Raw genomic sequence first — 115343 nt, forward strand, 5'->3', positions numbered from 1 at the left:
AAATCAAGTGAAAGAAAAACTGTACGTTGGAGTAAAGATGCAATATTAGCTGTAAATAAATTTTATAATGATGATTTTCAGCTATTTGAGTATGAGCGCAAACAAGTTGATACTGGTTTTATCCCTTTATTAGCGTCTAAATTAAGTATAATACGCTTTTATCTTGAATCTTCCGCGCGAAATTTGTGGAGAAGATTGAAAAATAAAAGCGTAATACAGTACTAATTTCCGAAATTTATAAGGTTAAGAGTTCACATGGGAACTCTTCTCTTATTTCACACGCCCTTAACGGTCCCTAAAGCGCAAAATGTCGTCTTGGCCTAAGTATCCGCCCGATTGCACTTCAATTAGTGCTAGTTGAATCTTACCTGGGTTCTCTAAGGCGTGAACCGCACCAATTAGAATATAAATGCCTGTTTTATATACTTAAGGCTAGTAATCGCTTATTCTTTTATTTATCTTATAATAAATATTAAATTAACGGCAATTATGACTCATCAACATAAAGCGTGTTTATTCTACCTAATGGCATTAATAGCTAGCATTATGCTTTTAAATGCGTGCGCTACCAAAACACACCCCACTCCTTCACTACCGGTAGCCATTTTAAGTACAAATTACGGCAATATACATATTGAACTAGATGTAAAAAATGCCCCCATTAGTGCGAATAATTTTATTAATTATATAAACGCAGGGCACTTTAAAGCGCTTTCTTTTTATCGTACCGTTAACCACGGTAACGACAATCACAACTTGAAAATAGGGGTTTTGCAAGGCGGCCTAAATGCTAGCATTAGTGAATCATTCAAAGGGCCGCTTGCACCCATTAATCATGAATCAACTAAGTTGACTACACTCACTCATAATAGAGGGGCGGTTTCGCTTGCCCGTGGAAACTTAGGTAGCGCACAGTCAGAGTTTTTCATATCAACCTTAAATAATCCCCATTTGGACGAAGGCGGCTTACGACATCCTGATAAACAGGGTTTTGCCGTATTTGGAAGAGTAGTTAAAGGAATGGACGTTGTTGACACTATTGCGGCACTGCCAGCGAATGGCGCATTCGATGACCCTTATGTAAAAGGGCAAGTGCTATCTGAAAGGGTTGCGGTGAATAAAATATTACTTAAACAATAAAAACTTAAATATAGTTGGCCTTGCAGCTACAGGCATTAAGCCGAATAAGGGAAGGGCGGTATGAATATACCGCCGCTAGTATCTTAATTACTTAACACGCCCGTAACGGTCACTAAAGCGAACAATATCATCTTCGCCTAAGTATCCGCCCGATTGCACTTCAATTAGTTCTAGTTGAATCTTACCTGGGTTCTCTAAGGCGTGAACCGCACCAATTGGAATATAAACCGACTGGTTTTCAGTTAGCATTTGGGTTTCTTCACCAATAGTCACATTGGCTGTACCGCTTACTACAATCCAGTGTTCAGCGCGGTGATGGTGCATTTGCACGCTAAGTTTTTCACCCGGCTTAACGGTAATGCGTTTAACTTGATAACGCTCACCGTTGTCTATTGAATCGTAACTACCCCAAGGGCGGAACACTTCACGGTGAAATTCAAACTCGCTGCGGTGTTCAGCTTTTAACTTATTTACTATGGCTTTTATGTCTTGCACTTTGTTGCGGTTAGCCACAAGTACGGCGTCTTTTGTTTCAACTACTACTACGTCATCAAGGCCAATAACTGATATTAAACGCTCTTCGGCATTTACATAGCTGTTGTTAACGCCTTCAAGCATTACGTCACCTATACAGGCATTACCATTGGCATCTTTATTTTCGTTGGTTTCCCATAATGAGCTCCAGCTACCTACGTCATTCCAGTTGGCATCAAGTGGCACCATGCAAGCGCTTTGGGTTTTTTCCATTACGGCGTAGTCTATTGAATCATCAGGGCAGGCTTCAAAGGCTTCTTTATTAATGCGTAAAAAGTCGAGGTCAGTTTCGGTGTTTGCAATAGATGCTTCACACGCGGCAAATATGTCAGGGTTGTGTTGTTTAATTTCGTTTAAATACACGCTGGCTTTAAACATAAACATACCGCTGTTCCAAAAATGCTGTTTACCGTCAAGGTAGGTTTGGGCAGTGGCTAAATCAGGTTTTTCTACAAATTCGGCTACCGCAAAACCGCCATTTTCAAGCTCAGCGCCTGACTTTATATAACCATAACCAGTATGGGCTTCGGTTGGCACTATACCAAAGGTAACTAGTTTGCCAGTGGACGCCAGCTTTTCAGCTTGGCTAATAGCGTGTGCAAAAGCGGTATGATCCCCAATTAAGTGGTCAGCCGCTAATACTAGTAGTAGTGGGTCATCACCGTTTTGCATTGCAAGCATAGCCGCAATAGCTATAGCAGGGGCTGTGTTGCGGCCCACTGGCTCAAGTACTATGCCCGAGTGCTCAATACTAGCTGCGCGCAGTTGCTCTGCGGCTAAAAAGCGGTGGTCTTCATTACAAATAAGCATAGGGGCCGAGCAGGTTTCACTAGGCAAACGCAGTATGGTGTCTTGCAACATGGTGTTTTCACTGGTTAAGCTTAAAAACTGCTTAGGTAAGGCTGCGCGTGATTTAGGCCATAAGCGGCTTCCGGTGCCGCCTGCAAGAATAACGGGTTTGATCATAATGAAACGTCCTTTAAAATTTAATAAAAATCTAACTATTTTAAGTTTAGCATCTATTTAAGCAAAAACTGATTAAAATTTTATGATGCTTCTACACATAAATTTCTTTTAATACTTGCGCGCCTAGGCATACAAACAAACCCAACAACTAAGCTCTAAAATTAAACTTAAGTATAAATTACTATTGTCAAATGCTTAAAAAAGGTGCAATGTTGAGCAAGTAGCCTTGGCCACAAATGTGTACTCGCTAGCAAGGCTTGTAAATAGCAACATATTTAGGAGAACAGTATGAAGCTTAATATTACCTGCGCCATATTTTTACTATGTTTGTTATTGCCTCGTGTAGCCAGTGCTAGCGTAGTGTACTCATACACAAGCCCAAACTTTACGGAAGCTTATGGTTTGGTCACCACTAATGATCACTTTAATATTTCGTTTACGCTAAATGAATTTTTGCCCGCAAATACAAGTAACATTAATGTAAGCGAACTATCTGGGTTCGCATTTTTTGCCGAAGCTGGCGCCAACGCTACCCAACTAACGAGTAATATTAACCAAGCCGAAGGAGTATCTGTTGATTTTACCGCTACTACCGATGCACAAGGCAATATTATGTACTGGGAATTATATTGGCGCCAATTTTGGAATGGTTTGTTTAACCCTTCCGAAAACGAGTTTTATTCATACAGTGTTTCGGGAGCAACAATAGCATCACCCGGCGCAAACTTTGGTAAATATTATGAGTATACTTATTATAACCGAGGCCGACCTGGCTTAGAAGCATCAGCTGATCAATACAGTGGTTTTTCGGGTGTGTGGCAAGTAAATGAAGTAAGCGCACCTGCGGTGTTTATTTTGTTTGTAGTAGCGTGCTCAGGCCTAGCTTTTCGCAAGCGCTTTTTCACTTCTAAAAATTAAAGTGTGCTAGGTTTTATGTTGGCAATATAAAACCTAGCTATGTAGGCACCACACCTCCATTCATTTATGTAAATACCTCTCTCAAGCAAACAAAATTCACCAAACGCTCAAAAATAGTACTTTCTGCTTTAATTATATTCAAAATGGTCGATAGCCTAATTAGGAAAGTGTGCGCTGCTAGCCTTATTTTCTTTTGCGCATATATAAATATACATATTTTTAGGTAGAACAATGAAAGGCTTAATATTTACCGAGTTCTTCGAAATGGTTGAAAGCGTGTTTAGCGCCGACATGGTCGACACACTAATAGACAATACTAAACCGGCCTCGTTAGGGGCCTATACCACCGTAGGCAGTTACGATTTTAACGAACTGGCCAACATGGTGGTTGAGCTAAGCCGCATTACCGGTGCGCCCATGGAAGATTTACTCACGGCCTTTGGGAAACACTTAGGCGTGCAGTTTGCTTCTAAATTCCCGGCTTTTTTTGCCGACGCGGGCAGTACTATTGCTTTATTAAAGCAAGTTGATGAGCACATTCATGTAGAAGTACGAAAGCTTTATCCTGATGCTGAGCTGCCTAAGTTTTCTTACGAAGACAAAGGCGATGTGTTTGAACTTTACTATAGTTCGCCGCGGCCTTTAGCCGATGTAGCCCTAGGGCTAATTGAGCAAACCTCGGTGCACTACAACGAAAACTTTACGATTAACATGAAAAAGTGGGATGAGAACAATAAACATTGTTGTAAGTTCACTATACAAAAAGCGGCCTAAAGCTTAAATGGAAGCAAACGTACAAAGTGAAGTTGAAAAATACAAACGCCGCTTAGCGCGTGAAAAGCTTGCGCGCCAGCAGGCAGAAAACCTGCTTGAGCAAAAATCGGCTGACCTATACGAAAAAAATCGCGAGTTGCTCAGTTTAAGTGAAGGCCTTGAAAAACTAGTGGCCCAGCGCACTGCACAAATGCAAAAAGCACGAGATGAAGCACTTAGCGCCTTGCAAGTAAAATCAGACTTTATAGCTAACATGAGCCACGAACTGCGCACACCCATGAACGGTGTGCTTGGGGTAATTGGCTTACTTCAAGAAGAAGCCATTAGCGAAAGCCAACAAGAGTTGCTTACCATTGCGCAAGAGTCAGGTGAGCACTTGTTAATGGTAATTAACAACGTACTCGATTTTTCTAAAATTGAGGCTGACAAACTTGATTTACACCTAGCGCCTTTAAATATGCGTGATTACATAAAAGGCTTATGCCAACCTTTTGAACTACAAGCCCAGCAAAAGGGCATAAGTTTTACGTACTGCATTGAAGAAGGTGTTCCTGACTACCTAATAACTGACAAACTTCGCCTCACACAAATTATAACTAATTTGTTGTCAAACGCCGTAAAATTTACCTCAGAAGGCGGCGTAATACTAAATATGGGCCTTGCACCAAACGCACAAAGCAAGCACTACCGAATATCGGTAACCGACACCGGTATTGGTATAAGCCGCGAAAACCAAAAGAAAGTGTTTTCAGCCTTTGAGCAAGCCGATACCTCTATTACCCGGGAGTTTGGTGGCACAGGCCTTGGTATGAATATTACCAAGCGTTTGGTTGATATGTTTGGAGGCAATATTCATTTGCACAGCACATTGGGTGAGGGCACTTCGTTTTATGTTGATTTAAGCCTAGCAAATGCATCGCTTAGCCCTGAGCTTACCAAGGTGGCTGATGATACTACAAGCAATGTAGCTAAAAGCTTGGGCAAAGCAAACAGCTTAAAACCTGAAGGTAAGCAAAACCTTGAAGGCGGTTCGTCTATTTTGTTGGTAGAAGATAACAAAATTAACCAGCTAGTGGCCAAACGCTTGCTTGAAAATTGGGGCCTACATGTAAGTTTGGCTGAAAATGGCCAAGAGGCTGTAGATTGCATGAAGCAAAATACCTATGACTTAGTGCTTATGGATTTACAAATGCCAATAAAAAGCGGCATTGAGGCCACTATTGAAGCACGTTCAAAAGGCATAATTTCAGAAAACACGCCTATTATTGCCATGACGGCTCACAGCAGCCTGAACCATATTGATGAGTGTTTTGCTGCAGGCATGCAAGGACACGTATCAAAACCTATTGACAAGAGTATTTTAAAATCACATTTAGAGCGCTTTTTAAAACCATTGCAAGATGAGCCTGCCAGTAATGAAAACGATCACGGTGATGCAAGTATTGAAGGCGTAAATATACAAGATGGCTTAAAGCGCTTAAACGGTGATTGGCCTTTGTTATATAGCCTAATTAAAAGTTTTATTGATGACTACGCCAATGTGGGCGCGCAAATTTCAGAGTCATTACATCAAAATAAGGTGGAATCGGTTTTAGCTTTACTACATAAAATAAAAGGCAGTGGTGGGAACTTAGGGATAACCGAACTAGCCACTAGTGCTGGTAAAGCTGAAGCTAAGCTTAAAAATAACCAAGATTTGCACGCTAGTGAAATTGAAGCTTTGCAAGCACAAATAGATGTGGTTAAGCATGGGTTTTCGTTGGTTTCATCTCCTTTACTGGAAAGCGAACGTGCTAGCCAACGCGCAGAAAGCAAAGAGTACATATTAAGTAAGATGGATAACATTGTACTGAATTTAACTAAAGACGTACTTGCCGCAGAAGAAGATTTAAAAGACTTAAGCCGCTGTAAAAGTGATGAAAGTACTGCTGGCTTGCTAGCAAATGCCATAGAAGCCATGCAACGGTTTGATACACAAAAAGTTGAGCTTTTTATTCAGCAAGCTAAAGTAGCCATCCGAGAGGTTTAGCACCATGTATAAGCAACTTAAGTTATTTATATCACGTAGTGTAGCAACTCACGATGTATCTACTTTGTTTTTATTAAGGTATTAGCAATTATGAATAAACACAGAATATTAATTGTAGATGACTCCCCAAGTGAATTGCGCATACTCATGGAACTGCTAAAAAACACCTACGCTATTGTAGTTTCAACCAATGGCGAGCAAGCAATTGACATGATTAAAAGTGACCCAAGCATTGAGTTGGTGTTACTAGATGTAGTGATGCCGGGCAAAAATGGTTATGAAACCTGCAAAGAAATGCTAGCTCATTCACCCAATTTACCCATTGTGTTTGTATCAAGTAATGATTCTACCGAAGAAATACTCACAGGCTTTGATTCTGGCGGCGTTGATTACCTAACCAAACCTATTGATACTGATGTAGTTAGCCGCAAAGTGAAAGTGATTCTTAATGAAAGAAACAAAATTATAGAGCTGCAATCAGAAAACGAAAGCTCAAACGAAATGGTGATGTCGGTAATTACCAATGCTGGGCATTTAGGCACCGTATTAGGGTACTTGCGCGCTGGCTTAAAAATTAAAACTCATGAGGGTTTGTTATCAGCCTTGTTTGATGTATTTGATATTTTAAACGTAGACGCTTGCGTGCAATTAAGAACACCCAAAAAAGATTATACGCAGTCAACCAACGGCGCAATAACCCCCTTAGAGCTTGATTTACTCGCGCGTTCAATTGACATGAAAGGGCGCTTTTTAGAGCGCGGTTCACGCTATATTGTCAATTTTGAAACCGTATCGGTGATTATTAAAAATATGCCGGTGGATGACGTAATGGTACTAGGTGACCTACGTGATAACCTAATGATGATAATGGAAGATACTAATGCACTTAACGAAATGCTATGCGCTACAGTTAACACGCAATTACCGCCTAAGCGTACTGATTCAAACAGCGAATTAGTGCAAAGCATTGTGCCCTTAGTAGATAACGCCGCAACCTTGCAAAAAGCACAAAAGAGTGAAATTAAAAACTTAATTGAAGATATGGGGTTTGCCTTTGAACAAGCATTTATAAGTGTGGATTTAAGCGAACAACAGCAAAGCGAGCTAAACAAGTTAGTGGTGAACCAAAGCAAGGCTTTTTCACAGCAGCTTGAGCAAGGTTTAGATATTGAAGACTGGCTTACCACTATTTCTGAAAAACTCAATAAAGCGAATAAGAGTTAGGGAGTTGCCTTACTGGCTTAGAGGCATTACATTAGGCGTCTTTGTTTTTCATTTTCGCGGATTTATATGTCTTCAAATACTCTTGCCCATGCTGTTTCTTTACAAGTTGCCGTACTTACCGTTTCTGATACTCGTACCGAAGCCACTGACACCAGCGGCCAATACTTAGCCCAAGCGGCTACCGAAGCAGGCCACACAATAGCGGCCAAAGCTATAATCCCTGATGACGTATACCTTATGCGAGCGCAAGTGTCGCAGTGGATAGCGTCTACCAATATTCAAGCCATATTAGTTACCGGCGGCACCGGCTTTACTGATCGTGATTCTACCCCTGAAGCCTTAGGCGTGTTGTTTGATAAACACGTTGAAGGCTTTGGTGAAGTATTTAGAGCTAAATCATTTGACGAAATAGGCACTTCGACTATTCAGTCACGCGCGTTAGCGGGTTTGGCGAATAAAACCATTATATTTTGTTGCCCGGGTTCAACAGGGGCGTGTAAAACCGCGTGGTCTATTATTGAGCCGCAACTTGATGCTACCCACAAACCTTGTAATTTTGTACCCCAGCTTAAAGCCTTGCCAGATACAAACCCAGTAAGGCAGTGCTAATGAGCAAGCTTACGCATATAGATGAGCACGGTAAGGCTAATATGGTAGATGTGGCTGATAAAGCCATTACAAAACGAAGCGCCACGGCCACCGGCTTTATTGCCATGAATCAAGCGGCGTTAAACGCGGTAAAAGATCAAAACAACAAAAAAGGGGATGTGCTTTCAGTTGCGCGTGTGGCGGGTATTATGGCCGCTAAACAAACCGCCAACTTAATTCCTTTGTGCCATCCCTTAGCATTAAGCAAAGTGCAAATAGATTTTGAGCAACATGAAAACGGCATTCGGGTGTTTTCGTTAGCTAAGTGCGAAGGCAAAACTGGCGTTGAAATGGAAGCCTTAACCGGCGCGAATGTGGCCTTATTAACCCTGTTTGACATGTGCAAAGCACTTGATCCAGAAATGCTTATTAGCGATGTAAAAGTGAATACAAAAACCGGCGGCAAAACCGGCGATTGGACACGAAGCTAAGCTACGTTTTTTCACGTAGCTTTAGAATGACTTACTTCACCATATCAAGTGCTAGGGCTTCGGCAACGCGAATGCCATCAATACCGGCTGACCATATTCCACCTGCGTAGCCGGCGCCTTCACCTGCTGGATACAAGCCTTTCACATTTATGCTTTCATAGTCTTTATTGCGCTTAATGCAAATGGGCGAAGAGGTTCGGGTTTCTACCCCTGTTAATAAACCATCGGCTTTTGCAAAGCCTTTAATTTGTTTATTAAAGGCAGGAATGGCTTCACGAATAGCCGCTGATACAAAATCAGGCACCACTTCACTTAAATTGGTAAGGGTAATACCCGGTGTATATGAAGGCTGTACTTCGCCTAAGCTTGCACTGGGCTCATTATTTAAAAAGTCACCAATGGTTTGGGCTGGTGCGTTGTAGTTTTCACCCCCTGCAGCATAAGCAAGCTCTTCTAATTTGCGTTGTAGATCAATGCCCGCTAATGGATGTTCAGGATAGTCTTTTTCAGGGGTAATACCTACCACAATAGCACTGTTGGCGTTGCGTTCATGGCGTGAGTATTGGCTCATGCCGTTGGTCACCACGCGGCCCGGCTCTGAGGCAGCCGCCACCACTGTACCGCCAGGGCACATACAAAAACTATATACACTGCGGCCATTTTTACAATGATGCACAAGTTTGTAGTCAGCTGCGCCTAAAATGGGGTGGCCGGCATTTTCACCAAAACGTTCTTGGTCAATCATGCTTTGTTCGTGCTCAATACGAAAGCCGACTGAAAATGGCTTAGCTTCTATATAAACGCCTTGGTCATATAAAGCTTGAAAGGTGTCACGCGCGCTGTGGCCCACCGCTAAAATTACGTGTTTGGTGGCAAGGTAGTCGCCGGTGGATAAATGCAGGCCTTTAATTTGGTATTGTTCTTTGCTGCCTTCAAGTTCAAGCTTTTCAACGCGAGTGCTAAAGCGAATTTCTCCGCCTAGGGCAATAATATTCTCGCGCATTTTTTCAACCATGTTAACCAATTTAAACGTACCAATATGGGGTTTGCTCACGTACATTATTTCGTCAGGCGCGCCTGCTTTTACAAATTCAGTTAATACTTTTCGACCGTAGTGTTTGCGGTCTTTTACTTGGCTGTAAAGCTTGCCGTCAGAAAATGTGCCGGCGCCGCCTTCACCAAATTGTACATTTGATTCAGGGTTAAGCGGTTTTTTACGCCAAAATCCGAAGGTGTCTTTGGTACGTTCACGCACGGCTTTACCGCGTTCAAGCACTATGGGTTTAAAACCCATTTGGGCTAAAATAAGCGCAGCGAATAAACCACAAGGGCCTAAGCCAACTACCACTGGGCGATGCTCAAGCTGTTCAGGTGCTTGCGCTACAAATTTGTAGCTCATATCAGGGCTTAAGCGCACGTGCTGTGTGTGTTCAAATTTAGCGAGTAGGTCTTCCTGCTGAAGTACGGCTACGTCAAGCGTATAAATTAGTTGAATATTTTTGTTGTTGCGTGCGTCATAGCCGCGTTTATGAACATTAAAGCTGATGAGCTGCGATGCATCAATATTAAGCGTGCTAAGAATAGCGCCGGTTAATGCGTTTTCATCATGATTTAGGGGGAGTTTAATGTCAGTTAAACGTAGCATAATTCAGGTACTCTTTAAAACTGCCGAACAAAGGCGGCGCACACTTGTATAAAAGGCGCATTTTAAAGCACTTAAGCTGGTATAGATAGCGCAATAAGTGCTTAAGCAGGGCAAATTAGCAAAGAAACTTGAGTTTTAAGCCCGCTTCTTTACACTTGCCACATTATATTCTTGTTCACCTTTTACCGTATGGGGCAATTATGACCTTTGTAGTGACCGACAACTGCATTAAATGCAAATATACTGATTGCGTAGCAGTATGCCCGGTAGATGCTTTCTTTGAAGGGCCTAACTTTTTAGCCATTGACCCAAACATTTGTATTGATTGCGCCTTATGTGTACCCGAGTGCCCAGCCGATGCCATTGTGCAAGACACTGAGCTTGCTGATGATCAAAGTGAATACTTAGCATTAAACGCCCAGTTAAGTAGCCAATGGCCCGTTATTACTGAATTAAAAGCACCGCCCGATGATGCTGACGAGTGGAATGGCGTTGCCAACAAGCGCCCTTTGCTAGAAGAGTAGGGCTTCCCCTCAATAAAAACTCAATGATTCACTCCTTCAATAATTAAAATTGGTAATACACCTGCCTAAAGGTAATTCTAGGTTAATTTGTGAAAGCGCTTACACGGCGTTACCAAAACCCTAATAAACTCTGTTTGGTAAATGTACAATGTTGATTGGCATTTGGTCAGGCCAAACTGTCTGCTGTGGTTTGTTTTTCAGTTCAAAAAAATGATATTTATGCGCTTTTAAGAACGCGCTAAACTAAACTAATAAACAATTTTATAAATTTTTGTACAAAGTTGTAACAATTGGTGTTTCTTGGATTGTTTTAAATATCTATATGAATCATTGCTTTATGCGAAATGGCGTGTTGTTAATTATATTTTGGTATTGTATATAATGTTAAACTTTAGGTGTATGGCTTTGACTATTGGTTAACAAATTGGTATTGTCGCACTGCTATGTAAATATGATGTAAAACAATGAAGCAAAAGGATAAGAGAAAATGACTCTTCACAACACACAGGATGCACACACACACTCGCGCAGACGTTTCCGACTCTCTGCAGTTGCTACCGCTCTTGCTGCTCTAACATTAAGCACGATTTCTTTACAAGTTACAGCACAAGAACAACAAGATGAAGAAGTAGAAGTTATTGACGTACTAGGTGCGCGTGGCTCTATTCAAAACTCAAATAACATGAAGCGTGAATCAGTTACTATTGTTGACGGCCTTTCGGCTGACGAAATTGGTGATATTCCTGCTTTATCAATAGGTGAAGCGCTTGAAACAATTACAGGCGCAACCTCTCACCGTGAAAACGGTGGTGCTACAGAAGTATCTGTTCGTGGTTTAGGTCCATTTTTAGGGACTACCGTTATTAACGGCCGTGAAGCAACTAACGGCGGCGGTAACCGTGCAGTAAACTTTAGTATTTTCCCTTCTGAAATGTTTAACAGAATTGCTATACATAAAACGCAATCGGCTGAATATATAGAAGGCGCAGTAAGTGGCCAGGTTCATCTTGATATGCGTAAGCCTATTGACCATGGCGAGCAGCTTATTAGCGTAAACGTAAAAGGTTCATATAGCCCAGCTGAAGCTGATATTGACGGCGGACAAGACTTTGGCCACCGTGCAACGTTTGCATATATTGACCAATTTGAAGTAGATGACCAAATGTTTGGTGTAACTTTCGGTGCGCAAATTCGTAGCGAAGCTAACCCAGAGCAAGAGTATCACACCACAAGTGGTGGTGGCCGTTTAGAAGCTTGTGAACTTGAGTCATTTGACGCTGACGCACTACCAACTGACACCAGTGGCCGTTGTGAAAACGTAAGTAATGACGAAATCCAAGGCCTTATTGACAGCAACGACGACTACAATTCAGTTGACGATATTCCGTTTGCTTATTTAGCACGTGATCATCGCTACCGCCAGAACACCACAGGTGACAAGCGCCACTCTGTATTTGGCTCGTTACAGTGGATGCCGTCTGAAGATATTGACATTATGGTTGATTTCCAATTGTCAGAGCGTGACCAAACTGAAATACGTAAAGATTTACAGTTTTCTACTACGCAAGAAGATATTTCTCAGTTAAATTCTGACCCATCTACAGGCTTAGTATATGACTCAACCTCTGAAACTCAAATTGCCGCATATACAACTGATTTCCAACGTTTAGAAGAGTATGAAGGCTTTGGTCTTAACTTTGAATACACAGTAAATGAAGATTTACTATTAACGTTTGATGCCTCGTATTCAAATACTGAGCGTACTGAAACTGATTATGAAATCCGTTTAGGTGCAACCGATGACAACCTAAATGGCGGCAACCGCGATGATTTCACTCTGTTTTTAGACGTGAACAATCCAGGCGGTGGTGCAGGTATTGCTACTTTGCTTGATAGCGGTGACAACGGTTTTGAAGTAACTGACCCTACGTTCTTTAACGCACGTGACCGCTTACGCCTTCGTGCACGTGAAATTGTACGTGAAAACACAATTACAGCCGTTCGTGCAGATGCACGCTGGTACACTGGCCTTGATGAAGTTCATACCGTTAAAGCGGGTGTTCGTTACTCTAGCTTAGAGTATTTAACATTTGGTGGTGACCGCGGAACAGCTGGCGTTAACTACTGGGATGATGATGATTTAACACCAGGCCTAACCGCTGATGTTGATGAAGAGACCGATAGAATTTTAGCAAACATTACACAAAATTGTGGTGACGGTTCATTCCCTGAAAGCAACTTTTTGTCTGATGTTCGCAGTGCAAATTTAGTGACTAACAGCACAACCGGTTCAAGTGTAAACGAGTACGCTACGTTTGACTTTAACTGTACAGCTAACGCTTTGCTTGAAAACTACGGTGGTTTAGACGCTGTTGAGTTGCTTAACGGCCGCACAACAGGTTCAAATGATGTAACCGAAGACACTGTTTCAGCTTATGTTCAAGCCGATTACGAAGCAGAACTTGGTGGTTATGAAGTTCGCGGTAACTTTGGTGTACGTATAGTAGATACGAGCATTACCTCAGTAGGTTATAACTCGCCTATTATCGTAACTGAAACTGATGACGGAAGCTTTATTGTATCAAATAACAGCGATGCTGATTTTGACTTGCAAACTGCTAAAAGTGGATACACTGAAGTACTACCAAGTGCTACGTTAATTGTAGATTTAAGTGAAGACGTAATATTCCGTTCAGGTATATTCCGTGGCCTTTCACGCCCTGATCCAAACGCTTATGGTAATGGCCGTTCAATTACTACAAACGACGAAGACAGTGCTTACACTAGTTTAGATGAAGCTGTTAATGGTATTACTGCAACAGGTAACCCATTCCTTAAGCCGCTTACATCAATGAACTATGACCTTGGCGTAGAATGGTATGTTGATGAAGACACCATGCTTGCTGTAGGTGCATATTATAAGAAGTTTAAAGGTGCGTTTGAAACAACTGCACAAACTGAAACATTTACCATTAACGGACAGGAAGTATCAGGTATTGTTGAAACAACACAAACCAGTGATGATTCAAGTACGCTTACTGGCCTTGAATTTACAGCATCACACTCGTTTGATTACCTTCCTGGTTTCTTAAGCGGTTTTGGTGGTAAGTTCAGCTATAACTATGCAGATTCTAACTTTGAGTTTGAAGATCAGCACGGTGGTGACGGAACGTCGTTATCAGTAGATGAAAACGGAAATGTACAAGAAACTGCGCTAATTGGTATTTTAGAGCCAGCGGGTTTATTCGGTTTGTCGAGACATGTATCTGCTACGCAGTTATATTGGCAGCAAGATGATTTCAGTATTTCAGCTATTTATAAAACGCGTTCACAGTACTTCCAACAGTATACTCGTGATACACAAGGTCGCGTTCGTTATACCGCACCTAACCAAACACTTGATTTACGTTTGAAGTATAAGTTAACTGACAACATTAGCGTGTCGTTAGAAGGAACGAACTTAACTAACGAGCCTCGTACAGATTACCGTGGTGTAGACGGCAACGTTCTACAGTCGCTTTCTTACGGACCGCGTTACTATTTAGGTATTTCAGCTAAGCTTTAATTTAGCCAATACAAATTAAAAAGGCCTTACACTTTGTGTAAGGCCTTTTTTTATGGACGCTCAGTAGCGCATGCTTAAATGAATAGTGTTTTAATGGATAGTGCTTAAATGATAGAAAGAAGCTTGTACGTAATCTTTTGGCTTGCCGCCATTATTTTGGTTATACACACCGGCTTTAAAGTACATATACTGGTTGCCTTTGTTGTACCCGCTTTCGCTCATATTATATGACTGGCTTATGTTTTCTTTACCCTCGCGTATAAGCGTTACGTACAGTACGCTATTTTCTACCGTTATTTTATAACTGAATTTTTCGTTCAACGCGATGCCGTTATTAGGATTGCTTAAAGCGCTAGAGCGTGAGCCCAGCATATTAATCCACACATCATCACCACCGTTAACTTCGTGCGCAAAATAGATTGAGCCATGGGTATTGGTGGGAAGTTTGCGATAGTACAAACGAATTGGCTCGTCATCAGTAGCGTGTATTTGGCCTATAATAACTCGGCCTATTTTACTCTTCTCACCAGTGGTCGAGACTTTGTTTACCGCAAGCGTGGCTTCTAAACTCCCTTCAACTGCGCCAGCTTTTCTTTTGGCACTGCCGGGGGCAGAACTAAATACCCAATTGTTCTTATTAACGCCTTGGGTTTTTATACGATCATTGCCGCGGCGAAGCATTTCACGAAGTTCGGTGCGAGCGTACTTTGTATTTTTAGATGTTTTAGCTCCCACATTGGGGCTAGCAAACACCATTGCGCCATCAGCTGCGGTATAAAATAAAGGCTTCAAATCAAAGCCTTTGCTCAAGGGCTTTTCATAAATAATGTCGGCTTTTTTGTCTTTGTTTAGATCAGTGGGTAGGCTTAAGGTCCAATTAAGTAAATCAAAATTTTCTCCCGGCTTTTTGTTTGGATCTAGCTTGTCAAAATTGCCCAGCAATACCCCATTTTCTAGTTTTGTGTGTGATTCCGGTAGAGTGTTAGCTATTCCCGATTGGGATGCGAGCAGTGTAAATAATGCGGGTAAATACAGGCGTTTTTGAAAGGTAAACATGTAGCGTTTCCAAGTGTTATATGAATTGCATAAATAGTGTATAAGGTTTTAACATTCACATGGGGTTTTGGCAAACTTATTGGTAAGTAAGGTTTGTTTAACTGTTATTACCAATTTAAATGTGGGTTGTAGGTCTTATATTTACTAAAAATTTTGTACGCTTGCGATCTTAAGCGCTTTATATCGCGTTAAAGTAGAGTATGTTTTATGAACAGTTATTTATAGAATCAAATAAGGGAAGGTATGGCTATATTACGTAAAGCAAAACTACGCGGGCTTTCATGGAAGTTACCATTACTTTTGGGGAGCATGTTTGTGTTACCGCAAGTGGGGTATTCTCAAGCATTGCCTAATGGTGATGGCAAGGCTTTAGTACAAAGTATTTGTTCTGCCTGCCATAACGTAAATCGTATAAGTAATAGCTTAGGCTACAGTAAGGCTGATTGGACATCGCTAATTGCCAGTATGGTTAATTTGCAAGGCAATGAACAACAGCACGAGCAAATAACACAATACTTAGCAAAACATTTCCCGCCTACCACAAACCGAAACCCACGGTTAATAAACGGAAGTACGCAAATTACCATTACCGAATGGATGGTACCCACCCTAGGCCAACGTTCACGTGATCCCGTTGAAGGCCCTAATGGGGATATATGGTGGGTAGGGCAGTGGGGCAATATTTTAGGGCGTATAAACCCGAACACAAATGAAATGAAAGAATATGCCTTGCCACCTGGCGCAATGCCGCATTCAGTAACGCCTGATGCCCAAGGGAACATGTGGTATACAGGAAATAAAAACGGCAGCGTAGGGCGCCTAAACCCCAACACTGGAAAAATAGATGTATTTAATATGCCTGATGCAAGCGCCCGCGACCCGCATACCGGCGTGTTTGATAGCGAAGGGATATTTTGGTTTACCCTGCAACATTCAAATCAAATAGGCAGGTTAAACCCTAGTACAGGAAAAATTGATTTAAAAGAATTACCTACTAAAGGCTCAAGGCCTTATGGGATTAAAGTGGCTGATTCGGGTGATATTTGGGTGGCATGCAATGGCAGCAATTGCTTAATAAAGGTGAGCCCTGAAAATTTTGAACTGCAAGAAATAAAGCTTCCTCATGATAAAACAAAAGTAAGGCGCTTAAGCATAGCTGATGACCAAAGCATTTGGTATGTAAACTCAAGCCGTGGCCGCCTAGGTAACTATAACCCAGCAACTGGGAAAATACGGGAATGGCCGTCACCTAGTGGCGAAAAGTCGCACCCTTATGCGATTGAGGTGCTAAATGGCGCGGTTTGGTATAACGAGTCAGGCATGCGACCCGACGCGCTCGTTAAATTTGATCCAAACACCGAAACATTCCAAAGCTGGCCTGTGCCTTCAGGTGATTTTTATGCGGGTATTATTCGGCATATGCGCCCTACGAAAAGCGGTGCATTATTAATCCATCAAAGTGCAACGAATAGAATTATGCGAGTGGATATTAGTGAAAGCAGCTCGCCAGAGTAAGGCGAGATTAATTAAACAGGAGAGGCTATGAACGGTTTTCAAATAAATACGGAAGTAGAATGGGAGTGGGGCAAGGGCAGTGCTAAGGGCAAAGTGCGCTCACGATTTACCGATGATGTAACAAAAACGATTAAAGGCAACGAAGTTACTCGAAAAGCCAGTGAGAAAGAGCCTGCCTATTTAATAGAGCTAGACGATGGTGACAAAGTGCTGAAATCACACAGTGAGGTGAGCAAAGCAAGCTAGGGTAACCTCATCTGTCATGCCGGCCTCGTTGCTCGTCATACCGGCGCTACTTGTCATACCGGCGAAGGCCGGTACCTGCTAAATAGTGTAATGTAGGAGGTTACAGCCTGCGCTGTAATGACATTACCTCACCTGTCATACCGGCGAAAGCCGGTACCTCTCTTTTCTTTAAATGCCAGCGCCTATTAAAGTGCTTCCCTGTTGTAAATTTTTCTATGCTTAATTAGTCACTTTTGCTAACATTTGCCGCGTTTAATAAAATTACAACCTTTCAAGGAAGAATTATAATGGCAAAGAAGTTCCGCCAATCTATTTATGTTTTGTTCGCGCTGGCTTTAAGTGCCTGCGGTGGTGGTGGTGGTGGTGGTGAAGACAGCTCTAGCCCAACCAACATTCCAGAGCAATCACCCGAGCCAACTGCACAACAAATCATTGACTCCCCTGAATTATATACAGCAACAGAACTTGAAACTGCATTTAATGAAAAAGTTTTCTCAGAATACTCTGGGACCACGTCTAAACCTGAGCTTACACCAAGCATTAGTCACGAAGTATTTGACGTATTAAATGGTGAATTAGATTTAAACTTTTACGAAATCAATCCATTCATGCTCGCGGATTTAGATTTCGCTTCAGATCTTATTAATACACACTCCTGCTACTCTGGTGGAATGGTCTCTATTTCAGATGAAGTCGTCACAGAAGCTGAAACAACTTATAACGTGAGTTATGAAGAGTGTGAATACAATAATAGGCGTGATGTAACAATTAATGGCAAGGCATCAATAAAAGTATTCGAACTTTCTGAAGGCCTCACCGCTTTTAGCAGTTACTTTGATGACGTTCAAGTTAGTTACAATGAGCGACTATATTCAGTTACTGGCTTTTTTAAGGTAACGTATGATGATACCTACGTAGATAGTGGTGTGCAAACTACCGTTTATGTAAATCACATGCTAATAACTGACTTATCAGATAATTCACAAATCATTAATTCAACTGACTATAACTTTGAAAAAGATAATGCTAACTACATTGGTGTACACAGTGGAGAGCTTTATTTATTTGAACATGGCCTTGTAGACGTTACCGTTGCTTGGAGATATGATCTTACTGACGGTTATTATGACTTCTCTGAGTCGATTACCCTTACTGCTCTAAACATCGTCAATATTGAAGAGAGTGACACTGGATACGTCCTATATCAAGTAGATAATGACGCCGACGGTAATTTTGATCAAGGAGCTTACCTAGGCCTAGGTTTCGACTTCGAGTTCGCCAATAGTGATTGGAGTGATGTGACGGTAGTAGATTTTGACCAACTAACACTGCCACCTGTAATTAGTTATGGCCCTACGTTTGTTAATTATGGCTATACTACACTTGATACAATTGAAATATTCGATGGCCTTTATAGTGACCCTGATACAGCCCTAGATGACCTTGTGGTTACTTATCAGTGGTTTGTGAATGATCAACTTATTGAAGGGGTAACGGGCACATCATTCCCTGCCCGATTGGCGATTTATGACGACGAAGTTAGTGTAAATATGGTGGTATCTGATGGTACAAATCAAGTTACTAGCTCAAGTGCATCAGTTTTCATTATAGACTCACCTGCGCAATTATCTATTGAAAATGCACCTACAAATACTGTGGCCGGCGAATTCGTCGCGTTCAATGTAACTATTGATGACCCAGACTTGGGCGATGATGAGGAACAGTTTTTAGTCATGACATCAGCGCCTTCTAACGCAAGTATCGACGCTGACGGTTTAGTGACTTGGGATACAGCTAATGATGAGTTCTTATTACCTGAACAAGAGTTTGTTTTTACCTTTGCCAGTCAAGAAGAGCCGAATGTGCAAGTTTCAGTCGATATTAAGGTTACGTCAAATGACACAATGCCATTGGCCAGATCAGGCATTGAAGCCCCAATATCCAATTACTCTATTTGGATTGGGGATTTCGACAACGATGGCTTAAATGAAATAGCATCTACCGATTCAAAGCAGCGCGTATTTTTACTTGAAGAAAACAATGGTAGTTATGAGCAATCATGGATGTATCCATTCGCTATGCCTACATTAGGCAATATAGTGCAAATTATTGGAGTTAATATTGATGAAGATGCTCAACAAGAAATTTTGGTGGCGACCGAATATGGCATTAGTGTAATTGATGGGCTAGATGGTCTTGCTTATGCGTTAGTTTCTGAAGACAACTACATTAAGAGTATTGCTGCAGCAGATAGTGACCAAGATGGGAACATTGAAATTGCTTATTTGTCTTCAACAAGCAGCTATTCTTCGTCTACTACTACGTTAAAAGTGTTTGATACAGCAAGCGGCGAATTAACTGTAATTAATAGTTCGGTGGGTGATGCCGTCGAAATAGTATTTGGTAATGTGGATACCGACTCTTCTCTTGAGTTAATAACCAATAACGGGCTTGTATATGACGGCGGTGATTGGAGTAACCAGTGGTATAGTGGAACTGAATTTGGCTCTACTCTGGTTGCAGCAGGCGATCTGGATGGCGACAATGTTGATGAAATTATTGGTGCCGGCAATAGTGGCGACATTACTGTTTATTCTGCGGTAACCAAAGCCCAACTCGCTAGCACAGATAATTTTAACGTATGTTCACTTAACACTGCGGATTCAAACAACGATGGCGTTTACGAAATTTTAATCGGTGATTGCCAATGGGGAGTAATCGCTGGTTATAATTTAGTGGGTAACGCGCTAGAAGAAGCATGGCAGGTAGATATGCAAAGTTATGGCGCTAGGTCTGTAGTGATGGGTGATTCTGACAATGATGGTCAGATAGAGCTGCATTGGGGTACAAGGCAAAGTAGCTCAGGTGAAAACTCTTTTGTTGTTGCTGACTATGTTAGCGACGAAATGGTTATGAAAGAGAGTACCTATAGCCCGCAACTAGACAGTTTCTCAACCTTAGGTTGGAGCAACGATAATGACAACATGCAAGCCGTGTTCTTTGTACCCTCTACTAGACGAGGCTACGATGGCAGCGTTATTGCGACCCTTTCGCCTAATGGCCGTGTTAGCATAACAGATGAAATTTCGTCCAACTGGGATGACAGTTTTCATGGTGATATTGCCGACTTCAACAAAGACGGTATGGCTGATGTGTTTATTCCAGCGTCTAATACATATAATGGGTCTCTTGGCGTATATCAACTCTCAGACTTATCAGAGCATTGGAGTACAGAGGGTTCCTATGAGGATGATATTGGAATAATTCAAGCCTATGATCTCAATGGTGATGAATACGAAGATGCTGTATATGCGAACCGCAACACATTGCATTCACTTGACGTACAAAATCAGTTACTGATTGCTAACTTCAGCTTTGACGATTTGATAGTTGATTTTGATATTATGCAAATAAGTGGCGAGTATTTTGTTGCAGTTGCTACACGAGATAAACTACATTTGCTTCAACTGAATGGCTCCAATTTTTCAGAATATGCCCATATTAACCAAGAATGTACCAGAGTGGGATTTGCAAACCTTGACCAAGATGATGCGAAAGAGCTGATATGCCTTGGCTACAAAAGTTTTTATAGTTATGAAATTGGCAGCGATAGCTTGCAATTATCCAATCGTAAAGACTATAGCAACTACTTAGCTGATTTCGTTGTTAATACATCAAGCAGTTCGGAACAGTCTATTTTTGTCATAATGACTCAAGAATCAAGCAACACTTATTATTGCAGCTACGATTGCCGTTACGTGCTAGCTGAATTGAATGCTAACTTTAGTTTGTTATGGAAAGGAACCCCGATTATTGGAGCTCCTGTCCACAGAGGCATGAGGTATTCGTACTCAGAAGAACAAGGCTCTCAACTACTACTTTCAACTTCAAGCAGTATTTACTGGATTAACCCTTAATTTATAAGGCGCGGGTCCGGTAACGACGTAACGGGTTGTAATGTAAGAGCTTACAGCCTTCATATGTCATGCCTGCCTCCTTGCTCGTCATGCCGGCGAATGCCGGCACCTCATGCACCTCACCGGTCATACCGGCGAAGGCCGGTACCTCATGCACCTCACCGGTCATACCGGCGAAGGCCGGTACCTGCTTGGTAGTGTAATGTAGGAGGTTACAGCCTGCGCTGTAATGACGGTGTTGCGTTTGGAGGTTACAGCCTTCGCTGTAATGACGTAAATATGCTCGTCATGCCGGCCTCACCTGTCATGCCGGCGAAGGCCGGCACCTCTCTTTACTATTTCAACAACTCTTCCACGGCACGCTTAAGCTGGGCATCTTCGCCTTTCGCCGTAGCTTCTTTAGTGTTCTCTACTGTTATGTCAGGTATTAGTTGGTCGTTCTCCATAAACGTGCCATCGTTATTTAGCACACCCAACTGAGGGATACCAAAGGTTAAATCACCTGTTTGTAAGCCTTCCCACCATACTGCGGTGCACGTGCCGGGTACTGGCATACCAACAATTTTGCCAATTTTATTGGTACGGTAACCATTGGGGAAGCAGTAACCATCAGAGTAATTGCCTTCGTTCACAACTAAAATAGAAGGTTTGGTCCAACGGGCCATTGAATTACCTTTAAACTTCTCACCTCGGGCAGAAAGCCAGCTATAGTGCTTGCCACTTAGTAAGGTCACTAAATCATCGGTTAGCCATCCACCTCGGTTGAAACGAGTATCTACCACAACGCCTTCTTTGTCATACCCTCTACCAAATAGTTCTTTGTGAACATCTCTATAGGCTGAGTCATCCATTTGAGGAATATGCACATAAGCTAAGCGGCCGTTTGATAATTCATTCACATACTCGCGGCGGCTATCTACCCAACGTTTATACAGGGCGTTTAATTCATCACGAAATGACTGAGGGCGAATAACTACTTCGGTAGTTTTACGGCCATTTTCGAAGCTTAATCGCGTGCGTTTACCTGCTTTTCCGTTTAATTGCTTATGAACGTTTTGCTTGGCGCTTATTAATTTACCGTCAATTGCGCTTAAAACAGAGCCAACTTTCACTTTATCTTTGTATTTTAATAATGGGCTAAATGGCAAAATTTCTTCAACGGTTAAGCCCTTTTTACCAGGCTCACTTGCAAAAAGTAAACCTAAGGTGGCTGTATTTGACTGGCTAGGCACAGGGCTGCGGTAATAAGTGCCTGTGTGCGACGCATTAAGCTCTCCTAGCAGTTCACTGCCTAAGGTAGCAAAGTCACGGTTGTTGTTTATGCCCTTCACTTTTGGAAGGTATTCAGCGTACATGGCGTCCCAATCTATACCATGCATGTTGGGGTTGTAGAATTTATCTTTGGTTTGTCGCCAAATATGTTTAAACAAATATTCACGCTCAGCATCACTTTTCACGGCTACTGCGCCATTTACAGCTATGGCATCTTTCTTAACAGTATCACCAAGGGTGAGCTTAGCGAGTTGTCCGTCGGCAAGTAAAATGGCGGTTTCGCCATCATCGCTAATATTAAAAGAGGCGCCTGATGCATTTAGCTTAAGTGCTAGTTTTGTGCTGTGCTCGGTAAAGTCTTCTACCCACAAATCATAGCCTTTTTCAAACCTGGCTAAGTAATAAAGTTTGTCCATGTTTGGTGTAACGGCAAAGCTGCTTAGGTCAGATGAATGTCTGGTAAGCCTTACTGTGCGCTCATCTAAATTGGCCCAGTCAATCTCAACGTTTTCAACGGCTTCTTCTTCGTCTTCGCTATTTTCATCCTCATCGTCTTTTTCGTCTTCTTCTTTGGCTTTTTCGGCTTCGGCGAATAATTCCTTCTCTTCTTTAGACATATTGTAGTCGTCAAAGGCTTGTTGGGTTAAAAACAGTGCCATAACATCCATTTCAACCCCCCAACTGCCATGAGCACGTTCACCGTATCTATCTGAGCCAAACACAATCATTTCATTACTTACCCAGTTTGGCGCAAATTCACCGTAGCCTGATAAGGTTACGTCAACGGGTGCTTTGCTGCCATCAGCTGGCGCAATACCAATTTCTGGCATAAACAAAAATCCCCGTGGCACATACGACGCTACTATATATTTGCTGTCGGGTGACCAATCAAAACTTATGTCGCCATCAGAATAGCTATAGTTGTATTTGGCGGCAAACACCGTAGTGCTTTTCTTTGTTTCAATGTTGTATACGCGAATTTCATCACGCTGATACAAATACGCAATTTGGTTTCCATCAGGGGAAACCATAGCTTGAAACATATCAACATCGCCTTTTAAAAGGGTTTCTGTTTTAAATTTAGTAGCAGCAAAGAAGTAGGGTTCGTTATTATCAACAATTGATACTCTATAAATGCCCCACACGCCGTCTTTTTCAGCAGAGTAGGCTATGCTGCGGTTATCAGGGAACCAACTAATTGAGCGTTCTTGTTCTGCCGTATTGCTTAAGCGTACTGTAGTGCCATACTCAACCGATGACACAAATAATTCACCGCGGGCAATAAAGGCGGTTTCCTTTCCGCTTGGCGACATTTCAAAATTTTCTGCCTTGCCTGCAATGCTCTCGCTCTCTTCATCTAAATTAACTTTTGCCGCAATTAAATTAATTTTAAGGCGTTTGGGGGCCGAGTTGGCGCTTTGCGTATAAATGTTTCCATGCCAGCTATAGGCCAACAGCCCTTCGTTGCTAATACTTAAATCACGAACAGGGTGCGTATTGAAGTTAGACACCTGCTCTAAATCGCTACCTTGGCTACTCATTTTCCATACATTAAAATTATTGGCGTGTTGTTCGCTCAAAAAGTAAATTTCATCACCATTGGGTGACCATACCGGAGTGCTGTCACCGCCTTCAAATGTGGTTAGTTTGGTATGTTTATTTCGCTTAATGTCATAGGTCCAAATGTCGCGTGAAAACGAAGACATATCGTGCTTTCTAAAGTTGTTTTCATACGATTTATTATCCATGTAAGTAAGCAGTTTCCCATTAGGTGAAAAGCGTGCTTCCATGGCAGCGGTTGTAAGCATTTGAGTAGGCGTGCCGCCATTAACCGATACCGAATAAAGTTGATTTACAGCTGTAGTAGGAAACCCTGATGACTGGCTAGAGGGCACTCGGCCCGAGCTAAAAATCACTTCATTGCCGTTATTGGTAAAGTCAGTAGGGTAGTCATTTGCGCTATGAAATGTAAGGCGTGTAGGAACCGGGTTGTTTAAGGGCATTAGGTAAACGTCTAAGCTACCGTTTCGATCACTAGCAAACGCAATTTGTTTACCATCGCTTGACCAAACAGGGTAACCATCCCAGCCTGTGTCAGATACTATGGGGGTGGCATTACCACCGCTTACAGGCACCGTGTAAATATCGCCTTTGGCCGCGAATAATATAGTAGAGCCATCAGGTGAAATAGCACTTTGCCTGTACCAGTTAGAATCAACTTCTGCATGAGCTTGATTATAGGGGTTAAGCAAGGGCGCTGATATAATTGCTGAAAGAAGTGCTACTTTATATTTGATATTCATAGAAGGGCTCTACTTAGTAAAATGTCCATTTTTACTTACCGTATCGCAATAAAGTGCAGTGCGCAATATTTGGCCACCTGCAATGGCGTAAAAGCGCTCGTCATGCCGATACCACCTGTCATACCGGCGCTACTTGTCATACCGGCGAAGGCCGGTGCCTGCTAAATAGAGTAATGTAGGAGCTTACAGCCTGCGCTGTAATGACGGTGCTGCGTTTGGAGATTACAGCCTTCGCTGTAATGACCGAGCGGGACTGTAATGACGGGAAAACGGCTGCAATAACGGAAACGGGGCTGTAATGACTTACAAATAATTACACGCCCACATTTATAACAAACCCACACTTATGCCCGTTAATCAGTTTAATAAATTGGGGCTTAACTCACCCTCGCTCTATAGTAAATATATTGCTAAATAGTAATCCTAATAAAAATAACTGACAGGGTACAAATATGACAAACACATATAAAGGTAAAACCGCCATTATTTCAGGTGCGGCTAGCGGTATTGGCTTAGCGCTGGCAAAAGAGTTTGGTAGCTTGGGCATGAATATAGTAATGGCTGATATTGAACAAGATGCCTTAGAGGCTGCTGCGCAAACATTAAAGAGCGAAGGTTTGTCAGTGTTACCCTGTACCCTGGATGTTACTAGTTATGAGCAGTGGGAAACTACCGTTGAAAAAGCCCTAGCCACGTTCGGTAAGTTACATATGGTTGTAAATAATGCGGGCGTTGGCGGTATTCCCGGTGCCATTGAAGAAACTAATACTGACACATGGCGCTGGGTAGTTGATGTGAATTTAATGGGTGTTGTATATGGTACTCAAGCAGCTACTCCTGCAATAAAAGCTAGTAATGAGGGGGGCTGGATTATAAATGTTGCATCCATGGCAGGTATGGGCGGCGTACCTTATTCGGCCGCTTATGCAGCCACTAAAGCGGCCGTAGTATCTATGACCGAAAGTTGGGCGCAAGAGCTATACTCACATAATATTCATGTGTCGGCGTTGTGCCCCGCTTTTGTTAAAACGCGGATTCACGAATCACTTCGCACGCAACAAAGTCAGTACAAAACACAAGCGCCTAAAGCGAACCCTGAACGTTTGAAAAAAGGTTTTGGTAAAGCAGCTGCTTTAGTAGAGTCTGGGATACCAGCCGAGTTATTGGCCAAACGCGTAGTAGAAGCTTTAGATAGCAAACAAACATATATATTTACGCATCCAAATTACCGCAGTTCTGTTGCAGGTAGAAGTAAAGCGCTTGATGCAGCATTTGACGATGCGCAAAACAGCGAGTTGGTCAAACACCTCATTAATGACGAAATCACCAGTTTATAAAGTTATTGTAAGCACTTTGTTTTGTTCCCGGGCAATCGGGAACATCTTTAAACCCCATATTTTAATCCCCAATTTAATTGACCCTCACATTTTTTAAGCATAGTCTAATTTTTAAGCTTAGCGTTATGAGATTATGTTGAATACTTTTGCTCAACGTATCGCTTTTCTAGCGTTTATAGAGGCTTACTTAAAATACAGTTAGAAATTGGAGGTTACAGCCTGCGCTGTAATGACGGTGTTGCGTTTGGAGGTTACAGCCTGCGCTGTAATGACGGGAGCGGGACTGTAATGACGGGAAAACGGCGCTACCTGTCATACCGGCGAAGGCCGGTACCTACTAAATAGGGCTATGTAGGAGATTACAGCCTTCGCTGTAATGACGGGAACGAGGCTGTAATGACGTGAGCGGGTCTGTAATGACGGGAAAACGTCACCACCTGTCATGCCGGCGAAGGCCGGTACCTCACGTTCGTTCTGCCGCCGCGCTTTATTGCGCTGACGGCGGTTCAAAACAGCATTGTTATTTGCTAAGTTGCAGCTCTGATAAACTAATTGACACTTTTTCAATTGGCTCGTTATTTAAGCCCAAAGCCAACATGTTTATTTGGCTTTTCATAATATCAGCCTCATTCCACAAAATCTCAACAACGCCATAATGGGTTTGTCTTGCTACTTTGCCTACTCTGAAAGTATTCGCTTCATTAACTTCAGCGTGCTTTTGTGTTAACCCGCTAGAGGTAAAGTCCCAAATTGGATAGGGTGTGTTATGCCCAAGTTGGCCAGTGTCTTTGCTTATTTCCATCAAGTGGCGGTCACCCGATAAAAAGACAACACCATTTGCTTTGGTTTCATCAATTAAATCGAATAGACGCTGCCTTTCATGGGGCATTGTTCCCCATCCTTCCCAGCCGTGTTCAAACGCCACAACTTGTATAGAGCTAACAATAACGCGTACATCAGCTGTTTTTTTTAGCTCGGTTTCCAACCACTTCCACTGCTTTTCGCCCAGCATGCTTGTATTAATATCACTGCTGGGGGCATAAGGACCTTTATTCGGCGCTTGGTGATTCACGTTTTGGCTTAGCGCGTCGCGATGATAACGTGTATCTAGCATAATAATCTGAATCTTATGCCCAGCGTTTTCTATAATTTCAGCGTGGTAAATACCAGCTTGCTCGCGCAATGCGTGATCTTTTGCGAAACCAAAGAAATCTAAGAACGCTGCTTGGCTCTCTTGCTTTAAAGAAAACTCTTTTCCACCGTCATTTTTCCCATAATCATGATCGTCCCATGTTCCCATAAAAACCGGTACTTGCTCACGAAAGTTTTTAAAATTAGGTTTATTTGCAAGAACATTATAGGCTTGCTCAAACCTTGCAGGGTCAGTTACTGGCCCTCTAACTCGCTTGCCATTTTTGTACCGTACATCGGCATATTGGTTATCACCTATAAACAAAAACGCATCAGGCTTTGTTGCTGCAATATCATTCCATATAGGTTGTGCTTCTGTTTCACGAGCGCACGAACCAAATGCAATGCTGAATGAAGAATTTGCATAAGTTTTGTTTGCAAAACTCATTAGCGTACAAACAACTAATAATACGCAGGTTTTAGAAACCATTAATAAAGGACTAGCTTGTAAATTGTCGTTATTTTTCATATCACTGCAGCCTATTTTGTAAATAAAACTCAATCATAACAGGTAAATGATCAGCTAATGCATCTTGTTTAGCTGCATCAAAGAAAGTAACGGGTTTAGCTGAATTCTCTACCATTTCGGCCAACATATTTCCGTTCATTATTGCATAGTCAAGCCTGCGTGTAGGGTTGTTCGCGGGATGAGTGTATTGATTACTTGCTAAAGGATCTGTAAATGTGTTTCCTAATGTTGTGCCTTGCAAAAGAGCCTGCATTTCTTTGGAATTTGGCAGGGAGTTAAAATCACCTACCATAAGAATATTGCGATTAGGATCTTCAAGTAAAAAGCGTTCGAACTGAGCTTTCAGCATGTTTATTTGCCCTAAGCGCATAGCTATATCGCGCTCGCTGCGGCCTGCTTTTAAATGTACTGCACTTAATACAAACGAATAGTCATTAGAGGGATACACATCAATAGCCCAAGTTCGAGTATTCAAACTATTTTGCGAAGCTTGATTGCCGTTGTCATCAAGCCAGTCCACTAAAGGTGTATGCACGTTACCATAGCTGTACATAACGCCTAAAGGCACCTTGCTCATTACAACCACGTTCATATACCAAGTGGGCGAAGGTGCATCGGCAAAGAATTGATATCCCATGCCAGCTAGCTCAGTAGTAGCAATATTTCTAAGCAGCTTCGCGCTTTCAAACTCTTGTAGCACTACAATATCTGCGTTTGCCGTTTTTAGAGCGCTTACTAAGTCAGCTCGCTTTTTAAGCATATGCTTGCTGTTATTTTCACGATCGTTTTCAATGTAAGGGTCGTCGTGTGCGTCTACAAAATGCTCAACATTCCATGAAATAATTTTTAAGCGTTTAGCATTGGCGTAGTCATAGCTTATCGGCTTTATTCCCGCGCGCTGATGCTTAAAACTGCTAGCGTTAGCCAACAAGTCAGTTTGTGCAGCAACACCGCCTGCATCCGTTTGTTTATTATTACTTGAGCACGCGCAAATTGATAAAACGGTGCATAAAATAAAAACTATTTTGTCCATATTAGTTCTTCCTTAACGAGTTATATGGCTGCTATAGCAACCATATAATTTAAAAACGACCTTATCTCATAGCAATAAGGTCGTGAGCGTGGAGATTATCTAAATCAAATTCGTAGCGTTTTGTATTTAGAAACTGTAACGAACCCCCACTTTTAGCTTCCAAACAGAATCATCTGCATCAAAACCATAAGTTTGATCGCGAACTTGATCAATCACATAGCGGCCCTGTTCATCAATTGAGTCAATATCATAAAGCCCAAAAGTAGAATTTCGTGAGGCCATTTTGCCTTGAGAACTATCAATAAGGTTTAAGACGTTTTCTACAACAAAATACACTGAGCCCTTATGACCTTCCATGAAGCCAGGGATTTCTTGCGTAAGGCCTATATCAACTCTACTAGACCAAGGTGACTGCGTTGAATTTTTAGGCGCAAAACCGCCTGCATATTGTGTTAATCCAGCGTTATCAATAGCGGTCAATAATTCAGCTTCAGTCACGCCATCATAAACAACATTAGGGTCACCAGCGGTGGGGATGTAAGGCAAGAAATCGCCCCCTGTTACACCTGGCGTAAGGGTATTTCGCGCTAAGCTACTATCTAAATACGACAAATAAGATGTTGGCTGCCCTGATTTTCTTTCAAAAAACAGGGTGAAGTCTGTATTGTAACCAGCAAAAATCTCAGCACTGTAATTTACATTAAGAACAAAGCGGTGCTCAAGTTCAAAACGGCCTCTGCCTAAGCTGTCATCGGGTACATTGGGATTTATAGACGGCGTATTTAAATAGTTAGAAATTGCTCTTGAACTTGTTCCTGGAGCGGCTTCTGTAATATCTTGATGGGTGTATGAGGCACTAAAGTCCCAACCGTTTTCAAAAGACTTACTTAACACGGTAGATAAAATATTTGAACGACCTCCATCATCAGTATTAGTTAATAAGATATCAAAGTTTGAATCATCATCATTGTATAAAATTCGACGTCCATCAGCCGCAAGCCCAGCTATGTCACTTTCTCTTAAAGAGGCGTCTAACCAGTAAGCACTATCAATACGCTTAATGTGTAAAAATTCTGTTGTCCATAAATAGTCATCACCAAGCGTTGGAATATCAAAGCGGTAATCTAATGCAAGTTGATATCGCCAATCAGAAGGTAATGTGAAGTCAGGATCATTAATATTTGTATCACCGCTTACGCCGCCTGCTAAAATTGCATCTAGCGCATTTTGAGGTACAGATGTTAAGTCGTCCGCGCCCACCGCTATATTGTTTTCGCCATTAGCGTCAATGGTGAACCCAACAGGGCTTATACCGTTTGTTGAAAAAGCATTTCCAATCCATACATTAGGTTGGCCACCAGAATAACGCCCAACACCACCCCTTACTATTAAGTTGTCATTTAGGTCATACTTGAAACCAAAGCGTGGTAAAAGAATATCTATGCCATCTAAACCTTCGTCGTTGCGATAACCTGTTCTATCAAATGCGTCTTGATTAAATGTGGGAGCGTCGTCTGACGTCAAATTTTCGTATCTTAAACCAAGGGTAATACTTAGATCGTCAGTCACATCCCATTTATCTTGAATATACAAGGCAAGGGTTTCTCTATCGAATATAGCGGACGCATTCTTAGGATCGTTATTTGTCCCATTGCTATAAACGAAATAATCTGCACGTTGCGCTTCAAAGTTTTCTAAACCATTAAACACCCAAGTTCCTTTTGAGTCAGGAACAAAAATGTTTGCCACGGCGAGTTGCTGGTAATCAAAGCCAAATTCTATTGAGTGCTCATCATATAAGTAAGTACCATCTAATTTGAACGTTAATACTTCTGTGTCAAGTACGTTAGCATGCCTGTATTTGTCGGAACCTAGAGCAATGCGCCCACCAGACTCAAGATCATCAATTGTGATATCAGCACTATCTCCTAACGTTGCTTGGCGGTTAGCAACATCTTTACTTGCAACGCTAAGCTCGGTAGAAAAGTTATCAGTCCAATCGGAATACAATTTCGCGCTGTAGTTGTTGAGTGTTTCGGTTACGTTATATAAATGCGATGATAATTTTAATTCTGAACGACTACTGGTAACGTTTCTTGTTCTATTGCCCTCATTGTATTGATACGTAAATGATGCTCTGTGATCATCGTTTATATTCCAATCAAACTTTGCTACCCATTTTTCATCTTCCTCAACTAAGGACGGTGAAAAAGAGCCAATTTGCTGTTCGTTGAACCCGTATACGTCACGTGCAATTCTAATAACTTCGTTGGCTTCTTCAATTGTGGCAATTGTTGGGTTCGCAACACCCGAACCATCAGGGCCGTAGAAAGGTGTTTGTGGTGAATCATAATTTTCGTAGCTTAGAAAAAAGAAAAGTTTATCTTGAATGATTGGGCCGCCTAAAGTCGCGCCGAATACCTCTTCTAGGAACTCTAGTGGAAATTCTTCGCCATCATTTTCTGGGGTGCCAGCTAAGGAGTCAGACTGCTTTTCATAAAATACACTGCCTTCAAATTCGTTAGTACCTGATTTGAATACAGCATTTACCAAACCACCACTAAAGCCAGACACTTTGGCATCAAACGGGGCTACATCAACGGTAACCTGCTCTAATGAATCTAGAGGTAAAGGTGAGCGCTGGGTAGGGTAGCCTCCACCGTTTAAACCAAAGTCATCGTTTTGGCCAATACCATCTACCGTAATACTGTTGAATTTAGGGTTTGAGCCCGCTATGACTAATTGTGAATCAGAGCCAGAAAGCAAACTTACTAATGGGTTAATGCGAATAATATCTTTTACGTCGCGTGACAAACTACTATTGTTTTGTATTGCTTGTTCGCCAAAATAACTGCTAGAGCCAGAATTAGATATAACAGAAGATGAAGCAGTAACGGTTATTCTTTCAATGTTGTCAGGCTCTAAAGAGATATTTAAACGCTCAGCTTGGCCTAAGTTGAAAAATAAATTATCAAACTCTTGGTCTTTGAATTTATCAGAATCTATTAGAATTTTATATGGCCCGCCAACACGCAAACCACGTGCGAAATATTCACCTTCGGCATTGGTTTGGACTTCTTTTTTGGTTCCTGATGGTACATGAATAATAGTAATTGTTGTGTTGGTGGCCGCATTACCTTTAGGCCCCGTAATTTCGCCCCTAAGAGATGAAGATGTGTCTTGTGCGATTGCCGATGCTGAAATACCAATAGATATGGCTATTGCCATGGCAATACGATTGAATCCTTTAAACTGAATCATTATGAAGTGTCCGTTTTTTATATTAATTTGTGTGTTGTTGTTGTACTTAACGAAACATTTGTGCCTTGAATATATACAAGCGAAATGTGCGCTAAAGTAATGCAACTTTTTAAGGAGGGCAGGAGTCTTACGCATTAATATGAAAAATTTATTACATCCATAAATAGCGTCAAAATCTTCAAAAAAAATTTACAAAAATTTCATCCAGCTGACTTAAAACCGTAGCATTTACATTGCCTTACGTATTACTGACGCCACCTGTCATGCCGGCGGATGGGCTGTCATACCGGCTTCACCTGTCATGCCGGCGCAGGCCGGTACCTGCCAAATAGGGTAATGTAGGAGATTACAGCCTACGCTGTAATGACGGTGTTGAGTTTGGAGATTACAGCCTACGCGGTAATGACGGTAAAGGGCTGGCATGCTCTATTTTCCTCGAAAATAAACTGCAGATAGAAGGTTGCAGGCCGATAAAGTGTGTATATAAATATTATCTGCACATAGCCTCATTTATGAAAAAAACCTCTTTAGCGCTTACCTTATCATCGCTCCTACTTTTCTCTGCGGCCTCTATTGCTGACGATGCGGGCACTGATGTTGCTGAACTTAAAGCGCGAGTTAAACAACTTGAGTTGTTAGTTGAACAGCTACTGGCATCACAACAAGGTGCCGTTGAAGTTGATTCTAATAACAATGATGCGCTTGCTGAGAGTGAGCCTAAGGGGCTGCAGACACTGGCCGAGCAGGTAGATGAACAATCGCTTATATTAGATGATCATCAATTCTTACTTGATTCAGCTTCTGATCTTACAGACCAAAGCATGCATATTGCGGGTTATGTTGATGTGGAGTACAAAGGTTCTAGTGAAGATGGTGTAAATGAAGAGTTTAGAATGCATCACCTCTCTCTTTTCTTTACACGACAATTTACCGATAAAATCAAATTTTTTAGTGAAATCGAATACGAGGACGCGCCTAAATTTGATGGGGTGAACGATGGTTCAGGTGACATTGAAGAAGCATCGGGCACTATTTTTGTTGAGGCCATGAATTTTGATTGGAATTATAGCGAGTATTTTAATGTGCGAGCGGGGCGTTTCTTTGCACCGGCAGGCATTTGGTCTGAAGACCACTACCCACCGTTTGTATCAACACAAGAAAGACCAATGCATATTTTTAAAATATTTCCTCAGTTTGTAGACGGAGCCTCTATATTTGGCACCGCATTTATAGGCGATAAAGTAAGTGTTGATTACAGCGCTTTTTACGGAAATGGTGAATCAAATATATCGGGTAAGAAAGACCTAAATAACAATAAAGGAAATGGGCTTCGGGCTACTTTTCATTTTCCGTGGCTTAGCGAATTTACCACTGGATTCACATACTACAAAGACGGCAAAGATACATCGAACAACAACGCTAATAAAACCGCATATGGCACGCACGCTAAGTTTCGATATAAAAACGTAACAGCGCAACTAGAATATGCAAAATCAGATTTACGGTTTGATGACGAAACGCAAGATTATTCTAATAGTGGTTTTTATGGTCAATTTACATATGAGTTAGACCAACTTGCGCTTGGCTATCGTTTTGACACGTTTGATGCGAATAGTTTGATTAATGGTGCAGTTGACCGCCACACAGTATTTGCAAACTACCATGTGAATCAGCATGTTACCCTTAAAAGTGAATACCATATTAATCAATATGACCAAGCTGGTTTAGATGATTTCGGTTTTTATCTGTTTTCTGTTTCTGCGTATTTAGGGAGGTAGCGGGAATGAACTTTTATAAGCTTATTTTAGTCATTTCGCTTCTTTTTGTTTGTCAGCAAGCACTCGCTGAAAAAGTATACGTAGTGGTTCATAACAACAATAATCAAGATATAACGCCAGACTTAGTTAAACAAATCTATTCAGATAAAGTCAGCTTTTGGAAGAATGGCGAAACCATTTTAGTTTTTGAACTGCCGGTTACATCTAATGCTCGTGAGAAGTTTGCTTATGATGTGCTGAGCAAGTCGTCAATCTCTAGTCAGCGAGATTGGTCAAACCGATTTGTTAACAACACGATTAAAAATCAGGTCAAAGTAAAACCACAGCGTTTGGTTGCTCGATTTGTTGCAAAGAAAGAAAATGCAATTGGGTATATTTCTGAGACGCAGCTACAGAGTACCCAAAACGTGCGAGTAGTGATGGTGATTGAGTGAAATATACCGAATCACACAAGCCCTTGTTATGAAATAACATGAAAAGTATACGCAGATGGTCATTAGCGCCTAAAATCATTCTAGTGGTGGGTGTGGCGATGTCGTTTGTATTTTTTCTTCACTCCTATTCCACTATAAACAACTTTTACAAGGTTGCTGAGCCACTTATTAGCAGAGATATTGATAACTCATTGTCTCAAAGCCATATCTTGTTTAATAACTTATACAAACAGACTTTAGCAGATGCCGACATTATTAGGGCAAACAGCGCACTGGCAAATTATGTTGATTTTATCTCTTTAGATGATGTTGAAGGAGCAAATGCTGAGCTAGTAGCCGTAGAGCAATACTTGACATCCCTTGCTACTACTAAACCTCGTTATATTAAGGTTGAAGTGCATACCTCAATTGAGCCTATTATTAGCCTTAAAGAGGGGCTGGTAGTTGAAAACAAAAAAATTGAGTTGCCTCACTTTGGTTTTCAGCTGCCAAAAAAACATGTTTATGTAGATTTTAAAAAACTAACGGTAGAAAAAGACAGAACAAAATTTATTTTAGATCTTGTGGTGGAGACCAAAGCTTATGACCCACTATTTGAAACTGACAATACTGCACTGTATGTACTCATAAGCTTTGATATTACCGAGCAAGTAAGCCAACTGATTTCAAGCCTTGATGCCTCTGATATGTTGCTATCAATAGCGCATAATGGTCAAAGTATTTTACCCTTTGATCCTAAAGCTAACGTTAATAATGAAGGGTGGATCAGAAAAGCTGAAACCAATGAACTGATTCAACTAGCACTTAGTGTTGCAGTTAAAAGGGCAAATGCCTTTGTTTTAGTAAATAAAATTAGGCTAAATATTCTGATTTTAGCTGCGCTTCTTATGGCCGCAATTATATTTTCTCAGTTTTATGCTATTCAGCACTTAATAGGCAAACCGCTTAAACAACTTGTTTTGTTTATGAAACAACAAAGTAAAAACGCAAAGTTAGCATCAAGTCGATATACAACAAATTCAGAGGATGAAATAGGCACATTTGCACGAGGCCTTAATGAAATGCTTGATCAAATTGACGAACGACAAAAAGCATTGGCCCTGAGCGAACGGCGTTTAGAGTTAGCGCTTTGGGGAAGTGGTGAGGGATTGTGGGAATACGACGTAAAAACACGAGATATTTATATTGACCAAATTACGCAAGAATTATTGGGAGTACAAACACAAAAGTTGACACTATCTATCCCTATTTTTCTAAATTTTGTTCATGAGGAGGACAAGGCTGAGATGTTTGAATACCTCAGCAGCTTTGAAGAAGCGCCGCGTTCTACGTTTAAAATAGCATTTCGTTTGCAAACAACACAAGGCAAAGTTTATCTAGAAAGTAAAGGTAAGTTGGAACATACGAGCTCTGATGGTATTTCAAATAAGTTGGTAGGCACTATTTCTGATATAACCGAACGACGGCAGTCTGAAGAAAAAATTAGGTTGTACGCCAAAACCTTCGACAGTAGCAGTAATGCAATTTTAATTTTAGATAATGAGCGAAATGTACTGGCCGCAAATGACGCTTTTACCCGCATAACGGGTACCAGTGAAGCGCATTGTTTGGGGAAAAAACCCAGCTTTATGACTAACGAAGAAGAATCATCTTTTAATATGGATGATTTTGAAGATGAGATAGAGCAACACGGCGTATTTAAGAGCGAGATACTGGGTAGCAAGTTAGATGGTACGCAATTTGTAAAAGATTTAATAATTAACGTAGTTAAAGATGCCAGCGGTGTATTGAGTCATTATGTATGTGCATTTAGCGACATAACCGCTAAGAAAAAGTCAGAAATGGACCTTTGGAATATGGCCAACTACGATATTCTAACAGGCTTACCGAACAGAGGGTTTTTCAGAAATCAGCTCATTGACATAATGAGTATAGCTAAGGATGAAGAAAAAAATATCACCCTATTTTTTATTGATTTAGACCGTTTTAAACAAGTAAATGACGCCTTGGGTCATGAAGTGGGTGATGAGCTCCTTAAAAAAGTATCGTCTATTTTAAGGCAGTATACGCGTAAATCAGATCATTTAGCGAGGCTAGGCGGTGATGAATTTGCGGTGGTTTTAGACGCTGGCTTTGACAAAGAAAAAATTACTGAACTGGCCAAAAGGCTAATAAGAAAATTTGATGCCGGATTGCATGTAAATGGCAAGGATACAGGAATTGGCATCAGCATTGGGATAAGCATGTATCCCAAAGATGCTAATGACATTGACACCTTAATTCACTTCGCTGACACCGCGATGTACGTTGCCAAAGCCAGTAAGTCAAATTCGTTTCGCTTTTTTGAAAGCAGTATGAGTGAGCATATAAACCGGCGCAATTTGATTGAAAAAGAACTTCGATTAGCCATTGTGCAAGATTCGCTTGAATTCTATTTTCAGCCGAAAATCGATATTCAAAATAATACGGTTTCTGGGTTTGAAGCATTATCGCGTTGGTTCCATCCAGAACTGGGCACCATATATCCTGATGAATTTATTTCTATTGCAGAAGAGTCAGGCTTAATTGTGCAAATTGGCCGCAGTATTACACGTAAATCATGTTTGCAGTTACTAGAGTGGCATAAGCAAGGATATACGGATATGTCGGTTGCAATTAATATTTCTGCAAAACAGTTTTTACTATCCAATGTGGTTGCCGACATTCGCCAAATATTAAAAGAGTTTGATATTTCTCCCCAATTTATAGAGTTGGAGTTAACTGAGAGCTTAATTATTGATGACCCAGTAAAAGTAGCTAAAACACTTAATAAGCTTAAGGCCTTGGGTGTTAGTATTTCAATTGACGACTTTGGTACGGGCTATTCTTCCTTAAGCTACTTAACGCAATTTCCCCTTGATGTGCTCAAAATAGACAAGAGTTTTATTAACAAACTGACCGATGGGGACAAAGGGCAAGCTATTACCGAAGCAATTATTGCCATTGCGAAAACGTTAAATGTTGAAGTAGTAGCAGAAGGGGTTGAATCTAAAGAGCAGCTTGATATTTTGCGAATGTTAGATTGTAACCTTGTGCAAGGTTATTATTTTAGCCCGCCCATTCAGGCCTGTGAAACCCTAGCATTTATTGATAACTTTCATGCAAACGCTAGTGCCTCTAATTCCTAGTAGACAATAACGTTAATCGCCTCACCCGTTATGCTGGTTAGCACTTGTCATGCCGGCGAACACTTGTCATGCCGGCGCAGGCCGGTACCTGCCAAATAGGGTAATGTAGGAGATTACAGCCTACGCTGTAATGACGGTAAAGGGACTGTCATGCCGGCGCAGGCCGGTACCTGCTAAATAGGGTAATGTATGAGATTACAGCCTACGCTGTAATGACGGTAAAGGGACTGTCATGCCGGCGAAGACCGGTACCTGCTAAATAGGGTAATGTAGGAGCTTACAGCCTACGCTGCAATGACTGATGACCATAAAAGCGCTGTAACAGCAGGGAAAAAAGAGAAAGAGGAAAATGGTGGCCCGACCCTGACTTGAACAGGGGACCTGCCGATTATGAGTCGGATGCTCTAACCAACTGAGCTATCGGGCCATGCTTTAAAGCGGTGCGAAGTATAAAGAAGTTTTTTAAGAATGTCATTAGCCTTTTATGAATAAATTACTATTTTTAATGAAAAATTTTAGCGAACTAATCAATAAAACAAAGGTTTAGACTAAAGTTTACGAATTATTTGCCGTCAAAGAAGTGAATAAAGTTAAAATATTTGTTATGTTTCGCGTATATTAAAGTCGAAATAACATACAGCATAGTAAAGGTTGTGAGAGTTTATGAAAGAAGATCCATTTATATTAAGTGGTCGAAATACTATTATTCACAAATTGAGAAAGGTCGATTTATTGATTGTTAATAGCCGACAAGACCCAGTTTTAATAGTGATGCACAATGGCATTGAAGTTTATGATGGGGACCTACCTAAAAATAAACTTGAAGCAAAGCGTATGGATGTAGCTAAAGTGGACGTATCGTCGCCTGACAACTTTAGTGACTATAAAAGCATGCTTTTTGTACAAACGCTCAACAACAAAGAGTATAAAATAGACTACTCGAAAAAGGACACGAAGTATTTCATCACCGTTCATCAAGAGAGCACATTTTAAATTAAAACCACTGGCACTCACGCTTTTGGGCGTTGTTGTGTTGGTGGGTTTGTTTGTCACATCTCAAATTATACTCGAATATTTTAACATTTCTTTACCGGGTGCTATTTTAGGCATTTTCGTGCTGCTTGTAGCCTTAGTTCTTTTTCGCCGAGTGCCCAATAGCATTGAACTTGCTAGTAAACCTTTGCTCACCTATATGTCTTTATTTTTCGTGCCCGCAATTGTGGCAATTGTTAACTACACCCAGCTTATACTGCAGTTTCCTTGGGCTTTGTTTTTGGCCATAGTGGTAAGTACTTTACTTAGCCTAGGTTTAACCGCGCTTATTGCCCAAAAACTCATGCATGCGCTGAATACGCCAAATAAGGGCAATAGCAATGCTAGTGAATAAGCGTGTTGGAGTAACTGCTTAATGTGGATACTTGAAAGCGCTGCATGGGTGATAGGCACAATAGTGACTTACTTAGTATGTGTGCGTTTGTATCAACTAAGCCGGCAGTTTCCGTTATTTCATCCTTTAATTGTGTGCACTTTACTCATAATTGTAGCTATGTATGTTATGCAAACTTCAATAGCGCAGTATCAGCAACACACATATTTATTGACGTTTTTGCTTGGCCCTGCAACCGTAGCGCTTGCCGTGCCTTTGTATCATCAAAGCCGTATTTTGTTAGCTATGAACTGGCGAGTGGTTTTGCCTATTGTTATTGCGGGCATTGTTGCTCCATGCTTGTCATGGATTAGCGTGTATTTGCTTAATGCCCCACTTGATCTACAAATGACGGTAATGGTGAAGTCTATTACCACGCCATTGGCAATGGATACTGCTGCACTTATTTCAGGTATTCCTGCACTTGCCGCAGTTATGGTAATTAGTACAGGTATTGTAGGGGCGGTATGTGGCCCTAGCTTATTTAAAATACTCAAGGTATATAACCACGCCGCACAAGGCACTGCCTTAGGAGCAGTAGCGCATGCAATTGGTACAGCTAAGGCATTTTCAATCTCTGAACAATGCGCGGCTTTCGCAACGCTGGCTTTGTGTCTTAACGGTATTATGACTGCAATATTGTTGCCGGTCTTGTTTGCATAAGCCCCAGTTTTATTAGTATTAAAATACTAATCTCATTCTCAAGAAATCCTATAAGTGGCCGATACCTGAGCTAAGGTTTATTTTACGAACCTTTGCTCAAATTAAATCCTAGGATAAAACCTTATTATGTTATCAGTTCTTATATGCGATGATTCGCTGGTAGCAAGGAAGCAGGTGGCAAAATGTTTGCCCCAAGATATGGAAGTGGCTATTCATTTCGCCAAACATGGCGAAGAGGCGATTCAAGCCATATGCGAGGGTAAGGGTCATTTATTACTTCTTGATCTTAATATGCCTGTTCTAGATGGATACGGCACCCTTCAGCAAATAAAAGAGCAGCAATTATCAATAAAAACCATTGTAATATCGGGTGATGTGCAAGCCGAAGCGCAAGCTCGCGTTTCTGAATTAGGCGCTATCGATTTTATTGAAAAGCCGGTGAATGCTGAAACTCTCCAAGCTATTTTACTTAAACATAACTTACTTAACGCTGAGCCTGAAAAAGAAGTTGATACCGATGGCTTAGATGAACTAGTGCGTGACTGCTACCAAGAGGTAGTAAACGTTGCTATGGGGCAAGCCGGCGCGCATTTAGCTAAAATAATGGATGTGTTTGTAGAGTTACCCATACCCAACGTTAATTTAATTGAAGTTTCAGAACTTCATATGATGTTATCAGATATTGACGTATCAGATAGAACCTCTGGCGTGTGCCAAGGCTTTTTAGGTGATGGCATTAGTGGTGAAGCATTGTTGATTTTTAGTGATTCTAGTTTTACTGATGTCGCTAAAATATTTAAAATTACCAGCGAAGTTGATGACCAACTGCAACTTGAGCTACTTATGGACGCCGCTAGTTTATTAATTGGTACATGCTTAAGCACCATTGCCAATCAATTAGACATGCAGTTTCGCCAAGGGCACCCTGTGGTATTAGGACAACATCAAAGTGTGCAAGAGCTAATTAATACCAACAAAAGTACATGGCGTAAAACGCTGGCTATTGAAGTGAGCTATAGCCTAGAGGGCTTTGATGTACATTGTGATTTAATTTTATTGTTCACCGAAGAATCCATGGACATGATGAACGCTAAACTAGCCCATATGTTGGAGGATTAAGATGACGACTAGCTCAATTAAAAATGACGCGCTTGACGAACTACTTGAATTCCATTGGATGATGAACATGATCCAAACGGTAGACGTGGGCATTGTTGTATTCAATCGAAATTTCGAAATTAAGGTTTGGAATGGCTTTATGGAGGCGCATTCTGGTTTGCTGCCCTCTGATGTTCGTGATGTATCACTTTTTGAATTATTCCCCGATATTTCAGAAGCTTGGTTAACCAGTAAAACGCATCCTGTGTTTGAGCTGCGCACGCGCGCATTTATCACATGGGAGCAGCGCCCTTATTTGTTCAAGTTTAGAAATTATCGGCCTATAACAAGCAACGCCCCTTATATGTATCAAAATGTGGTGTTTTCACCACTGGTGTCGGCTACCGGTGTGGTGGAAAACATATGTATGATGGTATATGACATGACAGACGCCGCCTCGGCCAAAAAACAACTATTAGCGCTGCAAGTAAAACAAAACGAACTGGACGAAAAAACCAAGTCATAATTTAATACAAGATTTGGCACTCGATTTGGTACAAGACTTGCTAAAACCTCTTATAACTTATTAATTGTTGTATTTGAGGCGTGCATTGTTTTGAAAACTAACTCCTGGATAAAATTTGCTGTATTGGTGTTTATTTCCCTTGTGCTTAGCGCTTGCGGCGGTGGCTCAGATTCGGGCGAAGGTTCGACTGCTGATGCAGTTTTAGTTAACGCCGGCGCCAATATTTCGTTAAACGAAGCACAAACCGCCAACATTACCGGTGGCGCTAGTGGTGGCACCGGGGCCTTAACTTACGCATGGCAAGCTGACGCCAGCGTTATAATAACCCACGATGATACGACCTTAGCTGATGCCGTAATAACAGCACCAAGCGTAACTGAAATAAGCGCGTATACAATAAGCCTTACCGCTACTGATGAGAGCGGCAGCAGCGGCTCAAATTCATTTGTGCTTACCGTAAACCCCGTTAATATTGCGCCCACGTCAGTCATTACCAGCAATGACATTAGCGGTTATGCCAGCAATACTTATCCAGTAACTAGCGCTATTGTTTTAGATGGCACTAATAGTAGTGACCAAGATCCACAAACTGCCACTTCGCCAATTACTGCCTATTTATGGCAACAAGTTGCCGGTCCTAGCTTACTTGCGGGCATTAATTCTAGTGCTGATACCATTACCTTAGTTGCTCCCACGCTTTCTACTTCGCAAACGGCAGTAATACGTTTAACCGTTACTGACCAAGAGCTTGCTACAGCGTCAAGCGACATAACTATTACCTTGCTAGCAGAAAACGAAACGCTCCCAGAAGCAACTATAAGTTTAATTAGAGATGTATTTGCAGGCGAGATTCAAGCCCTTAGCGGCGAAGGACAAAGCATTGCGCCTAGTGCGAGCCCTTTTTCAGCAACGTGGACGAATTCATCTACCGCGTCAATAAATGATGTAAATGAATTTAATACTTACGCAATAGCGCCTCTTGTAAGTGAGGATACTGAAGTAAGGTATGCCTTAAGTGTAGAAGATAGTTTTGGGAATACTGCCAGTACGCAACTTTCGGCTATGGTGTATGCGCCTATTGTGCGAACCGTTAATGACACTGGTGTACAGGTGTTTGCAAATGAAGCAAGCGTGTTTAGCGCTTATCAAGCTGACTTTGCCGGCCAAGATGCTGATTTTGGCGCAGACCAACAAAGTCAATCAGGCCAAGTAAGTAAAGTGGGTGACGGTGAAGCCGGTTTCGACTTTACGCGTTTAGATAACAATGGCGATATTATAGATAATCCCAGTTTTGAATTTACCTGTGTGCGTGACAACACAACAGGCTTAATTTGGCAAACTAAAACAGCCAGTGATACCAGCAGTAGCGCATATGTTGAACAAACTTTTACTTGGTACGCAGAAGAAGATAACGGTAATTTTGAAGGTAGTTTAAATGAGGCTAGCACGAGCTGCAATGTGAGTTCAGGCCAGTGTAATACGCAAGCTTACCTTGACCAAGTAAATGCTGAAGGCATGTGCGGATTTTTTGATTGGCGCTTACCAAATATTCGTGAGATGCAGTCTATTGTTCATTATGGCAAAACCTCTAGTCCCTTGGTTGATACTGAGTTCTTCCCTTATTGGGGCACAGCAAATAATAGTACCTTATGGTATTGGACCAGCCAATCAAGCGCTGATGGCGTTAGTGACGACACCGCTTACAATGCATGGGCGCTTGATATGAATTCCGGCAACGATGGCTTTTTAGATAAAACCACTGAACAAAGAGTTATATTAGTAAGGGCAGGGCGATGAATAAAGTATGTTTAATATTGTTATGTAGTTTAGGCTTTATTACTACAACTGCTGCTCAAACAGCAGTGTGCCCGGCGGGGATCCCTACCACTAGCAGCGATGACGAATTTGAAGTGCTTGAAGACGGGGAAATATTACACATTACCTCAAACCTTATTTTTATGCGTTGTAGCATAGGGCAAACATGGGACGGCACTGAGTGCACGGGAACCCCTGAACCATATACTTGGCAAAATGCGTTAAGTACCGCACAAAGTACTACGTATTTAGACAATAATAGTTGGCGCCTGCCTAATTTAAAGGAGTTGTCAGTAATTATAGAAAGTGCGTGCGTGCGCCCATCGATTAATGAAACGGTGTTTCCCAATACTTCACCTGACGATTACTGGACGTCTACGCCGTCTTTATTAAACGAGCAAAGCGCCTGGGCAATTACGTTTACAAACGGTAGCAATGCCATTAAATTACGAAGCCGAAGTTTGTACGTTCGCTTAGTAAGAAACAACGTAGCTGACTAGCTATTTGTAGCTAAGGCGCTTTGCTGTTTATTTTCAGCAGGCGCAAAGCGCTAAACAAACTCTGCCAGTACGGTATTTAAGTGGCGCTTTCCAAGTTCGCTTAAACGCCATTCATTGTTATTGGACAGCATTAAACCTTGGCCGTTTAATTTACTTATAATGCTTTTTTCTTGCTCAGTGAGTGCCCGCCCAGTATAGCGCTCAAATTCATCATGAGGGCAAGCTTCTATTAAGCGCAGTCGATTCATGAAAAACTCAAAACCCATGTCTTCATCAAGTATGGCGGTTTGCCCTTGCATATATGGCTTACTTAAATCCATATACCCTTTAGGGTGCTTTACTTTCACGGTGCGAATAATTTCGCCGGTGGATAAATTACTGATTTTTCCATGCGCTCCGCAACCTATGCCTAAGTAGTCACCAAATCGCCAATAATTTAAATTATGAGCGCATTTTTGGCCGGGCTTAGCATATGCTGACACTTCGTATTGTTCATACCCATGCTGAGCTAATAAGGCTTGTCCTTGGGTTTGAATATCCCACAGAACATCATCTATTGGTAATTCAGGAGGCTTTGAATAAAACAGGGTATTGGGCTCAATCGTTAGTTGATACCATGATAAGTGGGGTGGCGCGTGATCAATGGCTTGTTGTAAATCACTTAATGCATTTTCTAAGCTTTGCTCTGGTAAGCCGTGCATTAGGTCAGTATTAAAAGAGCGCAGCGCTAAGGATTTTGCTAGCTCAATAGCATTATGGGCTTGCCCCTCGTTATGAATACGCCCTAGTATCTTTAAGTGACTAGCCTGAAAACTTTGTACCCCAATTGAAATTCGGTTAACGCCCGAGGCTTGAAAACCAATAAATTTGTCACTTTCAACGGTGCCTGGGTTGGCTTCCATACTTATTTCAGCTTGTGGATGCACGGGGATGCGCGCTTTAATACCTTCAATGAGTTTGTGCATGGCCTCAACTGACAGCAAGCTAGGCGTGCCGCCGCCGATGAATATTGATGTAACTTCACGAAGTTGCCCATTGTGCGAAACTAGGGGCAGGTCAGCGCTTAAGTCATCAAGTAAATGAGCAATGTATTCGCTTTCGGGAATGCCGCCTTTTAAGGTGTGTGAATTGAAATCACAATAGGGGCACTTTTGCACGCACCAAGGAATATGCACATACAGTGCAAGCGGTATTGCGTTTAATATCATGGCTTCAGTAATGGTTTTACTTGTTGCATTAAGCTTACAAGGGCTTGCCCGCGGTGGCTTATCTTATTTTTAAGTGATTTATCTAGTTCAGCGGCGGTAGCTTTTTGTGATGGCACATAAAAAATAGGATCGTAACCAAAACCACCCTCACCAGAGGCTTCTTTAGTGATTTCTCCGTGCCATTCGCCTTGGCAAATAATAGGTGTTGGGTCTTTAGCGTGTTGCATGAATACTAAAACGCATAAAAACTTAGCGCGGCGGTTTTCGCTATTACCTAGTTCACGTAGCAGTTTTTCGCAGTTTGCGCCGTCATTGCCGTGTTCGCCTGCGTAGCGGGCTGAATAAATGCCGGGTTCACAATTTAGAGCATCTACCACTAGGCCGCTGTCATCTGCTATAGCGGGTAAGCCTGTTAGCAAAGCAGCATGGCGGGCTTTAATAATTGCGTTTTCTACAAAGGTAGTGCCCGTTTCGGGTACATCAGGCACTTCAAATACTGACTGCGGATGCACGCTTATGTTGTAAGCTTCGAACAAATGTGTGAATTCAGCCACCTTGCCTTTGTTTCCACTTGCGAGCACTATTTCGTTAATTCTGTTGGTCATAGCTTTACCTTATGGGTGCGCCGTTAAAATTACTTCTTACGAGTTCTCACTTTGGCTTTGCTCGCTTTAGGCTTTTTGGCTTTCACTTTAGGTTTTTTCTTTTTAACTAAAGTTGGCGCTTTGTTTTGCGGCTTTAACTCTTCTACTACACGTGCTTTGAATGACTCATTTGTATAGCGTTCAACTTTACCTACCCATTGAAAATCATGGGCTTCTATTAAGGAAATAGCTACACCTTTTGCGCCCGCACGGCCTGTTCTGCCTATGCGGTGTACGTATACATCAGCGCCGCGAGGCATATCATAGTTAATTACGTGGGAAACATCGGGTACGTCAATACCGCGGGCGGCTACGTCAGTCGCAATGAGTATTTTTGTTTCGCCACTTTTAAAGCTAGCTAAGGCGGCTAAACGCTTATCTTGCGGCATTTCACCTTGCAGATAAGAAATAGCAAAGCCTTTGCTGAATAATTGGTCTTTTAATTCGTGCAAGCGTTCGCGTGTTTTTACAAACACCACGCATGAGTCAACCGTATTTTTTAAATGGTATTCAAGTAGCGCATCTTTGTGCTGGCGGTTATCACACAGGTGATACCACTGTAGCGTTTTGGCTTTTTCTTTGCGTGAGGGCACAGCCTCGTGCACTTTAGGACTTTTTAGAATATCGCGAGCAAAGTTATTTACGCCTCGGCCTTCAAGCGTTGCCGAAAACAGCATGGTTTGCTTGCGCCAGCGTGCTTCTTCGCAAATTTGGTTAACCACCGTACCAAAGCCCATGTCGAGCATGCGGTCAGCTTCATCAAGCACCAATGACTCTATATCACGGCAATCAAAGGTTTCGTTTTCAATGTGCTCTAACAAGCGCCCTGGTGTGGCAATAAGAATATCTACGTTGCTTTCAAGGGTTTCTTTGTCAGTTCCGTAGTTTATGCCGCCAGTAATTACGCCCACGGTAAGATCAGTAAATTGGCAGATTAACTCAGCTTGTTCGGCTACCTGAAACGCAAGTTCGCGTGTAGGGACTAGCACTAATGCGCGCGCAGATGTTTTGTCGCGATTAGGGTAATCAAGCAGAAATTGACTTACCGGTAAAATAAACGCGGCGGTTTTTCCGGTGCCGGTAGGGGCACTGGCGAGTATGTCAATGCCATCCATTGCATCTGGAATAACGAGTTCTTGAATGCTTGTAGGCGCGCTATAGCCCATTTTTTCGATGGCGCTAATCAATTCGTCGTCAAGTTCTAGTGCGTGAAAGCTGCTCAATGTAGTTACCTTTGTCTTGTTCGTTCATATTTGGAATATAAAGCACTTTTTTAAGTGCGTTTATTTTTGCGCAAGTTTACCTTATTCTGAGCAATAATAGTAAGGGATTAATCATAACTATTGCGCACGAAAAATTCGCGTTTCTCAAATTTACGTTATGCCGTAATCGTGCTAGTTTAGCCTTCCTATGTTGGTAACAATTACAATAACTATAAGAAATTCATTGTGTACTTAAATTATTATGGCTTAACCGATAATCCTTTTTCTATTGCTCCTAATCCTGATTATCTATTTATGAGCACACGGCATAAGCAAGCACTGGCGCATTTAAGCTTTGGTTTAAGGGAGTCAGGCGGGTTTGTTATGCTTACCGGAGAAGTGGGCACTGGCAAAACAACGGTGTCACGTAAGCTTATGCAAGACTTAGGCGACGACACGCAAATGGCCGTTATATTAAATCCTACGCTCTCAGCGCTTGAATTGTTAGCCACGGTGTGTGATGAGTTAGGGATAAGCTATGATCTTAATACGGCAAGTTTAAAGACCTTCACCGATTTAATTTTACAAAAACTGGCTCGCAATCATGACAATGGCGTTAACACGGTTTTATTAATAGATGAAGCACAGCATCTGCTCCCTGAGGTACTAGAACAGCTTCGCTTGTTAACCAACCTTGAAACGAATCGTGAAAAGTTACTGAAAGTGGTGTTGATTGGCCAACCAGAATTACAACAATTACTGCGCCGAAACGAGCTTCGCCAATTGGCACAACGTGTTACAGCGCGATATCATTTACTCCCTTTAACCCAGCAGGAAGTTGCCCAGTATGTAGAGCATAGGTGGCAAGTAGCGGGGGGCAGTACAAGTTGCTTTAGAAAATCAGCCTTAGCGGAAATATTTACTATTAGCGGCGGGATTCCGCGGGTTATCAATTTATTATGTGACCGAGCACTTAGCCTAGGCTATTCGTTACAGCGCCCTTTGGTGGATCATCAAATAATGGTGTCAGCCAGTTTTCAGGTATTAGGTGATGACATAGTGCTGCAGCGCCAACAAGCGCGTTGGAAACCTATATACATTACTGCGTTTATTGCCGCATTGGCATTAGGTGTATTGTGGGGTATGTATTATGTTTAAAACGTTTAGCGTTAACGAGTTAGCCCCCGGCATGATGGTCAGCAAGGTACTTGAGCAACACGGGCCGGTGAAAATTCGTAAAGTAGGCATGATCCGCTCACAAGACATGATCAAAGGCTTGTCTGAAATGGGTGTTACTCAAGTTGAAGTAGATTTATCACAAAGCTTAGGGCTTGAAGATGACGCACAAAGTGAAGTGCCTGAAGCGATTTCTACTATTGATGACACTCATACAACTAAAGCGGCTGATGAAACCGCTACGCAGCGCTTAGTTGCCTCAAATAAGCGGGTGGCCGATGTAGACCGCCAGCTTTCACAGCAATTTCATCGTTCATTGTTTTTACCTGCGGTAGAACAAATGCCAAGCAAATGGAGTTTGTATGGAAAACCCTATGCTATTTTGGCAGGCTGTGTTGTTGTGGGCTTTTGTGTAGGGCTAACATTAAGCGCTACCGCTTTGCACGGCACGTCTTGGTTATTTGGTAGTAATGAAGCGCCAATTGTTAGCAATGAAAGTATCGCTGAGCGAGAAGCGAAACAGGAGCTGAACATTGAGCCGGATCAAGGCGGAGCCAGCGAAAGCCCTCAAGGCCTTTCAACGCAAACTGATGCGCTTGCACAGCCAGCCCCAGAATTAGTCCAAGCACCAGCGCAAGCCGTGGTTGACGATACTGTTCAACAAGGCGTGGTTCAGCAGGAAGCGATTCAACAAGAAGCGCCTCAACAACAAGCTATGCAAAACGAGCCCCCTGCGTTAGTCAGTATAAATGGCGTAATAGTGGAAGAAGGGCAGCAAGTATTGGGTTATCAAAATACCAATCAGCAAGCCACCGCCTCCCAAGCGCCCATTGCAAACAATGTTTCGTCAAGCAAGCCAAACAATAAGCCTATTCAAGGTAATCCTAGTGCTTCTTCGAATATATCGAGCGAAGATTTACTTAGGCGAATTCAAGAGGCCGCAAACGACATTGACAAACAAAGCTCATCTGAGCCTGAGCCTTACGAACCCGAAAGGGCGAGTGAGGCAAGAACCTATAATGATGTACCGCGTATTGACCAACTTAGCCCCGCAGTGCTGACGCAAATGCCTGGTATGAGCTTTAGTGCCCATATGTACGCATCAAACCCAATTGACCGTTGGGTGCGAGTAAACGGTAAACGCTTAGGGGAAGGCGATTATATAAGCGATGATCTTCAATTATTAAGAATAGAACCTGATAGAGTGATTTTGTCATTTAAAGGAGATGATTTTAGAATGAATGCTCTATCAGATTGGTAGGGCTTTACGGTTTATTTGTCTAATAGCGCTGATTTAAAAAAGCCCGGTAAGTTTAAGTTAAATTCATCGGGCCTTACACACCCCACAATTTTATCACTGCTTTGGCGATATAAGTCTATTCGCTTTACTTCTGTAAGGTGCTTATTTCGCGTGCTGTAAAATGTCATTACGGTAGGTTTTAATGGGTCTTTGTAGTTGCGTTTTACTACTATAGCTAGCTTCCCGTTAGTTAACTTAACTAGCGATCCAACGGGGTATAAGCCAATCGCTTTTATGAACTCATTTACTAATTCAGTATCATGGGCACTATTGTTTTGTAAGTCTTCTAAGAATGCTTGTGAACATGTATTAGACGCATCATGATGTGCTGATAGCATGTTTTCGTAACTATCCACAATGCCTGCCATTTGTGAATACACGCTAATGTCATCGCCGCTCAATTGTTTGGGGTAACCGGTTCCGTCAATACGTTCATGATGATGCGCTATAATATCAAGCACCAGTGGCGGTACGTCACTAAAACGTTCGGCAATTTCGTAGCCTATATCAACATGAGTGCGCAATAAGGTGTGATCAGCCTCGGTTAATGGCGCACTGTTGTTATAAAGCTCACTAGGTAGCAGTGCCATACCGCAGTCCATTAATAAACCCGCTAGGGTTAAATCTTCTACCTCAGCTTGGCTGAAGCCTTTAAACTTAGCAAATATAGTCATTAAAATTGAGCAATTTAGGGAGTGCTGCACTAAGTAATCATCAGACTCTTGAAGCATAACCAAGCATGCTAACGCGTCTGTATTTTCAAAAACACTGTCTATAATTTCCTGTGACAAGGTATGTAAGGAATCAAAGTCTGGACTTTGACCGCCTTTTAATTGATGTAAAAAGTCGCTATGAATGCTGCGCGACTGAGAATAGAGTTTATTTGCTTTGGTCAGGTCTTGTTGGTGTTGTTCGCAAGAAATATTCTTATTGCTTATGGAGGGAGGGGGGCCTGACTCGGCTTGTTCGGCCGAAAAATTGCCCTTACTTAGGTCAATTTCTAGTGCTTCTATGCCATTATTCTTAAGCATATCTATTGTTGATTGCGTTTTTACAACGCCCTGGCTCTTAACTGCCAGTTTAGTGCTTGTTTGCGTAATAGCATGCACAAACATGCCTACCTGAAGCTCATCAATAGATACTATTTTCTTCATACGTCCCAACATTATGAAGATGCAGCATTTGGCTGCATCTTCAATTATTATTAATAAGGTGAGTTATTAAATTTTATCGGCACGAATGAAGAAAATTAAAGCCAAACTTTTCGCTTATTTTCAAATTCAGATATTTTATCGTTTAACTCTAAGGTTTGTCCGATTGCATCTAAACCTTTTAGCATGTTGTTTTTGTGGTGTGGGGCAATGTCAAACTCAAATACTAATTCATCACAGCTAACGGTTTGCGCTTCTAAATTAATACTAATTGCAATTTTAGGCTGAGCACTTACTTTTGCAAATAATTGATCAAGTTGGGCATTACTCAAGCTAACAGGCAGCAACTGATTATTAATACTGTTGCCGTAAAAAATATCTGCGAAAGATGTTGCAATAATGGCATCAAATCCGTAATCAGCAAGCGCCCAAGGTGCGTGCTCACGGCTTGAACCACAGCCGAAGTTTTCGCGGGTAAGCAGTATTTTAGCGCCCGCATATTCTGGCTGATTTAAGGCAAACTCAGGGTTTAGCTTTTTATCAGCCCCGTCTAAATAACGCCAATCATGAAATAAGTTGATGCCGTATCCAGCACGCGTAACGCCCGTTAAAAATTGTTTCGGGATAATTTGATCGGTATCTACGTTTGCTTGGTCAAGCGGAGCCGCAGTACCTGTTACAATATTAATTCCTGACATTGTTATTGCGCTCCTAAAGTACGTACATCGGTAAATTTACCGTTTATTGCAGCTGCAGCCGCCATTTCTGGACTCACTAAATGGGTACGCGCACCGCGTCCTTGTCGCCCTTCAAAGTTACGGTTACTGGTAGATGCACAGCGGTCACCCGGTTGCAGAATGTCATCATTCATTCCTAGGCACATTGAGCAGCCAGGTAAACGCCATTCAAAACCTGCTGAAAGAAATATGCTATCTAAGCCTTCTTTCTCGGCTAACTCTTTAACTTCCACCGAGCCTGGTACCACTATAGCGGTTACGCTAGGGGCCACTTTTCCTAACTTCGCTACTTTTGCAGCGGCGCGCAAATCTTCTATGCGGCTGTTAGTACATGAGCCAATAAATACGTGTGAAATACCTACGTTACTTATAGCATCACCTGCACGTAAATCCATATATCGCAAGGCTTTTACGGCTGAATCTTGTGTAACAGAATCACTAAACGAGCTTGGATCAGGAACCTGTTGGTTTATGCCAATTACTTGGCCTGGGTTGGTTCCCCATGTGACTTGTGGCTCAATATCTTTGGCTTGCAAGGTAACTACGGTATCAAAGCTAGCATCAACATCTGAATATAAGGTTTCCCAATACGCTTGTGCTTCTTCCCATTGATGCGTGCGAGGCGCAAATTCTTTGCCTTTCATATAAGCGAAGGTTTTTTCGTCGGGTGCAATTAGCCCCGCTTTTGCACCGGCTTCAATACTCATGTTGCAAATGGTCATACGCTCTTCCATCGACAAATCACTTATGGCTTGGCCACAATACTCAATTACATGGCCGGTAGCGCCTGCATGACCAATTTCACCAATAATAGCGAGTATTATGTCTTTCGCAGTAACGCCTAATGGTAGCTTACCTTGTACTTCGACTTTCATGCTTTTAGCGCGTGATTGCTTAAGTGTTTGTGTGGCTAACACGTGTTCAACTTGTGATGTGCCAATACCAAAAGCCAGTGCACCAAATGCACCGTGGGTGGCAGTGTGTGAATCACCACACACTACGGTCATACCTGGCTGGATTAAACCAAGCTGTGGTCCAATAACATGAATAATACCTTGGTTTTTATGCCCTACAGGGAATAGTTGGATACCATGGTGCTCGCAGTTTGCGGCAAGTGTATTTAACTGCAATGCGTTTTGCGGGCCGCACGCGTCTAAAGCAAGTGAGCGCGTAGATATACTATGGTCCATTGTACCGAAGGTTAAATCGGGGCGGCGTACCTTTCTGGCTTTTTCATTTAAGCCTGCAAATGCTTGCGGGGTAGTAACTTCGTGTATAAGGTGGCGGTCAATGTATAACAACAAATCGTCACCGACTTGGTCAACAACGTGTTGATTCAATACTTTTTCATAAAGTGTAGCTGGCATTTTCTCTTCCTTGCAGCGCTGTGCATTCGCTGCATCAATCGTGTTGGGCCTTATATAAAAGGCTTCTCATAGGCGATAAAAAGGTGCGTGCAAAATTTGTGTTTACCTGAGCACCTTTCAACATCTACAGCTGGCTAAGAATATAATCGCCTACTTCGCTGGTAGATTTAGCTAAATGTTTTTGCTCGGGTAATAGTAACTCAGCCGTTAACACGCCGTCGCTTAAGGTTTTTACTACTGCGTTTTCTATACTATCGGCAGCTTCTGATAAACCTAAGCTGTAACGAAGCATCATGGCCGCAGATAATATTTGCGCAACTGGATTAGCAATATTTTTCCCGGCTATATCAGGTGCAGAACCACCTGCAGGCTCATACATACCAAAACCTTGCTGATTAATACTTGCTGAGGGGAGCAGGCCCATTGAGCCGGTTATCATGGCGCATTCATCTGACAATATATCACCGAATAAATTAGAGCAAAGTAATACATCAAATTGCCCTGGATTGGCCACTAGCTGCATGGTGGCGTTGTCAATGTACATGTGCTCTAAGCTCACATCGGGATAGTCTTTAGCGACTTCTTCCACGACTTCACGCCATAAACGGCTAGTTACCAATACATTGGCTTTATCTACCGATACTACTTTTTTGCTACGCTTACTTGCTGCTTCAAAAGCAGAATGCGCTATGCGTCTAATTTCTGCAGTCGAGTAACGCATGGTGTCAAAAGCGGTTTTTTGTTCGCCTTCACCCTCTAAACCTTTAGGCTGGCCAAAATAAATGCCTGAGGTTAACTCGCGAACTACTAGCACATCTACGTTGTTTTTGGCGATGTCAGCACGAAGGGGTGACAAGTGCGCTAGGCTTTCGTAAATTTTGGCAGGGCGTAAGTTACTAAACAAATCAAAATGGCTTCTTAGTGACAATAAAGCGGCACGCTCCGGGCGCTTTTCTAAAGGTAAAGAATCCCATTTAGGCCCGCCAATAGAGCCAAATAAAATAGCGTCGGCTTGTTCGCAGCCTTTCAAGGTGGCGTCGGGTAATGCTTCACCATGATGATCAATCGCATATCCGCCCACGGCATACTCGGTGCAATTAAGCGTAAACTCGTGCTTTGCGCTTACGGCATCAAGTACTCTGCGCGCTTGTTGCATAACTTCAGGCCCAATACCGTCGCCCGCTAGTACTGCAATAGAAAAACTGGTCATTTACACTCCTGCTATTTTTACTTGTTTTTGTTGGTCAATTTGGTCGGCTAAATATGTGTTGTTTAGCACGAAAATTAATGATTTCACACCGGCTTCAACTATGTCGGTGGCAAGGCCAATACCGTTAAAACGGCGGCCATTATATTCTACAATTACGCTTACTTGGGCTAGGGCGCCAGCGCCTTCACCTTTTGAATCAAGCTTAAAGTCTACAATGTCTAAATCATGGCCTTTTATGGCTTTAATAATCGCATTGAAAGCGGCATCAACTGGGCCGTTGCCGGTAGAGGCTTCAGTTACCTCTTCTTCGCCAACCATAACGGTTACGGTGGCAGAAGGAATGATGTTTTGCCCTGAGGTAGCATGCAAATATTGAAGTTTATAGTACGCTTGCTCGTGTTTTTGTTGATCAAAAAACAATAAGGCTTCTAAGTCATAGTCAAACACTTGGCCTTTTTTGTCAGCCAATTTCAAAAATGAAGTATATATGTTGTCAAGGTCGTATTCATCGGTGCCATAGCCTAGCTCACCTAAACGGTGCTTAATTACATGGCGGCCCGAACGAGAGGTTAAGTTTAGTACATTCTTATTAATACCCACAGACTCAGGGGTCATAATTTCGTAGGTATTTTCGCCTTTTAATACGCCATCTTGGTGTATACCTGAAGAGTGACTAAAAGCATTCGCGCCCACTATTGCCTTATTCATTTGCACAGGCATATTACATAACTGGCTGACTAATTTAGAGGCTTTGTGAATTTCTTGGCTCTTTATATTGGTATCTAAGCCTAGCTTTGCGTAGCGCGTTTGTAAGGTCATGGCTATTTCTTCAAGTGAGCAGTTACCTGCACGCTCGCCTATGCCATTAACCGTACACTCAATTTGGCGAGCGCCGTGCTCTACCGCAGCCAATGAATTAGCTACGGCTAAACCTAAGTCATTATGACAATGCACAGAAATAACGGCTTTATCAATATTAGGTACGCGGTTATAAAGGTTTTGAATAATTCCGCCAAATTCAGATGGAATCGTGTAACCAACGGTATCAGGAATATTGACCGTGGTAGCACCTGCATTAATAGCTGATTCAACCATGCGGCATAAATAATCGATATGAGTACGCCCCGCGTCTTCACATGAAAACTCTACGTCATCAGTATATTTACGCGCATGTTTAATGGCTTTCACCGCCATTTCAACTACCTCATCTTGCGATTTACGTAGCTTAGTACCAACGTGAATATCAGATGTTGCAATAAAAGTGTGAATTCTAAAGGCATCAGCAACGCTCAACGCTTGCCCGCATGCGTCAATATCTTTCTCTAGCGCTCTTGATAAACCGCATACTCGTGCGTTTTTAATTTCTTGGGCAATTAATTTTACCGACTCAAAATCACCAGGAGATGAAACAGGGAATCCAGCTTCTATTACATCAACGCCAAGGCGTTCAAGCATAAGCGCAATTTGTAGTTTTTCACGCACATTCAAACTTGCTGGAAGGGCTTGTTCGCCATCACGCAATGTGGTGTCAAAAATAATGACTTGGTCGCTCATATTTCACTCCTGTAAGGGCTTATTCGCCTACATTGTATCATTGTTAATATGCCTGTTATTGATTGATTTAAAGCCTTTTTTGATGACTTAACCATACTTAGCATGAGAGGCATAAAAAAACCCGCGCTAAGCACGGGTTTTTATGTTTTAGTAAACTACGCTCACCCGCACCGATTAAGATGTAATGGTAAGAGCAGCAGGATAGAAATAACGCGAAAGCGAATATTTGATGATAAATATTTTGTCATTTCAGTTCCTGTTGGGTAAAAACGTAATTTCATGCTAGAAATGTAACTTTCTTTGCAATGAGCGTCAAGCCAAAAACCCCTTAAAAACGGATTACTTGCTAATTATTACGTGATTACTTAGTTAGTTTACTTCTATCCTTGTAATTTGGCCTTCATTTCTTTGCGTCTCTCATGCAAAAGTGGCTCGGTGTAACCGTTGGGTTGATCTTTTCCTTTAAAGATTAAATCGTGGGCTGCTTGAAATCCTATACTACTTTGCAAATTGGGCAGCATGGGAATGTATTCGCTATCATCAGCGTTTTGCTCATCTACTAATGCGGCCATACGTTCCATTGAAGCATTAATTTGCGCCTCGCTAACTAAACCATGCTCTAACCAATTAGCAATATGCTGGCTAGATATACGCAAGGTTGCTCTATCTTCCATAAGGCCAACATTGTTTATGTCGGGTACTTTTGAGCAGCCAATACCTTGGTGTACCCAGCGCACAACATAGCCCAATATGCCTTGTACGTTGTTATCAAGATCATGCTGAATTTCTTCATCACTCAATAACTCGTTTCCTTGCAATGGAATATCAAGAATGGTATCGGTGCCATCAAAGCTTTGTGTGTCAGAGGCGTTAATAATTGTATCTTGTAAGCTGAACACGTCTACCGTGTGATAATGCATAGCGTGAAGCGTTGCACCAGTAGGTGAGGGTACCCAAGCGGTTGATGCACCCGCTTTAGGGTGGGCAATTTTCGCCTCAAGCATGGCTGCCATTTGATCAGGAATAGGCCACATGCCTTTACCAATTTGCGCTTTACCCGACAAACCTGCTTTTAAGCCCGTAATTACGTTAGCTTTTTCATAAGCGTGTATCCAAGGGCGCGCTTTTAACTCAGCTTTTGCGGCAAATGGCCCTTTTAACATAGAGGTATGAATTTCATCACCTGTGCGATCAAGGAAACCAGTATTGATGAAAACAACGCGCTCTTTAGCGGCTGCAATACAAGCTGCTAAGTTAACACTGGTGCGGCGCTCTTCATCCATAATGCCGACTTTTAAGGTGTTTTTCGCTACGCCAATTACCGGTTCAATAGCGGCAAATAAAGCATCAGTGAACGCAACTTCTTCAGGCCCGTGCATCTTAGGTTTCACAATATAAACACTGCCGGTTTTACTATTGCTAAACTGGCTATTGTTAAGCAGGTCATGTTTGGCAATAAGGCTGGTAATAAGCCCATCCATAATCCCTTCAAAAATAGGCTCATCGTTAAATAAAATGGCGTCGTTGGTCATAAGATGGCCTACGTTTCGCACAAACATTAAGCTTCTGCCTGATAAGCTAAAACGAGTGTTATTTGCCCCAGTGTATTGGCGATCAGGATTCATAGTTCGGGTAATAGATTTACCGCCTTTTTGCATATCAAATTGTAAACTACCTTGCATTAAGCCAAGCCAGTTTTTATAAACTAAGGTTTTGTCTTCAGCATCTACCGCAGCAACTGAATCTTCGCAGTCCATAATGGTGGTTATTGCAGATTCAATGAGCAAATCTTTAATACTTGCGGGATCAGCCGAGCCTATGGGATGCTTAGCATCAAATTGAATTTCAATATGCAAGTGGTTGTGCTTAAGCAGTATGGCTTCGAATTGGTCCGCACTTTTGCTAGGTGTAAAACCAACAAATTGACTAGGCTTAGCCAAGCTTTGTTTTGAATCATTGTTAAGGGTAACCACTAATTCGCCGTTCTCAACGTTATAGTTGGTACTATCAGCATGAGAACCATTCGCTAATGGTGCGGCTTCATCAAGCAGTGCACGCGCTCTTTTAATAACAGCTTGCCCGCGTTTAGGATTATACTGGCCTTGTTTCTCTTGCCCGTTTTCATCGCCAATTGCGTCAGTGCCGTATAGGGCGTCATATAAACTTCCCCACCTTGCATTTACTGCGTTTAATGCATATCGCGCGTTATTTATAGGCACAACCAATTGCGGGCCGGCAATATGAGCAATTTCATCATCAACGTTTTCAGTGCTTATTTTGCTTTGCGCGGGAGTGGGCAACAAATAGTCTATTTCTTGTAAAAACGTTTTGTACTGTTCAAAACTGGCACCTTTGTTATGCAGGTGAAAGTTGTCTATTTTCAGCTGTAGCTCATCTCGTTTGGCTAACAAGGCCTTATTGATAGGCGTAAATTCAGCCACAACTTTTTCAAAACCTGTCCAAAAATCGGCTTGCGTTACTTCAGTACCAGGCAACGCCTCTTGGATCAGAAATTGGTGTAAAACTGGCGCAATTTTAAGTGCGCCTTTTTGAATATATGAGGTCATTATCTTCTCCATTACATGCCGCTGTGTTTTAGCCTGCACTTCGTTCTGTCATACGACGTAAATTATACAGCGCAAAGTGCTTTTTAATTATTGTACTGAGTGTAATGAACTGAAGAATAAATGGAACTTTATGCCGTTCATGCTTAGCATTCACTGTGTGAATGCTAAAGCGTGAACCGATGGACTGGCGTTTTTAAAGCGTGAAATGACAGGTTTTGCGCCTACTGTGCCTGCATTTCATTCGCTACGTCACCTATTAAACGGCGCAACCATATATGGCCCGCATCATGGTGTAATAGTGCGCTCCAAGCCATTTTTAAGGCAATGGGGGGAATATCAAAAGGAGGCGACACTATTTTAATAGCTGCATCATCTTTAAATATGTTGGCAGCCTTAGTGGGCAGGGTGGCTATTAGGTTTTGCGTTTTAGCCATTTGTAGCGCGGCATGGTAGTGGCGAGTAAACACTCTAATATCACGTTTTTTGCCAATTTTAGTTAGCTCAGCATCTACCCAACCTAGCTTCTGTACTTCAGTGGGATCAATACCTACGCCTACGCCAAAACCGGTTTTACTTACCCAAATGTGCTGGCCACTTAAGTATTGCTCTAAGCCAAAGCTTTGAGCTCGCGGGTGATCAGCTCGTATTACGCACGAAAAATCATCGTACCAAATAACTTTTTGGTGGAAGCTTAAAGGTAATTCTTCAAAGCGGTTAATTGCCATATCAACCTTGCCTTGTTCTACGTCATGAAAGGTCACATCACTTGGTGTAATCAAATCAAGCGTGATGTTAGGAGCAAGCTCTGTTAAGCGCCCAACTAGGCTAAGGAGTAGGGTAGATTCAGCATAATCGCTGGTCATAATTCTAAAGGTTCTAACGCTGGTGAGTGGGTCAAATTCAACTTCTGGTTGAATGCTAGATTCTAACTGACTCAACACATCGCGAATAACGGGTTGCAACTCTACAGCCCTTTTTGTTGGTGTCATACCATCGCTGGTTCTTACCAAAAGTGGGTCTTTAAATAAATCTCGCAAACGTTTCAAACCATTGCTCATAGCCGGTTGAGTGATGCTTAATTGATTTGCGGCTTTTGTTACGCTGCCCTCGCGTAGCAGTACATCTAAATACACCAATAAATTGAGGTCGACTTTGGCAATATTCACGATTAGTTTCCTTGTACGCTTTTGCTTTGCTTAGTAATTACTATACATTGATTATATAAAAATTAGCAATAATTAAAAGGTTTGCTATTAATTTTGTGAATATAAAACGTTAGATATTTGTGAAGATATTGAAAAATATAAAGAAAAAACGCCCCGAAGGGCGCCGAACAAGAGTTTGTTGTGTGTCTTTTATTTATGCGATGGCATCAAATTGATTCATCGTGTTGTCTTCGCCCGATGCTTTAAGTGCTTGGTCACCTGAGAAGTACTCTTTATGTGTATCACCTAAATCAGAACCCGCCATGGCTTGGTGTTTAACACAAGCTAAGCTTTGGCGAATTTCTTCACGCTGAACACCTTTAACATACGCTAGCATGCCTTGGTCACCGAAGTAGCCTTTTGCTAGATTGTCAGTAGATAAAGCAGCAGTATGATAAGTAGGTAAAGTAATCAAATGATGGAAAATACCAGCTTCACGTGCAGCATCTGCTTGGAAAGTACGTACTTTTTCATCCGCTTCAATAGCAAGGTCAGTGGTATCGTACTTAGCTGACATAAGCGCACTGCGATCATATGCTGAGGTATCTTTACCGGCTTCGTTCCATCCATCAAATACTTGCTGGCGGAAATTAAGTGTCCAGTTAAATGAAGGCGAGTTGTTGTATACAAGTTTCGCATTTGGTACATCTTCACGAATTTTGTTTACCATAGCTGCAATTTGGCCAACGTGTGGTTTTTCAGTTTCTATCCAAAGTAAGTCAGCACCATTTTGTAATGAGGTTACGCAGTCAAGTACTACGCGGTCAAAACCAGTGTCTTCTTTAAATTTATACAAACCATTGGGTAAACGAACCGGTTTAACAAGCTGGCCGTCTAATTTCATTACCGTGTCACCGTTGCCTAAGTCATCAACACTATTTACTGGCGTAGTTTCAAGAAACGCATTGTATTGAGCCGCTAAATCACCTTCGCTTTGCGATACTGGGATTTTTTGCGTTAAGCCAGCACCTAATGAATCAGTACGCGCAACAATAACGCCGTCATCTACGCCTAATTCTAAAAATGCATAACGAACAGCATTAATTTTGGCTAAGAAATCTTCGTGCGGAACGGTTACTTTGCCGTCTTGGTGGCCACACTGCTTAGCATCAGATACTTGGTTTTCAATTTGAATACAGCATGCGCCAGCTTCAATCATCTTTTTAGCAAGTAGGTAGGTGGCTTCTTCATTACCGAAACCGGCGTCAATATCAGCAATAATTGGCACTACATGTGATTCAAAATTGTCAATTTGCGCCTGAATAGCCGCTACTTTTTTCGCGCCGTTTTCGCTGCTATCTGCTTTGGCATCATCTAATTGATGGAACAAGTCACCTAACTCGCGAGCATCGGCTTGGCGTAAGAAGGTATACAGCTCTTCAATAAGTGCTGGTACTGTGGTTTTTTCGTGCATTGATTGGTCAGGCAACGGACCAAATTCAGAACGAAGTGCCGCTACCATCCAACCCGATAAGTACAAATAGCTCTTTTGCGTAGTCCCTTGATGCTTTTTAACTGACAACATTTTTTGTTGACCAATAAAGCCATGCCAGCAACCTAATGATTGTGTGTATTGTGAAGAGTCAGCATCGTATTCAGCCATATCTTGACGCATAATACCTGCGGTGTATTTGGCTATATCTAGCCCAGTAGTAAAGCGGTTTTGGATTTTCATGCGCGCTGCATATTCAGGGCTTATTGCATTCCAGCCAGTACCTTGATTTGCTTTCAAATCGGCGAATTGTTTAATGGTGTCTTGATACTGTGACATAGTAAATTCCTCAGCTTTCTTAAAATATGGGGCTGTACAATTACAGCCTTATTAACGTGTTGTGTGTATTAATTGTGTCTCTATTTATGTATTGCTGTTTGAGTACGCATTCATCCTAGGCGCAGAAACACAATAAATAAAATATATAAAATTCATTTACATCATTAATTTCATGAATGCATTTAAGGGTTGCTTGTAAAATTTTACATGTGAAAATCACAAAAATTGACTTTCTTAAAGTGGCATCACACGCAAACTCTATAAAAAATTAAAAAAGATGACGCTAAATGCCTTGTGGTCATTAGAATGACACTATTTTGTTGTATACTTTCGTTCATAAAATTGAAATGTGAGTACAATTTAGGAAATTTATGATCACTACAAAGCTCAGTTATATTGGTAAATGGTTTGGGATAGGGCTTGCGTGCGCAAGTTTCAGTGCGTGTGTTGTTATTGATGTTGAAGCTGCTAAACAAGTAGACAATCAAGTTTCATCTAAAAGCCAAGCAAGTGTTCCGAAGAATATTATTATGGTTGTGGCAGATGGTACAGGGCCTGCATTTACTACGGCCTATCGTTATTACAATGACAATCCGAACACGCCTTATATTGAAACCACTATTTTTGACGATACCTTAGTCGGCGGTTCAAGCACTTATCCTCATGAAGTAAGTGGCTTAGTGACTGATTCTGCAGCAAGTGCCACAGCTTTGGCCGCAGGCGTTAAGAGCTACAATGGCGCTATAGGCGTTGATGTAAACAAGCAAGCGGTAGAAACCGTGCTGCATAGAGCTCATAAGTTAGGATTAAAAACTGGCCTGGCGGTTACTAGCCATATTGTTCATGCAACACCAGCAGCTTACATGGTAGCTAATGAATCACGCCAAAATTATAATGAAATAGCCGATAGCTTTTATGATGACCGCATTAACGATGAGCATTTAGCTGACATTATGTTAGGTGCTGGTTGGGGATTCTTTATGCGAGAAGACCGTAACCTGGTGAACGAATTTAAAGCCGATGGTTATCAATATATTGATAAATATTCACAACTGGCAAGCATTGATTCAGCAAAACCGGTGCTTGGATTGTTTGGTGATAGCGGCCTACCTTGGGCCTTAGATGACAAAGAACCGCTTCGCTTGCGCAAGTTAACCGAAGCCGCAGTTCCGTATTTAGAAAATGAAGACGGTTTCTTTTTATTAGTTGAGGCAAGCCAAGTCGATTGGGCAGGACATGGGAATGATATTTCTGCCGCGATGGCTGAAATGCATGACTTAGCTAAAACTATGGAATATTTGTATGAATATGTGCAAAGCCATCCTGATACCTTAGTTGTTATGACGGCGGATCATAGTACAGGCGGCTTAACCATTGGTGCTAATGGTGTATATGCATGGCAGCCACAATGGTTGAAAAACTTCAAAGCATCTGTTGCAACTATTGCTGAATCTATAATAGAAGAGGCTGACAAAGGCGCGTTTGTATCAACGCAATTTGGTTTTGATCTTAACGAAAGTGAAGTAGAGCAGGTAAACACCATTAATGCTCAAATGAGTGCTCGTGAAATTCAAGCGGTGCTTAAGGATATTGTAGATAAACGAAGCAATACTGGCTGGACTACTTCAGGACATACCGGAATTGACGTACAAGTATTTGCTTTTGGTCCATCATCTGAACGCTTTGCGGGTAGCCAAGACAATACTGACATTGCACACAAAATTTTCGATTTGCTGAATACCTACTACAAACAAAAAGCGAATAAGTAGCAAGCTTTATAAAAGGTTGATATAAAAAGCCAGATACTTTCGTATCTGGCTTTTTTATTGAGGTTCTAAAAGATTGGTAATGCTTTTTACGGGCGAAGAATCAACATTTGCCGCGGATTAATATTGCCTTGCAATGCGCTTAAATATTGATTCGACATATTTTCAAAACCTTCCACATTAATTTCTTGTATATGAGGCTTTATAGCGCGTAAAAATGTTTCCCATGCATTTTGATATTTAGCGAAAAATTCAGCTTTACCCCACTCATCTTGCCTTAGTTTCACTTGGCTAGGGGCAAAAAAGACCTCACCGCTGGTGTTTACATCACTCGTGTTTCTGCCGTTTACGTCAGTAGCACCAATTAATTGCGTACTTACTTGGTAATCTTGCAATCCTTTTTGCAGTGAGTGTAGGGTGTTCTTATTCCCTGCAAAATCTAAAATAACCTGAGTATTTTGCTCAGCAGTGTGTGTACTTGAGCTATTAAGCTTTGCCATGTAGGTTTCAATGTCATCATAATCCACGATTTCATCATAGCAGCCTAATTCATTCACAAAATCAATGTTGGCACTTGAGCTTAAGCCTACAATTTTACATGATTGCCCTGCAAGCTGCTGTTTAAGAAGCATAGCCGTACCATAGGCGGTTTTGCTTGAAGCACTGGTGATGAAAACGTTGCGCGCATGTGAATATTGGCTGGCCACAAAAGTACTTAATACAAAAGAGGTCATAAACAATGGGCGGTAGGTAATTTGCCAGCTTTCATTCGCTAACTGATAGCCTGTGTCAGTATCGCAAAATACGTAGTGGTCATATACCGGTGATATGCTTTTTCTTTGGCTATGAGCGTCAAAAAATCCTGTGCTATCAACATGTTTGGGCTGCACAACTACGTGGCTAGCAAAAGGCAGGTAACCAAACACACGTTTGCCTACGGCTATATCTGGATTATTTGAGGCAGCTACATTAGCGAAGCCCCAAACGGGGATAACACCGTATTGTTCAGGCTCATTTGTGAGAAAAAATCCCCAGTAACCGAAGCTTTGTCCAAGTACCGCGTAGGTAATATTATTTGCTGACAAACCAAAACTGTCTATTTCTAATAAGACTTCGTTTTCTTGTAGATTTAAAGACCGTGTTTCAATATTAATATTTGAGAGGTTTTCTTTATTTATGAGTAAACGTTGCATGCTATAAATACCTTTATTATTGTATTTATAGTTTTACCAGAAAAACACACGCCACAGTATTGATATTACTAATAGGCGTGGCTAGATTTTAAGCATAGTTGCGCGTACTACTGATTTAAAAAGTCTTCAATAGGATCGCCAGTTACATTTGAGATTTGCTTGAATAAGTATATTAAAGCAGAAATTAATAAGATCATGCTAGGAATAACAATAACCGGATAACTAAGGGCAGTCATACGTCCAAGTTCTTCAGTGTAAGCGGTAGTGCCTGGCTCAGAAACTAAAATCCACTTAGCTAAACCATAATTTAAGGCAGAAGATAAAAAGAATGATGAAGCCACAATATATGAGCTAACGGCTATTTTTTCTTTAAATATTTCAATTGCGTTTTTTTCAGCTAAGCGTGCATTTAACTTATCCCAATTCACGAGTTGGTCATTCAAAATAAGTGCTTTCACCAAGGGCTTGTGAGTAAACTGGGTAATAATAACGGCAAGGCCAATTAAGGCCGGGATGGCCGCTTCTTTTATAGCCATATATTCAGCAGGCAGTTTAAGTAAACTTATTCCCCCAGTTAATAATACACTCACAATTCCCAGTACTGAGAACATGTTTACTTTTTTGGTTTGCACTAGTTCAATTAGCCCATAACCAAGTGGAAACAAGAGTGCAACTACTACGCCCCATGCCGGCCCTAAGTATTCATCGGTACTTAAGTACGACATAATTACCACGGGAATGGCGATATTGAAAATTAGATTACCGAAAAATCCTGAGTTTTGCTTTTGAGCTTGTGTGGGTTCCGTCACGCTTGTTTCTCTACTTCTTAGTTAGGCGGGTATTTTACGCAATTAGGCGCGCCCTTACCATTGTAATTTTTAACATGAAAGCTACATTTACATAGTGTATTTAATGACTTGAAACTAAAGCCTTGAATTGCATAGCTTAATTGAAGAGCTTAATTGAAAGTCAAACTTATAAAATGATATGAGGGAGATATCTTGACATATCTTGAGTGATAAGGTTTTTATCTTCTCTAACGGATATTCCCGCCGGTTCGTCGCCAATCAGCCAAGAACCAATTAAAGTGTAGTTGTCACCAAACCGGGGCAATGGGTGGTTCGCTTGATATACGAAACCCTCTTCACCATAGGGACCTTCACTCGAGGCATTTTTTTGCTGAGTATTTATATCAAAAATATCAATGTTTGCCCCTTCCCTGGAGTAAAGTGGTTTTTTAACCCATGATGAATGACTACTTTGATGGGCGTATTTCGCAAAATCACTTTCAAAGAATGCCGGTAACAAATTAGGGTGGTTCTCAAAAGATTGCCACAACAGTGGAAGTAAGCCTTTATTTGAAAGCACACTTTTCCATATAGGTTCAAGCCAGCCTACACGGCTACTAATAGTTTGCTTAGCAAAGGGTTCGCGTAACATAAACTCCCAAGGATAGAGCTTAAAGCAATGTTCTATCAGGTTGTCATTTTTGTCACTCAACTGCTCAAGTGCATCTACGCCTATGTCTTCCATAAACGTAAAGTAGGTATCTAAACCCGCTTCGCTTGCGCAATCTTGTAGGTATTGAACGGTGCCGCGATCTTCTAATGAGTCTTTCGCACAAGCGAAATGCATAAAACGGCATTGATAAAACTGGCTAATATCTTTAAAAGTACGAATAAGCTTTTCTTGCACTGAATTAAATTGATCAGCATTACGAGAAATATGCCCAGCCTTTACTTTGTCTTCAAGCCATAACCATTGCCAAAAACCAGTTTCGTAGAGCGATGTGGGGGTGTCAGCATTGTTTTCTAATAATTTTGCAGGATGCTTGCCGTCATAACTAAAATCTAAACGGGAATATAAGCTAGGGTGCTTTTCGTTCCAGCTATCTGCCATTGCTTGCCAAGCCAGTTCAGGAATAGCAAGCTTTTGAAGCGTTTCTTCACTTTTAAGCGCTTCATTTACTACATGCAGGCACATTTGATGTATTTCAGCGCTAGGCTGCTCAATGTGTTCTTCTATTTGCTGTAAACTAAATTGATAGTAAGCACTCTCATCCCAGTATGTTTCGCCATACATAGTGTGAAAATGAAAACCATATTCTTTTGCCAGCGCTTGCCAGTTACTTCTAGCAAGCGACGGTAGTCGTAACACCTAGCCGCCCCAGCCTTTTGATGCGGCAGTGCGCGATGAAGTGGCGCGAGCAATATTACCAAAACCTCCGCGCTTTAAAGCGCTAGTGGTAGTAGGGCGTTTATTGAAAAAGCTTTGCCTTACTCGATACTTTTGATTGCCAGAAGTGGAATACTTGCCCACGTTTTGCCCATTGGACGTAAACCACCTGTTGCGCAGTGGCGAGTTTCGCGAATTTGATGTGTACATAGGAGTATATCGGCGTGAACCTGACATTAAGTTACCCAACATGTAGCCCGCCATTAACGGCATGAAAAAGCTACCTTGAGAGGTGTTTTGCTGTTGGCAAGCACTGGCACCAAAATCGTATTCGCAGTCAGCTTGAGTTTCGTATTTGGGGCCTGTGTCTTGCGCATCCTGCAAAGCTGCTTCATACGTAGCCTGGCATTCGGCACTAAATGAAGGATTATCGGAGCTGCAATCATCAGCATCTATGTAAATAGATGCAACGTCGTCAGTTCCGCAAGCGCCTAGCATGAATGTAGCGGCACCTAATGCAATGGGTTTCAGCGGGTTCACTTTTCGCATAGCATTCAGATTAATATTTTTACTGCGTTTTTGATTGCTTGATTTATTTGATGAATTTGACATTCACAAGCTCCTAATAAGACATACAAGCGGCATTAAGTAAGCCTACGGATATAGATACACAGGCTAAAATAATTCCCGCTGATACTTCATTGTTATCTATGCGCTCAGCAATAAGTGGCATAAACGTAAAGCGCAAAAGTAGGAACGCAAATACCTGCGCTAACATGGCAACGAAGGCCCAAATAACGTAATCAACAAAGAATGCAGAGCTAGATGCTGCGCCAGCAAGTGCAATGGCAAATCCTATCATGGCGCCACCAAAGCCAATTGCAGCAGCGGTATTTTGCTGTTCTTTTACCAGCTTCCATTCATCATGCGGGGTAATAAAGGTATAAAGTAGTTTGAACACAAAAAATAGCACTATTGAGATCAAAAAGTACATGGCGAAATTGCCAAGGCCTGCTAATGATGTTTGTAACATTTCCATGTGCGTTCCTTTTGTTGAAAATATATAAATTTAATAAAGGCTTCGGTAAAGTAAAATTTAATAGAACCGAGACCAATCAATATTGTTTATGCGACTTTGTGCAATGTAAAAGACTTTGTCACCTGATTCTAGCAAAGTGCTTAGCGGTGGGTTTACCGATATTTTATGAATATCATGGTCTTTAGCAATGCCAATAAAAATAGCTTCGTATTCACTTTTAAATTTGAAGAACAATGACTCAACAGTAATTGCGTTAACATTGTCGGGTATGGTAGCAGAAAACTGAGCTTGTCCTTCATAAACATCCAATAAATCATGATGCAATAAAGATGAACCTGGGTCGAACGCTGATTTGGCTAGCATTTCAACGGCTACACTAGGGGTACATTCAATTTCAGGGCAATGCTGGCGCAACAAACTGACTAAACTTTCGTCTTCAAAATAAGCTACCTTGTGCGCAGCTTGATTGCGCTGTGAGCAATAAAGCGCCGAGGTCATTGTCATGTCGTCTTGCGGATTATCTATTAATATAGTTGCTGCGTCAGCAATACAGGCTCTGTCCATATCCTCATCTTTGTTAAAGGTGTCTACTTTTACAAACTCAATAGTACCTGGGAAAGGGTTGGTAATATCCGCTCTTACGCATAAGACGATATCTGGGTTTTCAACAGAACTCTTTTTTTCAATTAACAATAGTTTGATCAATTGTTCGGTTCGCTTGCCATTCCAGCCAAGTACCAGTATATGATTTTTAACATCTAGGGTGTTCATGCCCTTCGCTCCTTTTTGCCACTGTGTACTCACCCAACTTGCTATTCGCCCTAAGATTAAACCGAATATAGATAAACCAAGTGGAATTATATAAAGAGAAACTACTAATTTACCGGTAGCAGTGGTGGGTGACATATCACCGTAACCCACTGTAGATCCGGTAACTACTATCCAATAGAAAAAGTCGTTAATATTCAGTAGTGTGCTTTCACCTGCTAAAAATAGCAAAATATATGAGCTGAGTACGTAAAAACTGAGCAAGCCGATTAACACAAACCAACGCATTTGTGAAAAGTACTGCAACATTAGCTTTTTTACTCTAACTAAGGTGTTCATGTGCACTCATAATCTGTTATTTAGGCGTCTAGTGTTAATAAAAACTCTAATAAATACAAGCCATAAATACTTCTAGTGACAGAGTATCCTCAAAACTTATCCACAGAACTAGGCTCGGACTGTCCAAGCGCTTGTATGTGGATAAGTTTACTTGGTATAAAATTGTGAGGCATCAAAAAACAAAAGCCCGGCACAAATGGCCGGGCAAAAAATTCGACATAGGGAGATGTCTAAGTTCATAACAGGAATGTACAACATGAAACTTGTGATTATAATAAGGGAATCGTTTATACTTCGCACGCAAATTAGGGTATGGCTAATCATATTAGGTATGTACAAAAATACTACAACTTTAGTTTAAATATCACTCTTTCGCTAATGGCTAAACATAAGATGCTGTTTTAGCCACTAAATATATGGTGTTTGCTTGTTGCATTCATTATGAAACTGTATCAACTCGTTTTAAAAGAATTATGTAATTAATGAAAATATCTGACTTTGATTTTGATTTACCTGAGCACTTAATTGCTAAATATCCTGCAAAAGATCGCACTTCTTCGCGCATGTTAAAGCTAAATGGCAATAGCGGCGAACTTAGCCACGGCAATTTTACTGATATTGTTGAGCTTATAAACGAGGGGGATTTACTTATTTTCAACAATACGCGAGTAATACCCGCGCGTTTGTTCGGGCATAAAGAAAGCGGCGGTAAAATTGAGGTGTTACTTGAACGTGTACTGAGAGACAACACCGCCTTAGCGCATATGAAGTCAAGTAAAAGCCCGAAAGCCGGAGCGTTGATCATTCTTGAGGGCGGCTTAAAAGCCAATGTACTAGGACGCCAAGGCGCACTGTTTCATTTGTCATTTGAGGGTAGCGAGAACATTTTTGATTTGTTAGAACAATATGGACATATGCCGCTACCGCCATACATAGACCGCCCTGACGAAGACTCAGACAAAGAAAGATACCAAACCGTTTACAATGAAAAGCCGGGAGCCGTTGCTGCGCCAACCGCTGGTTTACATTTTGACGAAAACATTTTGGCACGTTTAGCTGAAAAGGGTGTGAATACTGCCTATGTAACCTTACACGTGGGGGCAGGCACCTTTCAGCCAGTAAGAGTTGACAATATTCAAGATCATGAAATGCATTCAGAATATGCCGAAGTAAGTGCTGAAGTCGCTGAACTCATAAAGCAAACTAAAGCAAATGGAAAACGCGTGATTGCGGTGGGAACTACCTCAGTGCGTTCGGTTGAATCAGCCGCTCAAGCTACTGAGTCTGAATTAATTGCGCCGTTTCTATCAGACACCAATATCTTTATTTATCCCGGCTTTAAATTTAAAGTGATTGATGCAATGTTAACTAATTTTCATTTGCCACAGTCTACCTTAATGATGCTAATTAGTGCCTTCGCAAGCCGCGAAAAAGTAATGAACGCCTACCAAGAAGCGATTAAAAACGAATACCGTTTTTTTAGTTACGGCGATGCTATGTTTATTACGCGCAATAATGTAAGTTAGAAAATCGTAAAACAAAAAGGCCGCTGGTACTCACCACGCGGCCTTTTTTATTTTACGTAGCTAAGCTGTTTATAGGCCAAGCACCTTTGTACCTTGTTTAAAGGTTATATCTACAGGAATATTAGCCGATGTGAGTTTGCTTAAATCACTCTGCAAGTTGCGGCTTATGATGCCTTTTTCCGCTACTAATTCAGCCACGCCATTGTAGTCACCATTACCTTGTAAGGTTAGAATTAACTCAGATAGGCTATCAATTGCTGATGACATTTTATCCATATTAACGCTATAGAAGCCTTGTTCATCACGCTCAAATGCGCCTTTTTCTTGGAAATAATTAAAACGAATCATATTCGCTTTTCCATGTGCACTAGAAGCACCAAATCTTACCGAACGAAAAATACCGGCCATAAAGGTCACGTAATAATCTTCTAATACACCTTCACTTATTTCGCCTTTTTCAAGGAGCTGTTCAACCATGTAAAGGCCTAATATATCTGCTTTACCTTCTTCTAAAGCAGACGCATGTTCCTTTAATGCAGCGCGTACAGTCTGTTCACTTCCTAGCACATTTTTTACGCCTAGGCCGTGAGCTACTTCATGAAACATAGTGTTGCCAAAGAAAGCATCGAAGGTCACGTGGTCACGCTGACCTGTGGCAATAAGTTGCTCTGCAATTGGCATCATTATGAAATCAAATTTTGCGCGCATAGCGTTTTTAAGCTGTAAGCGACGAGTCCCTTTTTGTAACTGCACTGTTTCATCGTTCGGCAGGTTTATCGCAATAGTTTTACTGCCTGCGTTTGAATGGCCTGCGTAGTAAATAACATCGTAAGCGTTTAAATCAGCGTCGGTGCCTGGCATTTGCGCTTTGTATTTTGCTTCTACAGGTAAACCTTGTTGTAGTTCGGGTAAAAAAGCCGCGTATTTAGCAAGCTTTTCGCTCCATGCTAAGTCTTTTAGCAACACGTATGACTCAAATGCAGCTCTATAGCCAAACAATTGATCTTCATAGGTTTCAATTGGCCCAATTACTACATCAATGGGATTGCTTTTCATATCCATCCAAGCGAAGTCAGAGGCTTGGTATGAATTAGTGATAAATGCATCTGCGCGCATGCGCAAATAATTTGCGAATTCTGTGTTGTCAGCATACTCCGAGGCTTGAATTAATAAATTAGCCGCTTTGTTAAGCTGCTTTTTATAGGCTTCTTTGTACGGTACGCTGTAGAGTTCACCCGCTTTATTACGAAGCACTAATGAGTACAAACCATCTTTGTCAGAAAAATCACTGTTGTTGAATTCTTCTTTGGTCATGTCATGGGGATAAAATTGCGCTCCCAAAGGTTTTTCTTCAAAACCTTGCAAGAAAGCTTGGTCACCATTAAGCCTATCCCATGGGCCGTAATTAATACTTGCAAAATCATTAAGCGCTTCGTTTTCAATGGCTCGTAAGAACTCTTTTTTATTGGAACCAAACGCTTGCTCCCAAAATAAATCATCCATAATTTCAGATGCTTCAATAAGTAGCTTTAGCATTTCTTTTTGGTTGTCAGAATACGGGCTTAAATCAGCAGTTAAATCTACTGAATGGTAAATATTGAGGCGGCTTTCATCAATATTTAGCTTCACTTCAGGGGCTTTTTCTTTGCTTTCGATGGGGGCTGTATTGCTATTTAACTCAGGCGCTTTACTGCATGCCGTAATTAAGGCTACCGCGCACAAAGATAAGATAAATGGAGAACTTTTACGCATAAATCTTCCTTATTTTAAAGGGTTATTGTTGTTATTTTTAAGGCTTAACATCTGCCAGTATAACTCACTATTATGCGCTTAGCCTAGTGAGTGTTACGAAACTAAGGGGAGTTCGCTGAGTATTCTTTACCTTAAAAAAGTTAAAATATTTCGTCGTTTTATTAGGCTGTATATTTAATAAATAATTCCATGTTATTTTTTGCCCTATATTTGCTATAATCCGCGCAATTTTTTGAACCTGCTCGGTAATGGTATAATTTGCCAATTACCTTGGTCACTTTAGCGGATAATAAATGAAGTTTAATTTACTTAACACTGATGGTTTAGCCAGGCGCGGCCAACTTGTGTTTGATCGCGGCGTAGTGGAAACTCCAGCATTTATGCCGGTGGGTACTTACGGTACCGTAAAAGGCATGACGCCTGAAGAGCTAGCCGATACAAACGCGCATATATGCTTAGGAAATACCTTTCACTTAATGTTACGTCCTGGCACTGACATCATAAAACAACATGGCGATTTACATGATTTTATGCACTGGGATAAGCCTATTTTAACTGATTCCGGCGGCTTTCAGGTATTTTCATTAGGCGCTATGCGTAAAATTACCGAAGAGGGCGTTACCTTTAGATCGCCCATCAACGGTGAGAAAATTCTTTTAACACCTGAAAAGTCCATGCAAGTGCAGCGCGATTTAGGCTCTGACATTGTTATGATTTTTGATGAGTGTACTCCTTTCCCTGCTACGGTTGAAGAAGCAGAGCGTTCAATGCAGCTCTCATTGCGCTGGGCTAAACGCAGTAAAGAGGAACATGGTGATAACCCATCCGCTTTATTTGGTATTATTCAAGGCGGCATGTATGAAGGTTTACGCGATGTATCTTTAGCGGGCCTTGAAGATATTGGATTTGATGGCTATGCAATTGGCGGTTTATCGGTTGGTGAACCGAAGCCTGATATGATGCGCATAGTGAAGCATACCGCGCCTAAAATTCCGGCTAACAAACCGCGCTATCTAATGGGCGTGGGCAAGCCAGAAGATATTGTTGAATCGGTACGCCGCGGCATTGATATGTTCGATTGCGTAATGCCTACACGAAATGCACGTAATGGCCACTTGTTTGTAAGTGAAGGCGTAATTAAAATCAGAAACGCCAAACATAAAACAGATACATCACCTTTAGATGAAAAATGTGATTGTTACACTTGTAAAAATTATTCTCGGTCATACTTACATCACTTAGACAAATGTAATGAGATACTTGGCGCACGTTTAAACACTATTCATAATTTGCGTTATTACCAAATTGTGATGGAAGGCTTGCGTGAAGCTATTGGTGAAAACCGTTTAGATGAATTTGTTGCAGAATTTTATGCACAGAAAGGCATGGAAGTCCCTGAAATTTAAATTAATTTCAGTGTGCGAAGTGTTTAACCTACTTAATAATTAAAAAAAAGGAAATCTTATGAGCTTTTTTATATCTACAGCCCAAGCCCAAGAAGCAGGCGGCGCAGCCCCTGGTTTTGGTTTTGAACCTCTAATTATGCTGGCTGTATTTGGCCTAATCTTTTATTTCTTGTTGTATCGCCCTCAAGCTAAGCGTGTTAAAGAGCATAAAAACTTAGTATCAGCCCTCGCCAAAGGTGATGAAGTGCTAACACAAGGCGGTATTGTGGGCAAAGTAACTAAGGTTGCTGACGAAAAAGATTTTATCGAAATTATGCTTAACGAAACTAATAGCATAATGGTACAAAAATCAGCAGTAAGTGCGGTATTGCCAAAAGGCACTATGAAGTCAATTTAATGAACGATAAGCCGTGTTAGCTTACCGAGCTTTTAAAGCTTGCAACAAGCAAACACGGTTTTTTAGGATATTATTGTGTTAAACCAAACCCCTATTTGGAAATACCTATTGGTGTTTTTCGTACTCGCTATGTGCGGTTTGTACGCCTTACCCAATTTGTATGGTGAAGATCACGCGGTGCAAATTACCTCGGGTCGTAACACCGAAGTTTCTGCTACTTTAGTCCCCGCAGTAGAAGCTAGCTTAACAGCAGCAAACATCACCACTAAAAGCGTTGAATTTAAAGACCAACAAGTAATTGTTCGTTTACTTGATTCTGATACGCAATTACTAGCGCGTGAAAATTTAGAGCGTAAATTTGGCGAAGATTATGGCGTGGCTATGAATCTTGTGCCCGACACTCCTGAGTGGCTAGAAGCGCTAAATGCCTCACCAATGAAGCTTGGTTTGGATTTGCGTGGCGGTGTGCATTTCTTAATTGAAGTTGACATGAAAAGCGCCATCGATACCGCATTTGAAGATATTATTGGAACCTTCCGTACCCAACTACGTGAAGAAAAGATTCGTTATCGCTCTGTTCGCCAAGTAGGTGAAGAGATTGAAATAACTTTCCGAGACCCTGAAGTACTTGAAAAGGCGCAGTTCTTTTTGCGTCGCGGCTATGCCGACATGGTATTTAATGAACGTGATGATTTAACATTGCGCGCAGTATTTACCGAGGCTAAATTAGCTGATATTCGTGACAAAGCTGTTAAGCAAAATATTACGATAATACGCGGCCGTGTAAACCAATTAGGTGTAGCCGAGCCATTAGTGCAAAAGCAAGGTGCAGAGCGTATTGTTGTTCAACTTCCTGGTATTCAAGACCCAGCAAAAGCGAAAGAAATACTAAGTACTACGGCAACGCTTGAGCTTCGCATGGTTGACGAACTCAACGACGTACGTGATGCTGTAAACGGCCGTGTACCAGCACGTTCGCAGTTACTATATACGGCAGCTGGGCGCCCAGTGTTGCTAGAGAAGCAGATTATGCTAACCGGTAATCATATTTCCGATGCTAGCAACAGTGTTGACGAAAATGGTTTTCCACAAGTCAATATTTCGCTTGATAGTGAAGGCGGCAGCAAAATGTCAAACGGCACCAAAGACAAAATTGGTAAAGTCATGGCAACGGTATTTATTGAGTATAAAGCGACCGAAGAGCGCGATGCCAATGGCAAGCTTGTATTTAAGAAAGAAATGGAAGTAATAAACACTGCCACTATTCAAGCGCGTTTAGGTAATAGCTTTAGAATCACTGGTATTGATAGTGCTAAAGAAGCAAGAAACTTAGCTGAACTGCTCAGAGCGGGCGCTTTAATAGCACCTATTCAAATAGTAGAAGAACGCACAGTGGGTCCAAGCCTTGGTAAGGAAAATATTGAGCTAGGTTATACCGCCATATTGTACGGTTTGGCTGCAGTACTTGTATTTATGCTTATTTACTATCGCGCATTCGGCATTGTGGCTAATTTAGCCCTTGTTGCAAACGTGATTATGATTGTAGGTGTTATTTCGTTAATTCCAGGTGCCACGCTTACCTTACCGGGTATGGCAGGTATAGTACTAACCGTTGGTATGGCGGTTGATGCTAACGTACTTATATTTGAACGAATACGAGAAGAAATTCGCGATGGAAGAAGCCCGCAACAAGCCATACACTTTGGTTATGATAATGCGTTTTCAACCATTCTTGATGCCAATATTACGACCTTTATTGCAGGCATGATTTTGTTTGCAATAGGAACTGGGCCAATTAAAGGGTTCTCAGTTACCTTAATGATTGGAATTGCAACTTCAATGTTTACAGCCATAGTACTCACACGTGTGCTAGTGAATCTAATTTGGGGCGGTCGCCGCGTCAAATCGCTGGCCATATAAGGGAATAAACATATGAAATTTCAACTTTTAAAGATAGACGGCGCAGTTAATTTTATGAAGTTGCGCGTAGTCGCAATGATATTTTCAACGGTGTTGATTTTGGGTTCTATTACCTCACTTGCGGTTAATCAGCTTAATTGGGGCTTAGATTTCACTGGCGGTACCGTTATTCAAGTATCGTACCCTGAGGGTGCTAAGCTTGAAAAAATTCGTGCTGACTTAAGTGAAGCTAGTTTTCCTGATGCTGTGGTACAAAATTTTGGTAGTAGCCAAGATGTATTAATTCGTATAGCGCCGCGTGATGATTTAGCGGCAGAATTAATTGGCGATACTATTGTTGCGGCATTACAAGCGAAAGATAGCTCAGTTAATATGGAGCGAATTGAGTTTGTAGGGCCAAACGTAGGTGAGGAACTTACGGAGCAGGGCGGCTTAGCAATGTTGACCGCGTTAATTTGTATCTTAATTTACGTGGCTATGCGCTTCGAATATAGGTTCGCCTTAGGCTCAGTGGCAGCCTTGCTGCACGACGTAATTATTACGCTTGGTTTGTTTTCTGTATTGCAACTAGAGTTTGACCTTACGGTATTAGCAGCACTATTAGCGGTAATAGGTTATTCACTTAACGATACCATTGTGGTTTCTGACCGTATTCGCGAAAACTTTCGCAAAATACGCAAAGGTACGCCATTAGAAATTATTAATATTTCACTAACGCAAACCTTAAACCGTACCATTATTACCTCGTTAACCACTATTCTCGTGTTATTGGCCTTGTTCTTTAAAGGCGGTGCCCTGATTCATGGTTTTGCGACCGCTTTATTGTTTGGTGTATTTATTGGTACTTACTCTTCCGTTTATATTGCCAGCGCAGTAGCTCTAGCACTAGGTATTAGCAAAGAAGACTTAATGCCGACTGAGGTAGAAAAAGAAGGCGAAGATTTAGAACCTTTATAAAGCTGAACAACTTTAATGTAAAACCCTGAATCTATAATGCTTCAGGGTTTTTTTTTAAATAAATTACAAAAATTTAATATTTAAAATATGAATATGCTAGCTAAAATTTATGTAATGCCATACGATAAGCTCGCGTTCATATACAGGAAAAAGGATTAGCCATGAATTTGCTTCGCATAAGCGTGCTATTTATTGTATTAATATTAGCAGGTTGTATATCTTGGGTGTTTGCGAAAAGCCCTTTTAACCAAATGCCAGAAGGGAAGTACCAACTTGATCTAAGCCATGGATCTATTGTTTGGAAAGTGTCGCATTTTGGTTTATCGAATTACTTAGCTCGTTTCACCGAGTTTGATGCATCTATTCATTTTAAACCTAACGATATTGAAAGTAGCACTGTTTTTGCCTCTATTAATCCCATGTCGATACAAACTGCTTTTCCTAACCCAAAGCAAACTGACTTTGACAAAGTATTAGCCCTTGATGAAAGTTGGTTTAATGCGGGGAAATTTAATGCAATTGAGTTTGAATCAACGTCAATTGAAATGACATCAGAAAACACTGCCATAATGAGCGGAAATTTAAGCTTTCTAGGCCTAACAAAACCCCTTACATTGAATGTAACGTTTAATGGAGCTATGGCTATTCAACCCTTATCAAGAAAGCCCACAATGGGTTTCTCTGCAAGCACTACTATTGTAAGGTCAGAATTTGGCATGACTAAACACATACCTCAAGTAGGTGATAGTGTGAGCGTCATGATTGAGGGTGAATTTGCTTACGCTGGCGATTGATATTTACAATTAATAATCGCTAAGTATTATCATATATTGTAGCTTTAGCTTATAGTGGCACAGTCGATACAGCTATATACCAAAGTCTAGTAAATTTGCTGCTAATTTATATTGGCCATTTATCAATGGAGTTTATTTGTTGTCTACTCTGATTGCTCATACAGTTTTTGCTTTTGGAAAAAGGGCGGTATGTGCGTGCCTATTATTTTTTGCCGCGTGTAATATAGCCAATGCAGTCAGTATCCCTACTTTTAACTCAGAAGAAAAAGCACTTAACTATTTAAATGATTGGGATGCTGATACTGTGACTCCAAATAGAGAGTTGGTTTTATCATTAAATAGTTTGGTTGAACGTTGCCGTGAACAAGCTTGGTATAACTGTGCGTTTAAAGGTCAATTGGTCAAAATTGAAGTGTTGACTAGTTTAGAACGAATGAGTGACGTAGCTAAAGAAATTACTGAAGCAGAATCTATTCCCTTAAATGATATAAGTATAGCTGACAGTGCGCGTTTAAATATAGCTAAGTTAAATGTAGCTATTCATACCGGTAATGATGCTGAACTCACCGAGGTCACCGCGCGCCTTTATAAACAAATAGAAGATATTCTGGCGACCGAAGGGAACAAAGGTGTTGGCGATATTTATATTGCTATTGGACGTAGCCAAGCCATTAACTATCAGTATGCGGAAGCTATTCAAAGCTTACAGAAAGCCTATATAGAATTTGACCGAATAGGTGATTTACCCGCCACGGGCACAGCGTTGGTGAGTTTAGGGAACGTGTATTCGGCTATAGATAACCTTGATAAAGCACAAGAATACTTTGAACTCGCACTTACTACCGAGCGACAGTTAGGTAACAAATTTTCAGAATCTATTATTTTATTTAATATGGCGCAAACTTACTTTATTGATAAGCAAGTTGAGAAAGCAAAAAGCATAATGCTAGAAGCCTTAGAAATTAGCGAATCGCTAAACGATGAAATTGGCATAATGTGGACAAAGCTTGAACTTGCCAATATAGAAGTGGAGCTTAAAAACTACAAAAAAGCATTGGCGCTTTATCATGAAGTTGAGCCCACGTTTATTTATGCGAATGATCCTACCTTGCTTTATGCTGCCTTGTTCGGCATGGCAAAAGCTCATTTAGAGTTAGGTAACATTGAACGTGCTGATTTTATAATGATTAAAACAGCTGCCTTGTTTGAATACATTCGCCGGCCTACAAGCGACGCTGAGCGACTTACTATGATGTCTAAATTACTGCTTAAGCAGGGGGAATATGACCGCGCATACGAAGCCCTTGAACAAGCGATGGAAGTAAAAATTGATATTAAAATGAAAGAGAAAGCGAATTTGGTGCAGAAGTACCAGGTTGAATTTGATACTAAATTGAAAGAGCAGCAAAACGCAGCCTTGTTGCAACAAAATAGAAATAATTTAGCTAAAATAGCGCAACAAGAACGTGAACGAAATATATGGTACATCGTTATTCTTGCGATTACTTTATGCACAATAGTGCTAGTCATATTTTTATTTCAACAAAATAGACTACGCAAGCAATTTAAAGCGATGGCGATGCGCGACCCGCTTACTAGCCAGCCGAACAGGCGCAGTGTATTAAGTTTTGCTGAGATGCTGTTTCGCGAAGCGAAAGAAAGAAAGCTTGAAATTGGAATTGCTATTATTGACTTGGACCATTTCAAAAAGATAAACGATAAATTTGGTCATGACACAGGTGATAACGTATTGATGGCGTTTGGTGCTGCTTGTAAAGAGGTGGTGCGCTCGCAAGATGGATTTGGCCGTTACGGCGGGGAAGAATGGTTATTAGTATTAGCTGAAGTCAATGAAAGCCAAATTGAGAGCATCTTCAAACGTTTAGCCGAGGTCGTTAATAAGACTGCGATTGAAGGCTTACCAAATGACGAAGTCATTACCTTTAGTATGGGGGCTGTTTCCATTACTCCTAGCGATAAAATGAATTTACGTGAAATTATTCAGCATGCTGATAAATTGCTATACAAATCGAAAGATCAGGGACGAAACCAAATGGTGTCTGAAAAGCTTCCGTAATATAGATAAAAACATAGGTAATAAAAAAGGTCATACGCAAAGCGATGACCTTTTCTGGATTTACGCAAAATAAAATTTTATTTTAAACGCTTAACAATGTTTTGAACCACTCGTGGATTACCGGCAACTAAGCCATTAGCACTGCCCGGTGATTTGAGTTCATCATATAAAGGGTCATTGTTGCCCGCATAATCGGTAACTAATCCACCTGATTCTTTAACCAATAACTCGCCTGCCGCCATATCCCAAGCTTTCAAGCCTTTTTCGAAGTAACCGTCGTATCTTCCGGCAGCTACATAAGCCAAATCAAGGGCTGCAGAGCCTGAGCGTCTAAAGTCACCTGCGTCTTTAACTACACGGGTAAAGCGCGTAAGTTCTTCGTCAAAGTTAGCTTTATTTCTAAACGGTAGGGCGGTAGCAATAATCGTGTTATTTAAATCTTTTGCTTTTGTACAACGCAAACGGTAACCGTTTAGCTGAGCACCGCTGCCTTTACTGCAAGCAAATAGCTCACCGCGAATAGGATCAAATACAACTGCTTGGTCAACTTTACCTTTGTAAAGAAGTGCAATAGAAACCGCGAAATGTGGAATACCTGCAATAAAGTTGCTGGTACCATCTAGAGGATCAATAACCCAAGTGAAGTCAGAATTACCTTCAACACGGCCACCTTCTTCACCTACAAAAGCGTGATCAGGGTATGATTGCTGAATTTTATTGATGATGGTTAGTTCGGCTTCTTTGTCTATTTTAGTGACATAATCTTGAGAGCCTTTTTTCTGAATATCTAAATCGTCACGATTTTCATAACCGCGAGTAATAACGTTACCTGCCGCACGCGCTGCGCGTACTGCAATATTGAGCATAGGATGCATACTAACCACCAAATTGTAAAAAGAACATTGTTGAAAACGTGCGCAGTGTACCAGAACTAATAGCTCTATTCCATGACAGAATCATGCTAACAAGGCCATTCTTGGCAATTCAAAGCACGTGAAGTTTTAAGCAAGTTAAAAACTCCTTTGAAATCATATAGAACTAACTTAGCGCGTTATTGCCTTAAAACCTTATTTATAGTCATTTATTGCGGGCGTGCTTTTATGCTATATTACGCGGCCTAAAATTCACACTATCCCACAGGTCTCTACATATATGGCTGATACAGACAATTCCAGTGTGCAACAATCTGAATTAGATGCAATTCGAATTGTGCTCGTTAATACCTCACATACAGGTAATATTGGTAGTGCAGCCCGCGCAATGAAAACCATGGGCTTGAAGCACTTTTACCTAGTTGATCCAGTTAGCCCGCCAGATGGTAAATCACACGCTTTAGCTGCCGGCGCTACTGACATTTTAGGCAATGCTATAATTGTTGACACCCTTGAAGAAGCCATCGCGGATTGTGGGTTAGTGGTGGGTACCTCGGCTCGTTCAAGAACATTATCATGGCCTATGCTTGATTCTCGCGAGTGCGGCGCAAAATTTATTGAAGAGGCGCCAAAACATCCCGTTGCTTTAGTATTCGGACGTGAAAGTAGCGGCCTTTCTAATGATGAATTACAACAATGCCATTACCATGTGTGTATTGATGCTAATCCTGAATATAGCTCATTAAATTTAGCCGCAGCGGTGCAAACCTTATGTTACGAAATAAGAATGCATTATTTAGCCAAACAACGCGCTCCTTACGCGCAAAATACGGCGACAGAAAATGAGTATCCTTTGGCTAAAGAGCTTGAAAACTTTTATGAGCATTTTGAATCTACCTTTTTGCAGGCCGGTTTTGTTAGAGCGAAGCATCCCGGTGCAATAATGTCGAAAGTGCGCAGAATGTTTAATCGAACCCGATTGGAATCTCAAGAACTAGCCATTCTAAGAGGCGTTTTATCGTCGGTTGATAAAGCCTTAAACAATGCGCAAAGTAACTCTGAAGAAACTCCCTCTAAGCACGACGGTAAATAAAGAGAAGTCATATGTTCACTCATATTCGAGAAGATATTAATAGCGTATTTGCGCGTGATCCAGCAGCTCGAACAAAGTTGGAAGTTTTGTTTAATTATCCTGGCTTACACGCAGTATGGTTACACAGAATTAGTCATAAACTTTGGTCATGGAAAGTAAAATGGCTGGCTCGATTTGTATCAAACATTGCACGTTTTATTACGGGTATTGAAATCCACCCAGGTGCCAAATTAGGTCAACGTGTATTTATTGACCATGGTATGGGCGTAGTGATAGGTGAAACGGCTACGGTTGGCAATGATGTGACCTTGTATCATGGGGTTACCTTAGGTGGTACTAGTTGGAAAGCAGGAAAGCGCCATCCTACTTTGCGTGATAACGTGGTAGTGGGTGCCGGAGCAAAAGTACTAGGTCCAATTGAAATAGGCAAAAATGCCCGAGTTGGCTCTAATTCAGTTGTAGTAAAGGATGTGCCTGATGATGCAACCTGCGTAGGGGTGCCAGGGCGTATTATTCTTGCTCAAAAAGAAGATAAAGCAGATGCAAATGGTAAGCGTAGCAAAATAGCAAAGAAATATGGCTTTGATGCTTATGCTATTTCTACAGACAACCCTGATCCAGTGGCAAATGCTATGGGCATTATGCTAGAACATGTGCATTTGATGGATGTGAAAGTAGAAGAAATGTGCAAAGTTATTCAAAGCTTAGGGGGTAACGTGTGTAGTGAATCTATACCAAAGTTATACGCTGAAGATTTTGAAGGGACGGGTATTTCACCTACAGTGAAAAAAGCCGCAGCAGAGGCCTTTGATCCGCAAATTTAAAGGCCTTAACGGGGGTTTGTGCTTGAGTTTCATTGCTTACACCCCATATATAAATAAACGTAGAGCTAGTAATCTGAACGGCATAATTTTGCGTAGAACACTTAGTCTTATAATACTTGACTAAAATAGTAGGTTAAATACTTGACAAATTTAGTCAGGTATATAAACTTTCATACATTATAAGTGTATTGGAAGGCGAATTCATGAAATTGACATCGAAAGGCAGATACGCAGTTACCGCCATGCTAGATGTTGCTTTGCATTCTCAGCATGGGCCTGTGCCACTGGCTGATATTTCTGAGCGGCAAGCCATTTCCTTATCTTATCTTGAACAACTGTTTGCTCGATTAAGAAAAGAGAAACTAGTAACAAGCGTTCGTGGACCTGGCGGCGGTTATCAGTTAGGTAAAAGCGCCTGTGATATTGCGGTTGGTGAAGTTATTCGCGCGGTAGATGAAAGCGTTGATGCTACACGATGCCAAGGGCAGTCAGACTGCCAAGGTGGCGTAAGATGCTTAACCCATAGTTTATGGGAAGACTTAAGTGATCGAATTACTACCTTTTTAAATAGTATTACCATTGGCGAATTAATGCGCCAACGAGAAGTCACTGAGGTGGCAGGACGGCAAAATCAATCTGCACAGTCCATTTTGAACAATATTGAAATAAGTTTGCAACCCTAAGCGGAGTTTTTGATGAGCAATTTACATTTACCGATTTATCTAGACTATTCGTCTACCACACCTGTTGATCCGCGCGTTGCCGAAAAAATGAAAGAGTGCCTTACTAATGAAGGTAATTTTGGTAACCCAGCATCACGTTCACATAAATTTGGCTGGGTAGCGGAAGAAGCGGTAGACATCGCACGTAACCAAATTGCTGACTTAGTAAATGCTGACCCAAGAGAGATAGTATTTACTTCTGGTGCAACGGAATCAAATAACCTTGCCATTAAAGGTGCGGCTCATTTTTACAGTAAGCGCGGCAAGCATATAATTACTGTTAAAACAGAGCACAAAGCTGTTCTAGACGCTACGCGTCAATTAGAGCGTGAAGGCTTTGAGGTGACTTATATGAAGCCTCAGCCAAATGGCTTGCTTGACATAGAAGAGCTAAAAGCAACTATGCGTGATGACACCGTGCTTGTATCAGTTATGCATGTGAATAACGAAATTGGTGTGATTCAAGATATTGCCCAAATTGGTGAAATTTGTCGCGAAAGAAAAATCATCTTCCACGTAGATGCAGCGCAAAGCACGGGTAAAGTTGCCATTGACCTACAATCACTTAAAGTCGATTTAATGTCGTTTTCAGCGCACAAAACTTATGGTCCTAAGGGCATTGGTGCCTTGTATGTATCACGTAAACCACGTGTTCGTATTGAAGCACAAATTCACGGCGGTGGGCATGAGCGTGGTATGCGTTCAGGTACATTAGCCACTCACCAAATTGTGGGTATGGGTGAAGCATTTAGAATTGCCAAAGAAGAAATGGCAAGCGAAAACGAACGCATCACAATGTTACGTGACCGCCTATACAATGGCATTAAAGGCATGGAAGAAGTATATGTAAATGGTGACATGGAACAACGTGTTCCGCACAATTTAAACATAAGCTTTAACTACGTTGAAGGTGAGTCGTTAATTATGGCGCTTAAAGACATGGCAGTGTCTTCAGGTTCTGCTTGTACATCGGCAAGCCTTGAACCGTCTTACGTGCTAAGAGCATTAGGCTTAAATGACGAACTAGCTCACAGCTCAATTCGCTTCAGTATTGGCCGCTTTACCAGCGTAGAAGAAATTGACTACGTTGTTGACGTAATTTTGAATTCAATTGACAAGTTACGTGAAATGTCACCGTTATGGGACATGTTCAAAGAAGGTATTGATTTAGAATCTGTTGAATGGGCACATCACTAATTTTATTAGTGTAAACAACAGTTAACACATATTATTTGAGGAAAAAAACATGGCTTACAGCGAAAAAGTTATTGATCATTATGAAAACCCACGCAACGTAGGTTCTTTTGACAAAAACGATCCTAGCATCGCAACTGGAATGGTTGGCGCACCAGCATGTGGTGACGTTATGCGTTTGCAATTAAAAGTAAACGAGAGCGGTATTATTGAAGATGCTAAGTTTAAAACTTACGGTTGTGGTTCAGCTATTGCTTCAAGCTCATTGGTTACTGAATGGGTGAAAGGCAAGTCAATTGACGAAGCAACTAGCATCAAAAATACAGATATTGCGCACGAACTTGCTTTACCACCTGTAAAAATTCACTGCTCAATACTTGCTGAAGATGCAATAAAAGCAGCGGTTGATGATTACAAAAAGAAACATAGCTAAACAGTAGTTAGTTTCAATTTTTACAGATATAAAAACAGGCACCCTAATGTTGCCTGTTGCTCTTTAAGAAACTACGTGTTTTTTAAAGAAAGTTAGTTAACGAGGTATTTATGGCAATTACTGTCACCGAAGCAGCAGCAGCGAGAGCACGCTCATTTTTAGACAATAGAGGTTCTGGACTTGGACTTCGCCTAGGTGTAAAAACTACAGGCTGTTCTGGTTTAGCCTATGTATTAGAATTTGTAGATGAATTACAAACCGGCGACAGTGTGTTTGAAGAACATGGTATTAAAGTTATTGTTGACGGAAAAAGCCTAGCTTATTTAGATGGCACGCAGTTAGACTTTGCCAAAGAAGGCCTTAACGAAGGTTTTCAATTTAATAACCCTAATGTTAATGGCGAATGTGGTTGTGGAGAGAGCTTCACAGTTTAGCTGCGAATAGTTAATATAAGTTTCGTTAACGTGGATTGTATTTTGAAAGCAAACCATTCTCAGATTTGAACTTACAGTTAAATAGCATCGAGACCATATGAATTACTTTACATTGTTCAGCATGCCCGAACAATTTGATATTAGCATTGATGTGCTAAAGCAAAGATACGAATTGCTGCAGCGCGTAACCCACCCTGACAAATACGCCAGTGCAAGTGAGCAAGAAAAGCGTATTTATATGCAAAAAAATGCACAAGTTAATGATGGTTACCACGTGTTGAGTTCGCCGGTTCTTCGTGGCGAGCATTTGCTACTTATACGTGAAATTCCATTGGCAAATGAACAAGATACCATAGGCGACACTGAATTTTTAATGCAACAAATGGATTTACGCGAAGAACTAGCCCACGCCAATACAATTGATGGTTTAAACGCACTAGAAAGCTCAGTTACGGAATCACAAGCCAAGTATATCGAATGTATTAGTCAACTCTTGCACGAAAACACGAAAGAGCAAAGCCTTCGGGCTGGCATAGAGCTTAGTAAACTTAAGTTTCTAATCAAATTAGCGAGTGAAATAAAAACTCGCAAGCATACTATCAAAAAATCATAAAGGAGTTTCGATGGCATTATTGCAAATAGCGGAACCCGGTCAAAGTGCGGCCCCGCACCAGAAAAAGATTGGAATTGGCATAGATTTAGGTACAACTAATTCACTTGTTTCAAGTGTACAGAGCGGCCAAGCCCGCACTTTTGCTGACGAAAACGGCGAGCATTTGTTGCCCTCAGTTGTGCAGTACCAAGAACATAATACGGTAGTGGGATCTTTGGCTAAACAAAATGCCGATGATGACCCAGTTAATACCATTGTTTCAGTAAAACGATTTGTAGGGCGTAGCGTTGAAGATGTTACTCGCGCATGGCCTAACTTACCATACGACTTTACCCAAGCGACAGGCAATCCAAGTTTTATCACAGCGCAGGGTCAAAAGAATCCTATTGAAGTATCTAGTGACATCTTAAAAGCTTTGCGCAAGCGTGCAGAACAAGCGCTTGCCGATGATATTACCGGCGCGGTTATAACCGTACCTGCTTATTTTGACGATGCGCAGCGCCAAGGTACTAAAGATGCGGCGCAGTTAGCTGGCTTGAACGTACTGCGTTTACTCAATGAGCCAACGGCCGCGGCTATTGCTTATGGTCTTGATCAAAACGCAGAAGGCACAATTGTAGTATTTGATTTGGGTGGAGGTACATTTGATGTATCTATTCTTAAATTAAATAAAGGTGTGTTTGAAGTTAAAGCTACTGCTGGGGACACCGCCCTTGGTGGTGACGATTTTGATCACGCTATTGTAGAATACGCAAGCGAGCAATTATCACTTGATCCATTGTTAGCAAAACAACATCACCGCAAATTAATGACTGCAGCAAAACGCTGTAAAGAAGCCTTGAGCGAAAATGGCAGTGCGCAATTTACAGTGCGCCTTGATGAACAAGACTTAAAAACCGAAGTTAGCCGAGAGCAGTTTGATGCGCTTATTAGTGAAGCAGTAAAACGCACCATAGAGACCTGTGAACAGGCATTGCATGATGCGGAGCTTACCCCTTCTGATATTAACGAAGTGGTAATGGTAGGTGGTTCAACCCGCGTGCCGCTTGTGCGCGAAAAAGTACAAGCGTATTTCTCTACCCAACCACTGACCAATATAGACCCTGATAAAGTGGTTGCTATTGGTGCAGGTATTCAAGCAGATATTTTGGTAGGCAATAAACCTGATAGTGACATGTTATTATTAGACGTACTACCGCTATCATTGGGTATTGAAACAATGGGCGGATTGGTTGAAAAAATTATACCTCGAAACACCACTATTCCCGTTGCTAGAGCTCAAGAGTTTACAACATTTAAAGATGGCCAAACAGCCATGATGGTTCATGTGCTTCAAGGTGAACGAGAGCTAGTGGAACATACCCGTTCTTTGGCGAAATTTGATTTGACCGAAATTCCGCCTTTAGCGGCCGGGGCCGCGCATATTCGCGTGACATTCCAAGTGGATGCTGATGGTTTGTTGAGTGTTACTGCAATGGAAAAATCTACGGGTGCTCAAGCGCACATTGAAGTTAAGCCTTCATATGGCTTAGAAGAAACTGAAATTTTAAATATGCTGTCATCTTCAATGGAAAACGCACAACAAGATATGCAAGCGCGCATGCTTAAAGAGCAACAAGTTGAGGCCCTCAGAGTTATTGAGTCAATGCAATCAGCTTTAGCTGCTGATGGTGATGATTTACTAGATGATGAAGAGCGAATAGTGATTGATGCTTCTGTAGATGAGCTTGTTGTACTGTCTACTAGCACTGATGTTGAAGCCATAAAACAGCAAATAGAAAAGCTAGATGCGCTGAGCCAAGCATTTGCAAACCGCCGCATGGATAAAGCCATTAGTCTAGCGTTATCGGGTCAATCGGTAACTAACCTATAATCAAATTTAAACGTTGCGCACTTAAAAAAAGCGGCGCGACTTAAACAGCAGGATAATTTTATATGCCACAAATAATTTTTTTACCCCATGAAGAACTTTGCCCCGATGGCGCAGTACTTGAGGGCGAAAAGGGTACAAGCGTGTTAGACGTAGCCTTAAAAAACGGAATTGGTATTGAGCATGCGTGTGAGAAAGTGTGCGCATGTACTACTTGTCATGTGATTGTACGAGAGGGATTTGATTCTTTAGATGAATCAGATGAGCTTGAAGATGATTTACTTGATAAAGCGTGGGGACTAGAGCCTGAATCTCGTTTAAGTTGTCAATCTATCATTAAAGATGAAGATTTAGTGGTAGAAATTCCTAAATATTCAATAAACCACGCTTCAGAACAACATTAATAAAAAATTGATTAGTCTTTTGGTGCGATCTTGCATATAATCGCGCGCTAATTAATTGACAGAATTTACCCGAACAAAGTAATGTGCATATTGCGGCTTTGTTCTTAAACAAAACAGACAGGATTTATCATGGCTTTAGAACGTACTTTTTCGATTATCAAACCAGATGCAGTAGCTAAAAATGCGATCGGCGCAATCTATAACCGTTTCGAATCAGCAGGCTTACGCATTGTTGCTTCGAAAATGCTTCATTTGAGCCGCGAAAAAGCAGAAGGCTTTTACGCTGAGCATAAAGAGCGTCCATTCTTTGGTGCCTTAGTTGAGTTTATGACATCAGGTCCAGTTATGGTGCAAGTGCTTGAAGGCGAAAACGCTGTACTTGCTAACCGCGAAATCATGGGCGCAACTAACCCATCAGACGCAGCAGCAGGAACTTTACGTTCTGATTACGCAGCATCAATTGATGAAAATGCGGTTCACGGTTCAGATGCACCAGAGTCTGCAGCGCGCGAAATCGCTTACTTCTTCTCAGACGAAGAAATTTGCCCACGCACTCGCTAAGCAAATCAGCTACAAGAAAAAGGGAGCCTTGGCTCCCTTTTTTGTATAATAAATGAAAGAAAAGTAAATCAAGCTTATAATACAAGCTTGTTACTCACGCTATAGGTACGCCAATGTCAGTTGAAGCACAAGCACCTTTATCAGAAAACTTGGTAAAGAAACAAAATCTACTTAATTTTAATCGCCCAGCGATGCGCGAATATTTCGCTAGCATAGGGGAGAAGCCGTTTAGGGCTGATCAGGTTATGAAGTGGATATACCAAGACGGTGCCTCTGATTTTGACGCCATGACTAACCTTAATAAACCTTTACGTGAAAAATTAAAGCGTTTATGTGAAGTACGTGCGCCCGAAATTACCGAGCACCAACAGGCTTCAGATGGCACTATTAAGTTTGCTATTATGTTAGATGGTGGTCAGGAAGTTGAAACAGTGTGGATACCTGAAACTGACCGTGCAACGCTTTGTGTTTCATCGCAAGTTGGTTGTGCCTTGGAGTGTACCTTTTGTTCAACTGCTCAGCAGGGATTTAATCGTAACCTTAGCGTGGCTGAAATAATTGGACAAGTGTGGCGAGTGGCCACTTTTATTGGCATGTCAAAAGATACTTCGCAGCGCCCCGTTACTAATGTAGTGATGATGGGTATGGGCGAACCTTTATTGAATTTAAAAAATGTAGTGCCCGCCATGGATATTATGCTGGACGATTTTGGTTTTGGTTTATCTAAACGCCGCGTTACATTATCAACTTCTGGCGTGGTCCCCGCACTTGACATGCTAGGCGATCAAATTGATGTAGCACTTGCCATTTCTTTGCACGCGCCTGACAATACCTTACGCGACGAAATAGTACCGGTAAATAAAAAGTATCCAATTGAAGAGTTTTTAGCTGCAGTAAGACGCTATTTAGAGAAGTCTAAAGCAAACCAAGGTCGGGTTACCGTAGAGTATGTTATGTTAAACGGCATTAATGACAGTACTGACCAAGCTCACGCCTTGGCTGAAATCTTGAAAGATACGCCTAGTAAAATTAATCTTATTCCATTTAATCCTTATCCAGGTTCACCATACACTTGCTCAAGTAATTCTAGAATTGACCGATTCTCAAAAGTACTAATGAGTTATGGTTTTACGACTGTAGTGAGGAAAACGCGCGGTGATGATATTGACGCTGCGTGCGGTCAGTTAGTGGGAGACGTAGTGGATAGAACAAAAAGATTATTGAAAAAGCAAATGCAGGGAAAGCCAATTTCTGTAAAAGTAACAAAATAAAGTATAAAAAAGGGTATTGATGCTTATGACCATGTTGAAAAAAGTAAGCTTAGTAATATGCGCAATGATGATAACGGCTTGTGCATCTGGTTTAAAAGATGAAAGTTTTGTAGGTACGGGAGAGTTTAATGCTCAAGAAGCGGCGAAAACCCGCGTGAGCTTGGGCTTAACTTATTTAAAAAATGGTAATTTTAGTCAAGCTAAATTTAACTTAGATAAAGCCTTAGAATTTGCACCGCGCTCGGGTGAGGCGCATTATGCAATGGCTTTTTACTATCAGCAAGTTGAAGAGTTATCGCGGGCGCAAGAGTATTATGAATCGGCCATTTCTTATTCAAAGAAAGATCCTGATGTGTTAAATAGTTATGGCGCATTTTTATGTGAACAAGGGCAGTACTCAGAGGCGAAAAAATATTTTTTACAAGCGGTTGATGACAAGAGCTATATTGCATCAGCTGAAACCTACGAAAATTTGGCTATTTGTGCCCAAAACCAAGGTCTAACGGATGATGCCAAGACTTACTTTATTGCTGCTTTAAATCACCAACCCACACGAGCGTCAACTTTACTTTACTTAGCGCAAACTTACGTAAGTGAAAAAAATTGGGAAGAAGCCAAAAAGGCAATATGGAAACATGAAAGAAATGCTAGCGTAAGTGCTGAATCATTGTGGGTTTCGTATTCAATTGCTGCCGGGCAAAACAATTTACGCAGTGCGCTTGAATATGCTGATACAATGAAACGATTGTATCCTGAGCATGCGCACACTAAAGCAGCGCTGGCATCGTTAGGTAAGTTTCAGCCCACCATGACAGTTAAGAGCAAAAATAAGCCAAGCCAAGATCCCAGTGCATCACAAGAAGCACTAATGCAAAGCCCTAGTGCAGCAAACGGAGAGAGTATTAAAGTAAGTGAAACAACTACTGACAATACTAAAATAAGTCCAAAAAATGCTACTTTCCATGTTGTACAAAAGGACGAAAATTTGTATCGTATTTCACTGATATATAACGTAAAGATGCGAAAGCTGTTAGAGTGGAATAATTTAAGTAATGAATCCCACATTTATGCTGGCAAAAAGCTTAGGGTAAGGGCCCCAAATACTAATGAGTAATGAAGAAAAAGAACAAATTGAAGCTCAATCTGAACCAGTCCAAGATACTTACAGCCCGGGTCAGCAGTTACGCGTTAGCCGTGAAAAGCTAGGTTTAAGCCAGCAGCAAGTTGCTGATCGCTTACATTTGCGATTGGCAAGCGTTCAGGCTGTAGAGAGTGATTCTTTGGAAGAAGGCGTATCAGTTACCTTCACTAAAGGCTATGTGCGCTTATATGCAAAGTTAGTTCGAATAGATGTAGAGCCACTATTAGCTAGTTATGACCAATTACATGCTCGTGAGAGCGAACCGGCTAAGTTACAAAGTTTTTCTCGACGTGTATCACGTGAAGCCCATGATCACCGCTGGAATATGGTATCGATTGTGGTGGTACTATTGGTTCTTGGCTCTATTATATTTTGGTGGGTTGATCGCGAAGGATATTTTGTAGATTCAGGCGCTAAAGTTACACAAGCTTGGGAAAGTTTAGTGGGTGAAGGAAACGAGCAAGAAGTGCAAGCTCCTGTTGAAGATAAAGTGAGCGAAACACCCACTGATATTGTTAAACAAGATGTTGGACCTAATATTCCTGAAGAAGATGTTGCTGCGCTTAGCTCTGACACGCAAAGTGTGATTGCTGATTCTGCTGATGAAGCGTCTGAGCTGGCATCAGATACGGTTGATAATGCTGAGAGCACGTTTGAAAATGCAACTGATGTTGTAAGCTCAAGCCTTGATAATGCCATTGAAGAAGATGCAGTAGAAGAACTAGAAGAACCCGTTAAAAGAAACAGTGCAGACATTGTAGAAGGTGTATTCACCGATGCCGGCTATAGAGTAAATGCTGATGGCACCGTAAATGTGGTATTTACCTTCAAAGATGATTGCTGGGTAAGTGTTAAAGACGCGAATGGCGACACCATGGCAGTTGGCGTTAAAAAACAAGGGCGCGTGATGGAAGTAGCGGGCATTGCGCCAGTGAGTGTAATACTGGGTGCGCCAAATGCGGTTGAAATAGATTTTGGTGGCCAGCGCATCGACATGAGTGTATACCCAGGTGGTGAGTCGGCTAAGTTTTCTTTACCAGTTATGAGTGAGTTATAATGTTTGCGGAATCTCCAATAAAACGACGCAAGTCTACAAGAATAAATGTAGGGTCAGTTCCTATTGGTGATGGAGCGCCTATTGCGGTCCAGTCTATGACAAATACTGATACCTGTGACGTAGACGCTACAGTTGCGCAAATTAAGGCAATACAAGATGTAGGCGGCGACATAGTGCGTGTTTCTGTTCCCACTATGGATGCAGCAGAGGCATTTAAATTAATCAAGCAGCGTGTTGATATCCCCTTAGTTGCTGATATTCATTTTGATTATCGCATAGCCTTGAAGGTGGCCGAATACGGCGTTGATTGCTTGCGCATTAACCCTGGCAATATTGGTAACCTCGAGCGAGTGAAATCAGTAGTTGATTGCGCTAAAGACAAAAATATTCCTATTCGTATTGGTGTAAATGGCGGCTCGTTAGAGCGCGATTTGCAAGAAAAGTACGGTGAGCCTACACCAGAAGCTTTACTTGAATCGGCAATGCGCCATGTAGATATTTTAGATAAATTAAACTTTGATCAATTCAAAGTCTCCGTTAAAGCATCTGATGTGTTTTTAGCCGTAGGTGCATACCGCTTGCTGGCGAAGCAAATAGACCAACCTTTGCATTTAGGTATAACTGAAGCCGGTGGTTTACGTTCGGGCTCGGTAAAAAGTGCGGTGGGCTTAGGTATGTTATTGGCCGAAGGCATTGGTGACACAATTCGAATTTCCTTAGCAGCTAACCCAGTTGAAGAAATAAAAGTGGGCTTCGACATTCTTAAGTCGTTGCGTATTCGTTCACGTGGTATCAATTTTATAGCGTGTCCTAGTTGCTCTCGCCAAGAGTTTGATGTGATTAACACCGTCAATGCCCTTGAGCAACGCTTAGAAGACATAATCACGCCGCTTGATGTGTCTATAATTGGTTGCGTTGTAAATGGCCCGGGCGAAGCTGAAGTTTCAGATATAGGCCTAACCGGTGCTCGCAACATGAGCGGATTTTACGAAGATGGCGTGCGCCAACGTGAACGCTTTGCGAATGATCAATTAGTTGACAAACTCGAACAAAAAATTCGCACGAAAGCGGCCGCTAAAGCTGCAATGTTAGACCCTTCAAATAGAATAGATGTAAGTTTAAGCGACTCAAGTAAATAGTTTAGTTGTTAGTACTTTTAGGCCTAAGGTGAGTGCCAAAGGCCGGTGCAAAAAGCAATTTTAAGTTCAGTTTATAACGGTGCGTTGTATAGCGCCGTATAATACTTAACAATAGCATCAGTACTGTACTGGCTTGCAAACGTGTTATACCCATTTATCGCAATCTTATGGGTGTTATCAACTTGCGTTACTAAGCCTTTAATTCCATCACTAATAGCCTCAATGTCTCCTGCTGCGCAAAGCATACCATTTTCATCGTGCGTAATTAAGCCGGGGAGTCCGCCCACTTTAGTGGTTAATACGGCTTGTTTATACGACATCGCTTCTAGTACCACCATAGGTAAGCCTTCAGCATAAGAGGGCAAGCAAAAAATATCACATAACTCCATCAATGCGCGTTTCTTTTCGCCCATTACGGGGCCCTCAACCACAATATTTTGCATCACATTGGGGTGTTCGCTAATAAATTGCTCTAAGTCAGCCCTGCTTACATCACCACCAAAATCACCCGCTAAATGCAATACTGCGTCAGTATCAGCTTTAGCAAAGGCTTTAACTAAATCTTTCGTGCCTTTGCGTGTGCATACTTGGCCCATGAACAAAATATGCTTGGTATTAAAGTTAAGCGCTCGCTCAAAAGCCGGGTTAGGGACGCCGTTGGCAATCACGCTAACATTATTTAACTGCCATTGATCTTGAAAAATATCTTGCCACTCTTTAGACAGAGCCACAATGCACTTCGCATTTTGTAGCACGTACAACACAAATTTTAATTTGGTTTTAGGTAGCGTGCTTAAAAACTTATCGAAGGTGGCACCATGTATATGAATAATATAAGGAATGCCTTTAAACTTTGCCATGAGTGCAAAACAGGCATCTAGGAAAAAGGTTGTAAACCCGCTACAGGTATGAATATGCACAAAATCAGGTTGCTCTGAGTTAAGTGCTTTATAAAACTTTTTCCATGCCGAAAAGCGATATGAAATCGCACTGAATAGGCTTCTGTTTTCAGATGTTTGTTTTGCGGTGTCCCAAAAATGCATCGTGGTTTCGTTCACTAGCGACGATTTAGAGAGGTTATCGAGTACCGTTGCCATACCACCTATGGCGGGAGGCATGGGACCCAGCATAAAAATTTTTTTCATATAGCTCATTGCTCGTCAAATAAAAGGTACGTGATGGTAAATATTACTAATTTACGTTGCTTTGCTGCAAATTTGACCTAAGCGTCTATTTTGTCAAAGTAGCCTATGCAATATAACTGAAAAGCTTAGGTTTATGTGGCTTAATTTACTATTAAAACAAAATATTAAAGCCATGTGAAAACTTTTACTTAGAGCACGGGCTCAGCCTGCCTTTTTGTTATGCTAATTACCCGCTTATTCCCTTTACCCGCGGGGCTAAAATCCTTATACTAACGCGCTTTTAAAAATATATGGGTGCACAGTGGCAAAAACAATCCAAGCTATTCGCGGTATGAATGACTGCTTACCTTCACAAACGCCAGTTTGGCAGTTTGTAGAAGCGCGTATTCGAGAATTAGTCAACAGCTACCATTACAATGAAATTAGAACACCCATTGTAGAAAATACTGACCTTTTCAAGCGTTCAGTAGGAGAAGCTACCGATATTGTTGAAAAAGAGATGTATGTGTTTGAAGATCGCAATGGTGAATCTTTAGCACTTCGCCCCGAAGGTACTGCTTGCGCGGTTCGAGCTGGGAATCAACACGGCTTATTGTACAATCAACAACAACGCTTGTGGTATATGGGTCCAATGTTTCGTCACGAACGTCCGCAGAAGGGGCGTTATCGTCAATTTCATCAATTTGGCGCAGAAGCCTTTGGTTTTGAAGGGCCAGATATTGACGTAGAAATGATTTTAATGGGGGCTAGGTTGTGGAAAGCGTTTGGCATTTCAGACCAAGTAGAGTTACAAATAAACTCACTGGGTAATGCCCAAGCTCGCGCCGATTACAAAGATATATTAGTTAAGTATTTAGAATCGCATTTTGATGCCTTAGATGAAGATAGCAAGCGCCGATTAACGACTAATCCACTGCGCGTACTTGATTCTAAAAATCAACAAACTCAAGCTATAGTAGCAAACGCGCCTAAGCTAATTGATCATCTAGATGAAGAATCTGCACAACATTTTTCACAATTATGTGAACGATTAGACGCAACTGGCATCAAATACCGAGTTAACCCGTCTTTAGTGCGTGGTTTAGATTATTATAATCGTACGGTATTTGAGTGGGTAACCACTATGTTGGGTGCTCAAGGAACAATTTGTGCTGGCGGCCGTTACGACGGCTTAGTTGAGCAACTTGGCGGAAAAAGCACTCAAGGTGTTGGATTTGCCATGGGAATAGAGCGCTTAGTTCTATTGGTTGAAGCCTCGCAATTAGAAGCGATGCGTAATCCAGCTGAAGTATATATTACCGCTATGGGTGATGAGGCTTCAAAAGAAGCGATAATATTAGCAGAAAAAATTCGTAATGCGTTTTCGTACTTAAAAGTGCAATTGCATTGCGGTGGCGGAAACTTTAAAAAGCAATTGAAAAAAGCAGATGCTTCGGGTGCTGACGTAGCCATTGTTATTGGTGAGGCAGAAGCGCTGAGCAAAGTTTACGGTGTTAAGTGGCTTCGAAAAGATAGCGAACAACGCCAAGTAAATGAAGAAGAATTGATTGAATTATTAGCCGATATTCACTAATAATTCAGGCACAATAAAAATCAAAAGATAATGTAGTCGCCATAGCAGTATTCGCAACGGCAATCAGACGGAATTAGAGGATCACATGATAGGGTACGAGACCGAAGAACAACAAGTACAAGCAATCAAACAGTTTTGGAAAGACAATGGCACGGCTATCATTTTAGGCGCAGTTATTGGAATAGGCGGCTTATGGGGATGGCGTTATTATAACGATTCAACTATTGCCACAAAGGAAGCGGCGTCTACAGAATTTAACAAAAGCATTGAAACCTTCATTGACAGTGAAAGCCCTGAAAGCTTAAACGCTTTCATTGAAGCCAACAAAGACTCAGGTTATGCACCTCTTGCTGCACTTGTTGTGGCACAAGAAGCTATAACAAATGATGATTTTGAAGCAGCTAAAGCGGCGCTTCGTCAAGCTATTGCAAATGATGAAGACGTAAGCAACGTAGCCAGAATTCGCTTAGCTAATATTCATATTGAGCTAGCTGAATACACTCAGGCCTTGTCAATATTAGATGAAGTTAGTGCTGATGCATTTAGTGCACAAGTGAATGAGCTTAAAGGTGATGCCTTACTTGCTCAACAAGATTTTGATGCTGCGCAAACTGCTTATGCAGCCTCGTTAGATGATGCGCCAAATAATAACAACGTTAAAATGAAGCTAGATAACATCGCTTACGCCAAAAACAAGCAAGTGAGTACTGAAAGTGAATAAGTTTGTAAAAGCTTCTGCGCTTGCAGTATTGATGGCTGGAATAGGTGGCTGTAGCACAATTTCAGGCTGGTTCAGTGACGAAGAAGAGCTGGAAATTCGCAAGTTACCTGAAATCACGATGGCATTTAAAACTGAAACTTTGTGGTCAGAGTCTATTGGCGATGGGGTTGAAAATTATTACTCACGCCTTATGCCGGCTATTGGTTACGGTAAAGTGTTTGCCGCTGATCGTGAAGGCGTTATTGTTGCGTTTGACCCTGAAAATGGCGACGAAATTTGGGAACAACGTGTTAGCCGTAAAAGTAAAAAAAGCAGCCTGTTCAACTTATATGGCTTGGCCGCTGGGCAAGTTTCAGCGAAAGTGTCAGGTGGTTTAACATTAGCATACGAAACCGTTTATTTTGGTACCGAAGATGGCTTAGTATTTGCGCTAGACCAAGAAACTGGCGATATTAAATGGAAAACTCAAGTACCTAGCGAAGTCGTTGCAGAACCTTCCGTAGATAGCGGTATTGTTGTTGTGAACACGGTTTCTGGCTCTTTAATGGGCTTAGATGCAAGCACTGGCGAAATTAAGTGGCAGAATGATTCTGATGTACCACCACTTACACTACGCGGTATTTCAGCTCCTGCTGCTGCAGCTGGTGGTGCTATTGTAGGTTTAGCGAATGGCCGTTTGCGCGTTGCCATTCTTGAATCGGGTTTAACGGCTTGGGAACAAGTGGTAGCGAAACCTGCGGGCGCAACTGAGTTGGAGCGCATCGTAGATGTAGATTCTAAACCACTTGTTTTTGGTGCAAACGTATATGTTGTTTCATATGGCGGTACCTTAGCAGCAATAGAACTTCGTTCCGGTAATGTTATATGGAGCCGCGAATATGCTTCGTATCGCGATATTGCTATTTCTGGTAATCGTTTATTTGTAACTGATAATGGCGGTACCTTATACGCAATTGACCGTAGAAACGGTATTGAGCTATGGTCAAACAGTGAGTTACGCAAGCGTACTTTAAGCTCAGCCACGGTAATTGGTGATTACATTGCGGTGGGTGATAAGTTTGGTTACCTACATTACTTTACCCAAGATGAGGGTAAATATGTGTCGCGCATGGAGGTTGGGGACGATGACGAAGATGAGTCAGTTTATTCCCCACCGGTATTTGTTGATAACATTCTGATGGTACAAACACGCGACGGCCAATTAAAAAGATTGAGCGTACCAGAATAATCAAAATTTGCGCAACTTAGTGAATGCGCTTAAACTGCGCCAATGGTTCTGCCATTGGCGCTTTTTTGTCTTAGGGATAATTAAAAATAATGTTACCTGTAATAGCCTTAGTTGGCCGCCCCAATGTGGGAAAATCAACCCTGTTCAACCGTTTAACGAATACTCGTGACGCGCTAGTTGCCGATTTTCCGGGGCTAACTCGAGATCGTAAGTACGGGCAAGGAAGCTTTGAACAACGCCAGTTTATAGTTGTTGATACTGGTGGGATAAGTGGAGATGAACAAGGCATTGATGCTGCTATGGCTGATCAATCGCTACTTGCTATTGATGAAGCAGACGTGGTGTTATTTTTAGTAGATGCCCGCGCCGGACTTACTCCTGCCGACATAGGCATAGCTGATCATCTGCGCCGCGTGGGTAAAACCTGCTACGTAGTGGTGAATAAAGTCGATGGCATAGATGGTGATAGCGAAAGCGCAGAATTTTATAAGTTAGGTGTGCCTAAGTTACTATTAATTGCAGCAGCGCATGGCCGTGGCGTTTCAAAAATGCTTGATGACGTATTAGCGCCGCTAGATGCTAGCTTTCCTGATATGGAAATTGTGCCGCCTAGCTTGGATGAAGAAGAAGAAACGGCGGAAGCGCAATTAGAACGTTTGCAAGCAATGCCAATAAAATTAGCAATTGTTGGTAAACCAAATGTGGGTAAGTCTACGCTAACTAACCGTATTCTAGGTGAAGAAAGGGTAGTGGTTTATGACCAACCGGGCACCACTCGCGATAGCATTTTTATTCCTATGAAACGTGATGAACGTGACTACGTGCTGATTGATACAGCGGGCGTAAGAAAGCGCCGTAAGGTATCGGATACTGTTGAAAAATTCTCAATCGTGAAAACCTTGCAGGCCATTGAAGCATCAAACGTTGTATTGTTAGTGGTAGATGCGCGAGAAGGTATTAGCGAGCAAGACTTATCTTTACTTGGTTTTATACTCAATTCTGGCCGCTCATTAGTTATAGCCGTTAATAAATGGGATGGCCTTGATACCCATGTTAAAGATGAGGTTAAGCGTGAGTTAGACCGACGCTTAGGATTTGTTGACTTTGCTCGACTGCACTTTATTTCTGCATTACATGGTTCGGGTGTGGGCCATTTGTTTGAGTCTGTCCAAGAAGCTTATTCATCAGCGACAAAGCGCATTAATACGGCAATGCTTACCGACATTATGGAAATGGCGCAAAATGATCACCAACCACCTATGGTGCGTGGACGCCGAGTCAAAATGAAATATGCGCACGCAGGTGGATACAACCCTCCTGTGGTGGTTATTCATGGGAACCAGCTGCTTGATTTACCTGATTCATATAAACGTTACTTAACCAATTACTATCGTAAATCCTTAGGCATGATGGGTACGCCTATTAAAATTGAATTTAGAGAAGGTAGTAATCCCTTTGAAGGTAAGAAGAATAAACTTACTTTAGCGCAAGAGCGAAAGCGCAAACGCTTATTGACCTTCCATAAGAAAAAGTAAATATGGAAAACTTTCACCCGCAAGATTGGCTCATTCTACTTATAACACTTACCCTTAGCGGTGCAGTGTTAAGTGGATTAAACTGGTTATTATTAACAAAGCACAAAGAGCTAAGTGCCGAGCAGCGCTTACCTCGCCAGTTGACCATGCTAGCATTTACTATCGTGGCAATAGTCGCGGTGGTGTTGTCATTACCTGTGCAAGAGAGCTCAAGAAATCAGTTGCTCGCGTTGTTAGGTGTGCTTATTTCGGGTGTTATAGCGTTTTCATCTACCACTATTGTATCTAACTTAATGGCTGGTATTGTACTTAGCCTAAACCGTCCCTTTCGAACCGGTGACTACATTAAATGTAATGGTTTTGCAGGAAGGGTTATAGAAAAAGGTTTGTTAGATACTGAAATTCAAACTGAACAACGCACGCTAATTCATGTTGCTAATAGCCAATTAATTACCGCCCCTGTTGAAGTGGTTAGAAGTTCAGGTACGTTTATTAGTGCTGAAATTTCTATAGGTTATGACACTCATCATAGCTTGCTTTCAAAGCATCTTGAAAAAGCGGCGCAAAACGCGGGCTTAAGTGATGCTTTCGTTCACGTTACCGCTTTAGGTGATTTTTCGGTAAGTTATAAAGTGGTAGGCATGCTGCTTGATACAAAAAGTATGTTAACGACTCGTTCTAAGCTTCATGTAGCGATATTAGATGAACTGCACAATAACGATATTGAAATATTGTCTCCTAAATTTGTAGCCTCTAGAACCACCGACCCTGACAAACAATTTATTGCGAAGGCAAAAGCTAAGCAAATTAAAGAAACGCTTACGCAGGAAGATATTGCATTTGATAAGGCCGAAGAAGCTGAAAAAATTGATTCTCAAAAATCGGCGCTGCAAGAGCGCTTGGCAGAACTTAAACAAAGCTTGAGTGATGCATCAGAGGAACAAAAAGAAGCGATGAAATTAGAAATCACGTCGGTGCAAGAATCACTTAAACAAATTGAAACTACGCCTACCCAGGCTGACTAACTCGCTTAGTTAATTCGCCCTTGTTGTAACAGGCACGTCACAAAAGCTTCATCGCTTGGTCAATTATTGGTCATCTAACTGTCAATAATCCTTAATATGATCTTCATCTTTAAAACAGGGTGTTGATTATGAAAATTAAAAATGGCTTTAAAATTTCTTTGCTAGCAAGTGCATTAGTATTCGCGTTGTCTGGATGTGTTGATGACGGAGAAGATGGCGCTACAGGCGCTCAGGGCGCTGCCGGTTTAGACGGCACTAACGGTGAAAATGGCAGTAGCTTACCAAGAGAACTCAGTATAGAAGTTGTAGGGCGCTTTGCAACAGGAGTATATGGTAAAAGTGCGGCAGAAATTGTGCAATTTCACTCGGGCTCTCAGTCAGTTTTCGCAGTTAATGGTGACACCAATCAAATAGAAGTTATTAGTTTAGCTACCTTGCCTACCGCTGGTGTAGGTAGCCCAATCACTGATGAAAGCTTAAGTTCAACGGCCTTCACCTTTCCACAAAGCGTTGACGTTACTGATGAAACAAATGCTACCAGTACTATTAATTTAGGCGGGGCCAATTCCATTGCCGTTATGGATAACATGCTAGCCATTGCGATTGCCGCTGATAATAAGCAGGCTAATGGCGCAGTATTATTCTATACCTTAGATTCAGCAGGCCAAGGTACTTTTGTTAAAGCTGTTGAAGTGGGTGCATTACCTGACATGCTTACTTTTACACCCGATGGTTCAAAAGTACTGGTTGCCAATGAAGGCGAGCCTGACGGCGATTACCTTGTAGATCCTGAGGGCAGTATTTCGGTAATCGACATTACCGATGGCACGCCTGCTAATGTAGCCACTACCATTAATATGACAAGTGATATGGTATTTAGCAGTGACTTGCTAAGCAGCTCAGACTACAACACCGAAGAAGAGCGTATGGAATTATTAGCGCAAGCGGGAGTAAAGTTTGCGGGCCCGGCATCAAACACAGCGGCTAAAGATTTAGAGCCAGAATATATTACAGTAAGTGCAGATAGCACTATGGCTTATGTATCACTGCAAGAGAACAACGCAATTGGCGTCATTGATTTAGCCGACATGACCATTGAAGTGAAGCCTTTAGGTTTTAAAGATTGGGCCCAGTACGATATTGATTTTACTAATGAAGACGAATTACCAAATTTTCAAAAGCTTCCTAATGTGTATGGGATGTATCAACCCGATACAATCGCTAGTTATACGTGGAATGGCGCAACTTTTATTGTGTCAGCAAATGAAGGTGATTCTCGTGACTATGACGCATTTTCTGAAGAGATTAGAGTCGAAGATATTATAGACCCTGATGAATTAAACGCGAGTTTGTCAGAGGAATTACAAGATTTATATGATGCAACAGGTGCCGACGACGGCTTAGGGCGTTTAAAAGTCACGTCTGTGCTGGGTGACGCTGATGAAGACGGCGAATATGAAGCATTGTATGCCTATGGTGCGCGTTCATTTTCTATTTGGGACCAAAACATTAATTTGGTGTTTGACTCGGGTGATGACTTTGGAAAAATATCTTCTGCCATCTTAGGCAATGACTTCAACAGCGCTCACACTGAAAATAAAGGTGATAACCGCTCTGATGACAAAGGCGGTGAGCCTGAAGCTATTGCAGTTGGCATGATTGAAGAAAGAACATATGCATTTGTTGGCTCGGAGCGTTCGGGTGATTTGTTTATATATGATGTAAGCAATCCGTTTCAAGCAACGTTTGTATCTCATTACAATAATCGTGATTTTAGCGTAGATTTTGAGTTAGATGATGACTTAGACAACCCATGTGATGCAGCCGAAGGGATGGATTGCACAGAAGTGCCAAATGCGGGTGACTTAGGCCCAGAAAGTATTGCATTCATTAGTGCTGATAACAGCCCTAATGGCAATCCATTACTGGTAATTGGGAACGAAGTTAGCGGAACGGTAACCGTTTACCAAGTGACAGAGCTTTAATACAAAAGCGCTACAATAGGTGAATATAAAAAGCGAAGGTATATACCTTCGCGTTTTTGTATTAGTTTTGGGCTTTACGTTCTTCGTGATCAAGTGGAACAGCCACTAAGGTGTCATCTATAACTTTACACACACCTTCCATTGTATCACCACGGCGCGTTTCAAAACTTACGCTATCACCTTCAGATTTATCTACGCAAGCATCTATAGCTTCTTGAGGAGGCTGGCCGTGACTAGGCCTACCTTGTGCAAAACTCTGCGTAGATAAAAATAATATAAAGAAAGCGAGTGCTAGAGCTGATTGATGTTTCATACAATTTTTCCTGATTAAATTCGTAAAATAACTTGTTAACGGACTGACTCATTCGTTATGTCGCTTATAGTAATCTTCAATTGTGCAGAATGCGTGCAGCTTGTGCGTAAATTCACGACAAATTAAGTGCAAGCGCTGGTGAGAATACTAATAATCTCTATAATGGAGATATGAACATTTCTAAAAAATTATTCCTTTCGCTAATTGGCTTAACCAGTATTATTCTGCTGGTTACCCTACTATTGGCTCGCTGGAGCTTTGATCAAGGCTTTACGGATTTCATAAATGCATTAGAGCAGCAACGCTTAGGGCGAATATCTACTGAGGTGCAAGCTGCTTACCAGCAAAGCGACAATACTTGGGATAAAGCTGCCTTAGAAAGCGTTGATCGTACCTTGTATTTGCATTCAAATAGTTTACCTAATATTTCGAACCGGCAAGCTGGGCGAATAGGCCCCAGCACTAGACCTGAGTTTCCGCCACCAAAAGCCTTTATGGAAAGGCGAGGGCCGCCCCAAAGACGAGGGCCTCCAGCGGATATACTCACCGCTATGTTTTCATTAAACGACAAACAACTAGCCGGCCCTAAAATTGAGCCATCACTTTTTGAAAACGCGATGATGAGTGAGTATGTGGTGCAGTATCAAGGGCAAGACTTAGTTGTTTTAAAAAGTTGGAATAAAGACAAATTTGGCTCAAGTATGGGAAGTGAGTTTTCACGCCAGCAATTATTGACTAGTTTGTGGATTGGCTTGGCCTGCTTGCTCTTAGCGAGCGTGTTATCGTTTTACTGGTCTAAAGCCTTACTTAATCCAATTAAAAGCGTGATTGAGGGCATTAAGCGCTTATCACTAGGGCAATATAATGTAGAAATTGAGCATTCACGAAAAGATGAATTTGGCGCATTGATTAATGACGTGAACGCATTGGCTGCTATTTTGGAGCAAACTAAATCCGCAAAGAGCCGGTGGTTTGCTGATATTTCACATGAGCTGCGTACGCCCTTGTCGGTTTTGTTGGGGGAAATAGAAGCTATGCAAATGGGAATTCGCCCTCTGAATCAAGATAATTTGCAGTCACTTCAACAAGAAGCTTTATTACTAAAAAGACTGATTGAAGATTTGTATCAGCTTTCGCTTTCAGATTTAGGCGCATTGCGTTACGAGTTTGTGCAGTTCGACGTATCGTTATTGGCTCATAGACAGTGTGAAAGTATGCTTCAAAGTGCGGCTGCGGCCGGCATCGATTTTACTTGGGAAATTAGTGATGAGCTGATGCTATTAGGTGATGAAAATCGTATAGCGCAGTTATTAAATAATTTACTGAGAAACAGTATGAAATATACAGATGCTCAAGGGCAAAGCCGTTTTAGTCTACAAGCTGATCAAAAGCATATTATTCTAAGGCTTGAGGATTCTTTACCGAGCGTAAGTGAACAAGATTGCAAGTTACTGTTTGAGCCTTTGTATCGCACAGAGAAATCCAGAACACGCGATAAAGGTGGAGCTGGCTTAGGACTAGCTATTTGTCAAAATATAGTACAGGCACATAAAGGAAGCATACACGCACGGCCTTCTCAATTAGGTGGTTTACAGATATGCGTATTATTACCGCGTTCAAACAAACATTAATATATGTGCCAAGGGATTAACCTTTCAACTAACGAGATGATGATATGAGCAGTAAAGCTAGGGTATTAATTGTTGAAGACGAAATAAAGATAGCACAGTTACTGTCCGATTTTTTGCAAGCAGATGGCTATGCCACTGATATGCTGCATGATGGAGCACAAGTGATTGAACACGTAAAAAGCGAGGCGCCTGATTTTATTTTATTAGACGTCATGCTCCCCAACAAAGATGGTCTAAGCTTATGTAAAGAAATTAGGCAGTTTTCTGAAGTACCTATTTTAATGCTAACGGCCCGTGTTGATGAAATTGATCGCTTGATGGGCTTAGGTTTTGGCGCTGATGATTACGTATGCAAACCATTTTCAGCACGAGAGGTGGTAGCTAGAGTGCATGCAATATTAAAGCGGGTAAAACAAGTCCCCAAAGTGCAAGATGAAAGTGTATTAGATTATAAAAACGTGAGCTTAGATGAAAATAAGTTCTTATGCTTGGTAAGCGGCCAAAAAGTTGAATTAACGCCGGTCGAGTTTAATTTGTTAAGAACACTAATGAGCCGACCTGGCCAAGTTTTTTCGCGTGCAGTGTTAATGGACAATAGTTATAAAGACGCCCGCATTGTAAGTAACCGAACTATTGATAGCCATATGAAAAACTTACGTGGAAAAATAAACGCGCATCAAGAAAATGACATCATTCATACTATTTACGGAGTAGGATACAAGCTAGAGTAGGCTTGTATCTACCCGTTTAGTGCAATACTAAAAAAAACGCTTATTGCTTAATCTCTACTTTTTCGAGTGCCTTCTTTGCTTGCTCATTGTCTTCATGGCTGTGAGTGCTATCGGTATGTTCGTGCGGGTGGGCTTCAATAATAAAATTAGGGTCTACGTTTAGGGTGTTAAATTTGTACTCTATTTTTTCAATCGGCATGTTTCTTACACACATCAATACCTCTGACATTGCTTGGCAAGAACCTTTGTATAGGTCGGTTTCATTTACCACGTAGCTGCAAGGGGCATCTTTTATTGCCTCTTCACAGGCCTTCCAAGGTTTCGTATTTACATGCTGGCCGTGGGCGGCCGCTAAACAGCTTACCGACATAAAAATAATGCTACATGCTAACTTGTGAGTGAAAGATAAATAATTTCGCATTTTGCTTAACCGTTATTGTGCTGTTTCGCCGCTAAAGCAGCCTATAAACATGTTTTCAGCAACGCTAGCTGCATGGTAGTGATAACCGCGAGTGTCATCTTCATGTCCTCTACAATTATCTAAATCACTTGCTTCGTTACCTTGAGCATCTAACATACCGTAAATGCCAAATCCATCCAAGGCATAAGCAAACATACTGGCGTGGCCATCTTCTTCAATTAGAAGTTCGCTGCATCCTGCTGAACCATGATAATGATACCCTGCTACTGGGTTTATATGTCCTGCGCAATCATCAAATGCGGCAATGGTATAAGCGCCCAAAATAGCATCCACTGGCGCGGGGGCAGCAATAGTCACTCCATTTAAACTTACTCCCACATTACCGTTGCCAACACTGTTGGCAGATGATGCAAGCACAGGGGTAATGGGAATCAAAAAGGTTTCACTTACGCCGCCATTTACGTAATCAATAGAGCATTCAACACAATGGTTTTGATACTCAGCCGCCACGTTTGGACGCGCAGCCCCATCACACGCTTCTAAGGTATCGCTTACATTTACTTGGCCGGTAATAGGATCATAAAGCTGCCAGTTACTATCATTATATAGGGTGGCCAAGCTCTGAATAAAGTCACCGTCTATGTCATATACTTCGCCGCTGCCGTCAAACCAAATGCCAACTTCATCAGCCGTGGCATAAATATCACGTGGGCAAAACGACCCAATAGTATAGTTAGAAGGTACGCCAGCCACAGTGATTTCATAGCATTGGCTTGTTTCGCCGTTACTTAGGGTACACGTAGTAGTGGCCACAGAATCAGACAATGCATTTGCATCAAATAAGTTTGGATCAAGCTCTCGCACTAGCACATCAGAAGTTGTGGTAGTGCCCGTATCGCTCGTTGTACTTTGTTCACTTGAGCTTGAATCAGAGTCAGACGAGCATGCACCAAGTAAGCTTATAGCCAATAAGGTGCTAAAAATAGTGAGTGTGGCTTTCATGTTTATCTCAATGTAATACGTTTATGGATGTGTATTATATTGGCTCAATGTGCAGAAAATGCGCAGTTCTTGTGAAATATTAGGTAGTTATAAGGGACTATGTTTGAAAAAGCGCTTAACCTTGGCGCATACGCTGCATAAAAATAGACTCACGCGGCACCACAATATAGGGCAAAGATTCTTGCACTAATTGATGCATCATAAACTCCGGAACATTGCCGCTTAGCTTAATGATTTTGTCATTTTGCATAAAGATATATTGCGTACTGTAAACCGGCACTGTGTGGCTGTTGAAGGTAACTTCTAATTGGTGTCCTGATATGTTTTTGTCAGAATACGAGAGCGTGGTTGGCGTTACATCAGAAATCAAATAATCACTTATATGGGCACTTAACAAACGCGCTTTTATTTGTTCACTTTCATTTTTTAATTCATTCGCTAAGTTGTTGGTTTGTGTTATTTTTCCATTGGCAAGGGGAAAGGGCGAAATTGGATAAACGCTCACATCTAAAATGGCATCACCAAAATTCGGGTGAGTATAGCGCGTAACGCTACCTGCTAATGGATCACGATAAATTGCGGTGTCTGTTTTAATGAAGTCACCAATTTTAGCTGGGGTGATTAAGTCTTGTTCGTAATTACTGGCTTGTAATACCGCATGGATTTTACGTGCGTCAAGCACCTCATTTTTGGCCAAATACTCAACCCAATCAGACAACAAAGCGCGCGCAGTTTCATCCGTATTATTATCAATAATACCCGTAAATGTTTTCTCATCTAATGGCACAGAACGCCACACGGTGCTAATTTCTAGCACAAGTTCTGTTTGGCCCTCATTATTTGTAAATTGAGCATTGCCAATTAGCACTTCATAATCTGATAAACCAAGGCCCTCAATTAGTTCCTGAGCCTTAGGGATACTGCTGGCCAAATCAGAAAGCGCGTAAGCATCAAGTATATTTAAGTGGCAATTAGATGGTTCAGCGCTGTTGTGCTCAACACATTTTTGCTTGAGTGAATTGCTTACATAGGCAGCATAAATAGGAAGGGATGAAGTTTGCGCGTAAAGCAATTGGATGTAAGTAAAGGTAGCAAGAAAACCAACCAAAAGGGTTTTAGTAGACAACAGTAATACGCGCACAATAATGGACTCTGTTTTATAATTAAGCAACTTCGCTAATGTAGAACTAGCGTTAAAACACAGCCCCTCGTCTCCATATTATAACCAATTGGTCAAATTATAGTAAATAACTATTTAGTATAGTTTTTGCTTAGCACTTTTGCCGTGAACTCGCCATCGTGCAGTTTAGTGGTAATAGTGTCATTTTCATTCACTGCACTTAACGAGGTAATTAATGCCTTGTCTTTAAGCGAAATTGAGTATCCACGCGACAGAGTCGCAAGAGGGCTCACGGTATTAAGCATATTGGTGATATTAGCAAACTGTACTTGTTTATCTTTCAACGATTGCTTATTTGCGGCATGCAAGCGTTTGTTTAGCTTAGTAAGTGATGATGTATTTTCGGCTATTTGCTTCGCCGGAGACAAATACTGTAAGGCTTTTGCGCGCTTTTCTACTCGTTCTTGATGAGCCTCTAGCGTTTTAGGAAGAGCTTGCACTAAACGTGATTGGAGCTGTGCTAATTTTTCTTTGCCCAAGCTGATGTTTAGCGAAGGGTGCTTCGCAAATAAACGATTTTGTAAATACGCTAATGCATCACTTTGTTGTTGAATCTTTTTACTAGGGTGCTGAGCTGAGAGCCTAGCGTACAAATAATCTAAGGATTGATTATGCTGCTCAAGCAGTTTTTCAGGATGCTGTACTTGTAAGCGCTCAAAAGCTTGGGAACTATTATTTGTTTTAGTATCGAGTTGATAGTGCAAGGCTCGCATTAACGCACGCTTGCGCGTATTAATATTATTTTCAAGCTCTTGCATATCTTCACTGAGCATTTCAGCCGCGGCTGATGGCGTGGCAGCGCGTGCATCGGCAACAAAATCAGCAATAGTTACATCTACTTCATGTCCTACGGCTGATACCACTGCTAAAGTCGAAGCAAAAATAGCTCGGGCAACCACCTCTTCATTAAATGACCATAAATCTTCTAAAGAGCCGCCCCCGCGCCCTACAATTAACACATCTACTTCATTGCGGCGGTTTGCCGTTTCTATTTGATTAACAATACTTTTGGCAGCACCTTCGCCTTGTACCATGCTTGGATAAACAATAACTTCTATAGCTGGGTTGCGCCGCTGTAAAACATGTAATATATCGTGAATCGCTGCGCCAGTAGGTGAGGTGACTACCCCAATTTTATTGATTACTTTGGGCAGTGGCTTTTTAGTTTCTTGTGCAAATAAGCCTTCAGCTTGCAAATTTAGTTTTAAGGCTTCAAAGGCTTGTTTGAGTTGTCCTACGCCCTCTGGCTCCATATTTACGGCTATTAGCTGGTAGTCACCGCGTGCTTCGTAAAGGCTTAAATTTGCTCTTACTACTACCTTATCACCATGTTTGGGCGTAAAGCTAAGTTTTTGGTTTGCGCCTTTAAACATGCAAGTACGAACCTGCGCGTTGTCATCTTTTAAGGTGAAGTACCAATGCCCTGACGCCGCGCGTGTGAAATTTGATATTTCGCCGCTTACCCATACTTGACCCACCTCACTTTCAAGCACTTGCTTGGCAAAGCGGTTCAGTTTTGTGACGCTAATTATTTTTATTTCTTGGGGTACGGCAAACATAAAAATTATTTTCTTCAATTATTTGTATCAGATAGTGTAATTGTAGTTTACCTAGATATGAAAAAACACTACAATTGCACCGCAATTAATCCCTAACTATATATTTCATATACTCAGCATATAGGTAAAATTGCATGTTACGCATCGAAAAAGAAGCACTTACCTTTGACGACGTACTATTAGTACCCAGTCACTCCGAAGTTCTGCCTCATATGGCAAATCTACAAACTCGCCTAACCCGCGGAATTACCTTAAACATGCCCCTTATGTCGGCAGCTATGGATACTGTTACCGAAGCTCCACTGGCTATTGCGCTTGCGCAAGAAGGCGGTATTGGTTTTGTGCACAAAAACATGACCCCACAAGCGCAAGCTGAACATGTGCTACGTGTTAAAAAGTATGAAAGCGGTGTGGTAATTGATCCGGTGACAGTAAGTGCCGATGCTACAATTGGCGCTACTATCGCACTAAGCAAGCAGCTTGGTTATTCAGGTTTCCCTGTAGTAGACGATGAAAATAACCTCATTGGCATAGTAACAGGGCGCGACTTACGTTTTGAAAATCGCTTTGATGAGCCTGTTAGTAAGGTGATGACGGGTAAAGATAAACTAGTTACCGTTACGGCGGATACCAGTGCCGATAAAGTCATGGATTTAATGCACGAGCACCGCATTGAAAAAATATTAGTGGTAGATGACCAATTTCGCTTAACAGGCTTAATTACGGTCAAAGACTTTCAAAAAGCCAAAAGTAAGCCTAATGCATGTAAAGATGAAAAGGGCCGTTTACGTGTAGGGGCTGCAGTAAGTGTAGGCCCTGGCACCGAAGAACGAATCAAGTTGTTGGTTGAAGCGGGGGTTGACGTACTACTTATTGATACCTCGCACGGCCACTCGCAAGGTGTTATTAACAAAGTAAAAGAAATTAGAGCAACTTACCCTGAGCTTCAGCTTATTGCGGGTAACGTGGCGACTGCAGATGGTGCTTTAGCACTCGCAGAGGCTGGCGTAGATGCAGTAAAAGTAGGCATAGGCCCAGGATCTATTTGTACAACCCGCATAGTAACTGGCTGTGGTGTACCGCAAATTACTGCCATTTCTGATGCCGTTTCAGCAGTTGATAAATTGGGTATTCCAGTGATTGCCGATGGTGGCATTCGTTTTTCTGGTGATATTGCAAAAGCATTGGCTGCAGGCGCAAGCTCTGTAATGGTAGGTAGTATGCTAGCCGGCACAGAAGAAGCACCGGGTGAGGTTGAGCTTTACCAAGGTCGATACTTTAAGTCTTATCGCGGTATGGGAAGCCTAGGCGCGATGAACCAAAGTAATGGTTCTTCAGATCGTTATTTCCAAACAGACAAATCGGCTGAAAAATTAGTGCCAGAAGGCATTGAAGGGCGCGTTGCCTATAAAGGGCCGATTGCCAATATTATACATCAACAACTGGGCGGTTTACGCTCGGCCATGGGCTTAACTGGTAGTGCAACTATTGATGATTTACGCACCAAACCTAAGTTTGTAAAAGTGAGTTCTGCTGGCATGGGTGAATCACATGTTCACGATGTAAGCATAACCAAAGAGGCGCCTAACTACCGTTTGGGCTAGGATTGCTTTTACTTGTTACCCTTTCGCCTGCATGTGAATTCTTTTCATTTGCAGGCCTTTAGTTTTTTACACAATTCGTATTTAACATTTCATTAGGACTCATTAATGTCGGTCAATATTCATAGTCAAAAAATTGTTATTCTTGATTTTGGTTCTCAGTACACTCAACTTATTGCGCGTCGCGTACGTGAAATTGGCGTGTATTGTGAGCTATGGGCGTGGGACGTGAATGAAAGTCAAATTCGCGAGTTCGCCCCCGACGGCATTATTTTATCAGGTGGGCCAGAATCAGTAACAGAATCGGGTTCTCCGCGCGCACCGCAATATGTGTTTAATGCGGGTGTTCCTGTTTTAGGCATATGCTACGGCATGCAAACTATGGCGCATCAATTAGGCGGTGCAGTGCAAGGCTCTGATAAGCGTGAGTTTGGTTATGCACAAGTTGAGTTGTTAAAAGCCACGCAGTTGTTTGACAAAATTGAAGATGAAATTAATCCAAAAGGCAATGCGCTGCTAGATGTGTGGATGAGTCATGGTGATAAGGTCATGGAAGTGCCTGCTGGTTTTGAAACGATTGCTCAAACTTCAAGCTGCCCTCATGCGGCCATGGTAAATGAGAGCAAGCGCTTTTACGGTGTGCAGTTTCACCCTGAAGTCACGCACACCAAACAAGGTTTACGCATGTTAGAACACTTTGTGCTTAACATTTGCGGATGTGATGCTTTGTGGACCGCTGCCTCTATCATTGAAGACGCGGTAGAGCGTATTAAAGAGCAAGTAGGTGATGACGAAGTTATTTTAGGTTTGTCAGGGGGGGTTGATTCATCGGTTACCGCTATGCTTTTGCATCAAGCCATTGGTAGTAGGCTAACCTGCGTATTTGTAGATAATGGTTTACTTCGTTTAGATGAAGGCCAGCAAGTAATGGACATGTTTGGTGATCACTTCGGTTTAAACATTATTAAGGTAGATGCAGAAAAGCGTTTCCTAGATGCTCTGCAGGGCGAGACTGACCCTGAGAAAAAGCGCAAGATTATTGGTAATCAGTTTGTGTATTTGTTCGATGAAGAAGCTAGCAAACTGGTGAATGCAAAGTGGTTAGCACAAGGCACTATTTATCCTGATGTAATTGAGTCAGCAGGCTCTAAAACCGGCAAGGCACATGTTATTAAATCGCATCATAACGTGGGCGGTTTACCTGAAGATATGGCTTTGGGCTTAGTGGAACCTTTGCGTGAATTGTTTAAAGACGAAGTGCGTAAAATTGGACTAGAGCTAGGCTTACCTTACGATATGCTTTATCGCCATCCTTTCCCTGGACCGGGTTTAGGGGTACGTGTTTTAGGTGAAATCAAAAAAGAATACTGTGATTTACTGCGCCGTGCTGATGCAATTTTTATTGAAGAACTGCACGCGCACAAGCTTTATCATGAAGTAAGCCAAGCATTCACTGTGTTTTTACCTGTGCGTTCGGTAGGCGTAATGGGTGATATGCGAAAATATGATTGGGTGGTGTCGCTTCGCGCTGTTGAAACCATTGATTTCATGACCGCTCGTTGGGCGCATTTACCTTATGACTTCTTGGGCAAAGTGTCTAACAGAATCATTAACGAAGTAGACGGCATTTCACGCGTAGTTTATGATATTTCAGGTAAGCCACCAGCAACCATTGAGTGGGAATAGTTTTATAAGATATAAGCAAACTAGGAACGAAATACAGTGATCTCCTTTCGAGAAGTCAGCATAAGTGATGCAAGATTAATTTTAGACTGGCGCACTAAAAAGCGCGTGAGTCAATTTATGTTGACGGAAGTTGCCTATGACATTAGCGCACAAGAGCAATGGATTCGTTCCTGTTATTCCAAGCCTGACTATTATCACTGGATAGTGCAAATAGGTGGCAAAGATGCCGGCCTTATTAATATAGTGGACTGGGATAAACAAAAAGCCAGCGCTTCTTGGGGCTATTACATTGGCGATGATGATGCGCTTGGGTTTGGCGGTATGGTACCGCCATTATTCTATAACTTTTGTTTTAACACCTTGGGTATTAAGCTATTAAGCGCAGATGTGTTTTATTCAAATACTAGCACCATAAAACTACATTTACTTCATGGATATCAGTTTGCTCCAGAAGGTGACCACGTAGTGATAAAAAACAATAAACCCATGTTAATGGTGCATTTAGCGCTTCACAAAAATGAATTTTTGGCAGGGCGTTACGCTAAGCATACAGGCGAATTTCCCATGGATAAGTGGGTAGGAAAGAATAATGAACCAGCGTGAGCCAAGCTCAGCGAAAAATGACCTACAGCTAGAAGCAATTATACCGAATGAAAAGCAAATTGAGTGCTTGTATCAGGAACTTATAAAGCGCTCTGAACGCAGTAGCCAAAACATTAGCCACGAAACTATGCCTAGCTTTGAAAAGCATACTGCGTTTGTTAAACAACATCCGTATCGCGCTTGGTTTTTGGTTTTACAAGCGCAGGAAGTGATAGGTTCAGTGTATGCACAATTTGACAATTCAGTAGGCTTACAACTTAGCGAGGCATGCACCGCAACCAACATTGAAGCCGTAATGAGTTTATTTCGAGCGCATTTACAGCCGCTGCCTGCTAAGCCATCCCAGCGCTTCGGTGACTTCTTTTTAAATGTCGCGTATTCAAACGAAAATATGCAGCAAGCATTAGACACCTTAGGTTACAAAGCTACGCAAATTTCTTACGTAGCGCCCAAGTAAAATTAGCTTTTTCAGCTATTATTGTTCCCGTATTCTTAAAAAGCTAGCGAAGCGCGGGATCCCTCGCTGAGTAAAACCATGGTATTTGAAAGTTACTACGCTGCCAATGGGGGGTGGGGTAGCGCGCTCTTTGTTACTAAATCCACTGCCAATTTTAAATTGTAAAAGCTGGCCATCTTTGCTTTTATATTGAACAAGCAAAGCACCGAGTAAGTGCTTGAATTTGCCTTTACCGGGCAAGTGCTTAAGTACTTTTGCTTCAGCATCCATAAACTTTTTTAGTTTAAATAAATTACCGCTTCTTCCATTACTGTGAATCGCTTGCGCGTTTTGCAGCATTAAACCCTCGGCGCCTTGTTCTGTGTACTCATTTAGTAACTTGTATAAGGCTTTGTTGCTAGTGACGCTAAACTGCTTAACGGGAACAATGTGAGCTATGCCAAGTTCGTTTAATAGTTTGTTATAGCGCTGGTATCTGTCAATAAATGGCAATTCTTTATATGGTGCGTCAAACACAATGTATTTAATTTTACGCCATTCACTATCAACCGGGACATGCTTACTTACGGTGGAGGCCTCATATTCAAAATTTCCTCGTTCAAACCATAACTCGCCATCTAAGGATACGTTGGGTAAGTTGTTAGTGAACCAGCTTGGCGCATAAATTATGGTGCCTTTTCGGGTACTGAGTTGGCCATTTTTCCATATAGCGCGAATACCATCATATTTTTCACTCACCAAATAGTGACTAACATTTTGGCCTTCGTAAACTTTAGCCAATTGCACGGTATTGAATGGGGCCTGATTTAGCGCAACTACCTTGCCAGTAGTAATAAGAAGCAAAATGACGATACAAATAAGACCGACATTTTTTTGTGTTTTGATTAAGCCAATGGCCTCATACTTAATGAACATAATAAGCAATAAACTGGTTCGCGATAAATAAGTCTATTTTAGTCAGCGCTAAGTATTTTAATACTGACTTATAGGCCAGTTTGCGTATACAAAACAATGGTGTAAATTTGGAACATAGTTTGCTAACTCAACCGTAGTTATATAAGTAATGCGTATTCCTTTATAATAAAGGCAATACACTGCCGCATCCGAATCACTTTATGGACAACATATGCCTAAGCCTATTGTTATAAACGGCCGAGAGTTATCAGCCAAGTATGCTCCGTACATAATCGCCGAAGTATCAGCGAATCATAATGGCTCAATAGAGCGAGCTAAACAGACTATTCTAGCGGCTAAAAAAGCCGGCGCGCATGCGGTAAAAATTCAGTCTTATACGCCTGATACTATGACAATACAAAGCGATGCGCCCGACTTCTGCTTAACAGAAGGAATTTGGAAAGGGCGTACACTTTACGATTTGTATGCCGAGGCTTATACACCGTTTGAATGGCACCCTGAGCTTTTTGCTTTCGCTAAGAGCCATCAAATTACACTCTTTTCATCTCCTTTTGATGAAAGCGCTGTTGACTTACTCGCTTCGCTAGAGGCACCCGCCTATAAAGTGGCATCATTCGAATTAGTAGATTTACCATTAATTGCCTATATGGCAAAACAAGGCAAACCTATTTTAATGTCTACGGGGATGGCTTCTTTACAAGAAATTGGTGAGGCAATAGAAACGGCGCGTACAAACGGTTGCAATGAAATTGCTATTTTCCATTGTGTAAGCAGTTATCCTGCGCCATTGGAGCAAGCAAACCTTCGTTCAATTACTGCTTTGCGTGATGAGTTTGACGTGCAAGTGGGCTTATCAGACCATACCTTGGGCACTACCGCTAGTGTGGCTGCTACCGTGCTTGGGGCGAGTTTAATTGAAAAACACTTTACCCTAAACCGTGCTGATGGCGGTGTTGATAGTTCGTTTTCGCTAGAGCCAAGCGAAATGCAAAGCTTAGTAGAAAACTGTAAAGGCGCTTTTGATGCTTTGGGTGTAGTTAACCTAGAGCGCCCAGAATCCGAAGGCGACAATAGAGATTATCGCCGTTCATTGTATTTTGTGAATGATATTAAAACGGGTTCAACAATAGGTAAAAATGACGTGCGGCGAATTCGCCCTGGTATGGGTTTAGCGCCAAAATATTATGATTGTATATTGGGCAGCGTTGCAAAACGAGATATTAAAAGAGGGGATAGGGTAACAATTAGCGACCTCAATGAATAAACTAAACGCAATTTAATAAAGCGATTTACTAAATCGGTGTTTGTTGCTGAAAAAAAGTCCAATATTTTCTATCTTAGAGCGTATTAATACTAGCCAAAACAAGGCAAGTACCGCAAAATGAATGTTCTTTGTCTTTGATGAGCAGTTACCTTTAGGAAAAAGGGGTCATCAGAGGGTCATATTGCAACAAGGAACACACAACAATGTTTACAAAAAAATTAGCCGCAATACTTTTTGCGGTATCTGTTACTGCTATAGGCTTATCAAGCTCATTCATGAGTTTTGCAAATGAACATCCCAACTTAATATTAACGAAAGATGGCGTTGAAAAAATTCGCGCAAATTTGGGTAATGTCCCATTATTTGATGAAAGCTTAGCTGCCATCAAACAAGAAGTCGACGCAGAAATAGCGGCGGGTATATTCACGCCCATTCCTAAAGATTTCTCAGGTGGTTACACTCACGATCGGCACAAACTCAATTTTTTCGTGGCACAAAAAGCGGCCATGCTTTATCAAATACTAGAAGATGACA

Annotated in this window: 96 protein-coding genes, 1 tRNA gene and 1 pseudogene (2 of these 98 cut by a window edge); 62 read left to right on the forward strand and 36 right to left on the reverse strand. The window is 41.6% G+C overall.

Annotated elements, in window-relative coordinates; genetic code table 11:
* Positions 1-225, forward strand: partial view of a sulfotransferase family 2 domain-containing protein gene (locus ACOI22_RS15735; RefSeq protein ID WP_420673089.1) — the 3' portion only. Its footprint begins 513 nt before the window's first position; 225 of the gene's 738 nt are visible here — the last part of the coding sequence; its start codon lies off the left edge, out of view; its stop codon occupies positions 223-225.
* 60 nt (positions 226-285) lie between these two features.
* On the opposite strand, the pseudogene ACOI22_RS15740 reads toward ACOI22_RS15735, so the two are convergent.
* Positions 286-411: pseudogene (locus ACOI22_RS15740) on the reverse strand (hypothetical protein); the annotation flags it as partial.
* A 78-nt stretch (positions 412-489) separates the two neighbouring features.
* Here ACOI22_RS15740 and ACOI22_RS15745 point away from each other — a divergent pair.
* The gene (locus ACOI22_RS15745; protein WP_420673090.1) at positions 490-1140 is read left to right on the forward strand and encodes a peptidylprolyl isomerase; all 651 of its coding nucleotides are present in this window, start codon (positions 490-492) and stop codon (positions 1138-1140) included.
* A gap of 87 nt (positions 1141-1227) precedes the next feature.
* Here the strand turns inward: ACOI22_RS15745 and ACOI22_RS15750 are convergent, their stop codons facing one another.
* Entirely contained in the window at positions 1228-2637 is a 1410-nt protein-coding gene (locus ACOI22_RS15750; protein WP_420673282.1) for a mannose-1-phosphate guanylyltransferase/mannose-6-phosphate isomerase, read from the reverse strand.
* A gap of 291 nt (positions 2638-2928) precedes the next feature.
* On the opposite strand from ACOI22_RS15750, the gene ACOI22_RS15755 reads away from it, so the two are divergent.
* The 6 genes from ACOI22_RS15755 to moaC all read left to right on the forward strand — a co-directional run bounded on the left by ACOI22_RS15755 (position 2929) and on the right by moaC (position 8664).
* Positions 2929-3558, forward strand: coding sequence for a hypothetical protein (locus tag ACOI22_RS15755; protein ID WP_420673091.1), 630 nt, complete (start codon positions 2929-2931; stop codon positions 3556-3558).
* Positions 3559-3789: 231 nt separating this feature from the next.
* A complete protein-coding gene (locus tag ACOI22_RS15760; RefSeq protein ID WP_420673092.1) occupies positions 3790-4332 on the forward strand; it encodes a heme NO-binding domain-containing protein in 543 nt (180 codons plus the stop codon).
* A 7-nt stretch (positions 4333-4339) separates the two neighbouring features.
* Complete coding sequence (locus tag ACOI22_RS15765; protein ID WP_420673093.1) at positions 4340-6361, forward strand: ATP-binding protein; 2022 nt, start codon at positions 4340-4342, stop codon at positions 6359-6361.
* A gap of 90 nt (positions 6362-6451) precedes the next feature.
* The gene (locus ACOI22_RS15770; protein WP_420673094.1) at positions 6452-7585 is read left to right on the forward strand and encodes a response regulator; all 1134 of its coding nucleotides are present in this window, start codon (positions 6452-6454) and stop codon (positions 7583-7585) included.
* A 66-nt stretch (positions 7586-7651) separates the two neighbouring features.
* Positions 7652-8194 carry a molybdenum cofactor biosynthesis protein B gene (gene moaB, locus ACOI22_RS15775; RefSeq protein ID WP_420673095.1) on the forward strand — a complete coding sequence of 181 codons (543 nt, stop codon included), beginning with the start codon at positions 7652-7654 and terminating at the stop codon, positions 8192-8194.
* A complete protein-coding gene (gene moaC / locus ACOI22_RS15780) occupies positions 8194-8664 on the forward strand; it encodes a cyclic pyranopterin monophosphate synthase MoaC (protein WP_420673096.1) in 471 nt (156 codons plus the stop codon). Before moaB ends, moaC begins: the two co-directional genes overlap by 1 nt.
* Positions 8665-8695: 31 nt before the next feature.
* Here the strand turns inward: moaC and ACOI22_RS15785 are convergent, their stop codons facing one another.
* A complete protein-coding gene (locus ACOI22_RS15785) occupies positions 8696-10309 on the reverse strand; it encodes an NAD(P)/FAD-dependent oxidoreductase (RefSeq protein ID WP_420673097.1) in 1614 nt (537 codons plus the stop codon).
* 200 nt (positions 10310-10509) lie between these two features.
* Here ACOI22_RS15785 and fdxA point away from each other — a divergent pair, with 200 nt between their 5' ends.
* Together fdxA and ACOI22_RS15795 are read left to right on the forward strand one after the other, a co-directional pair.
* Positions 10510-10833, forward strand: a complete 324-nt coding sequence (gene fdxA / locus ACOI22_RS15790; protein ID WP_420673098.1) for a ferredoxin FdxA — start codon at positions 10510-10512, stop codon at positions 10831-10833.
* A gap of 487 nt (positions 10834-11320) precedes the next feature.
* Positions 11321-14398, forward strand: a complete 3078-nt coding sequence (locus tag ACOI22_RS15795) for a TonB-dependent receptor (RefSeq protein ID WP_420673099.1) — start codon at positions 11321-11323, stop codon at positions 14396-14398.
* A gap of 90 nt (positions 14399-14488) precedes the next feature.
* Here the strand turns inward: ACOI22_RS15795 and ACOI22_RS15800 are convergent, their stop codons facing one another.
* On the reverse strand, positions 14489-15454 hold the full coding sequence (locus ACOI22_RS15800) for a polysaccharide lyase family 7 protein (protein WP_420673100.1): 966 nt from the start codon (positions 15452-15454) through the stop codon (positions 14489-14491).
* A 243-nt stretch (positions 15455-15697) separates the two neighbouring features.
* Between ACOI22_RS15800 and ACOI22_RS15805 the strand changes: the two genes are divergently transcribed.
* The 3 genes from ACOI22_RS15805 to ACOI22_RS15815 all read left to right on the forward strand — a co-directional run bounded on the left by ACOI22_RS15805 (position 15698) and on the right by ACOI22_RS15815 (position 21132).
* Positions 15698-16969 (forward strand): virginiamycin B lyase family protein, encoded by a 1272-nt coding sequence (locus ACOI22_RS15805; protein ID WP_420673101.1) that lies wholly within the window; start codon positions 15698-15700, stop codon positions 16967-16969.
* A 27-nt stretch (positions 16970-16996) separates the two neighbouring features.
* A complete protein-coding gene (locus ACOI22_RS15810) occupies positions 16997-17215 on the forward strand; it encodes a DUF2945 domain-containing protein (RefSeq protein WP_420673102.1) in 219 nt (72 codons plus the stop codon).
* A gap of 287 nt (positions 17216-17502) precedes the next feature.
* The gene (locus ACOI22_RS15815) at positions 17503-21132 is read left to right on the forward strand and encodes a hypothetical protein (RefSeq protein WP_420673103.1); all 3630 of its coding nucleotides are present in this window, start codon (positions 17503-17505) and stop codon (positions 21130-21132) included.
* A gap of 335 nt (positions 21133-21467) precedes the next feature.
* Here the strand turns inward: ACOI22_RS15815 and ACOI22_RS15820 are convergent, their stop codons facing one another.
* Positions 21468-24707, reverse strand: a complete 3240-nt coding sequence (locus ACOI22_RS15820) for a S41 family peptidase (protein WP_420673104.1) — start codon at positions 24705-24707, stop codon at positions 21468-21470.
* A 452-nt stretch (positions 24708-25159) separates the two neighbouring features.
* On the opposite strand from ACOI22_RS15820, the gene ACOI22_RS15825 reads away from it, so the two are divergent.
* Positions 25160-26044, forward strand: coding sequence for an SDR family NAD(P)-dependent oxidoreductase (locus ACOI22_RS15825; RefSeq protein ID WP_420673105.1), 885 nt, complete (start codon positions 25160-25162; stop codon positions 26042-26044).
* A gap of 520 nt (positions 26045-26564) precedes the next feature.
* Here ACOI22_RS15825 and ACOI22_RS15830 read toward each other — a convergent pair.
* From ACOI22_RS15830 to ACOI22_RS15845, 4 genes are all read right to left on the reverse strand, one after another.
* Positions 26565-27704: an alkaline phosphatase D family protein gene (locus tag ACOI22_RS15830; RefSeq protein WP_420673106.1), complete on the reverse strand. Its 1140-nt coding sequence runs from the start codon at positions 27702-27704 to the stop codon at positions 26565-26567.
* Between the two features lies 1 nt (position 27705).
* Positions 27706-28737, reverse strand: a complete 1032-nt coding sequence (locus ACOI22_RS15835; RefSeq protein WP_420673107.1) for an endonuclease/exonuclease/phosphatase family protein — start codon at positions 28735-28737, stop codon at positions 27706-27708.
* Between the two features lie 126 nt (positions 28738-28863).
* A complete protein-coding gene (locus tag ACOI22_RS15840; protein WP_420673108.1) occupies positions 28864-31998 on the reverse strand; it encodes a TonB-dependent receptor in 3135 nt (1044 codons plus the stop codon).
* Positions 31999-32259: 261 nt separating this feature from the next.
* A complete protein-coding gene (locus ACOI22_RS15845) occupies positions 32260-32421 on the reverse strand; it encodes a hypothetical protein (protein WP_420673109.1) in 162 nt (53 codons plus the stop codon).
* A gap of 89 nt (positions 32422-32510) precedes the next feature.
* Between ACOI22_RS15845 and ACOI22_RS15850 the strand changes: the two genes are divergently transcribed.
* Genes ACOI22_RS15850 through ACOI22_RS15860 form a run of 3 tightly spaced genes read left to right on the forward strand, consistent with a single transcriptional unit; the run spans position 32511 to position 37377 of the window.
* Positions 32511-33776, forward strand: a complete 1266-nt coding sequence (locus tag ACOI22_RS15850; RefSeq protein WP_420673110.1) for a hypothetical protein — start codon at positions 32511-32513, stop codon at positions 33774-33776.
* A 5-nt stretch (positions 33777-33781) separates the two neighbouring features.
* On the forward strand, positions 33782-34210 hold the full coding sequence (locus ACOI22_RS15855; protein ID WP_420673111.1) for a hypothetical protein: 429 nt from the start codon (positions 33782-33784) through the stop codon (positions 34208-34210).
* Between the two features lie 38 nt (positions 34211-34248).
* A complete protein-coding gene (locus tag ACOI22_RS15860) occupies positions 34249-37377 on the forward strand; it encodes an EAL domain-containing protein (protein ID WP_420673112.1) in 3129 nt (1042 codons plus the stop codon).
* A gap of 350 nt (positions 37378-37727) precedes the next feature.
* Here the strand turns inward: ACOI22_RS15860 and ACOI22_RS15865 are convergent.
* Positions 37728-37804 (reverse strand) — tRNA-Ile (locus tag ACOI22_RS15865).
* A 236-nt stretch (positions 37805-38040) separates the two neighbouring features.
* Between ACOI22_RS15865 and ACOI22_RS15870 the strand changes: the two genes are divergently transcribed.
* The 7 genes from ACOI22_RS15870 to ACOI22_RS15900 all read left to right on the forward strand — a co-directional run bounded on the left by ACOI22_RS15870 (position 38041) and on the right by ACOI22_RS15900 (position 43405).
* Positions 38041-38370: a hypothetical protein gene (locus tag ACOI22_RS15870; protein WP_420673113.1), complete on the forward strand. Its 330-nt coding sequence runs from the start codon at positions 38041-38043 to the stop codon at positions 38368-38370.
* A gap of 49 nt (positions 38371-38419) precedes the next feature.
* Complete coding sequence (locus tag ACOI22_RS15875; RefSeq protein ID WP_420673114.1) at positions 38420-38764, forward strand: CidA/LrgA family protein; 345 nt, start codon at positions 38420-38422, stop codon at positions 38762-38764.
* 21 nt (positions 38765-38785) lie between these two features.
* Positions 38786-39466, forward strand: coding sequence for an LrgB family protein (locus ACOI22_RS15880; RefSeq protein ID WP_420673115.1), 681 nt, complete (start codon positions 38786-38788; stop codon positions 39464-39466).
* A 126-nt stretch (positions 39467-39592) separates the two neighbouring features.
* Positions 39593-40585, forward strand: a complete 993-nt coding sequence (locus ACOI22_RS15885) for a response regulator (RefSeq protein ID WP_420673116.1) — start codon at positions 39593-39595, stop codon at positions 40583-40585.
* Between the two features lies 1 nt (position 40586).
* Positions 40587-41090, forward strand: coding sequence for a hypothetical protein (locus tag ACOI22_RS15890; protein ID WP_420673117.1), 504 nt, complete (start codon positions 40587-40589; stop codon positions 41088-41090).
* A gap of 90 nt (positions 41091-41180) precedes the next feature.
* Positions 41181-42887: a DUF1566 domain-containing protein gene (locus tag ACOI22_RS15895; RefSeq protein ID WP_420673118.1), complete on the forward strand. Its 1707-nt coding sequence runs from the start codon at positions 41181-41183 to the stop codon at positions 42885-42887.
* Complete coding sequence (locus ACOI22_RS15900) at positions 42884-43405, forward strand: DUF1566 domain-containing protein (protein WP_420673119.1); 522 nt, start codon at positions 42884-42886, stop codon at positions 43403-43405. Before ACOI22_RS15895 ends, ACOI22_RS15900 begins: the two co-directional genes overlap by 4 nt.
* A gap of 50 nt (positions 43406-43455) precedes the next feature.
* Here ACOI22_RS15900 and hemW read toward each other — a convergent pair whose 3' ends face one another.
* Genes hemW through srmB form a run of 3 tightly spaced genes read right to left on the reverse strand, consistent with a single transcriptional unit; the run spans position 43456 to position 46480 of the window.
* Positions 43456-44613: a radical SAM family heme chaperone HemW gene (gene hemW, locus ACOI22_RS15905; RefSeq protein ID WP_420673120.1), complete on the reverse strand. Its 1158-nt coding sequence runs from the start codon at positions 44611-44613 to the stop codon at positions 43456-43458.
* Positions 44610-45218, reverse strand: a complete 609-nt coding sequence (locus ACOI22_RS15910) for an XTP/dITP diphosphatase (protein WP_420673121.1) — start codon at positions 45216-45218, stop codon at positions 44610-44612. The genes hemW and ACOI22_RS15910 overlap by 4 nt, the downstream gene beginning before the upstream one ends.
* Positions 45219-45247: 29 nt before the next feature.
* Positions 45248-46480: an ATP-dependent RNA helicase SrmB gene (gene srmB, locus ACOI22_RS15915; RefSeq protein WP_420673122.1), complete on the reverse strand. Its 1233-nt coding sequence runs from the start codon at positions 46478-46480 to the stop codon at positions 45248-45250.
* A 225-nt stretch (positions 46481-46705) separates the two neighbouring features.
* Here srmB and ACOI22_RS15920 point away from each other — a divergent pair, with 225 nt between their 5' ends.
* Both ACOI22_RS15920 and ACOI22_RS15925 read left to right on the forward strand, forming a co-directional pair.
* On the forward strand, positions 46706-47617 hold the full coding sequence (locus tag ACOI22_RS15920) for an ExeA family protein (RefSeq protein ID WP_420673123.1): 912 nt from the start codon (positions 46706-46708) through the stop codon (positions 47615-47617).
* Positions 47610-48896, forward strand: a complete 1287-nt coding sequence (locus ACOI22_RS15925) for a general secretion pathway protein GspB (RefSeq protein WP_420673124.1) — start codon at positions 47610-47612, stop codon at positions 48894-48896. Before ACOI22_RS15920 ends, ACOI22_RS15925 begins: the two co-directional genes overlap by 8 nt.
* A gap of 11 nt (positions 48897-48907) precedes the next feature.
* On the opposite strand, the gene ACOI22_RS15930 is transcribed toward ACOI22_RS15925, so the two are convergent.
* From ACOI22_RS15930 to ACOI22_RS15965, 8 genes are all read right to left on the reverse strand, one after another.
* Positions 48908-50089: an HD-GYP domain-containing protein gene (locus tag ACOI22_RS15930; RefSeq protein WP_420673125.1), complete on the reverse strand. Its 1182-nt coding sequence runs from the start codon at positions 50087-50089 to the stop codon at positions 48908-48910.
* 95 nt (positions 50090-50184) lie between these two features.
* Positions 50185-50784, reverse strand: a complete 600-nt coding sequence (gene leuD / locus ACOI22_RS15935) for a 3-isopropylmalate dehydratase small subunit (RefSeq protein WP_420673126.1) — start codon at positions 50782-50784, stop codon at positions 50185-50187.
* 2 nt (positions 50785-50786) lie between these two features.
* Positions 50787-52190: a 3-isopropylmalate dehydratase large subunit gene (gene leuC, locus ACOI22_RS15940; protein WP_420673127.1), complete on the reverse strand. Its 1404-nt coding sequence runs from the start codon at positions 52188-52190 to the stop codon at positions 50787-50789.
* Positions 52191-52314: 124 nt separating this feature from the next.
* Positions 52315-53400, reverse strand: a complete 1086-nt coding sequence (leuB, locus tag ACOI22_RS15945; protein WP_420673128.1) for a 3-isopropylmalate dehydrogenase — start codon at positions 53398-53400, stop codon at positions 52315-52317.
* A complete protein-coding gene (gene leuA / locus ACOI22_RS15950; protein WP_420673129.1) occupies positions 53401-54954 on the reverse strand; it encodes a 2-isopropylmalate synthase in 1554 nt (517 codons plus the stop codon). It lies immediately after the preceding gene.
* A 380-nt stretch (positions 54955-55334) separates the two neighbouring features.
* Complete coding sequence (locus ACOI22_RS15955; RefSeq protein WP_420673130.1) at positions 55335-57521, reverse strand: malate synthase G; 2187 nt, start codon at positions 57519-57521, stop codon at positions 55335-55337.
* A 221-nt stretch (positions 57522-57742) separates the two neighbouring features.
* Entirely contained in the window at positions 57743-58687 is a 945-nt protein-coding gene (locus ACOI22_RS15960) for a LysR family transcriptional regulator (protein WP_420673131.1), read from the reverse strand.
* A 193-nt stretch (positions 58688-58880) separates the two neighbouring features.
* On the reverse strand, positions 58881-60497 hold the full coding sequence (locus ACOI22_RS15965) for an isocitrate lyase (protein ID WP_420673132.1): 1617 nt from the start codon (positions 60495-60497) through the stop codon (positions 58881-58883).
* Positions 60498-60868: 371 nt separating this feature from the next.
* On the opposite strand from ACOI22_RS15965, the gene ACOI22_RS15970 reads away from it, so the two are divergent.
* Positions 60869-62266: an alkaline phosphatase gene (locus ACOI22_RS15970; RefSeq protein WP_420673133.1), complete on the forward strand. Its 1398-nt coding sequence runs from the start codon at positions 60869-60871 to the stop codon at positions 62264-62266.
* A gap of 86 nt (positions 62267-62352) precedes the next feature.
* Here ACOI22_RS15970 and ACOI22_RS15975 read toward each other — a convergent pair whose 3' ends face one another.
* From ACOI22_RS15975 to ACOI22_RS16000, 6 genes are all read right to left on the reverse strand, one after another.
* Positions 62353-63456: a DUF2855 family protein gene (locus ACOI22_RS15975; protein WP_420673134.1), complete on the reverse strand. Its 1104-nt coding sequence runs from the start codon at positions 63454-63456 to the stop codon at positions 62353-62355.
* 107 nt (positions 63457-63563) lie between these two features.
* Complete coding sequence (locus ACOI22_RS15980) at positions 63564-64265, reverse strand: VC0807 family protein (protein WP_420673135.1); 702 nt, start codon at positions 64263-64265, stop codon at positions 63564-63566.
* Between the two features lie 166 nt (positions 64266-64431).
* Positions 64432-65613 (reverse strand): glutathionylspermidine synthase family protein, encoded by a 1182-nt coding sequence (locus tag ACOI22_RS15985; protein ID WP_420673136.1) that lies wholly within the window; start codon positions 65611-65613, stop codon positions 64432-64434.
* The gene (locus tag ACOI22_RS15990) at positions 65614-66243 is read right to left on the reverse strand and encodes a DUF1190 domain-containing protein (RefSeq protein WP_420673137.1); all 630 of its coding nucleotides are present in this window, start codon (positions 66241-66243) and stop codon (positions 65614-65616) included.
* A gap of 10 nt (positions 66244-66253) precedes the next feature.
* Entirely contained in the window at positions 66254-66670 is a 417-nt protein-coding gene (locus tag ACOI22_RS15995) for a DUF350 domain-containing protein (protein ID WP_420673138.1), read from the reverse strand.
* Between the two features lie 57 nt (positions 66671-66727).
* On the reverse strand, positions 66728-67777 hold the full coding sequence (locus tag ACOI22_RS16000) for an ion channel (RefSeq protein WP_420673139.1): 1050 nt from the start codon (positions 67775-67777) through the stop codon (positions 66728-66730).
* 482 nt (positions 67778-68259) lie between these two features.
* Between ACOI22_RS16000 and queA the strand changes: the two genes are divergently transcribed.
* The gene (gene queA, locus ACOI22_RS16005; RefSeq protein ID WP_420673140.1) at positions 68260-69303 is read left to right on the forward strand and encodes a tRNA preQ1(34) S-adenosylmethionine ribosyltransferase-isomerase QueA; all 1044 of its coding nucleotides are present in this window, start codon (positions 68260-68262) and stop codon (positions 69301-69303) included.
* A gap of 69 nt (positions 69304-69372) precedes the next feature.
* On the opposite strand, the gene ACOI22_RS16010 is transcribed toward queA, so the two are convergent.
* Entirely contained in the window at positions 69373-71055 is a 1683-nt protein-coding gene (locus ACOI22_RS16010) for a dipeptidyl-peptidase 3 family protein (protein ID WP_420673141.1), read from the reverse strand.
* 293 nt (positions 71056-71348) lie between these two features.
* On the opposite strand from ACOI22_RS16010, the gene tgt reads away from it, so the two are divergent.
* The 6 genes from tgt to ACOI22_RS16040 all read left to right on the forward strand — a co-directional run bounded on the left by tgt (position 71349) and on the right by ACOI22_RS16040 (position 78606).
* Positions 71349-72461 (forward strand): tRNA guanosine(34) transglycosylase Tgt, encoded by a 1113-nt coding sequence (gene tgt, locus ACOI22_RS16015; protein WP_420673142.1) that lies wholly within the window; start codon positions 71349-71351, stop codon positions 72459-72461.
* A 58-nt stretch (positions 72462-72519) separates the two neighbouring features.
* On the forward strand, positions 72520-72858 hold the full coding sequence (yajC, locus tag ACOI22_RS16020; RefSeq protein WP_420673143.1) for a preprotein translocase subunit YajC: 339 nt from the start codon (positions 72520-72522) through the stop codon (positions 72856-72858).
* A gap of 75 nt (positions 72859-72933) precedes the next feature.
* Positions 72934-74778, forward strand: coding sequence for a protein translocase subunit SecD (gene secD / locus ACOI22_RS16025; protein ID WP_420673144.1), 1845 nt, complete (start codon positions 72934-72936; stop codon positions 74776-74778).
* A 12-nt stretch (positions 74779-74790) separates the two neighbouring features.
* A complete protein-coding gene (secF, locus tag ACOI22_RS16030) occupies positions 74791-75735 on the forward strand; it encodes a protein translocase subunit SecF (RefSeq protein WP_420673145.1) in 945 nt (314 codons plus the stop codon).
* Between the two features lie 161 nt (positions 75736-75896).
* Entirely contained in the window at positions 75897-76529 is a 633-nt protein-coding gene (locus tag ACOI22_RS16035) for a YceI family protein (RefSeq protein ID WP_420673146.1), read from the forward strand.
* 139 nt (positions 76530-76668) lie between these two features.
* A complete protein-coding gene (locus ACOI22_RS16040; protein ID WP_420673147.1) occupies positions 76669-78606 on the forward strand; it encodes a diguanylate cyclase in 1938 nt (645 codons plus the stop codon).
* 77 nt (positions 78607-78683) lie between these two features.
* Here the strand turns inward: ACOI22_RS16040 and suhB are convergent, their stop codons facing one another.
* Positions 78684-79481: an inositol-1-monophosphatase gene (gene suhB, locus ACOI22_RS16045; protein WP_420673148.1), complete on the reverse strand. Its 798-nt coding sequence runs from the start codon at positions 79479-79481 to the stop codon at positions 78684-78686.
* Between the two features lie 277 nt (positions 79482-79758).
* Here suhB and trmJ point away from each other — a divergent pair, with 277 nt between their 5' ends.
* The 14 genes from trmJ to ispG all read left to right on the forward strand — a co-directional run bounded on the left by trmJ (position 79759) and on the right by ispG (position 92234).
* Positions 79759-80571 (forward strand): tRNA (cytosine(32)/uridine(32)-2'-O)-methyltransferase TrmJ, encoded by an 813-nt coding sequence (gene trmJ / locus ACOI22_RS16050; protein ID WP_420673149.1) that lies wholly within the window; start codon positions 79759-79761, stop codon positions 80569-80571.
* 11 nt (positions 80572-80582) lie between these two features.
* Positions 80583-81395, forward strand: a complete 813-nt coding sequence (gene cysE, locus ACOI22_RS16055) for a serine O-acetyltransferase (RefSeq protein WP_420673150.1) — start codon at positions 80583-80585, stop codon at positions 81393-81395.
* A gap of 203 nt (positions 81396-81598) precedes the next feature.
* On the forward strand, positions 81599-82078 hold the full coding sequence (iscR, locus tag ACOI22_RS16060) for a Fe-S cluster assembly transcriptional regulator IscR (RefSeq protein WP_420673151.1): 480 nt from the start codon (positions 81599-81601) through the stop codon (positions 82076-82078).
* A 12-nt stretch (positions 82079-82090) separates the two neighbouring features.
* Positions 82091-83314 (forward strand): IscS subfamily cysteine desulfurase, encoded by a 1224-nt coding sequence (locus tag ACOI22_RS16065; RefSeq protein WP_420673152.1) that lies wholly within the window; start codon positions 82091-82093, stop codon positions 83312-83314.
* Between the two features lie 49 nt (positions 83315-83363).
* Positions 83364-83744 (forward strand): Fe-S cluster assembly scaffold IscU, encoded by a 381-nt coding sequence (gene iscU / locus ACOI22_RS16070; RefSeq protein ID WP_420673153.1) that lies wholly within the window; start codon positions 83364-83366, stop codon positions 83742-83744.
* A gap of 110 nt (positions 83745-83854) precedes the next feature.
* A complete protein-coding gene (gene iscA / locus ACOI22_RS16075) occupies positions 83855-84178 on the forward strand; it encodes an iron-sulfur cluster assembly protein IscA (RefSeq protein ID WP_420673154.1) in 324 nt (107 codons plus the stop codon).
* A 97-nt stretch (positions 84179-84275) separates the two neighbouring features.
* Positions 84276-84791 carry a Fe-S protein assembly co-chaperone HscB gene (gene hscB, locus ACOI22_RS16080; RefSeq protein ID WP_420673155.1) on the forward strand — a complete coding sequence of 172 codons (516 nt, stop codon included), beginning with the start codon at positions 84276-84278 and terminating at the stop codon, positions 84789-84791.
* 10 nt (positions 84792-84801) lie between these two features.
* A complete protein-coding gene (hscA, locus tag ACOI22_RS16085; RefSeq protein WP_420673156.1) occupies positions 84802-86664 on the forward strand; it encodes a Fe-S protein assembly chaperone HscA in 1863 nt (620 codons plus the stop codon).
* 62 nt (positions 86665-86726) lie between these two features.
* Complete coding sequence (fdx, locus tag ACOI22_RS16090) at positions 86727-87065, forward strand: ISC system 2Fe-2S type ferredoxin (RefSeq protein WP_420673157.1); 339 nt, start codon at positions 86727-86729, stop codon at positions 87063-87065.
* Positions 87066-87194: 129 nt separating this feature from the next.
* Complete coding sequence (ndk, locus tag ACOI22_RS16095) at positions 87195-87626, forward strand: nucleoside-diphosphate kinase (RefSeq protein WP_420673158.1); 432 nt, start codon at positions 87195-87197, stop codon at positions 87624-87626.
* A 113-nt stretch (positions 87627-87739) separates the two neighbouring features.
* Complete coding sequence (locus ACOI22_RS16100) at positions 87740-88897, forward strand: bifunctional tRNA (adenosine(37)-C2)-methyltransferase TrmG/ribosomal RNA large subunit methyltransferase RlmN (protein WP_420673159.1); 1158 nt, start codon at positions 87740-87742, stop codon at positions 88895-88897.
* Between the two features lie 25 nt (positions 88898-88922).
* Positions 88923-90011, forward strand: coding sequence for a type IV pilus biogenesis/stability protein PilW (pilW, locus tag ACOI22_RS16105; protein WP_420673160.1), 1089 nt, complete (start codon positions 88923-88925; stop codon positions 90009-90011).
* Positions 90004-91095: a RodZ domain-containing protein gene (locus ACOI22_RS16110; RefSeq protein WP_420673161.1), complete on the forward strand. Its 1092-nt coding sequence runs from the start codon at positions 90004-90006 to the stop codon at positions 91093-91095. Before pilW ends, ACOI22_RS16110 begins: the two co-directional genes overlap by 8 nt.
* Positions 91095-92234, forward strand: a complete 1140-nt coding sequence (gene ispG / locus ACOI22_RS16115) for a flavodoxin-dependent (E)-4-hydroxy-3-methylbut-2-enyl-diphosphate synthase (RefSeq protein WP_420673162.1) — start codon at positions 91095-91097, stop codon at positions 92232-92234. The genes ACOI22_RS16110 and ispG overlap by 1 nt, the downstream gene beginning before the upstream one ends.
* 71 nt (positions 92235-92305) lie before the next feature.
* Here the strand turns inward: ispG and ACOI22_RS16120 are convergent, their stop codons facing one another.
* Positions 92306-93379, reverse strand: a complete 1074-nt coding sequence (locus ACOI22_RS16120; RefSeq protein WP_420673163.1) for a glycosyltransferase family 4 protein — start codon at positions 93377-93379, stop codon at positions 92306-92308.
* Between the two features lie 301 nt (positions 93380-93680).
* Between ACOI22_RS16120 and hisS the strand changes: the two genes are divergently transcribed.
* From hisS to ACOI22_RS16150, 6 genes are all read left to right on the forward strand, one after another.
* Positions 93681-94952, forward strand: a complete 1272-nt coding sequence (gene hisS / locus ACOI22_RS16125) for a histidine--tRNA ligase (protein WP_420673164.1) — start codon at positions 93681-93683, stop codon at positions 94950-94952.
* Positions 94953-95037: 85 nt separating this feature from the next.
* A complete protein-coding gene (locus tag ACOI22_RS16130) occupies positions 95038-95673 on the forward strand; it encodes a YfgM family protein (RefSeq protein ID WP_420673165.1) in 636 nt (211 codons plus the stop codon).
* Positions 95666-96901 (forward strand): outer membrane protein assembly factor BamB, encoded by a 1236-nt coding sequence (bamB, locus tag ACOI22_RS16135; protein ID WP_420673166.1) that lies wholly within the window; start codon positions 95666-95668, stop codon positions 96899-96901. Before ACOI22_RS16130 ends, bamB begins: the two co-directional genes overlap by 8 nt.
* An 89-nt stretch (positions 96902-96990) precedes the next feature.
* The gene (gene der, locus ACOI22_RS16140; RefSeq protein WP_420673167.1) at positions 96991-98436 is read left to right on the forward strand and encodes a ribosome biogenesis GTPase Der; all 1446 of its coding nucleotides are present in this window, start codon (positions 96991-96993) and stop codon (positions 98434-98436) included.
* A 2-nt stretch (positions 98437-98438) separates the two neighbouring features.
* A complete protein-coding gene (locus ACOI22_RS16145; RefSeq protein ID WP_420673168.1) occupies positions 98439-99461 on the forward strand; it encodes a mechanosensitive ion channel domain-containing protein in 1023 nt (340 codons plus the stop codon).
* A gap of 128 nt (positions 99462-99589) precedes the next feature.
* Positions 99590-101446, forward strand: coding sequence for a choice-of-anchor I family protein (locus ACOI22_RS16150; protein WP_420673169.1), 1857 nt, complete (start codon positions 99590-99592; stop codon positions 101444-101446).
* A 61-nt stretch (positions 101447-101507) separates the two neighbouring features.
* Here the strand turns inward: ACOI22_RS16150 and ACOI22_RS16155 are convergent, their stop codons facing one another.
* Positions 101508-101759 (reverse strand): hypothetical protein, encoded by a 252-nt coding sequence (locus tag ACOI22_RS16155; RefSeq protein ID WP_420673170.1) that lies wholly within the window; start codon positions 101757-101759, stop codon positions 101508-101510.
* 170 nt (positions 101760-101929) lie between these two features.
* On the opposite strand from ACOI22_RS16155, the gene ACOI22_RS16160 reads away from it, so the two are divergent.
* Positions 101930-103390 carry an ATP-binding protein gene (locus ACOI22_RS16160; protein ID WP_420673171.1) on the forward strand — a complete coding sequence of 487 codons (1461 nt, stop codon included), beginning with the start codon at positions 101930-101932 and terminating at the stop codon, positions 103388-103390.
* Positions 103391-103434: 44 nt separating this feature from the next.
* Positions 103435-104121 (forward strand): response regulator, encoded by a 687-nt coding sequence (locus tag ACOI22_RS16165; RefSeq protein ID WP_420673172.1) that lies wholly within the window; start codon positions 103435-103437, stop codon positions 104119-104121.
* A gap of 40 nt (positions 104122-104161) precedes the next feature.
* Here ACOI22_RS16165 and ACOI22_RS16170 read toward each other — a convergent pair whose 3' ends face one another.
* The 4 genes from ACOI22_RS16170 to xseA form a co-directional block, all read right to left on the reverse strand.
* Positions 104162-104491 carry a hypothetical protein gene (locus ACOI22_RS16170; protein ID WP_420673173.1) on the reverse strand — a complete coding sequence of 110 codons (330 nt, stop codon included), beginning with the start codon at positions 104489-104491 and terminating at the stop codon, positions 104162-104164.
* A gap of 63 nt (positions 104492-104554) precedes the next feature.
* A complete protein-coding gene (locus ACOI22_RS16175) occupies positions 104555-105544 on the reverse strand; it encodes a YHYH protein (RefSeq protein ID WP_420673174.1) in 990 nt (329 codons plus the stop codon).
* Positions 105545-105659: 115 nt separating this feature from the next.
* Entirely contained in the window at positions 105660-106685 is a 1026-nt protein-coding gene (locus ACOI22_RS16180; RefSeq protein ID WP_420673175.1) for a hypothetical protein, read from the reverse strand.
* 110 nt (positions 106686-106795) lie between these two features.
* Positions 106796-108283 (reverse strand): exodeoxyribonuclease VII large subunit, encoded by a 1488-nt coding sequence (xseA, locus tag ACOI22_RS16185; protein ID WP_420673176.1) that lies wholly within the window; start codon positions 108281-108283, stop codon positions 106796-106798.
* A gap of 134 nt (positions 108284-108417) precedes the next feature.
* Between xseA and guaB the strand changes: the two genes are divergently transcribed.
* The 4 genes from guaB (at position 108418) to ACOI22_RS16205 (ending at position 112630) form a co-directional block, all read left to right on the forward strand.
* A complete protein-coding gene (gene guaB / locus ACOI22_RS16190; protein WP_420673177.1) occupies positions 108418-109887 on the forward strand; it encodes an IMP dehydrogenase in 1470 nt (489 codons plus the stop codon).
* A gap of 105 nt (positions 109888-109992) precedes the next feature.
* Complete coding sequence (gene guaA / locus ACOI22_RS16195) at positions 109993-111570, forward strand: glutamine-hydrolyzing GMP synthase (RefSeq protein ID WP_420673178.1); 1578 nt, start codon at positions 109993-109995, stop codon at positions 111568-111570.
* 36 nt (positions 111571-111606) lie between these two features.
* Positions 111607-112173: a GNAT family N-acetyltransferase gene (locus ACOI22_RS16200; protein ID WP_420673179.1), complete on the forward strand. Its 567-nt coding sequence runs from the start codon at positions 111607-111609 to the stop codon at positions 112171-112173.
* Positions 112160-112630 (forward strand): hypothetical protein, encoded by a 471-nt coding sequence (locus ACOI22_RS16205; RefSeq protein WP_420673180.1) that lies wholly within the window; start codon positions 112160-112162, stop codon positions 112628-112630. Before ACOI22_RS16200 ends, ACOI22_RS16205 begins: the two co-directional genes overlap by 14 nt.
* A gap of 18 nt (positions 112631-112648) precedes the next feature.
* Here the strand turns inward: ACOI22_RS16205 and ACOI22_RS16210 are convergent, their stop codons facing one another.
* On the reverse strand, positions 112649-113545 hold the full coding sequence (locus ACOI22_RS16210) for a DNA ligase (protein WP_420673181.1): 897 nt from the start codon (positions 113543-113545) through the stop codon (positions 112649-112651).
* A 211-nt stretch (positions 113546-113756) separates the two neighbouring features.
* Here ACOI22_RS16210 and pseI point away from each other — a divergent pair, with 211 nt between their 5' ends.
* Positions 113757-114809, forward strand: a complete 1053-nt coding sequence (gene pseI / locus ACOI22_RS16215; RefSeq protein ID WP_420673182.1) for a pseudaminic acid synthase — start codon at positions 113757-113759, stop codon at positions 114807-114809.
* A 275-nt stretch (positions 114810-115084) separates the two neighbouring features.
* Positions 115085-115343: the 5' portion of a heparinase II/III domain-containing protein gene (locus ACOI22_RS16220; protein WP_420673283.1), read on the forward strand. 1919 nt of this gene lie beyond the right edge of the window; the window shows 259 of its 2178 coding nt (coding positions 1-259); it begins with the start codon at positions 115085-115087; its stop codon lies beyond the right edge, outside the window.

It is taken from the genome of Glaciecola sp. 2405UD65-10, assembly GCF_048820975.1.
In the GTDB taxonomy this organism is placed as follows: domain Bacteria; phylum Pseudomonadota; class Gammaproteobacteria; order Enterobacterales; family Alteromonadaceae; genus Glaciecola.

Coding starts and splice junctions, on each gene's coding strand:
- guaA (WP_420673178.1), top strand. CDS start 109,993: ATGTCGGTCAATATTCATAGTCAAAAAATTGTTATTCTTGATTTTGGT.
- tgt (WP_420673142.1), top strand. CDS start 71,349: ATGAAGTTTAATTTACTTAACACTGATGGTTTAGCCAGGCGCGGCCAA.
- ACOI22_RS15860 (WP_420673112.1), top strand. CDS start 34,249: ATGAAAAGTATACGCAGATGGTCATTAGCGCCTAAAATCATTCTAGTG.
- ACOI22_RS16150 (WP_420673169.1), top strand. CDS start 99,590: ATGAAAATTAAAAATGGCTTTAAAATTTCTTTGCTAGCAAGTGCATTA.
- ACOI22_RS15825 (WP_420673105.1), top strand. CDS start 25,160: ATGACAAACACATATAAAGGTAAAACCGCCATTATTTCAGGTGCGGCT.
- ACOI22_RS15800 (WP_420673100.1), bottom strand. CDS start 15,454: ATGTTTACCTTTCAAAAACGCCTGTATTTACCCGCATTATTTACACTG.
- ACOI22_RS15870 (WP_420673113.1), top strand. CDS start 38,041: ATGAAAGAAGATCCATTTATATTAAGTGGTCGAAATACTATTATTCAC.
- ndk (WP_420673158.1), top strand. CDS start 87,195: ATGGCTTTAGAACGTACTTTTTCGATTATCAAACCAGATGCAGTAGCT.
- ACOI22_RS15760 (WP_420673092.1), top strand. CDS start 3,790: ATGAAAGGCTTAATATTTACCGAGTTCTTCGAAATGGTTGAAAGCGTG.
- ACOI22_RS15995 (WP_420673138.1), bottom strand. CDS start 66,670: ATGGAAATGTTACAAACATCATTAGCAGGCCTTGGCAATTTCGCCATG.
- pseI (WP_420673182.1), top strand. CDS start 113,757: ATGCCTAAGCCTATTGTTATAAACGGCCGAGAGTTATCAGCCAAGTAT.
- xseA (WP_420673176.1), bottom strand. CDS start 108,283: ATGTTTGCCGTACCCCAAGAAATAAAAATAATTAGCGTCACAAAACTG.
- ACOI22_RS15855 (WP_420673111.1), top strand. CDS start 33,782: ATGAACTTTTATAAGCTTATTTTAGTCATTTCGCTTCTTTTTGTTTGT.
- yajC (WP_420673143.1), top strand. CDS start 72,520: ATGAGCTTTTTTATATCTACAGCCCAAGCCCAAGAAGCAGGCGGCGCA.
- ACOI22_RS15885 (WP_420673116.1), top strand. CDS start 39,593: ATGTTATCAGTTCTTATATGCGATGATTCGCTGGTAGCAAGGAAGCAG.
- ACOI22_RS15815 (WP_420673103.1), top strand. CDS start 17,503: ATGGCAAAGAAGTTCCGCCAATCTATTTATGTTTTGTTCGCGCTGGCT.
- fdx (WP_420673157.1), top strand. CDS start 86,727: ATGCCACAAATAATTTTTTTACCCCATGAAGAACTTTGCCCCGATGGC.
- ACOI22_RS16130 (WP_420673165.1), top strand. CDS start 95,038: ATGATAGGGTACGAGACCGAAGAACAACAAGTACAAGCAATCAAACAG.
- ACOI22_RS16110 (WP_420673161.1), top strand. CDS start 90,004: ATGAGTAATGAAGAAAAAGAACAAATTGAAGCTCAATCTGAACCAGTC.
- der (WP_420673167.1), top strand. CDS start 96,991: ATGTTACCTGTAATAGCCTTAGTTGGCCGCCCCAATGTGGGAAAATCA.
- ACOI22_RS15770 (WP_420673094.1), top strand. CDS start 6,452: ATGAATAAACACAGAATATTAATTGTAGATGACTCCCCAAGTGAATTG.
- cysE (WP_420673150.1), top strand. CDS start 80,583: ATGTTCACTCATATTCGAGAAGATATTAATAGCGTATTTGCGCGTGAT.
- ACOI22_RS15975 (WP_420673134.1), bottom strand. CDS start 63,456: ATGCAACGTTTACTCATAAATAAAGAAAACCTCTCAAATATTAATATT.
- ACOI22_RS16170 (WP_420673173.1), bottom strand. CDS start 104,491: ATGTCGGTAAGCTGTTTAGCGGCCGCCCACGGCCAGCATGTAAATACG.
- iscU (WP_420673153.1), top strand. CDS start 83,364: ATGGCTTACAGCGAAAAAGTTATTGATCATTATGAAAACCCACGCAAC.
- ACOI22_RS16165 (WP_420673172.1), top strand. CDS start 103,435: ATGAGCAGTAAAGCTAGGGTATTAATTGTTGAAGACGAAATAAAGATA.
- hscA (WP_420673156.1), top strand. CDS start 84,802: ATGGCATTATTGCAAATAGCGGAACCCGGTCAAAGTGCGGCCCCGCAC.
- hemW (WP_420673120.1), bottom strand. CDS start 44,613: ATGATATTAAACGCAATACCGCTTGCACTGTATGTGCATATTCCTTGG.
- ACOI22_RS16175 (WP_420673174.1), bottom strand. CDS start 105,544: ATGAAAGCCACACTCACTATTTTTAGCACCTTATTGGCTATAAGCTTA.
- ACOI22_RS16205 (WP_420673180.1), top strand. CDS start 112,160: ATGAACCAGCGTGAGCCAAGCTCAGCGAAAAATGACCTACAGCTAGAA.
- ACOI22_RS16160 (WP_420673171.1), top strand. CDS start 101,930: ATGAACATTTCTAAAAAATTATTCCTTTCGCTAATTGGCTTAACCAGT.
- ACOI22_RS15805 (WP_420673101.1), top strand. CDS start 15,698: ATGGCTATATTACGTAAAGCAAAACTACGCGGGCTTTCATGGAAGTTA.
- iscR (WP_420673151.1), top strand. CDS start 81,599: ATGAAATTGACATCGAAAGGCAGATACGCAGTTACCGCCATGCTAGAT.
- trmJ (WP_420673149.1), top strand. CDS start 79,759: ATGGCTGATACAGACAATTCCAGTGTGCAACAATCTGAATTAGATGCA.
- ACOI22_RS16010 (WP_420673141.1), bottom strand. CDS start 71,055: ATGCGTAAAAGTTCTCCATTTATCTTATCTTTGTGCGCGGTAGCCTTA.
- iscA (WP_420673154.1), top strand. CDS start 83,855: ATGGCAATTACTGTCACCGAAGCAGCAGCAGCGAGAGCACGCTCATTT.
- ACOI22_RS15890 (WP_420673117.1), top strand. CDS start 40,587: ATGACGACTAGCTCAATTAAAAATGACGCGCTTGACGAACTACTTGAA.
- ACOI22_RS15880 (WP_420673115.1), top strand. CDS start 38,786: ATGTGGATACTTGAAAGCGCTGCATGGGTGATAGGCACAATAGTGACT.
- ACOI22_RS15850 (WP_420673110.1), top strand. CDS start 32,511: ATGAAAAAAACCTCTTTAGCGCTTACCTTATCATCGCTCCTACTTTTC.
- hscB (WP_420673155.1), top strand. CDS start 84,276: ATGAATTACTTTACATTGTTCAGCATGCCCGAACAATTTGATATTAGC.
- ACOI22_RS15785 (WP_420673097.1), bottom strand. CDS start 10,309: ATGCTACGTTTAACTGACATTAAACTCCCCCTAAATCATGATGAAAAC.
- moaC (WP_420673096.1), top strand. CDS start 8,194: ATGAGCAAGCTTACGCATATAGATGAGCACGGTAAGGCTAATATGGTA.
- ACOI22_RS16035 (WP_420673146.1), top strand. CDS start 75,897: ATGAATTTGCTTCGCATAAGCGTGCTATTTATTGTATTAATATTAGCA.
- ispG (WP_420673162.1), top strand. CDS start 91,095: ATGTTTGCGGAATCTCCAATAAAACGACGCAAGTCTACAAGAATAAAT.
- ACOI22_RS15965 (WP_420673132.1), bottom strand. CDS start 60,497: ATGTCACAGTATCAAGACACCATTAAACAATTCGCCGATTTGAAAGCA.
- ACOI22_RS15795 (WP_420673099.1), top strand. CDS start 11,321: ATGACTCTTCACAACACACAGGATGCACACACACACTCGCGCAGACGT.
- guaB (WP_420673177.1), top strand. CDS start 108,418: ATGTTACGCATCGAAAAAGAAGCACTTACCTTTGACGACGTACTATTA.
- suhB (WP_420673148.1), bottom strand. CDS start 79,481: ATGCATCCTATGCTCAATATTGCAGTACGCGCAGCGCGTGCGGCAGGT.
- ACOI22_RS15925 (WP_420673124.1), top strand. CDS start 47,610: ATGTTTAAAACGTTTAGCGTTAACGAGTTAGCCCCCGGCATGATGGTC.
- ACOI22_RS15840 (WP_420673108.1), bottom strand. CDS start 31,998: ATGATTCAGTTTAAAGGATTCAATCGTATTGCCATGGCAATAGCCATA.
- ACOI22_RS16100 (WP_420673159.1), top strand. CDS start 87,740: ATGTCAGTTGAAGCACAAGCACCTTTATCAGAAAACTTGGTAAAGAAA.
- ACOI22_RS15835 (WP_420673107.1), bottom strand. CDS start 28,737: ATGGACAAAATAGTTTTTATTTTATGCACCGTTTTATCAATTTGCGCG.
- ACOI22_RS15755 (WP_420673091.1), top strand. CDS start 2,929: ATGAAGCTTAATATTACCTGCGCCATATTTTTACTATGTTTGTTATTG.
- ACOI22_RS16155 (WP_420673170.1), bottom strand. CDS start 101,759: ATGAAACATCAATCAGCTCTAGCACTCGCTTTCTTTATATTATTTTTA.
- ACOI22_RS15830 (WP_420673106.1), bottom strand. CDS start 27,704: ATGAAAAATAACGACAATTTACAAGCTAGTCCTTTATTAATGGTTTCT.
- ACOI22_RS15990 (WP_420673137.1), bottom strand. CDS start 66,243: ATGTCAAATTCATCAAATAAATCAAGCAATCAAAAACGCAGTAAAAAT.
- ACOI22_RS15910 (WP_420673121.1), bottom strand. CDS start 45,218: ATGACCAACAGAATTAACGAAATAGTGCTCGCAAGTGGAAACAAAGGC.
- ACOI22_RS15810 (WP_420673102.1), top strand. CDS start 16,997: ATGAACGGTTTTCAAATAAATACGGAAGTAGAATGGGAGTGGGGCAAG.
- leuA (WP_420673129.1), bottom strand. CDS start 54,954: ATGAGCGACCAAGTCATTATTTTTGACACCACATTGCGTGATGGCGAA.
- ACOI22_RS15820 (WP_420673104.1), bottom strand. CDS start 24,707: ATGAATATCAAATATAAAGTAGCACTTCTTTCAGCAATTATATCAGCG.
- ACOI22_RS16120 (WP_420673163.1), bottom strand. CDS start 93,379: ATGAAAAAAATTTTTATGCTGGGTCCCATGCCTCCCGCCATAGGTGGT.
- ACOI22_RS15970 (WP_420673133.1), top strand. CDS start 60,869: ATGATCACTACAAAGCTCAGTTATATTGGTAAATGGTTTGGGATAGGG.
- moaB (WP_420673095.1), top strand. CDS start 7,652: ATGTCTTCAAATACTCTTGCCCATGCTGTTTCTTTACAAGTTGCCGTA.
- ACOI22_RS15745 (WP_420673090.1), top strand. CDS start 490: ATGACTCATCAACATAAAGCGTGTTTATTCTACCTAATGGCATTAATA.
- ACOI22_RS16210 (WP_420673181.1), bottom strand. CDS start 113,545: ATGTTCATTAAGTATGAGGCCATTGGCTTAATCAAAACACAAAAAAAT.
- ACOI22_RS15955 (WP_420673130.1), bottom strand. CDS start 57,521: ATGACCTCATATATTCAAAAAGGCGCACTTAAAATTGCGCCAGTTTTA.
- ACOI22_RS15930 (WP_420673125.1), bottom strand. CDS start 50,089: ATGAAGAAAATAGTATCTATTGATGAGCTTCAGGTAGGCATGTTTGTG.
- leuD (WP_420673126.1), bottom strand. CDS start 50,784: ATGTCAGGAATTAATATTGTAACAGGTACTGCGGCTCCGCTTGACCAA.
- leuC (WP_420673127.1), bottom strand. CDS start 52,190: ATGCCAGCTACACTTTATGAAAAAGTATTGAATCAACACGTTGTTGAC.
- ACOI22_RS15900 (WP_420673119.1), top strand. CDS start 42,884: ATGAATAAAGTATGTTTAATATTGTTATGTAGTTTAGGCTTTATTACT.
- queA (WP_420673140.1), top strand. CDS start 68,260: ATGAAAATATCTGACTTTGATTTTGATTTACCTGAGCACTTAATTGCT.
- secF (WP_420673145.1), top strand. CDS start 74,791: ATGAAATTTCAACTTTTAAAGATAGACGGCGCAGTTAATTTTATGAAG.
- pilW (WP_420673160.1), top strand. CDS start 88,923: ATGACCATGTTGAAAAAAGTAAGCTTAGTAATATGCGCAATGATGATA.
- fdxA (WP_420673098.1), top strand. CDS start 10,510: ATGACCTTTGTAGTGACCGACAACTGCATTAAATGCAAATATACTGAT.
- ACOI22_RS16065 (WP_420673152.1), top strand. CDS start 82,091: ATGAGCAATTTACATTTACCGATTTATCTAGACTATTCGTCTACCACA.
- ACOI22_RS16145 (WP_420673168.1), top strand. CDS start 98,439: ATGGAAAACTTTCACCCGCAAGATTGGCTCATTCTACTTATAACACTT.
- ACOI22_RS15845 (WP_420673109.1), bottom strand. CDS start 32,421: ATGCCAGCCCTTTACCGTCATTACCGCGTAGGCTGTAATCTCCAAACT.
- ACOI22_RS15765 (WP_420673093.1), top strand. CDS start 4,340: ATGGAAGCAAACGTACAAAGTGAAGTTGAAAAATACAAACGCCGCTTA.
- ACOI22_RS16000 (WP_420673139.1), bottom strand. CDS start 67,777: ATGAACACCTTAGTTAGAGTAAAAAAGCTAATGTTGCAGTACTTTTCA.
- leuB (WP_420673128.1), bottom strand. CDS start 53,400: ATGACCAGTTTTTCTATTGCAGTACTAGCGGGCGACGGTATTGGGCCT.